Origin of the sequence: Ilumatobacter fluminis, assembly GCF_004364865.1 — a bacterium.
GTDB lineage: Bacteria > Actinomycetota > Acidimicrobiia > Acidimicrobiales > Ilumatobacteraceae > Ilumatobacter > Ilumatobacter fluminis.
This window is the reverse complement of record NZ_SOAU01000001.1, coordinates 2,253,372-2,367,972: the sequence shown is the minus strand read 5'-3', so window position 1 is coordinate 2,367,972 and position 114,601 is coordinate 2,253,372. Positions and strand designations below refer to the sequence as shown.

The window sequence follows — 114,601 nt, the reverse complement described above, 5'->3', positions numbered from 1 at the left end:
CGATCTCGCCGCGGGTGTCGGCGACGGCACCGTCGGGGTGATCTTCGCCGAGGGCACGCGGGCGAACGACGTCAAACGGGCCAGCGCCATCGAGAAGATCGCCGAGCGCGATCCGAGCCGCGCCGAGCGGATGCGTGGCCTGCGGCGATTGCTCCCGCCACGGCCGGCCGGCACGCGAGCCATGGTCGAGGCGGCACCCGACGCCGACGTGGTGCTGGTGTGGCACACGGGGTTCGACGGTCTCGACACGTTCGGCGGGATCATCGACAAGCTCGCCAAGCCGCTCCCGCCCGTCCGGTTCGTGCCGAGGCGTGTCGCTCGCGCCGACGTCCCTGCCGGCGACGACTTCGACGGCTGGCTCGACGAACAGTGGCTGCTCCTCGACCGAGAGGTCGATCGGGCGCTGGGCACGTCCTGATCCGAACGGCGGCCCGATGCGGCCCGGGGCGCCGCTGTTGCGTAGCGTCGTCGCCGTGAAGCTTTCGATGATGATCAACTACTCGGGCGACTTCCACGCTGACGTGGAGCGCGTGCGCGAACTCGAGGCTGCCGGCCTCGACATCGTCTGGGTCCCCGAGGCATACAGCTTCGACTCGGTCAGCCAGATGGGCTACCTGGCGGCGAAGACGAGCACGATCCAGATCGGGTCGGGCATCCTCAACACGTACTCGCGCACCGCCACCTGCATGGCGCAGACGGCTGCCGGTCTCGACTATGTGAGCGGTGGCCGTTTCGTGCTCGGCCTCGGCGCCTCCGGCCCACAGGTGATCGAGGGCTTCCACGGCGTTCCGTACGAGAAGCCGATGGCTCGCATCCGTGACTACATCAACGTCTGTCGCATGACGTGGCGTCGCGAGAAGGTCGTCTACGACGGCAAGGCCGTCCAGATCCCGCTGCCCGAGGGCGAGGGCACCGGCCTCGGCAAGCCGCTGAAGCTGATCAACCACCCGGTCCGCGAGGACATCCCGATCTTCTGGGCGTCGCTGATGGGCTTGTCGGTCACGGCGACGGCGCAGTACGCCGACGGCTGGCTCCCGATCTTCTTCGATCCCGAGAAGTTCCACACCGTGTGGGGCGACGAGCTCAAGAAGGGCCAGGCCCAGCGCGACGAATCGCTCGGCCAACTGCAGATCTCGGCCGGCGGCATGGTGGCGATCGGTGACGAGTTCGCCGGCGACGCGGCCGACCGCGTGCTCGACATGGCCCGCCCCAACGTGGCGCTGTACGTGGGCGGCATGGGCGCCCGCGACAAGAACTTCTACAACACGATCACCCAGAAGTACGGGTACGTCGACGAGGCGATCGAGATCCAGGATCTCTACCTGTCGGGCAAGAAGGAAGAGGCGGCTTCGAAGGTGCCTCGGGAGATGCTGGCCAACACGAACCTCGTCGGCACGGCGAGCCATGTCAAGGAACGGATCGCCGCGTACCAGGAGGCCGGTGTGACGCATCTCGCCGTCACGCCGATCGGCGACCCGACCAAGACGATCGAGCAGCTGCGCGACCTGATGGGCTGATCGCCCCTACGCTGGTCGCATGGCCGAGCAGCCCGATTCGAACGACGCCCCCGACGCCGACGCGGCGGCGGGGGCGGCCGATCGGGCGTTGCCCGAACCCGGCTACGACGAGCGGATGGCCGCTCACGAGCAGGAGCTCGCGGACGCCCGTCGGTACGCGATCGAGGCGGGCAAGCGCAAGGGCGGCCTCGCCGGTGCCGCCATGGCGGGTGCGATGTTCGCGGTCGCCGACATCGTCGAGGGGCCGAAGAAGGACGACAAGCCGGTGACGGTCGAGGCGTCGAGCGATCCCGACGACGTCGATCGTGACGGGATCGGTGTGCAGGTCGGTGACGTCGAAGTCGGCAGTCCGGCGCTGCCGACGCTCGAACCGGTCACCGAGCGCCACCACCGCAAGCCACCCCAGGTCTGAGCGGCGGCGGCCTCAGGCGGCGTATGCGCCCGGGCGGCCCAGCAGGCCCCGGTGCCAACGGCTCGGCGTCAGTGCGATCGCTCGCGGCTCGTCCTCGAACATCCAGCGTGCGAAGTTGCGCCGCCCCCACGTGCCGCTGCGTTCGACCACTCGGAGCGCGACCTCGGCGCCGCGGCGATGGGCGAGCACCGAACCGAGCCGCTTCGCCATCCGATGGTCGGCGAACAGTTCCTGTCGCACCAGCGCCTCGTACTCCTCGGCGACGAACCGAGGCTGGCGGGCGCCGCCGAGGAGGATCGCTTCGGCAGCGAGTCGGCCGGTGAGGAGGGCCTGGCCGATGCCTTCGCCCGTCATCACGTCGGTCGCGGCTGCGGCGTCGCCGACGAACAGCACCCGTTCGGACGAGAGCGGGACCTCGTCGATACGGGCGGGGATCGGCCATGCGGTGTGTCGCCCTTCGAGCTCGGCGTCGGGGCCGAGCGCTTCGACCACGTGGGGACGCTGCAGCAGGTCGCGCCAGAGTGCGGCCATGTCGCGGACCTTGCGGTCGCCGTCGCGGAGGACGCCGAACCCGATGTTCGCCCGGTTGCCGGGCAGCGGGAACGACCACGCGTAGCCGGGGAGGAGATCGGGTTCGAACCAGACCATCAGGCGTTCGGCGGCGGGACCGGTCACGTTGTCGACGTACTGGCGGAAGGCGTGCCATTCGCCGCGGTACCCGTCGATGCCGAGCCCGAGCGCCTTGCGCACGGGGCTCCACATGCCGTCGGCGGCGACGACGTAGCGGGCGTGCACCGTGTCGTACTCGGCGCCGTCGACCGAGACGACGGTGCGGTCGTCGCGGACCTCGACGTCACGAACGGTCACGCCCTCGTGGACGCGGGCGCCGGCGGAGCGGGCGAGCGCCACGAGCGCGTCGTCGAGCTCGAGGCGGGGACACACGGCGGCGTAGCGGCCGTGGTCGGGGAGCGGGACACGGGTCTCGCGGCCGTCGGGCGAGCGCAACCACGCCGCGTCGACGTCGAACCATCCCTCGATCGGGTCGGGGTCGAAACCGAGCGACTCGAGTTCGCGCAGCGCCAGGGTGGTCAGGCCGTCGCCGCAGCACTTGTCGCGCGGGAACGTCGCCTTGTCGACGACGATCACGTCGCGGCCCGCACGGGCCAGTTCGGTGGCCGCCGCGGCGCCGGCGGGTCCGGCCCCGACGACCACGACATCACACGTCACCGCAGCACCGACCGACATCTCGTTCATCGTCGATCAAGGCTACGGGCGTCGGCTCGTTCCCGGCCGGGGCCGCTCCCTACGATGCCGACTGCGGGGACGACGCCCCGCCCGACCGATGGAGGTAGCGATGGCGAAGTTGTGCGAAGGCCGGGTGGCGATCATCACCGGCGCCGGACGAGGGATCGGGCGTGAGTACGCCCTGATGTTGGCCGCGCACGGCGCCAAGGTCGTGGTGAACGACCTGGGTGGCGCACGCGACGGCACGGGCGACAGCGACGTCAGCCCGGCCCAGTCGGTCGTCAACGAGATCGAGGCGATGGGCGGCGAGGCGATCGCCAACGGCGAGAACGTCGCCGACTTCGAGGGCGCCAAGCGGATGGTTGACGCCGCGGTCGAAGCGTTCGGCGATCTGCACGTCGTCGTCAACAACGCCGGCATCCTGCGCGACCGCATGCTCGCCAACATGACCGAGGCCGAGTGGGATGCCGTCATCAATGTGCACCTCAAGGGCACGTTCGCTCCGACGCACCACGCCGTCGCCTACTGGCGTGACCGTTCGAAGGCCGGGCACGAGGTGAGTGGTCGTGTGATCAACACGACCTCGGTGTCGGGCATCTACGGCAACATCGGCCAGACGAACTACGGCGCCGCCAAGGCCGGCATCGCATCGTTCACCAACATCGCCGCACTCGAGGTCGCCCGCTACGGCGTGACCGTGAACGCGATCGCCCCCGCCGCCCTGACCCGCATGACCGAAGACCTGGGCATGGGGCAGGCGAGCGACGAGGACAAGGAGGCGATGTCGCCACGGTGGATCGCCCCGATCGTGACCTGGTTGGCATCGGAAGAATCGGCCGCCGTCACCGGCCGGGTGTTCGAGGCCAGCGGCCGGGTCCTGGCCGTCGCCGAGGGATGGGTGCGCGGCCCGAGCGTCGAACCCACCGACGACCCGACCGGTATGGGCGTGCTCGTCGAGAGCATGCTCGCCGAGGCCCGAGCCAACTCGGGTATGGACGGACAACCGGGCGGCCCGCCGCAGTCGCCGCAGGCACCGAACTCGAAGGGCGGTCAGTGACATGCCGTTGAACCCCGATGCCGTCGGCTCCAAGGGTGAGCCGGTCGAGATCAGCTGGAACAGCAAGGACGCCCTGCTCTACGCCGTCGGCATCGGCGCCGGCACCGACGAGTTGGCGTTCACCACCGAGAACACCAACGGGGTCGACCAGCAGGTCTTCCCGACCTTCCCGGTCGTGCTCGGGTGGGGCAAGGGCTCGGCGATGGGCAACATCGGGTCGTTCAACCCGGCGATGCTCGTCCACGGTCAACAGGCCGTCACCTTGCACCGTGCCCTGCCCGTCGAGGGCACGGCGACCCTGCAGAGCCAGGTCGTCGCGATGTACGACAAGGGCAAGGCCGCCGTCGTCGTGTCGGAGTCGCAGGCGACGATGGGTGACGAGCCGCTGTTCAGCACCCGCAGCTCGGCGTTCATCCGCGGCGAGGGCGGCTGGGGTGGCGATCGTGGCCCCTCGGGCCCACAGAACGTGCCGCCGGATCGAGCGCCCGACCACTCGGTGACCTACCAGACGTCGCCCGACCAGGCGCTCGTGTACCGGCTGTCGGGCGACCGCAACCCGCTGCACTCCGATCCGGCGTTCGCCGCAATGGGCGGGTTCGACCGGCCGATCCTGCACGGCTTGTGCACCTACGGCTTCACCGGCCGGGCCCTGCTGCACACCCTGTGCGGCAGCGACCCGGCACGGTTCGGTCACATCGAGGGACGTTTCGCGTCGCCGGTGCTGCCCGGTGAGGCGCTCACCGTCGACATGTGGATCAACGGTGACGGCGAAGCGGTGTTCGTGACCCGGGTCGACGACCGGGTGGTCATCGACCAGGGCCTCGTGAAGTTCGGCGACTGAACTCGGTCGGTGAGGTCAGTGGCTGCCGCCGGCGACCTCACCGACGAGCAGTTCGGGCTGCACGTTGGTGTAGTTCGGCACGTCGCCCATGATCTTGGCGCCGTGCTCGGCCATGGCGGCGTTGAACGCGTCCTGGCTGTCGACGGTGGCCCAGCCCATGGCGGCGTACTTGCCGTCGCCGAGGGTTGCAGCGCCCCAGCCCTTGCAGGCGTCGCCGAGGGCGTCGGCGAGCATCGGCATGTGGGTGCTCGTGTAGTAGTCCATGTCGAAGGTCGAATCGTCGGTGCGCGGGTACAGGATGGTGACGGCAATCATGCGCGAAGTCTGGCAGAACGCGGGGTCGGCGTCGTCAGCGGAGCTGCTTGACTGGCGCGATGGCCACGACGATCGCCGCACTGTTGCTCGACCACGATCGGCTGGCCGTCGCCGGTGCGTTGGCGGCACGGCCGATGACGACCGAGGAGCTGTCCGAGGTGACGGGTCGTCCCACGCGGCAGGTGTTGGTGTGTGTCGGCGATCTGCGCAACGCCGGTCTGGTCGGTCACCTCGACGGACGGTACGAACTCGATCTCGACGCGCTGCGCGAAGCCGCACAGCAGCAGGCCGAGGTCGAGGTGCCGATGGACCCGGCGATCGGGTTCGGGATGACCGACGACGAGCGGGTGGTGCTCGAGCGATTTTTCTCCGGTCGGACGCTCGTGGAGTTCCCGTCACAGCGAGCCAAGCAGCTCGTCGTGTTGCAGCGGTTGGCGCTCGAGTTCGACCTCGGCAGGCGATATACCGAGCTCGAGGTGAACGAGATCCTCTTCCCGTTCTTCGCCGACTGGTCGACGTTGCGTCGCCACTTGGTCGACGAAGGCTTTCTCGATCGTGAGCCGATCGGCGGCGGCAATCAGTACTGGCGCAGCGGGGGACGGGTGACCGACCTGCCGCACTGAGCTGGTGGCTCGGCGCCCCGCCGGCGTCTCGGGAATCGTCATGATCCTGTGGTCGAACCGGCGTCGTTCTGTCACCGTCCTGTCACAGAGCGTGTCTACTCTCGCCCGGCATGCGGATCGAGATCGAACCCGCCCGCACGCACGACACGCACGTGCCCGACGACGCCGAGCGCCGTGGGCCGGCCGAATCGGGCTGGAGTGACGACGAACTCGCTCGCCTCAGGAGCGAGTGGGACGCCGAACCGGGTCACCGCTGACGCGAAAGCCGCCGCTGCATCGCGGCTGCTTGCTACAGTCGAACCTGTGTTCGCCAACGGTCGCCAGCTCGCACCCATCCGCGTCCTCGGGATCGACCCGGGGCTGACCCGGTGCGGTTACGCCGTGGTCGACGGCAAGGGTCCCGGCGCGGCGACGGCGATCTCGCTCGGGGTCATCCGCACGCCGGCCTCCGACGAGTTGCCGTACCGTCTCGCCGCCCTGCGCGCCGAACTCGTCGAGCTGCTCCACGAGTTCCGACCCGACGTCGTCGCGGTCGAACGGGTCTTCTTCCAGGTCAACGTCCGAACCGCCATGAGCGTCGGTCAGGCGAGCGGCCTCGCTCTCTGTGAGGCAGCGGCGTTCGGGTGCGGCGTCGTGCAGTACACCCCCAACGAGGTCAAGGACGCGGTCGCCGGGTACGGCGCCGCCGGAAAGGAACAGGTCGCCAAGATGGTGCAGGCCCGCCTCAAGCTCAGCAAGCCGCCCAAGCCCGCCGACGCCGCCGACGCCGCAGCGCTCGCGCTGTGTCACCTGGCCGTCGCCCCGCTGCACCGCCGTGTCGCCGCCGCAGGGGTCGGCCGATGATCGGATCGCTGCGCGGCGAGGTGCTCGAACGCGACCTCGACGGTTCGGTCCTGATCGAGGTCGGCGGCGTCGGATACGTGGTCCACGTCTCACAACGAGCCCTGGCCGAGCTCGAACCGTCCACGCAGGCGTTCCTGCACATCCACCACCACATCCGTGAGGCCGACCAGCAGCTGTACGGCTTCCTGACGCGCGACGAGCGCACGACGTTCCAGACCCTGATCGGGGTGCACAACGTCGGGCCGGCGCTCGGGATGGCCATCATCGCGACCCACCCGCCGACGGCGTTGGTCGACATCGTGGCCGACCAGGACGTCGCAGCCTTCACACTCGTGCCGGGCGTCGGCAAGAAGACCGCCGAACGGCTGCTCGTCGAACTGAAGTCGAAGCTCAGCGTCCCGGTGCTCGACGGCGTCGGCGGCTCGGGTGACGGCGGCAGCAGCGCCGTCGCCGACGTACGCGAAGCCTTGGCCGGGCTGGGCTATGGCGAGAACGAGATCCGTGACACGTTGCGCGAACTGCCACCCGCCGACGATGCCGCCGACCTCCTGCGTGACGCCCTCAAGGCGTTGGGGGCACGACGTGCGTGACGAGTTCACCGACCCGGGCGTGAGTTCGGAGGTCGAGGAGTCGGTCGAGGCCGGGCTCCGCCCGCGAGCGCTCGACGAGTTCGTCGGCCAGCGCGAGCTGAAGGAGCACCTCTCGATCGTGCTCGAGGCGGCTCGCAAGCGCGGCCAGGCCGTCGACCACCTGCTGTTCGCCGGCCCTCCGGGCCTCGGCAAGACGACGCTGGCCGGCATCGTCGCGACCGAGATGCAGTCGCATCTGCACGTGACGTCCGGGCCGGCGCTCGAGCGTGCCGGCGACCTCGCTGCGATCCTGACCAAGCTCGAGGAGGGCGACGTCCTCTTCGTCGACGAGATCCACCGCCTGTCGCGAGCCGTCGAAGAGATCCTCTATCCGGCGATGGAGGATTTCCAGCTCGACATCGTCGTCGGCAAGGGCCCGGCGGCGTCGAGCATCCGGCTCACCATGCCGCCGTTCACCCTGGTCGGTGCCACCACCCGGACGGGCATGATCACCGGGCCGCTCCGCGACCGGTTCGGGCTCGTCGCCCGACTCGACTACTACGACGACGAGGAGCTGCAGGCGATCGTCACCCGTGCGTCGGGCATCCTCGACGTGATCGTCGACGACGAGGGCGCATGGGAGATCGCTCGTCGCTCGCGCGGCACGCCCCGTATCGCGAACCGTCTGCTGCGCCGGGTGCGCGACTTCGCCGAGGTGCGACACGACGGTTCGATCACCGCCGAGATCGCCCGCGAAGGGCTGCGGCTGTTCGGCGTCGACGACCTCGGGCTCGACAAGGTCGACCGGGCGATCCTGTCGGCGATGTGTGAGCAGTTCAACGGTGGGCCGGTCGGCCTGTCGACGGTGGCGATCAGTGTCGGCGAGCAGCCCGACACCGTCGAGGACGTCTACGAGCCGTTCCTGATCCAGCAGGGCATGATCGCCCGCACTCCACGCGGCCGAGTCGCGATGCCGGCGGCCTACCACCACCTCGGCCTGGCCCAACCCACGCCCCGCCCCGGCCAACCCGGCCTCTTCGACGGCTGAGGTCTCGACCTCAGGCGGGCCGGCCGTCGACGTCGGTGGTGATGCCGTCGGCGAGGAAGCAGACGTGACCGGCGATGCGGGTCGTGTCGTCGTGCGGCTCGTGATAGCCCCATGCGACGTCGGGCTGATCGGGGAGGCCGTAGTACGTCGAGTCGCCCTTGTAGGGACAATGGGTGGTCGTGGTCGACGAGGCGAGCGGTGCGCTGACGTCGGCCATCGGCAGATACCAACGGTTGGGAAGACCGGTCTCGGACACGATCATCGGTCGACGACTCTCGGCGAGCACCTGGTCGCCGCGGCGCACCACGACGTGGGCGCTCGAACGGCGGACGTCGACACGGTGGTACGGGTCGCGGAGGTGCCCGTGCACCTGCTCGTCCTCGTCGAACCAGGCGTCGAGGCGGTCCCAGTAGAAGGCGACGTGACCGGCGAGCCACTCGGCGCCCTCCATCGGCTCCTCGTATCCCCACACGGCGTTCTCCGCTGTGCGGTCGTCGGTGACGATCGACCAGTACGAGGCGTCACCCTTGAACGGGCAGTGGGTGGTGTGATCGGTGCGCCGAAGCAGCGAGGTGTCGACATCGTCGATCGGTACGTAGAGCGCCGGGAGCAGGTTCGACTCGTGCAGGAGGCGACCCCGCCGGGTGTCGACGACGACCTTGCCGTCGAACACGGCTCGGACGCGGCGGGGGAAGGTGCCGAACAGGATGCGGTGGCGAGGACCATCGATCGCGTAGTTGACGTCGGCAGGGCCGGACGAGGTGAGCGGGCCGTCGGACAGCGTGAGCGTCATGCACATGAATACCCGCCGACCCCCCGAAAGATTCCACGGATGGGGTCTGACCCCATCCGTGTCAGGCGGGGAGGTGGGTGCCGAGGAACGCCATCGTCTTGGCCCAGGCGGCGTTGGCGGCCGATTCGTCGTAGAACATCTCCGACTCGTGGTTGTCGAAGGCGTGGCCGGCGTTCTCGACGTTGAGCACGAAGTTGTCCCGCCCGTCGATGGCGGCGTTCAGGGCGTCGACGCCCTCGTTCGGGGTGTAGGCGTCGGCGTTGCCGAAGTGGAACAGGGTCGGGCACGACACGTTGTCGACCTGGTCGAGCATCTGGGGCACGCCCGAGCCGTAGTAGCTGACGCACACGGCCGGCTGAGCGCCGGCGGCGACCGACCAGGCGAGCGTGCCGCCGAGGCAGAACCCCATGACGCCGGGCGTGCCGACCACCTCGTCGAGTTCTTCCAACGCGGCGAACGCTCGGGCGCAGTCGGTGGCGGCCGTGGCCGGGTTCAGTTCGCCGGCCTTGGCGACCGACGCCTCGAGGCCGGCCTGGTCGTGGGACGCCTCCCAACCCGGCGCGAACCGCCAGAAGACCTCGGGGGCGCCGACGACGTAACCGGCGTCGACGAGGCGCTGGGCGACCGACCGGATGTACGGGCCGACACCGAAGATCTCCTGGATCAGGAGGATGCCCGGACCCGAGCCGCCCTCGGGGACCCAGACATGCAGCGGCATCGAGCCGGCGTCGTCGCAGGGAACGGGAACGGAACGGGAAGCCATGGCTCGATCTTCCCACAGCGAGCCCCGTCCGAAACGTGGCAGCCGTAGCCTGGTCCGGCCATGTTGCTGAGCGACTTCGACTATGACCTCCCCGACGAGCGCATCGCCCAGACGCCGATCGAGCCGCGCGACGCTGCACGGCTCCTGGTCGACCGGGGGAGCGACGCACCCGACCACCGACGGGTCCGCGATCTCCCGGAGATCCTGCGACCGGGCGACCTGCTCGTCGTGAACGAGACGAAGGTCATCCCGGCGCGCCTCTCGGTGCAACGGGCGACCGGCGGCAAGGCCGAGGTCCTGATGCTCGAACCGCTCGACGGCGAACGCCGGGTGTGGGAGGCAATGGTGCGTCCCGCTCGCAAGTTGAAGCCGGGGGAGCAGCTGCTCGCCCCCGACGGGACACCGGTCGTCGAGATGGGGGAGCGAACCGAAGCCGGCGACACGTTCACGGTCACGGTGCTCGGATCGATCGACTCGCTCGACGTGCTGGCCGACCACGGCGAGATGCCGCTCCCGCCGTACATCACCGAACGGCTCGGCGACCCCGACCGCTACCAGACGGTGTACGCCCGCGAGCCCGGTTCCGCAGCGGCGCCGACGGCCGGACTCCACTTCACGTCCGAGTTGCTCGACCGGTTGGCAGAACGCGGCGTCGAGACGGCGAAGGTCGAGCTCGTCGTCGGGCTCGACACCTTCCGTCCAGTGATGGAGGACGACCCCACCGAGCACCGGATGCACACCGAGCGGTACCGGGTGCCGCCGCAGACGATGGACCGGTGCCTGGCCACACGGGCAGCCGGCGGACGCGTGGTGTGTGTGGGGACCACCAGCGTGCGGGCGCTGGAATCGGCGGCGACCCGGGGCGAACTCGAAGGCCGCACCGACATCTTCATCCACGGCGACTACGACTGGCAGCTCGTCGACGTGTTGATGACCAACTTCCACCTGCCGAAGACGACGCTGTTGATGATGATCCACGCCTTCGTCGGCGACCGCTGGCGCTCGCTCTACGACGAGGCGCTCGAGCACGACTACCGGTTCCTCAGCTTCGGCGACGCCATGCTGCTCGACCGCCACGCCTGATACGTCGGTTGATGTCAGACATGAACCGACCAGGTGGACGGTCATTGCAGTCCCCGGTCGGGTCGGTTCATGTCTGACATCAACCGACCGTAGGATCGTTCGACGTGCATGTTGTCGAGTTCGAGACCACGGCGAGCGACGGGACGGCCCGTGCCGGCACCGCCACGACGGCGAACGGCAGCTACACGACGCCGCTGTTCATGCCGGTCGGTACGCGTGGTGCGATCAAGTACCTGAGCGCCGATGACTACGACGCGCTGGGTGCGCAGATCGTGCTGGGCAACACGTATCACCTGATGATGCGGCCCGGCGCCGACACCGTCGCCCACTTCGGTGGGCTGGCGAAGTTCGCCGGGTGGAGTGGCCTCACGCTCACCGACTCGGGCGGTTTCCAGGTGTTCTCGCTCGAACCCGACGTCGACGACGAGGGGGTCACGTTCGCGTCGACCTACGACGGCACGAAGCACCGCTTCACGCCGGAGAAGGCGGTCGAGACCCAGCAGCTGCTCGGCGCCGACATCCAGATGGTGCTCGACGTGTGCCCGCCGCTGCCGAGTCCGCCCGAGGTGATCCGCCTGGCACTCGAGCGCACGAACGCCTGGGCGAAGCGGGCCCGTGATCATCACACCCGCCCCGACCAGGCACTGTTCGGCATCGTGCAGGGCGGTGTCAGCGAGGTGATGCGCGCCGAATCGGCCGAACGGACCGCTGCGCTCGAGTTCGACGGCTACGGCATCGGCGGCTTGTCGGTCGGGGAGACCCGCGACGAGATGATCCCGGCGCTGGCGGCCGCCATCGAGCACCTGCCCACGAATCGTCCTCGCTACCTGATGGGGGTCGGTGATCCCGCGTCCATCGTGGAGGCCGTCAACCTCGGCGTCGACCAGTTCGACTGTGTGATGCAGACCCGCCTCGGGCGCCACGGCACCGCACTCACGAGCGAGGGTCGGGTCAATCTGAAGCGCCAGGAGTTCGCCCTCAGCGACGAGCCGATCGACGTGTCGTGCACGTGCTCGGTCTGTGCGCGTCACTCGCGCGGGTACATCCGTCACCTCTTCAAGGTCGGTGAGCCGACCGCATCGCGCCTGGTCAGCCTGCACAACGTGGCCTGGACGCTGCGCCTCCTCGAGCAGATGCGGGCGGCGATCATCGACGGCACGTTCCAGGATCTGCGCCGTGACGTGCTCGCCGTCTGGGGCTGACGCCGACGACGCGACCGCCGCCGTCCGGCACTTCGGGCCGGTCGGGCGTTAGCATTGCTCGCCGCTATGCATCTTGCCTTCCTCCTCGCGAGTTCCGAAGAGAGCTCGCCGAACATCCTCGTCAGCCTGATCCCGTTCCTCGTGATCGGTCTGATCATGTACTTCCTGCTGATCCGCCCGCAGCGGAAGCGCATGAAGGAGGCCGCCGAGCTGCAGTCCTCGGTCGGCGTCGGTGACGAGGTCATCACGACGGCCGGCATCTACGGCTTCATCACCGGTGAGGACGGCCCCGACCGGTTCTGGCTCGAAGTCGACGACGACGTCCAGGTCCGGATCGCCCGTGCCGCCGTGTCGCGCAAGGTCGACACCAATGCCGAGGACGAGGCTGCTGCCGCCAAGGTGGCCGACGCCGAGGCGAAGGCCGACGCGAAGTCGGACGACTCGGACGAGTCGTGAACCCCAAACGCCTCTGGGCGTCGATGCTGATCTTCGTCGGTGTCGTGGGAGCGCTGCTCGTCGTGAACATCGCACGCGACGAACACCCGGCGCTCGGCCTCGACCTCGAAGGCGGCGTCAGCGTCATCCTGGCGCCCGACACCGAGGATGCGACCGGTGAAGACCTGTCGTTCGTCCGCGACCTGGTCCGCGACCAGCTGGAGTCGACCGGCATCGCCGAACCCGACGTCCGTGTCGAAGGCGCGAACGTGATCGTCGACCTGCCGGGCGTGCGCGATCAGGCCGAGGCGCTCGAGGCGGTCTCGGTATCGGGCATCGTGTCGCTGCGTCCGGTGCTGACCTGCGCCGGCGGCACCCCCGACGAGGCGGCCGGCCAGAGTGCGCTGCCGACCCTCGACGGCGGCACCTGCATCGTCGGCCCGTCCGACGCCACCGGTGAGGTGTTCGTGCGCAAGAGCGCCGGCGTCGATCTCGTCCAGGGTCGTTGGGTCGTGGCCGTCGACCTGAGCAACACGGGCCAGAACCAGTGGAACGCTTTGGCGACGCAGTGCTACAACGGCACCGCCGCGTGCCCCACGACACAGCTCGCGATCGTGCTCGACGACGTCATCCAGTCGGCCCCGGTCGTGCAGACGCCGAACTTCCCCGGATCGGTGCAGATCTCCGGTTCGTTCACCGAGGACGAGGCCCGGTCGCTGGCCGACGTGCTGAACCGTGGCGCCTTCCCGATCCAGATGGTGCAGGAGCGTGTCGAGACCGTCTCGCCGACCGCCGGTCAGGACGCCCTCAACGCAGCGATCATCTCCGGACTCATCGGTGTGGCCCTCACCCTCGTCTACATGACCGTCTACTACCGCCGACTCGCCGTCGTGATCGTCGCCGGTCTCGTCGTGTGGGCGGCGACGGTGTACCTGCTGGCGACGTACGTGTCGCAGGCCACGAACTACGCGTTCACGCTCGCCGGTGCCACCGGCGTGATCGTGTCGATCGGTATCACGGTCGACACCTACATCGTGCTGTTCGAGCGGCTCCGCGACGAGACCCGTCAGGGCCGCTCGCTCGCCAACGCCGCACCACGCAGCTTCGATGCGACGTGGAAGACGATCCTCGCCGCCAACTTCATCGGTCTGATGTCGGCGCTGATCCTGTTCTGGCTCAGCGTCGGCTCGGTCAAGGGCTTCGCCCTGTACGTCGGCATCACGACGATCTGCGACCTGATCGTGTGCTGGTTCTTCATCCGACCCGCCGTGCTGCTCTTCTCGCGGTCACGGTTCGCGAACAACGGACGCGCCGCCACGGGCGTCACCGCTCCGGTGGGGGTGCCGGCATGAGCGATACAGCACCCAATCCCGTCGCCATCTCGCCGACCGCACTCGGTCGGGCGGTCAACGGTCAGACGGCGATCGACTTCATCGGTCGTCGCAAATGGGGCTTCGGCGCCTCACTGCTCCTGATCGTCATCTCCATCGCCTCGCTGTCGATCCAAGGCCTCAACCTCGGTATCGACTTCGCCGGCGGTGTGTCGTGGGACGTGCCGGCCACCAACGGCTTCACGATCGACGACGCGGAGGACGTCCTGGCCGACAACGGTCTGAGCACCGAAGGCGCACGCCTCCAGGAGCGCAGCTCCGACTCGACCGAGTTCGTCAAGGTGCAGGTCGGCGATCAGCCGGCCGAGGTCGGCGCCGAGCTGCGCCAGCAGTTCGCCGACGCCGCCGGGGTCGACGTCGACGAGGTCAACGTCAGTCTCGTGAGTGCGTCGTGGGGCGCCGAGGTGACCGAGAGCGCCGTCCGCGCCCTCGTGATCTTCGTGATCCTCGTCGCGATCTATCTGTCGTTCCGCTTCGAGTGGCGGATGGCGGTCGCCGCGATCGTGGCCATGCTCCACGACGTAGTCGTCGCCGTCGGCATCTACTCCCTGTTCCAGTTCATCGTCACGCCGCCCACGGTGATCGCCTTCCTGACGATCCTCGGCTACTCGCTCTACGACACGGTCGTCGTGTTCGACCGTGTGCGCGAGAACGAGGCTCGGTTCGCCGCACAGAAGCCGCCGTACGCCGACGTTTTGAACGTGTCGATGAACCAGGTGCTGATGCGCTCACTCAACACGAGCATCTCGTCGATCGTGCCGGTGCTGTCGCTGCTGATCATCGGTGCCGGCGTGTTCGGGCAGGCGACCCTCTCCGAGTTCGCCCTCGCACTCCTCATCGGTATGGCCGTCGGTGCCTACTCGTCGATCTTCATCGCCGTGCCGTTGCTCGGCCTGCTCAAGGCGAACAGCTCGGCGTGGGAGGGCCGCAACGTGCCGCCCGCCGTCGGCGAGGCGCTGCGCGACATGGTCGTGCGGGGCGACATCGGCAGCCGCCGGACCCGCGCTGCGGCGGCGACCGCCCGTGGCGACGACGTCACCGACGAGTCGGCCGATGCCGCCGAGCCGGCGAGTGTCGGCACGACGCCGGATTCGCCGACCGCCAAGGAGGCGCAGTCGGCGCTGAAGCACCAGCCGCGGCCGCGCAAGAAGAAGCGCAGGTAGCACCGTCGTTATCGGAGGTTGGCGCCGCCGGTAACCTCAGGACATGGCACTCGACGCGACCTGGGTTCGCGACCACATCCGTCCGATCGCCGACTACCCCCAGCCGGGGGTGACGTTCCGCGACATCACCCCGCTGCTGGGTGACGCCGCAGCGTTCGGGCGTGCGGTCGACGATCTGGTCACCGGATTCCACGACGTCGAGGTCAGCCGCGTGGTCGGCATCGAGTCGCGGGGGTTCATCCTCGCCGCGCCGGTCGCCTACCGGTTGCGGGCCGGCTTCGTCCCGGTCCGCAAGGCCGGCAAGCTGCCGTGGGCGGTCGCCCGGGAGGAGTACGAACTCGAGTACGGCAGCGACAAGCTCGAGATCCACCGCGACGCCATCCATCCCGACGAACCGATCCTGATCGTCGACGACGTCCTCGCCACCGGGGGCACCGCCGAGGCAACGGCCAAGCTGGTCGAGGCGCTCGGCGGGCGGGTCGTCGGCATCGGGGTCATGATCGAACTCGAAGCACTCGGGGGCCGAGCGAAGCTCGCGAACCACCGTGTGGAGAGTCTCACGCGATACTGAGTCATGGCCACCGTCGATCGCGTCCTTCCCTGGCGGCGACATCACGAGACGGCCGCGGCCTCGGAGCTGGTCCCGCTCCTGCGGAGCTACCGCTCGTACCACCCCAAGGCGCGCATCGAGACGATCAACCGGGCGTATCACACCGCCGCCGAAGCGCACCGCAACCAGACCCGCTCCAGCGGCGAGAGCTACATCAACCATCCGCTCGCCGTCGCCAAGATCGTCGCCGATATCGGACTCGACGAGGTGTCGCTGGCGGCCGCGTTGTTGCACGACGCGGTCGAGGACACCGAGATCACACTCCAGGACGTCCGCGAACAGTTCGGCGAGGAGGTCGCCTGGATCGTCGACGGTGTCACGAAGCTCGAACGGATCCAGTTCGACTCGCGTGAGGCCCAGCAGGCGGCCACGATGCGCAAGATGCTCGTGGCGATGGCGAAAGACCTGCGTGTGCTCGTCATCAAGCTGGCCGACCGGCTGCACAACATGCGAACCCTCGGCGGCATGGCCCCCGAGAAGCAGCAGCGCATCGCCCAGGAGACGATCGACATCTATGCGCCGCTGGCGCACCGGCTCGGCATCCAGGAGATCAAGCAGCAACTCGAAGACCTGTCGTTCGCGGCACTGCACCCGAAGCGCTACGCCGAACTCGACCACCTCGTCGCCACCCGCAGCCCCGAGCGCGACACCTATCTCGCCCAAGCGATCGCCGACATCCAGAAGCGTCTCGACGAGCTCGGGATCGAAGGCGAGATCACCGGTCGCGGCAAGCACCTGTGGAGCATCTACGAGAAGATGGTCGTCAAGAACCGCGAGTTCAACGAGATCTTCGACATCGTCGCCGTCCGGGTGATCGTCGACTCGATCCGCGACTGCTACGCGGCGCTCGGCTCGATCCACGGGCGTTGGCGCCCGGTGCCGGGCCGCTTCAAGGACTACATCGCCGTCCCGAAGTTCAACCTGTACCAGAGCCTCCACACGACCGTGATCGGTCCACAGGGACGCCCGCTCGAGGTGCAGATCCGCACCCGCGACATGCACCAGCGGGCCGAGTGGGGCGTCGCGGCGCACTGGGCCTACAAGAACGAGGGTGACACCTCCGACATCGACTGGCTGAACCGCCTCATCGACTGGCAGGCCGAGGTCAGCGACCCGGCACAGTTCATGGCCAACCTGAAGACCGACCTCGACCAGGAGGAGGTGTACATCTTCACGCCGAAGGGCAAGGTCATCACCTTGCCGGTCGGGTCGACGCCGGTCGACTTCGCGTACTACGTGCACACCGAGGTCGGGCACTCGTGCATCGGCAGCAAGGTCAACGGGCGGCTCGTGCCGCTCGATCATCAGCTCGCCAGCGGCGACACGTGCGAGATCTTCACCTCGAAGGTCGAGTCGGCCGGCCCGTCGCAGGATTGGCTCCAGTTCGCCGTCTCGCACAAGGCGCAGAACAAGATCCGGCAGTGGTTCAGTCGCGAGCGTCGCGACGACATGATCGAGCACGGCCGCGACCAGCTCACCGACGAGTTGCGCCGTGAGGGCTTGCCGGTCCAGAAGATCTGGAACCACGAGGCGTTCGCAGAGGTCATCGTCGAGCACAGCTACACCGACGTCGACACGTTCCTCGCCGCCATCGGCGAAGGCCATGTGTCGGCCCGGGGTGCCGCGCAGCGGATCGGCAAGATCCTCAAGGGCGACAGCGCCCCCGACCAGGAGCAGTTGCCGGCCACCGTGCACGAGCCGAGGCGTGGGTCATCTCGGGAGGGGCAGGTCGGTGTCCACGTCGAGGGGCTCGACGACGTCATGGTCCGTCTGGCGAACTGTTGCACCCCGATCCCCGGCGACGAGATCATCGGGTTCGTCACCCGCGGCCGTGGTGTGAGCGTGCACCGGGCCGACTGTGCCAACGCCACCTCGCTGTCCGACGAACAGGCGATGCGCCTGATCGACGTCGAGTGGGACCGCGAAGGCGCCCGTGGCGGCACCTACGCCGCCGGTGTCGAGGTGGTTGCCCTCGACCGCACGAGCCTGCTCCGCGACGTCGCCAACACGCTCGGCGACATGGGCGTGAACATCCTCGGCTGCGAGACCCTCACCGGCGACGACCGCGTCGCCAAGATGCGCTTCCAGCTCGAGATGTCGAACCCTGCCCAGGTCGGCAGCGTGCTGAACACGATCCGACGCATCGACAGCGTCTACGACGTGCACCGCCTCCTGCCGGGCGGCGGCCGCGACGCCTGACGGGGCCGAACTCCCACGGTGACCAGGGGCTTCGGGCGATAGCCTCGACGGCCGTGCCTTCGTTCCAGACCAGCCCCGGGATGCGTGACATCCTCGCTCCGGAGTCGGCCCGCTGGCGCGCGTTCACCCAGGTGTTCGCCGAGGTGGTCGAGTCGGCCGGCTACGGCTTGATCATCCCGCCGATGATGGAAGACCTCGGGGTCTTCACCCGGCTGGGCGACGCGACCGACGTGGTCACCAAGGAGATGTACGACTTCGTCGACAAGGGGGAGCGCCATGTGGCACTGCGCCCCGAGCAGACGGCCAGTGTCTGTCGGGCCTTTGCCCAGCACCGTCCGGTCACACCTTGGAAGGCCTGGTACTCGGGGCCGAACTTCCGCTACGAGAAGCCGCAGCGCGGCCGCTACCGCCAGTTCGATCAGGTCGGCGTCGAGGTGCTCGGCGTCGACGACCCGTACCTCGACGTCGAGGTCATCGCGCTCGGCTGGGAGTTCTACCGCCGGCTCGGCCTGCAGCAGGTCACGCTCCTGCTCAACAGCCTCGGCGAGCCCGACGATCGTGCCCGCTACGTCGAGGCGCTCCGGCAGCACTTCGACGCGGCCGGCGACGACCTCAGCGAGCAGAGCCGACGCACCCTCGACAAGAACCCGTTGCGCGTGCTCGATTCGAAGCGACGAGAAGATCAGCCGATCGTCGCCGCTGCGCCGACGATCGACCAGTTCTGGTCCGATGCGGCCGCAGAGCACTTCGCCACGGTCCAATCGGGCCTGCGCGAACTCGACATCGCCTTCACCGTCGACATGAAGCTCGTCCGCGGACTCGACTACTACCGCCGCACGACCTTCGAGTTCCAAGGCGGCACCCTCGACTCGGCGCAGAACGCACTGGGCGGCGGCGGCCGCTACGACGGCCTCGTCGAAGATCTCGGCGGGCCCGCGACGCCCGGCGTCGGGTTCGCGCTCGGCGTCGATCGCACCCTCCTGGCGTGCGACGACGAGGGCGTGTTCGACGCTCCCGATCCGGCCGTCGACGCGTTCGTCGTCGACACGACCGGGGGAGCGCAGGCGCTCGCCATCACCGCAGCGCTCCGTCAGGCCGGCCTGCGCGCCGACCGCGCCTACGAGAACCGCAGCATGAAAGCCCAGATGAAGGCAGCGAACCGCTCCGGCGCCGCCTACGCCGTCATCGTGGGCACCGACGAGGTCGACAACGGCACCGTCGCCGTCCGGCCACTGCGAGGCGACGGTGAGCAAGTCACCATCGCCCGCGATTCACTGATCACCGATCTCCACACACGCCTCCAAGGAAGCAACCAATGAGCAGCACCTCGATGCGGACCCACCAGTGCGGTGAGCTCCGCTCCGACGACATCGGACAGACCGTCTCCCTGACCGGCTGGGTCGGCCGCCGCCGTGAGCACGGCGAACACCTCGCGTTCGTCGACCTCCGCGACCACACGGGCATCACCCAGTGCGTCATCAACGACGACGTCGACGTCCGCTCGGAGTACGTGGTGCGGATCACCGGTGTGGTGCGTGCCCGCCCCGAGGGCACCGTCAACGACAGCCTGCCGACCGGCGACATCGAGGTCGGCGACTGCGAGGTCGAGGTGCTCCGCAAGGCGACGCCGCCGCCGTTCCCGGTCGACGCCCGCGCCGACGGCGTCGACGAGAACATCCGACTCCAGTACCGCTACCTCGACCTCCGACGCGAGCGCATGCAGCGCAACCTGCGGATCCGTTCGTCGGTCAACGCGGCCGTGCGCAAGGCGATGGAGCGCCAGGAGTTCGTCGAGGTCGAGACGCCGATGCTCGTGCCGTCGACGCCCGAAGGCGCCCGTGAGTTCCTCGTGCCGTCGCGCAAGGAACACGGTGCGTTCTACGCCCTGCCGCAGTCGCCCCAGCTGTTCAAGCAGCTCCTGATGGTGGGTGGCGTCGACCGCTACTACCAGATCGCCCGCTGCCTGCGCGACGAAGACCTCCGTGCCGACCGTCAGTACGAGTTCATGCAGCTCGACATGGAGATGAGCTTCGTCGGTCAGGACGACGTGCTCGACGCCGTCAGCGAAGCAGTGCTCGATGCCGCCGAGGCGGTGACGGGGGAGCGCCCGGGCCCGATCGAGCGGATGACGTGGCGCGAGGCCATGGAGCGGTTCGGTATCGACAAGCCCGACCTCCGGTTCGGCATGGAGCTGACCGAGCTCACCGACGTGTTCTCGGCCACGGAGTTCAAGGCGTTCGCCGGTGCAGAGGCGATCAAGGGCCTCAAGGTGGACGGCGCCGCCGACGACTACGGCCGCAACCAGCTCGACAAGCTGACCGACAAGGCCAAGAGCGCCGGCGCCAAGGGCCTCGTCTGGCTGAAGTGCACCGACGAGGGCTTCGACAGCCCGGTCGCCAAGTTCCTCTCCGACGACGAGGTCGCCGCAGTCAAGGCCGCAATGGAGGCGCAGACCGGCGACCTGATCCTGATCGTCGCCGACGACTGGATGACGACCTGCGAGGTGCTCGGCACGCTCCGGAACGACCTCGGTCGCCCGCCCGTCCACCAGGGCCCCTACCGCTACGTGTGGATCGTCGAGTTCCCGCTGTTCGTCGGCGTCGACAAGGAGTCGGGCCGCCCGAAGCCGGGCCACCACCCGTTCACGATGCCGCACCCCGACGACATCGACAAGTTCGAGACCGACCCGATGGCGGTCCGCTCGATTGCCTACGACCTGGTGCTCAACGGCTGGGAGCTCGGTTCGGGTTCGATCCGAATCCATGAGCCCGAGCTGCAGAAGAAGGTGTTCACGGCGCTCGGCATCACCGACGAGGAAGCGGCTCGCAAGTTCGGCTTCTTCCTGAACCCGTTCGAGTACGGCGCCCCGCCGCACGGCGGCTTCGCGTTCGGTCTCGACCGCCTCGTGGCGATCCTGGCGGGCGAGGAGAACATCCGTGAGGTCATCGCCTTCCCGAAGACCCAGAACGGCACCGACCCGATGACCAACGCCCCCGTCGAGGTCGACCCCAAGCAGCTCGCCGACCTCAACCTCAAGGTCCTCCCCAAGATCGACTGATCCATGGGGTCGGATACGTTTCGTCGGGACCGACGAAACGTATCCGACCCCCAGGCAGGTCAGCCGGCGATCCAGCTGACCGCTTTGGCGAACTCGTGGGTGTGGAACGTGCGGACGTGTCCGTGCAGCGTCCACTTCAGGAGGTTGACGGCGTGGGAGATCGTGCCGTCGTCGGTCACCACGGCACCTCGGTGGAAGTGGATGTGGCGAATGCCGCCCGTCAGCTCTCCCCAGGCGCCTTCGCCGAACCCGGTGAAGCGTTCACCGAGTTCGAGCACCAGGCGCAGCTTGTCGTGACGCTCGACGATCGCGTCGACATCGGGCTCGATCACGGTCGTGAAGTCGTCGATCGTGAAGTCGCCGACCGCTCGCATCCCGATGCAACCGTCGGGCAGATCCTCGATGTGTTCGATCACGGGCCAGAGGGTAGACCGCCATCGTGCCGTCAGTACGCCGGTCGCAGTGGCGGTCCCGGCTGTTCCATCTCCGGCCGGGTGACGATGTAGACGAGTGCGCCCAGCAGCGGGAAGGCGATGATCCCGAGTGTCCACGCCGCCTTCACCACACCGCGTTGCGGACGACGAAGATTGTCGATCAGCACGTAGATCACGACGAACCCGATCGCAATCACGAAGCCGAGGATCAGCAGCGTCCAGAAGATCCCGAGCAATGGATAGTCGTACGCCAGCATCAAGTTCCTCCCGGTCAGCGCGTCCGCCCCATCATGCCCGCTCGAGAGGACCCCGACCGACCGGACGTTCCTGCCGTGTGCCGACCATGTCCGCCGGTTCCCCAGCGTGGGGGTTCAAGTCCCCCCACCACATCGAACCTCGAACGCTACGGTCGGACGAAGTGAAGAGGTCCCTACTCCTGGTGGTCCGCTACGTGATGTTGTCTGTTGCGTGGACCGTGTTCGGGGTCGTGCGGTTCCTGACTGCGCGAGCACGAATCGACAGGCAGACCAAACGAGAAGTGTGGTGGCAAATTCGAAGTCGGATCTACTCGCTGACTCAAGGCACCTGACGACGGATTGCAGGCGTCAGCGGCTCGCACCAGATCGCGTGGTTCGGTCCCACCGATTCCGCAGCCAAGGAACGGCTTGTTCGATCAGGCTGCTCGGGGGTCTGAGCGGTCGAGGTGGGCTCGGAGTTGTTCGAGCCTGAGTTTCTGTGCGTTGGGGTGGACCCAGCCGAGGCCGATGTAGTTCCAGTCGAAGCGTCCGAGCAGGGGTGGTTCGTATCGGGGTGTTTGGTCGGGTTGTTCGGTGGGTGGGGTCGGCTGGGCGACCCCGGTACATCGTTGCCCGGTCTTCGTGAACGTGAATTCGACGTGGTCGAAGAGGTCGGCGTTGCCGGTGATCTCGAGTTCGCCTTGGTGGTGTAGCCGGTGGTGGTATTTGCAGAGGCTGATCAGGTTGGCGGTGTCGGTGGTTCCGCCGTCGAGCCAGTGGACGATGTGGTGGATCTCGACGTGTTGGTTGGTGCAGCCGGGTGTGCGGCAGCCGCGGTCGCGGAGTTCGATGATGCGGCGGGTGCGTTCGGGGACGATGCGTTGGTTGCGTCCGACGGAGAACGGGATGCCGTCTTGGTGCCAGACGGGTTGGATGATGCCGTCGCAGAGGATGCGGTCTCGCATCGCCATCGGGATCTGCCAGCCGTCGGTGGTGGTGGTGTGGCCGTCGGTGACGTCGAGGTGGAGCCAGGTGCGGTAGTGGTCGCGGCGTGAGTCGGACTCGACGGCAGCGAGGGATCGGTCGAAGCAGTCGACGAACGCCTGCGGTGTCGTGACGTTCTCGTTGCCGTCGTTGAACAAAGCGTCGCGTCGTTCGTTGATGGCTTGTTCGATGCGGAGGCCGTCTTCGAGGGGGAGGTTGCCCGAGATGCGCCAGCGGCCGTCGTCGGTGGGGCCGTAGGAGAGCCGGTCGTCGGCGGGCTTCGGTGCGGGTGTGGGTTCGTCGGGGTCGGGTTCGAAGTTGTTGGGGCGCATCGCGACCCGGATCTTGGTGACCGGGGCGAGGGGGATGAAGTCGGCGATCTTGGTGTCGGCCCAGCGGGGTCCGCGCAGTGATGCGGTGAGTTGGTCGAGCGAGATGCGGGCCTCGTCGAACAACTCGTAGGTGGCGGGGCGGTGGGAGCGTTCGCGGGCGGCGGCGACGATTTCTTCGGCGCGGTGTGGGGAGAGGCCGACTTTCCAGCGGAGGAATGCTTCGGGGGTGCGGCAGTCGCCTTGTTGCCAGGTGTCGGTGTCGATGAGTTGTTCGGTGAGTTCGACGAGGTGGGCGTGGGCGGCGTTGAGGGCGCCGGCTGCTCGGGCGATTGGTTCGTCGAACAGGGCGCAGCGGTCGTCGAACGAAGCGTCTTCGGGGACGTCGACCGGGCCCATGTGTAGATCGTACTGGTGTTCTATCGGTGTGGCAAGATGCTGGTGATTGGTGTTGTCTATGGATGTTTGGTGGTTGATTGGTTGGGGTGATGGGTGGTCGTGTTGCTTGCCGGATCGGGGTCGGGTGATCTTCGGAAACGGCTCGGCTGCGCCTCGCCGTTCCCTACGACACCCGACCCCGTTGGGGCTCTCTGGGGCGTAGGGTCGGGGTATGGAGCGGTGGTCGTGAAGCCCTGGTGGGTCGAGCGTGAGATCGCCGCGCCGGCGGGGGAGGCGTGGGCTCTCCTCGTCGACGTCGAGCGGTGGCCGGCATGGGGGCCGTCGGTCTCCGATGCGGGGCTCGACGGCGACGCCTTCGGGCTTGGGGCGACGGGGTGGGTGCGGACGGCGGTCGGTGTCCGGGTGCCGTTCGAGATCACGTCGTTCGAGGACGGTGAGGAGTGGGGGTGGAAGGTGGCCGGCATACCGGCGACCGACCACCGGGTCCGCCCGGTCACCGACGACCGGTGCGTCGTCGGTTTCGGCGTGCCGCCGCTCGTCGCACCGTACGCGCTCGTGTGTCGGCGGGCCCTCGCAACGATCGACGGACTGCTCACCGGCTGAGCGGTGAGTCGGGTGGGCTACGGTGCCGCCATGACCGCTCAGGCACCCATCTCCTCCGGTTTCGGCTTCGACTCGACCGCAACCGATGTCCTGGACGGCATTGACCTGACCGGGTCGTACGCCGTCGTCACCGGCGGCTACTCGGGGCTCGGCCTCGAGACGACGCGAGCGCTGGCTGCGTGCGGCGCCGACGTGTTGGTGCCCGCCCGTCGTCCGGATCACGCCCGGTCGGTCCTCGCCGAGCTCGGCGACACCGCCGGCGACGTTTCGGTCGCCGAACTCGACCTTGCCGATCAGGCGAGCGTCGCCCGTTTCGTCGAGGCCACCGTCGGCGCCGGTCGGCCGAGCGACATCCTCATCAACAACGCTGCGATCATGGCCTGCCCGGAGACCCGCATCGGACCGGGTTGGGAAGCACAGTTCGGCACGAACCACCTCGGCCACTTCACGATGACAGTCGGGCTCTGGCCGCTCCTGATCGATGGAGGCGCACGGGTGATCTCGTTGAGCTCGACCGGGCACAAGGCGTCCGACATCCGCTGGGACGACCCCATGTTCGAGCGAGGCGACTACGACAAGTGGATCGCCTACGGCCAAGCGAAGACGGCGAACGCCCTGTTCGCGCTCCACCTCGACGTGCTCGGCGAACCGCACGGCGTGCGGGCGTTCTCGGTTCACCCGGGCGGCATCATGACCGAACTGCAGCGTCACCTGCCTCGCGAGGAGATGCAGGAACGAGGCTGGATCGACGAGAACGGCAACGTCAACCCGCTCTTCAAGTCGCCCGAGCAGGGGGCGGCCACCTCGGTCTGGGCCGCGACGACACCGTCGCTCGATGGCATGGGCGGCGTCTACTGCGAGGATTGCGACGTCGCCAACCGCACCGATCCGGAAGGCCCGTTCGCTCGGTTCCTCGGCGTCGACGCCCACGCGACCGATCCGTCGTCGGCCGAACGACTCTGGGCGATGTCGGTCGAGTTGACCGGCGTCGACATCACCTGACGGCGGCCGCCATCACAGGCGCGCGGCCAGGGAGTTGTCGGCGAGGCGGCGGAGGCCGTCTTCGTCGAGTTCGCACCACTGCCACGCCCGCTCGTACTCGTCGAGCAGGCTGGTGTGGAACATCGGCGGGTCGTCCGTCGCGAGTGTGACGGTCACCCCCGCATCGAGCATCCGGGCGAGCGGGTGGGCTTCCGCCGACTCGACGGCGTGCAACGCCAGGTTCGAACCGGGGCACACGTCGCACGCGATCCCACGCTCGACGAGCAGATCGACCACCTCGGGGTCCTGCATCGCACCGATCCCGTGCTGGATGCGAACAGCCCCGAACTGTTCGATCGCGAACCGGACCTCGTCGGCGCCGCCGTGCTCGCCGGCGTGGGCAACGCCCGGCAGCCCGAGCGAGCGGGCGCGCTCGTAGATCGGCGTGAAGTCGTCGGTCCACCACGAGTCGGCAGGGCCGCCCATCCCGATCGCGACGACACCCGAGAGATCGTGCGAGAACACCTGGTCCATCGCCCGCGCACAGTCGGCCGCCGGAAGGTGCGGTGAGATGTCGGGGATCAACCCCCACGTCTGCCCCGTCTGTGCTGCAGCGCGACGGCAGCCGTCGACGATGCCGTCGTGGATCGGTGCCCACGCCTTGCCGTTCTCGAGCACGTGCCCGGTCGCCGACACGTGGAACTCGACGTGCACCACACCTTGCTCGTGAGCGGTCTGGAGATAGCGCTCGGCGGCGAGCGCGAAGTCGTCCGGATCACGGAGCAACCCGACGATCGTGAAGTAGCGCTCGAGGAACATCGGGAAGCCGTCGAAGGTGAACCACTCGCGGACACCGTCCTCGTCGGACGCCGGCGGCTCCACACCGTGGCGTTCGGCCAGGGCGAGCAGTGTCGGCGCATCGACCGTCCCTTCGAGGTGGACATGCAGCTCCGCCTTGGGCAGCGACCTGACGAACTCACGCGGGAACTCCGACATGTGGGCATCATGCCATCCGCCGGGTGTGGCACGATCGGTCCATGCGGTACGGGGTGGCCATCGATCTGCACGTGGGGGAGTCGGCGCCGGAGGAGGTGGCGTGGCCGAACGTCGAGGCGCTCGTTCAGCTCGCCGAGTCGGGCGGTCTCGACGTCGTCGTGCTGCCCGACCACCTGGCCTATCGGGCGGGCGGCGACGGCGACTACTCGCTCCCCGACGAGGGAGTCGGCGTTCGCGAGGCGATGACGACGGCGGCCGCCGTGGCGGCATCGACGTCGACGATCGGGATCGGCCACTCGGTCATCAATGCGCCGTACCGACCGCCGGCCATGCTCGCCCACCAGATCGCGGCGCTCGCCGACATCGCCGGTGGCCGCTACACACCCACGATCGGTGCGGGCAACAGCTTCGACTACGACCAGGTCGGCGTCGACGGAACCCGACGTGCGAGCGGCTTGGCCGAGTGCGTCCAGGTCGTCGCCGAACTCCTCCGGAGCGGCACCGCACATCTCGAGGGCACCCACTGGACCACCGATCGCGCCGAACTGGCCCTCCGGCCCGACCCGGCCCCGGCGATCATCGTCGCCGCCGCCGGCCCGAAGGCGATGGAGGTCGCCGCCCGACTCGGTGACGGCTGGAACGGGTGGGTGCCCACCGACCCCGAGAGCGAGCACGTCGACCACCTCCTCCACCGACTGGAGCGGGCGTGCAGCGAACACGGCCGCGATCCCGACACGATGGTTCGCACCGCCGACGTCGTGATCGATCCGCTCGACGCAGCCGGTGCCCGTCAACGCTCGATCGAGACGATCGACATGCTCGCGGCCAAGGGCTTCGACGAGGTGCGCTGCTGGCTCCACTCCGACGCCACCTTCGAGGCCCGCCGCGACGCCCTCGAGGCGTACCTGACGATGCGCACCTGACTCACCCGCCCGAGTACCGAGGACTTCCCAGCGGGCTCGCAGCCGATTCACAGGGAGGTGCCGCATGGTGGCCCCGACGACGCAGACCGTCTGCGTCGGAAAGGACCCACCAGATGACCACGCTGATGACACCTCGCCGGCGAGTCGCCCTCGGCGCCGCACTGGCGGCGTCACTCCTCCTCGCCGCCTGTTCGAGTGACGACGCCGCTGACGACACGACCGAGTCCGTCTCGACCGACGACCTCGAGACGGAGACCGACCCCGAGACCGACGCCGACGACACCCCGGCCGGCACCGACACGACCGAGAGCGAGACGACCGACGACACGACCGCAACCGACGATTCGGCGCAGAGCGTCGACGTCGTCTCCGGATGTACCGAGATCGCTGCCTTGTTCACCACCGACGGTTCGGCCAACGCCGACCTCCCCGACCCGGAATCGTCGGCGGTGTGCGACGGTGACACGGTCGTCGTCACCTCGAACGGCATCCCCGACTACACCTACGTCGAGACCAGCCCGGGGCCGCCCGCGGCGCAGGACCTCACCTACGAGATCCCCGCTGAACCGACCGTGGCCGACGAGACGACCGACGTCCCGCTCCTGGGTGCGCTCGGCGTCACACTCGCGGGCATCCCGATCTACGGCCCGACCGAGGGGACGGGCGGCGACGTCGGATCGATCGACGGGATCCTCATGGACTGCGGCAGCCACAACGGACCGACCGGATTCCACCTCCACCTCGTCGGCACCAGCGACACCAACGACTGCGACTTCACGCCCGACGAGATCGCCTCGGGGCCGCAGCTGCTCGGCTACGCGTTCGACGGCTACCCGATCTACACCGGCAACGACCAGTACGCCTCGTCGTGGCAGCTCACCGACGAGTCGTTGTTCGCGAGCGACACCTGGGCCGCCCACACCTACGTGGAGGGTTCGGGTGACCTCGACGAGTGCAACGGGCTCACCGACGCCGACGGCAACTACGCCTACTACACGACCGACTCGTTCCCGTACGTCCTCGGTTGCTTCGTCGGCGAGGTCGACATCCGAGGCAGGGCGTGACGGTGGCCGCCGACGTCGTCGTTCGAGGTCGGCGGCGCTTTCTCGGCCTGTCCGTCGGCGTCGTCGGTACCGCCCTCGTTGGCGGAACCGTCGGCGCCTGCGGAACGGACGACTCGGCCGCTGAGCCGACCGACGTCGACATCGGCTTCCTGACGGACATGAGTGCCCATCACGGCCAGGCGCTCGTGCTCTGTCAACGGGTGCTCGGACGTGACGTGGGGACGCCGGTCACCGCGGCTGCGGCGGAGGTCCTCCAGAACCAGTCGATCGAGCTCGGGATGATGCGCGCCTGGTTGACCGACTGGGGCCAATCGACGGCGCCACCGGACACCGTGATGGCTTGGATGCACATCGGCGGCGGGATGCCCCTCGCCGAGATGCACGGTCTGGCGTCGGAAGCCGAGCTGGCCGAGCTGTCGCAACTCGACGGGCTGGCGCAGGGCCGCTACTGGCTCGAACTGATGTCGGCCCACCACGAGGGCGGCGTGGCCATGGCCACCGCGGCTGCGAGGCTGGCGTCGAGCGAGAAGGTGGTTCGCCTCGCCGAGAACCAGGCCGCCGTGCAGACCTTCGAGATCGAGCAATACCAGCAGCTCCTCGACTCGGCCTACGCGACCGTCTGACCAGATCCGCCGGCCATCGGCCACGTACCCGTTTCGACCGTCAGAAGTAGCCGACGACGTCGATGACGAGATGGGTGGCGCCCACCGTGTAGACGCACGGGCCGTCGAAGGTGGGGGAGAAGGCGAACTCGGCGATGGCCATGTTCGCGACGACCTGGCCGGGTGCATAGTTGAGGTTCGAGGCGGTCGGGATGTCGTCGGTGCACGGCCAGATGGTGATGTGGCCGAAGCGGTCGGGGTTCACGACCGTGACGTTCACGATGGCGGCGATCGCCCCCGGCGTCACCCCGCCCCGACCGGCGTACCCGAGCGAGGTCTGCACCACGACGGGCAACGTGTCCTGCGCGTCGGGTCCGAAAATGCCCGTCCCCTGCGTCAACCCGTCGACGGTGGTGAACCCGGGCCCCTCGCGCGTCTCGAGCAACCGAGCCGGCGTCAGCGTGAGGATCCGGCTGTCCGCTGCGACCGCACCGGTCACGTCGACGACGAGATGGGTCGTGGCATGGGTGTAGAGACACACGCGGCCCGACGAATCGAGCTTGGACAACACGGCGTTGGCGACGGTCGTTCCCGGTGTGTAGTTGAGGCTCGATGCGGTCGGTCGGGTCGCATCGCACGGGTAGACCGTCACGTGCCCGGCGCCTTGGGGCTGCACCGCCGTCACGTTCAACATGACGGCGTCGGCATCGTCGTCGACCCCGCCTCGACCGGTGATCTGGAGGGGCAGCACCGAGCCGGCGGCACGTGGCCCGCCTCCTTCGAACTCACCGTCGAACGTCTCGTCCGAACCGCCCGAGCGCGTCTCCAGGTAGCGGGCCGGCACCAACGGTTCGAGCGTCCCGCCGTCGGGCACGTAGCCCGTCACGTCGACCACCAGATGGCTCGCCGCCTCGGTGTAGATGCACACCTCGCCCTGGTCGTCGAGCTTGGCGAGCACCGAGTTCGGGACGACCTGCGCCGCCACGTAGTTCAGGTTCGACGCCGTCGGCTGGTCGGCGTCACAGGGCCACACCGTCAGGTGGCCCGGCCCGTCGGGAAGCACGGCGGCCACGTTCAGCATCACGGCGTCGGCGTCGGCCGGCACCTCACCGCGCCCGGCGACCGGGAGCGAGGTGACCGAGCGAGCGGTCCGCCGACCGTCGTCCTGGTACTCGTCGAAGGTGTCCTCGCCCGGCCTCGTGTCGAGCAAGCGGCCCGGCAGCGTCGGCATGAGTGGGAACGGACGGAAGTTGGCGACCACGCTCGCGGTCTCGTTCAGGGTGCGGCTGTTGTCCTGCGACGCCGTGCCGATCGGCACCGTGCCGACGTCGTCGTCGGTCACCGTGCGCGGCGCCGAGAAGAACGGGATCCGATCGCACCCGCATCCGTTCGCGTACGCCATGACCGTCCGGTAGGTGCCGCTGTTGTAGCCGGCGCTGTACGAGAACACGCCGTCACCCGGCTGGTCGCCGTGGCCGGCGCCCAGGATGTGGCCGACCTCGTGGATGTACCCCCGCTGCTTGGCCGGCGCGCACACGGTGTCGATCACGCCCATCGCGAACTCGTCGTCGAGCGCCGACGACGGCTGCTCGAGGAGCCAGGCCAGCCCACACGTGTTGCCGGCCACACCGCGGACCATCATCACGATGTCGGCCTCCTGTACCTCGCGTTCGAGGTGGACGTCGAACAGAGCGTCGGTGGTGGCGAAGGTCAGCGCATCGAGGTCGTCCTCGATCCGTACCTCGTCGTCGTAGTCGACGTGCTCGATGCCCGCCGACTCCAGCCGGAGCGTGATCTCGGAGTTGGCGAGCACGACGTTCGCGTCGTCGATGACGGACTGGATCGTCGACTCCGCGTTCTGCTCGTCGTTGCCGTAGTCGGACAGCGCACCGTTCGTGTAGACGGTCAGCACTCGGACGATGCGGTTCCCGTCGTTGTCCTCCACCGCCGTACGGGCCGCCGGATCTGCGACGTCGCTCACCACCTGACGTGCGGCGGCGACCGCCTCTGCGGTCGGGAGGTCGGACAGGTCGTCGGGCACCGGGATCGGCTCGCCCACGTCGGCATCGACGGCGCCTTCCTCGACGATTAGATGCGCGTCGCCGACCGGCGTGACCGAGTACGTCCGGCCGTCGAGCATCGCCGATCCGCGGACCGTGTCACCGTCGACGGTGAGCACGGCGGAGTCCAACCCGTCGACCGACGACCACACGTACCCGTCGCCCGCACTGGCGCTCGTCGTGCCCTCGTCGAACACGAACTCGGCATCGTCGAACAACTCGATCTCGACGGTGCCCGACTGCAGTTCGGTTCGCAGCGCCGTCGCGTCGATCTCGACCGACCGCCACCGCACCGCCCGCTCGACCGAGACGGCGACCGCAGGCGCCACGTCGGCCGGCATCGCCACGTCGTCGAACTCGAGCACGGTGCCGGTGTCGTCGGAGGCGCCGGCTGGAGTCGGCGCAGCAACGGCGAGACCCGCCAGGGAGATGACCGCAGCGAGACCGAGGGAGCGGCGGTGGGTGCGTTGCGTCATGGATGCCTTTCCCCGCCGCGAGGGACGAGCTAGTCGGCGGGTGCGTCGGGGTGCACCCACGCCAACAGATTACGGGTCACTCGGTCGACGGCGGGGTCGGTCGCAAGGCCGAATGCCCAATCGGTCGTCCCGATCGTGGTGACCTGGCCGCCGTCCGGACCGAACGGCTTCGCGGTGACCATCACGGCGTTCCCGTGACGAATGCGCCGGATGGAGTCGTCGTCGATCCGTCCGAACAATCGCTCCGCGATGAAGTCGAGGTCTCCCTGGTCGCTCAGCGCCGAGATCGAGGCCGGATACTCCCCGAACCGCAGGTTCGACGAGGGACAGAACGCGACGATCTCCATGTCGACCGGGGTGCCGTCGCCGCCGGAGCGGACGGGGAGTTGGTACTCGTCGAATTGGATGCGACACCCCAGGGTCTCGTAGCCGACGACGCCGTCACGAGCGCCCAGCACGTCGCCGTAGCGCAGCCCGGTTCCCTCGAGCAGCCAGTGATCGTCCCGGTACACGACGAACCCACCGATGCCGCGGGCCGTCGCCTGGCCGAACCGGTGGTACAGCCCCCAGGCCGAACCACCGCCCAGCACCGCTGCTTCCGGACGTCCGACGACCGGATCGGCCCACATGCCCGTCATCGTCGTCGGGTCGCCGCCCTGCATCACCGGGTCGGTCTCGTGGGCGGTGTACTTGTGGCAGACCATCACACCGTCGCCCTCGATCCGGACCTGCCAGAACATCGTGTTCCCCGAACAGCTGGCGCATCGGCCGCCGCGACGGACAAGGCTCTCGAGGGCCTCGCGTTGAGGCGCCGACCAGTACTCGTCGTGACCGATCGAGACCATCGAGCGGTACCCGTCGAGCACACCCGACTCGAGATCGCTCGACACGGCGTAGTCGAACTCGAAACCGGCCGCCTCGGCCCACTCGACGAACCGCCGCTCGTAGATGAACCAGCCCGACGACCCGATCGCCGGCGGGTAGCCACGCTCGTTCCGGTACGCCTGGAAGATGGTGCCGTCGGGGTCGGGCTCCTCGTCCCACCGAACCGGCCTGGCCTTGCGGTCGTCTCGCTCGGTCTCGGGACGGCACAACATGCCGCGTGCGAACGGCCGCCGGAACGAGACCTCCTTGCCGCCCGTGTAGAGCGAGCACCCGCCCCACGTGTTGTACGCGTTCCACGTGTTCGTGGCGAGCACCAGCAGCGGCCGATCACCCGGTCGGGCAGCGCGGACCACGAACCCGGCGTGGGCCGTGTCCCGCCCCTCGGGCGCGCCGTGCGCCGTCAGCGTCACGAGGTAAAACCCGCTCCGCCAGCTCGACTCGACCGGCACCTCCACCTCGGTGGGCCAACCGCAGCCGGCTGCATCGGCATCGTCGGGCACCTCGTGGAAACGACCGGTCAGATCGGTGGCACGCCACACCTCGACGCGTTCGGCGCCCCATCGCTCGACCACGACGTCGAACCGCTCGGCACGAGTCGACACGCAGAGCTCGACCGTGTCACCGGCCCCGTAGCTCAGCTGCGAGCAGTACGCCTCGATGTCGTCGTAGAAGGTCACGTCGTCGGCCACGACGCGGACACTAGGCCGTCAGTTCATCCGGCCCGACTCGTACGCCCACATCGCGATCTCGACCCGGTTCCGTGCGCCGAGCTTGGTCATCAGGCTCGCCAGATGGGTCTTGACCGTGCTCAGGCTGATGTAGAGCTCTGCCGCGATCTCGGCGTTCGTGCGCCCTCGGGCGACCGTCCGCAGCACCTCTTCCTCGCGTTCGGTCAACGGCTCGATCGGCTGGCGCACCTCGTTCGCCGCCGAGTCGGCGAAGGCCGACAACAGGCGGGCGGTCACGCTCGGGGCGATCAGGGCGTCACCTTGGGCCGCAGCGTGGATCGCCTGCACCAGCAGCTCGGGCCCGGCGTCCTTGAGCAGGAACCCCTTCGCTCCCGCCTTCAGTGCGCCGTGCACGTACTCGTCGAGATCGAACGTGGTGATGACGACGACCGCCATCGGCTCGTCGACGCCCGGTCCGGCGAGGAGCCGGGTCGCCTCGATCCCGTTGAGCTCGGGCATCCGGATGTCGAACAGGCAGACGTCGGGCCGGAGCCGGCGCGCCTGCTCGACGGCGCTGCGACCGTCGGCCACCTGGTCGACGACCTCGATGCCGTCCTGAGCATCGAGGATCATCGCCAGCCCGGTCCGCACCAGTACCTGATCGTCGGCGATCAGGACCCGTAGCGTCATCTCGTACTCCTCGGCAGGACGGCCTCGACCCGCCAGCCTCGTCGTCCACCCGGGCCGGCGACGAACTCACCACCGAGCAGCTCGGCGCGTTCGGCCATCCCGAGCAACCCGAAGCCCTCGCCACGGCGGCCGAGCGGGAGATCACCGTCGTCCTGCACGGTGAGGCGGACGCCGTCACCCTCGGGGTCGACCCGCACCACGACCTTGGTGGCGTGCTTGGCGTGCCGGACGGCGTTGGTGATCGACTCCTGAGCGATGCGGAACAACGCCGCGTCGACCGCCGGGCCGAGGCCGTCGAGGCCCGGAGCGACGCAGACCTCGATCGGCACGCCGCTGTGGCTGTCGCGAGCGAGCGTCTGCAGGTCGGCAACGCCCTGTTGCGGCGCCAGATCGACCGCACCTCGCCGGAGCGTGCCGACCATCGCCCGCATTTCGGCGAGCGTACGCGACGCCGCCTCCTCGATCACGCCCAACACGGCCAGTGCCCGTTCGGGATCGGACGACGCCAGCGCCCGACCGGCCTGCGCCTGCACCGCGATCGCCGACACGTGGTGAGCGACCGTGTCGTGCAGCTCCCGCGCCAGCTCTTCTCGCTCGTGTGCCTTGGCCGCCTCCACCGCACGCGCCTGCGCCGAGCCGCGGTAGCGGGCCACCAGGCCCAGGGTGACCGGCAGGCTCAGGACGACGTAGCCGCCGATCCATTCGCCGATCGTCGAGCTCGGATCGGACAGGTTCCCGACGACGCCGGCCAGGAGGACGACCACCATGCCGACGACACCGTCGCGGCCCGAACCCCAGCGGTACAGCGAATAGACCGTGATCAGGACGACTGCCGTCGTGACCAACCCGCCGTACGCATCGGCGACCTGTGATGCGACGGCGGCGAAGAGCAGCGTCGTGATGAACCCCCACAGCACGGCGAAGAGGGGGTGGGTGCGTCGCACGAGGAGTGCGATCGGGACGGCGAGGAAGAAGACGGCGAGCTCGGCCCAACGCCAGGCGACGGGGAACGACTGCCACTCCTCGTCGGTCCGCAACGTCGCCTCGAGGACGGCGGAGATCGACGCCGCACCGACGAGCACCCAATCGCGCCAGACCCGACGAGGCGGGTCGGGCACGGCCGGCTCGGCCAGATAGGCGCGCAGCGCCGGCGGAAGTTGCACCCGGACATCGTAGGGAACCGCAGCGAACGCCGAATCGGCCGAAAGGACGAGACGGATCCACCCGGACGGACGGTCGGATTGCGACCGATCAACCGATGCCCGCACGGGCGTCGAGGCGCACGATCGGATGGCTCGATCGACGAGCGCGTCTCCACCCGAAAGGACCCACCGTGTCTTCGTTCCTGTATCGCCTCGGTCGCCGTAGCGCCGAGCGCCCCTGGCTCGTGATCGCCGTCTGGGCGGCCGCCGCGATCGTCATCGTCGTCGCCTCGATCGGTGTCGGACGAGAGATGGAGGACAGCTTCGACGTGCCCGGCGTCGACTCGCAGCGCGCGACCGAACTGCTCGAATCCGCCTCCTCCGACCGAGCCGGACTGACGGCGCGTGTCGTCGCCACGCCCACGTCAGGTGACGACTTCTCGACCCCCGACGCCCGCTCGGCACTCGACCAGCTCCGGTCGCGGCTCGACGGGCTCGACAGCGCCATCGGCGTCGAAGAGACCATCTCGCCCGATGGCGGCATCGCCATGCTGACGATCCAGTACCCGGTGCTCGACCAGCTGGCGATGGACGACCTCGACGAGCTGAAGGACGTCGTGTCGGAGACCCGAGCCGAACTGCCGATGGAAGTCGAAGCCGGCGGCGACCTGTTCTTCGCCTACGAGGAAGCCGGCGGCAGCGCCGCCGAGATGATCGGGATCGCGGCGGCGATCGTCATCCTGCTGGTCGCCTTCGGGTCGGTGATCGCGATGGGTCTGCCGATCGGCATGGCGATCTTCGGCCTCGTGCTCGGCGTCGCCGCGATGCCCTTGATCAGCCACGTCGTGATGATCCCGAGCTGGGCGCCGCAGCTCGGCACGATGATCGGTCTCGGCGTCGGCATCGACTACGCACTCTTCCTCGTCACCCGACACCGCGAGTTCCTGGCGGAGGGTTCGACCGTGCCCGACGCAGCCGGACGTGCCGTGGCCACGGCCGGCCAAGCGGTCGTGTTCGCGGGCGGCACCGTCGTGATCGCGATCCTCGGGCTCGGCGTCGCCGGCGTTCCCTTCATGACGGCCGCCGGCATCGCCACCTCGGTCATCGTCGCGATCATGGTGATCGCGTCGATCACGATCCTGCCGGCGTTCCTCGGCCTCAGTGGGCATTCGATCAACCGGTTCGGCATTCACCGACGTGGCCACGCGGCCGGCGACGTCGGCCCGGGTTGGCGACGGTGGGGCAACCACGTCACCCGACATGCGTGGCCGTACGCAATCGTGACCACCGTCGCGCTGTTGGCCATGACCGCCCCGGTGCTCGCCCTCCAACTCGGCTTCCCCGACGAGGGCACCCAACCCGAATCGACGACGCAGCGACGCGCCTACGACCTCGTCGCCGACGGCTTCGGTGCCGGCATCAACGGTCCGCTGGTCGTCGCCGTCGATCACGGTGGCGACGTCACCGTCGTCGACGACGTCGCCGCGGCCGTCGCCACCGACCCCGGGATCGCCGCGGTCGCCCCTCCGGAGATCGGTCCGGCCGTCGGCACCGTGATCGCCTTCCCGACCTCGGCGCCGCAGGACGACGCGACGTTCGAGACCGTGGAGCGCCTCCGCGCCGAGGTGCTGCCCGACGCCGTCGACGGCACGACGGCCACCGCCCACGTCGGCGGCCAGACGGCCAACTTCGGTGACGTCGCCATGCGGGTGAGCGACCGGCTGCCCTGGTTCATCGCCGCTGTGATCGTGCTGTCGTTCCTCCTCCTCACGATCGTCTTCCGGTCGATCCTCGTCCCGTTGAAGGCGGCGGTCCTGAACCTGCTGAGCATCGGCGCCGCGTACGGCGTGCTGGTGATGGTGTTCCAGTGGGGGTGGGGCAAGGAGCTGATCGGGCTCGAGACCACCGTGCCGATCGTGTCGTTCATCCCGATGTTCATGTTCGCCGTCCTGTTCGGCCTGTCGATGGACTACGAGGTTTTCCTCCTGTCGAGAGTGCGGGAGGAGTACGTCGCCACCGGCGACAACGACGCATCGGTGATCGCCGGTCTCGCCTCCACCGCGCGTGTCATCACGTCGGCCGCCCTGATCATGATCTCGGTCTTCGGTGGATTCGTCCTCGGCGACGACCCGGTCACCAAGATGTTCGGCCTCGGTCTGGCGACGGCGATCCTGGTCGACGCCACGATCGTGCGTTGCATCCTCGTGCCGGCCACGATGACGCTGATGGGCGATGCCAACTGGTGGCTGCCCGACTGGCTCGACCGACGCCTGCCGGCGGTCGACATGGAAGGCGTCGCCGGTTTGCCCGAGCAGGAGTTCGAGGACGTGCCGTCCGACCGGGACGCCGAACTCGTGACGGTCTAACCGGCCGGGTCGATCGGTCCGAGGTCGTCGGGCGTGACCGTGTTGGAACGCGCCCCGGCGACCTCGATCGTGATCGACGGATCGGCGCTGCGAGCGCTGCAGGCGGTTCCGGCGCCGCCTCCGACGAACCCGAACGTGATGCGATCGCCGTCGGCGAACTCGCACACGTACTCGGTCGGGGCGACGTCGAAGCCGTCGATGAGGAAGCCGACGACCAGACAGTCGCTCCCGAACCGGCAGTCCTCGATCCGCCCGACGGCGACCACCGTCGGGCCGGTCGGCACCGACGCTGTCGTCGAGGTCGTGGACATCGTGGTCGCCGGTGCCACCGTGGTCGGTGCCACGGTGGTCGGCGCCGTGGTCGTGGCGGGCGGTGCCGTCGCAGCCGTCGTCGCGACCGTGGTCGCCGCGATGCTGGCGGGCACGCTCGTCGGCGTGGTCGCCTCGGTGCTGGGCGACGTCGGCGGTGATGTGGGCGGGGGAGTGGTGGCGATCTCGCCGTCGGATCCGTCGAGTAGTTCGGACACCACGACCGCGCCGGCGACGAGCAACAGCAGGCCGATCGCGACCGCCGTGACGATCCAACCACCGTGTCGACCCGCGGAAGCGGCGACGACGGGTCCTGATTCGTGGACGGTGAAGGTGCCCGAGCCCGTGTGGTCGCCGTCGGGTCGGTGTTCGGTCCAGCCCATCACGACGTCGTAGGTCGGCGCTCGGCCGACCACGACGCTCGGGAGGACCGCCCAACCGCCCGGCTGGAGCACGATCGGCTCGATGATCGGCTCGTTCTCCCAGACCCCGCCCGAGCCGGCGGCCCGATAGCTGAGGATGTCGACCGACGTCCGAGGGGCGCTCGACCGAACCTCCACCCGCCAGTGGGCGTCGCGTCCCTCACGAACCAGCGACAGCGACACCGGCGGTGTCGCAGCCGGATGACGCGACTGCGCCGCCCTCACGGCCCGAGGCCGTTGCCGGGCCAGTGCCACGGCAGCGACGAGCGCCACGAGTACTGCGACGAGCGCAATACCGAGACTGATCTCCGAGGCCTTCACCGGCTCATCCTCCCAAACCCGAACGCCGTGGCCGCGGACCGATCGGGTCGTGCCGACCTGGGCCGATGTCACGAATATGTCGCCAATTCGTCACGCAGCGCTCCTATGGTGGAGCCATGTTGCTCGGGGTTCTCGACTTGGGGATCGACCTCGACGTGTGGCCCTGGATCTGGCTCGGCACCGCCGTGTTGTTCGCACTGGTGGAGCTCGTCGTCGTCGGCGGATCGTTCATCATCCTGCCCTGGGCCGTCTCCGCCTTCGTCGCCGCGATCCTGGCCTTCTACGACGTCTCGATCGAGATCCAGTGGGCCGTCTTCGTGTTCGGCGGCGCACTCGTGTTCGCCGGCCTCTACAAGTGGGCGCAACGCTTCATGAAGACCCACGCCATGACACCGGGCGTGGGCGCAGAACGACTCGTCGGACTGGCAGGCATCGTCACGACGCCCGTCGATCCGATGGACACCGATCGTCGCGGTCGGGTCACCGTCGAAGGCGAGGTGTGGGGCGTCGTCGACGCCAACCGCCCCTACGCCGAAGGCGAACAAGTGCGCATCGTCTCGGTGCGCGGGACCCGAGTCGTGATCGAGCCCGCCGGCGGGTCGGCGGGTACCACTCAGTAAGGAGCCACCCATGACCGTCGTCGTCATCCTCATCATCGCACTGGCGATCATCCTGCTCGCAGCAGTCGCCTCGGCGGTGAAGATCGTGCGTCCGTACCAGCGGGGTCTGGTCGAACGCCTCGGCAAGTACAAAGACACCAAGACACCGGGTCTGCAGCTGATCGTCCCCTTCATCGAGACGATGCAGCTGATCGACATGCGTGAGCAGGTCGTCGACGTGCCGCCGCAGGAAGTGATCACCGCCGACAACGTCGTCGTCAGCGTCGACGCCGTCGTCTACTACGAGGCGACCGACCCACAGCGGCTCGTCTACAACGTGGCCGACTTCTTCACGGCTATCACGAAGCTCGCCCAGACCAACCTCCGCAACCTGATCGGCGACCTCGAACTCGACCGTGCGCTCACCTCTCGCGACACGATCAACACCCAGCTCCGCGAAGTGCTCGACGACGCCACCGACAAGTGGGGTGTGCGGGTCGTCCGAGTCGAGATCCAGCGCATCGATCCGCCGCCCGAAGTCGTGTCGGCGATGCACGCCCAGATGCGTGCCGAGCGCGACCGTCGAGCCACCGTCACCGAGGCCCAGGGCTACCGTGAGGCGGCGATCGCCCGTGCCGACGGCGAGAAGCAGTCGGCGGTGCTCGCGGCTGAGGGCCGCAAGGAATCGGCGATCCTCGACGCACAGGGCGACGCGCAGGCGATCGAGCTCCGCGCCAAGGCCGAGAAGCTGCGCCTGCAGTTCGTCGGCGAGGGCGAAGGCGACGCTGCGAAGGCCCGCCTGATCGGCATCAAGGAAGCCAACGCCGACAAGAACGTCCTCACCGTCGAGTACCTCGCCGCGTTGGAGCGGATCGGCGACGGCCGGGCCACGAAGTTGGTCATCCCGACCGAGTTCTCGGGACTGCTCGGCACGGTGAGCGCGATCACCGAGGCGATCCGCCCCGACGACTCCACCGACGCCGTCCGCCCGAAGGACGGACTTCCGATCCCCGACCCGGTCGAACGGGTCGATCTCCCACCCGAGGCCTGACCGATGCGGATCGAAGACGCACCTCAGGCCGGGTGGTACCCCGACCCCGAGGGCGGCTCGCGCCTGCGCTGGTGGGAGGGGACCGACTGGTCCGACCGCTACCGCATGCGTCCGATCGAGAACTTCGTCGAGACGATCGAAGCCGAGGTGAAGAGCGGCCATTCGTCGGGCAGCCATCGCTGGGTGCCCGACGATCCCGGTCTCGGCAACCCGAACGTCGACACCCAGGCCGTGGTCGAACAGGTTCGCATGGCGGCCCGTGCCGAGGCCGAACGGGCCGCCCAGATGTTCGGCGCCCAAGCGCGTTCGGCTGCGAACAGCTTCCAGCCGCTGATCAGCGAGTACACGATCAAGGCGACCAAGTGGTTCCGGCGGATCGGCATCCTGATCGTGTTGTTCGCGGCGGCCTGGTTCGCGTTCCAGGTGTTCGCCCAGAAGAGCATGTTCGACTGGATCGGCGACCGCATCGACAACATCAGCGACAACCTCAACGAGCAGAACGGTGCCGGACTCGGCGACCCCGGTGACGTGATCGACCTGACCGGCTGATCACCACGCAGCTCTCGTTCAGTCGACGTGGGTGCGGTGCGGCCGCGCCGGTGACGCGATCAGCGGTTCGAAGACCTTCAGATCGGTCACGCGCCAGCCGTCGCCGTCTAGCTCGGTCGCGAGGCGGTAGCCGCCGAGGTTCGGAACGGCGACCTCGCCGTACCCGTGGAGTTCGGAGACCCGTCGCATCAGGCCCGAATGCGTGACCACCAGCGCCGAGCCGCGTCCGACGGCGGCGTCGGCGATCTCGACGAGCGCCGACCAGGCGCGTTCGCGCACCACCGGATCGGGTTCGAACGACGGCGGTCGGTCGTTCCGGGTCAGGTAGCCGGGCCATTCGCGTTCGATCTCGGTCGGCGTCATGCCCTCCCACTCACCGGCGTACGCCTCCTCGAGACGGACGTCGTGGAGCGGTGCCGGCAGGCCGAGATGGTCGGCGATGATTGCGGCGGTGTGCGCGGCGCGTTCGAGTGGACTCGCCCAGACGCCCGCCCATTCGTCGCCGAGTTCGGCGAGCCATTCGGCCTGCGCCTTCGCCTGGTCGCGGCCGAGTTCGGTGAGTGGCGGGTCGGCCGTGCCTTGCCAGCGACGAACGGCGTTCCACTCGCTCTGGCCGTGTCGGACCAGCACGAGATCGACGTTCGCATCCGTTTCGGTCGTTCGCACCGTAGAGAGCCTACGGGAGCCGATACCCGGGAATATCCGACGGTCTCGTATCCTTGAACTGCACAACCCACCAGAGAGGCCACCGATGGATCTGATCCACATCCGGGACCTGCGCGTGCTCACCGTCATCGGCGCACTGCCCCACGAACAAGAGCAGGCGCAACCGATTCGGGTCGATCTCGACCTCCACGTCGACCTCACCGAGGCCGGCATTTCCGACGAGCTCGACGACACCGTCAACTACGGCCTCGTCGCCGACGAAATCGCCGCCATGGCGGCCGACAACAAGTTCGTGCTCCTCGAGCGACTCGCCGACGAGATCGCCCGCAACACACTGCGGTTCGACCGCGTCGAGGCGGTCGACGTCACCGTGACCAAACTCCGCCCGCCGGTGCCGACGGCACTCGAGAGCACGGCGGTCACCCTGCACCGACGCCGTTCCGATGTCGACATCCCGATGCTGCGGCCGCACGAGGCGATCATCGCCCTCGGGTCCAACCTCGGCGACCGCGAAGGATTCCTGCGTCTGGCCGTCGACTCACTCGACCGGGTCGTGGCGCAGTCGCAGGTGTTCGAGACGGCCCCGGTGGGTGGCCCCGAGCAGGGTGCCTACCTGAACATGGTCGTCAAGATCGAGACGGCACTCGATCCGTTCGCACTGCTCCGCCGCTGTCAACGAATCGAGGCCAACGCCGCCCGCCAGCGCGTCGTGCACTGGGGGCCTCGCACGCTCGATCTCGACGTGCTGTTCTACGACGACGTGACGATCTCGTCGCCCGAGCTCCTCGTGCCGCACCCGCGCATCTTCGAGCGTCGGTTCGTGCTCACGCCGCTCGAAGAGGTCGCACCAGAGCGTTGTCCGGACGGGTGGCGAGACACGTTGCCGCCCGACGAGGTCACTCCCCGTGGCCAGCTCCGCCGCTGAGGTCGGCGGCGGCCGCCTCGAACCGGCGCACCTTCGCGGGATAGTGCACGCGCCCGAACTCCGGCTGCTGCCGCACGACGATGTCGAGCAGCTCGTCGTGCTGAGCGGTCTCCTTCCACGGCATCGCGATGTAGATCGGCAACCCGAACGTGCGCAGCTCGTCGAGCCGCGTGTACACCTCGCGCTGGTAGATGAAGCGCTGCTCCCACGGCCACTCCGACGGTGCGAAGCCCGTGCCGGGGTCGAGAATGCAGCGTCTGCGTGCGCCGAACCGGTCGGCGTCGCGCAGTCGCGCCTCGAAGAAGTCGAGCATCGTGGCGACGGGATCGGCACGGACGTGCTCCATCTCGCGCGGGTTCGGACCCGACAGGAACGGCACCACGATGGGCACGTCGAAGTCGGCCGCGACCTCCCACATCTCGTCGCTCTGCATGCCGTCGGCAGCGTTGATCACTGTGGCGCCGGCATCGAGAGCTCGACGGGCGACCTCGGGACGCCACGTGTCGATGCTCAGCTGCACCCCGAGCGACGCGATCGCCGGCACGATCTCGGCGAGACGGTCCCATTCCGCCTGCCACGGCACGACGGTCGCGTTGTCGGTGCTGCCCTGACCGCCCAGGTCGATGCCGTCGGCGCCGTCGGCGAGCAGCGCACGGGCCCGGCCGACCGCTGTGGCCGCGTCGGTGGCGATCGAGTCTTCGTTGAGCGAGTCGGGGCTGGCGTTGACGACGCCGTACAGGAACATGCCCACCGACGCTACTGCGACCACAACCCGGCAGAATGGGTCCGATGAACGGCGTTCAGACCTTCCGGGCGTCGTCCGTCGAGGCGATCAGGCGGGCCAAGCTCGCCGCCCCCGGTCCGAGCGGCGCGCCGCTCACCGTCTCGGTCTGCATCCCCTGCAAGAACGAAGCCGAGACGATCGGCGACCTCGTGACGACGATCCGCGCGTCGCTGATGGGCGACGACGGTCTGGTCGACGAACTCGTCGTGATCGACGACCGGAGTGTCGACGACACGGCGCGCCTCGCGCGTGAAGCGGGCGCCGACGTGGTGCACATCGAAGACGTCCACGAGAGCTACGGCATCGGACGCGGCAAGGGCAACGTGCTGTGGGCGAGCCTGCTCGCGAGCCACGGCGACCTGGTCGTGTGGCTCGACGGCGATCTGACGACCTTCGAACCGTCATGGGTCGCCGGTCTGGTCGAACCGCTCGTCGCCCACGACGACATCGCCCTCGTGAAGGCCGCATCCGAGCGCCCCGACGACGAAGGCGGCGGCGGCCGCACCACCGAGCTGGTCGCCCGCCCCCTCATGTCGCTGTACCTCCCGGCGCTCACCGACCTCCGGCAGCCGCTGGCGGGGGAGTACGCCGTCCGTCGCACCGTCGTCGAGACGCTCCCGTTCGTGACCGGCTGGGGCGTCGAGATGGCGCTCCTCATCGACATCGCGAACACGTGCGGACCCGACGCCATCGCTCAGGTCGACGTGGGCGTGCGCCGACACCGTCATCAGTCGCTCACCTCGCTGTCGGTTCAGGCGGCCGAGGTCATGGCGACCGTGCTCGGTCGGGTCGGCGCCGGCCACCAGGTCGCCACCACGTTCCGGCGATCCGACGGGGTCGAGGTGGCGCTCAACCTGGACGAACGCCCACCCGTCGCCGAAGTCGTCCGCGGCGCATCGGCAGCCGGCCGAACCGCCTGATCAGCCGGCGACGTCGACGATCTCGTACTCGGTGGGGACGTGCTCGGCGCCGAGGCGGGCCTGCAGCTTGCGGTAGTCGTCGACGACTCGAGGATCGGGGCGCCACGTGCGGGCGTAGTACACCTTCTCCACGCCGGCCTGGATCAGCTGCTTGCTGCACGCGAAGCACGGCTGGTCGGTCGTGTACACCGTAGTCGCGTCGGTCGACGCCCCGTACCGTCCGGCCGTCAGGAGCGCATTCGCCTCCGCGTGGACACAGATGCACAGGTCGTAGTGCGTGCCCGGCTCGAACTGGTCGCGGTCGGCACAACGCACGCATCCGCCGTCGAGACAGTTGGGCAGCCCTTCCGGCGTCCCGTTGTACCCGGTCGCGATCACGCGATCTTCCTTCACCAGGACGGCGCCGACCCGCCGGCCCCGACAGTTGGCCCGACGGGCAGCGGTGAAGGCGAGGGCCATGTAGTAGTCGTCACGCGCCGGGAGCGATCCCGGCTGGTCGACGGGCAGGTCGCTGCTCGGATCACTGGTCATCGGCAGCAACGGTACCGATCTGGCTACGATCGAACACGAACCCCCGGCCGGATCGACCGGCCATTTCCACGATCCACGAGGAAGTGATCATGAGCGAGCCACGCAACGATTTCGCCCCCGGTGTCATCACCGGATCCGAGGTGCAAGAGGTCTTCGCCCTTGCCAAGGCGAAGGGCTTCGCGCTGCCCGCAGCCAACTGCATCGGCAGCAACTCGATGAACGGCGTCATGCAGGCCGCCGCCGAGCTCAACTCGCCGGTCATCATCCAGTTCTCGAACTCGGGCGGCGCGTTCGTCGCCGGCAAGGGCATCCCGGTCGAGTCGCACCGCGCCTCGGTGCTCGGCTCGCTCGCCGGCGCCGACCACGTCAACCGGCTCGCCGAGCACTACGGCGCTCGGGTCATCCTGCACACCGACCACTGCGCCAAGAAGCTGCTGCCGTGGGTCGACGGCCTGCTCGACGCCGGTGAGGAGCACTACAAGGCGACCGGCAAGCCGCTGTTCTCCTCGCACATGCTCGATCTGTCGGAGGAACCCCTCGAGGAGAACGTCGAGATCTCCAAGCGCTACCTCGAGCGCATGTCGGCGATGGACATGACGCTCGAGATCGAACTCGGCATCACCGGCGGCGAGGAAGACGGCGTCGACAACTCCGACGCCGACGAGAGCGACCTGTACACCAAGCCCGAAGAGGTCGCCTACGTGTACGAGGAGCTGATGAAGGTCAGCGACAAGTTCACGGTGGCGGCGGCGTTCGGCAACGTCCACGGGGTGTACAAGCCGGGCAACGTCAAGCTCACGCCGACGATCCTGCGCGACAGCCAGGAGTACATCCAGCAGAAGTTCGACACCGGCCCGATGCCGGTCGACTTCGTCTTCCACGGCGGATCGGGCTCCTCGCCCGCCGAGATCGCCGAGGCGATCAGCTACGGCGTGGTGAAGATGAACATCGACACCGACCTGCAGTGGGCGTTCTGGGACGGCGTGCGCGGCTACGAAGCCGACAAGCACGATTACCTGCAGGGCCAGATCGGCAACCCCGAGGGCGACGACAAGCCCAACAAGAAGCAGTACGACCCGCGGGTCTGGCTGCGTGCGGGCGAGGAAGCCTTTGTCGAGCGCCTCAAGCAGGCGTTCGCCGAGCTGAACAACGTCGGCACCCTCGCCTGACGGCGGGCCGGACCACGATGTGACACCCTCGCCGTAGGGTGTCACACACCGGCTTCCCCCTCACTTCGAACCCGAGGAGAGGGCAACATGAACGATCTCAACGTGGCCGCCGTGTGCGGCACCGTGACCAGCGAGCCGAAGCAGCGCGAGCTGCCGTCGGGCTCGATCGTGACCAACGTCGAGGTCACCACGAGGCTCGACGACGACACCCACTCGGTGCCGATCGTGGTCGTCGACGCACCGGTGACGGTGCGTGCGGGCGATCAGGTCGTCGCCGTCGGGCGCATCGTTCGGCGGTTCTTCCGAGCCGGCGGCGTCACCCAGAGCCGGACCGAGCTGGTGGCGACCAAGCTGGTCCGAGCCTCGAACAAGCGCACCGTCGACCGAGCCCTGCAGCGAGCCGCCGCCGAACTCGCCGGCTAGCGCGACCTCACCGGTCGGGTGGCCAAGGGCTCAGGTGAGGGGGCGGACGACCAGGCCGGTGCGGAGTTTGGGAGTGAAGAAGGTCGACTTCGGCGGCATCACGACGCCCTCGCGGGCGGTGCGCTCGATCTCGGCGACGCTGACGGGCCGGATCAGCACCGCAGCGGTGACCGTCGTGTCGCCGGCGAGCAGGGTGTGCAACTCGTCGACGCCGTGCTGGTAGGTCACGTCCGCGCCGGTGTCGTCGAGCAAGTGCTCGAGCCACACACCGTCGAGCGCCCGCACGTCGTCGAACGCGCCCGGCTTCGGGGTCAGCCAGTGTCCCCAGCCGTCGCGGTCGAGCAGGCACAGGCAACCTCGTTCGTCCATCTCGGCCAGCGTTGCCGGGGTCACCGGCCCGGCGGGTGTGACCTCGAACCCGACCTCGAGCGCGGCGACCAGTTCGTCACGTCCGATGCCGCGGTACACGCGATGGATCGCCTCGACGCTGAGTTGTTCCTCGATCAGCTCGCTGATGAAGATCAGCGTTTCCTCGGCGGGCGTGTCGGTGCGGCCGGTCGCCTCACGCACCTCGTCCCGGTAGCGCTGCGCGACGCCGTACCGGTGGTGGCCGTCGGCGATCAGGACGTCGTCGGACCCGACCGATGCACTGATCGCGGCGACCCGGTCGGCGTCGGTCACCCGCTCGATCCGATGGGTGACGCCGTCGACGTGGAGTTCGCCGAGCAGCTCGCCCGGCTCGGTGAGCAGGTCGGTCAGACCGTCGGCGAGCGACAGGCCCCACACCGGCGACATGTTCGCCTCGGTGGCCCTGGTGAGATCGAGCCGGTCGGTCGACGCCTTCGGCGTGATCCGCTCGTGCGGCAGCACACCGCCCTCGCCGTAGGGCTCCACCTCGACGCCACCGAGCACGCCCACGATCGAACGATCCCGTCCGGCCGCGTCACGGAAGGTCATCCGGTACACCACGAAGCTCGGCTCGTCGTCACGCACCAGCACGCCCTCGGCCAGCCATCGGCGCAACACGTCACCGGCCGCGTCGTAGCGGCCGTCGCCATCGCGCTCACGCGGCACGTCGACGTGCACGATGTTGTGGGGGCTGCGGGCGGCGAGCTCGTCGACGTCGGCGTCGGACAACACGTCGTACGGCGGCGCGATCACGTCGTCGAGGACGACGTTCGGCGCGTAGTGGATGGCCGGGAACGGAAGGAAGCGTGCCACCCGCACAGCGTGGCAGCTCCCGCCCCCTGGTACAAAGGATCATCGTGGACGACGTGCGATTCGTGCTGTGTGATCTGGACGGTGTGGTGTGGCTGGCGCGTCGGGCGATCCCCGGTTCGGCCGAGGCCGTCGAGCGCCTACGCGCCGCTGGGAGACGGGTGCTGTTCGTCACCAACAACTCGATGTCGCCGATCGCCGACCAGGAGGACGCGCTGGCGGCGATCGGGATTCCGGCGGAGGGCGATGTGGTGACGAGTGCGCAAGCCGCTTCGTCGCTCGTGTCGTCCGGACAGCGCGTCCTCGTGTGCGGAGGCGACGGGGTGATGGAGGCCGTGGCCGCGTCGGGCGCCGACCCGGTCAACGTCGGGGATCGACCGAGCGGCAGGTTCGACGTCGTGATCGTCGGCCTGCACCGGCACTTCGACTTCGACGGGCTCCAGGCAGCGAACGCAGCCATTCGCGGTGGCGCACGCTTCGTGGCGACGAACGACGACGTCAGCTTCCCGACCCCGGACGGCCCGACACCCGGCGCCGGTGCGCTCGTCGCTGCGGTCAGCGCGGTGACCGAGACCGCCCCGACGATCGCCGGCAAGCCGCACTCGCCGATGGCGGCACTGGTCGCCGAGCGGTGCGGGCCCGATTTCCGGCCCGAGCGGGCGCTCGTCGTCGGCGACCGGGGGAGTACCGACGGCGCATTCGCCGGTGCGATCGGGTGCCCGTTCGCACTGGTCCGATCGGGCGTGACCGCCGTCGGGGCACTGCCCGACGCCGAGGTGCCGATCGCGCTCGACGAGGCAGACCTCGCGGCCGTGGCGCGGCGCCTGCTCGACCACTGACCGCACGTCGTCGGGGCCGTCGTTCGGGCGTGGATAGCATGGGAACATGCCGAAATCCCAGGTCCAGAAGTTCATCGACGCGGGTGTGCAGTTCACCGACACCTCGCGGAAGCAGGTGGAGGAGTTCGTCCAGAGCCTCGTGAAGTCGGGCGAGGTGCGCCGGCAGGACGCCGAGAAACTCGTGCAGACGCTCGTCGATCGAGGCCGTGAAACTGCCGAGGCGGTCGCCGAGCAGGTCCAGGCCGAGATCAGCAAGCAGACCGAGGCCTGGGGCAAGCGGTTCGACGAGCTCGAGAGCGAGGTCGAGCACCTCGCCGATCAGGTGCGTTCGGCGCTCGGCCAGGAGCCCGCCAAGAAGGCCCCGGCGAAGAAGAAGGCCGCCGCCAAGAAGAAGGCGCCGGCGAAGAAGAAGGCTGCCGCCAAGAAGAAGGCGCCGGCGAAGAAGAAGGCTGCCGCCAAGAAGAAGGCGCCTGCGAAGAAGAAGGCTGCCGCCAAGAAGAAGGCGCCTGCCAAGAAGAAGGCCGCCGCCAAGAAGGCGCCCGCCAAGAAGGCGCCCGCCAAGAAGAAGGCGGCGGCGAAGAAGAGCGCTGCCGTCGGTTCCTCGGGCGTCCGCAAGGTCGACACGCGCAAGCGCTGACCCGATGGCGCCGCGACGGCGTCTCGACGCCGAACTCGTGCGCCGCGAACTCGCGCCGAGCCGGGCGGCAGCCCAGGAACTCATCGACGCCAAGCGCGTCCTCGTCAACGGTGCCGTGGCCGAGAAGGCGACACGACAGGTCGCTCCGGCCGATCAGCTCCACGTCGACGGGCCACCGGCCCGGTTCGTCGGGCGCGGTGCGCTCAAGCTCGATCATGCGCTCGACGCGTTCGACCTCGATGTCGACGGCGTGCGAGCACTCGACGCCGGGGCGTCGACCGGCGGATTCACCGACGTCCTGCTCCAGCGTGGCGCCCGTCACGTCGTGGCCGTCGACGTCGGACACGGACAGCTCCACGAGAAGCTCCGCGCCGATGAGCGGGTCACGAACCTCGAACGCACCAACGTCCGGTATCTCGATCTCGACACGATCGGCGGCCCGGTCGATCTCGTCGTGGGCGACCTGTCGTTCATCTCGCTCCGGCTCGTCATCGGCCCGCTGGCCTCGGTGTGCCAGCCTGGGGCCTCGATGGTGCTGCTCGTGAAACCACAGTTCGAGGCCGGCAAGGCCGAGGTGAGCCGCGGCCGTGGCGTCATCACCGACCCCGAGGTGCACCAGCGGGTCCGTGACGAGGTCACGACTGCGTTCGCCGACCACGGGTGCCGGATCGCCGCGTGGACCGATTCGCCGATCACCGGTGCCGACGGCAACCGCGAGTTCCTCGTCCACGCACTCGCTCCGGAGCCGACACCATGATCCGGGTCGTCGTGGTTCCCCACCAGGCCCGAGACGACGCCCACGAGCTGGCGATCGACACGATCGAGTGGCTCCGGGCGCGGGGCGACGAAGGATGGGTCCCGGCAGGCGATGCGTCCACCGACGATCTCGCGTCGGTCACGAGCGACCGCCCTGCGGCCGAGGCCGACCTGGTGCTGAGCCTCGGTGGTGACGGCACGATGCTCCACAGCGTGCACCTCCTCGACGGCGCCTCCGTGCCGCTGCTCGGGGTGAACCTCGGCCGGCTCGGCTACCTCACCGAGGTCGAAGTTGACGGGGTCCGGGACGCGCTCGATCGATTCGCGCTCGGCGCCGACGCGGGCGGCTGGACGCTCGACGAGCGGATGATGCTCGAGGTCGAGGCGATCGACCCCGACGGACGATCGGTCGGCACCTGGCGAGCGCTCAACGAGGGCGTCGTCGAGAAACAGGACTCCGGCCGCACGGTCCACCTGCTCGTCCGGATCGACGGCGAGCCGTTCACGTCCTACGCGACCGACGGATTGATCGTCAGCACGCCGACCGGATCGACGGCGTACTCGCTGTCGGCGCGTGGCCCGGTGGTGTCGCCGAAGCATCGGGCGATCCTCGTCACACCGGTGGCGCCGCACATGCTCTTCGACCGGAGTCTCGTGCTCGACCCCTCCGAGACCGTCGACATCGAGGTGATCGACGGACACTCGGCCTCGGTGGCGATCGACGGTCGCGCGACGTGTTCGCTGTCGGGCGGAGCGAGGGTCACCTGCCGTCCGTCGACGGCGACCGCCTGCTTCGTGCGGTTCGGTGAACACCACTACCACCAGGTGTTGAAGGCGAAGTTCGGCCTTCACGACCGCTGAGCACGTCTGCTGACGACGCCGCTGAACACGACCGCTGACGGGCCGGTCGAGGCCGACCATATCCCGGATTTCTGCGGGAACATCCGTTCGATCGTGACACCCATCGGGTAGAACGGTGGTGTGCTCGTCGAACTGCACATCGAGAATCTCGGCGTGATCGAGCGGGCCGAGCTCCGGTTCGGTCCCGGCATGTCCGCGCTCACCGGCGAGACCGGTGCCGGCAAGACCATGCTCGTGGAGGCGATCGACCTGCTCGTCGGTGGCCGTGCCGACGCGTCGATCGTGCGCCACGGTGCCGCCGAGGCACGAGTCGACGGCCGGTTCGACCTCGGCGACGACGCCGGCGAGGTCGTGCTCACGCGGGTCGTCCCGGCCGACGGCCGGTCACGGGCCTACGTCGACGGGCGCCCGGCCACGGCGGCGTCGCTCGCCGATCGGGCCCGCAACCTGGTCGACCTGCACGGCCAGCACGCCCACCAGAGCCTCATGTCGATCGCACACCAACGTGCGGCGCTCGATCGGTACGGCGGTGTCGATCTCGGCCCACTCCGCGCCGCACGCGCCCGGGTCACCGAACTCGAGGCCGAACTGGCGACCCTCGGCGGCGACGAACGCGCTCGGGCCCGCGAAATCGATCTGCTCCGCTACCAGGTCGACGAGCTCGACCAGGCGGCGATCGTCGACCCCGACGAGGACGACACGCTCGCAGCCGAGGAATCAACCCTCGCCGACGCACAGGGGCACCGGGCGGCCGGCGCCGGAGCGATCGAGGCGCTCCGCGGCGACGAGGGCGGCGTCGACGCCCTCCTGTCGGCGGCCCGCCGCCTCCTCGACGACCGGGCACCGTTCGCAGCGATCGCCACGCGGCTCGACGCCGCCATGGCCGAACTCGACGACGTCGCTGCCGAACTCCGCGGGCTCACCGAGGGCATCGACGAAGATCCCGAACGCCTCGCCGAGATCCGAGAGCGACGGCAGCTCCTCGTCGATCTCCGTCGCAAGTACGGCGAGTCGCTCGCCGACGTCATGGCGTTCCACGCCGAGGCCGACGACCGGCTGCGCGAGCTGCTCGACTACGACCGCCGTGCGGCCGAACTCGACGGCTTGCTCGCGTTGGCCCGAACCGACGCCGACGAGGCCGCCCGAGCCGTCCGTGCCGCCCGCCGAGCCGCAGCGCCGGGGTTGGCGACGGCGGTCGAGGAACGTCTTCGCTCGCTCGCGCTACCCGACGCCGCCGTGGCGGTCGAGGTCGGCGACGACAGCGACGACGACGCCGACCTGGCCGGAGACGGTGTGCGGTTCCTGTTCTCGGCGAACCCGGGCTCACCGTTGCTCCCGCTGCAACGTGTCGCGTCGGGCGGTGAGCTGGCCCGAACGATGCTGGCCCTCCGACTCGTGCTCACCGGTGCAGGCGACGACGACTCGGTCGGCACGCTCGTGTTCGACGAGGTCGATGCCGGCATCGGCGGCAGCGCTGCGAACGCCGTGGGGCGGGCGCTGGCCGACCTGTCGCAACGGCACCAGGTCCTCGTCGTGACCCACCTCGCGCAGGTCGCAGGGCGAGCCGCCCACCAGTTCGTGGTGCGCAAGTCGGTCCGCGACGAGTCGACGTACACCGACGTCACCCCGATCACCGACGCTGCCCGTGTCGACGAGATCGCCCGCATGCTCAGCGGCGAGGTGACCGATGCGGCGCGCCAGGCGGCGGGGGAGCTGATCGGCGAGGTCGCGGCCGGCCGTGACGGAAAATCAACGCGAACCCGACGCTGATCCGCGCCTCGGTGCCGTTCGGCGAGATATGGTGATCTCCCGTCGTGCGATCGTTCGATGCGAGCCAGTCTGACGGAGGTTTCCCCACATGCCGAAGCACATTTTCGTGACCGGAGGGGTTGCCAGCTCACTCGGCAAGGGTCTGACCGCGAGCTCCCTCGGCCGCCTGTTGAAGGCGCGTGGGTTGAAGGTCGTGATGCAGAAGCTCGACCCGTACATCAACGTCGACCCCGGCACGATGAACCCGTACGAGCACGGTGAGGTGTTCGTCACCGACGACGGCGGCGAGACCGATCTCGACCTCGGCCACTACGAGCGCTTCATCGACGAGAACCTCACCCGGGCGTCGAACGCGACGACCGGCTCGATCTACCAGTCGGTCCTGGCCGCCGAGCGGCGTGGCGACTACCTCGGCAAGACGGTCCAGGTGATCCCGCACATCACCGACGAGATCAAGCGGCGCATCCACCAGGTGGCGACCGACGACACCGACGTCGTCATCACCGAGGTCGGCGGCACCGTCGGCGACATCGAGATCCTCCCGTTCCTGGAGGCGATCCGCCAGTACCGCAAGGACGCCGGGCGCGACAACGTCTGCTACATCCACGTGACGCTGGTGCCGTTCATCGGCCCGTCCGCCGAACAGAAGACGAAGCCGACGCAGCACTCGGTGACCGAGCTGCGCAGCCGCGGCATCCAGCCCGACATCATCGTGTGCCGCAGCGAAGCGCCGGTCGAGGTCGGGCTCAAGGACAAGATCTCGAACCTCTGCGACGTCCCCGACAACGCGGTGATCAACGCCGCCGACGCCCGCAACATCTACGAGCTGCCCCTGATCCTGCACGACGAGGGTCTCGACACGGTGGCGCTCGAAGTGCTCCGGATGGAGACGAGCGACATCGATCTGTCGTCGTGGCAGCGCCTCGTCACCCGCGTCGAGGAATCGACCGCACCCGTCAAGATCGGCCTGATCGGCAAGTACATCGAGCTGCCCGACGCGTACCTGTCGGTCGTCGAGGCGCTCAAGCACGCCGGCTTCCATCACGAGGCCAAGGTCGAGATCGACTGGATCCAGGCCGAAGACGTCGAGGGCCTGCTCGCCTCCGGTCGGCTCGCCGACCTCGACGGCATCATCATCCCCGGTGGGTTCGGCTCGCGCGGCTTCGAGGGCAAGATCGCGGCGGCCGGCTTCGCCCGTGAACACGACATCCCGTGCCTCGGCATCTGCCTCGGCTTGCAGGCGATGACGATCGATTTCGCCCGCAACGTGATGGGCCTGGTCGACGCCAACTCGACCGAGATGGACCCGACCACCCAGTACGCCGTGATCGACCTGATGCACGACCAGCGCGACGTCAGCGACAAGGGCGGCACCCAGCGCCTCGGCGCCTTCTACGCGATCCTCGAACCCGACAGCAAGGTCCACGCCCTCTACGGCGAACCCGTCGTCAGCGAACGCCACCGTCACCGGTGGGAGCTCAACGCCAACTGGAAGCCGCGGTTCGAGCGGTCGGGCCTGCGCTGCAGTGGCTTGTCGCCCGATCGCCGACTCGTCGAGTTCGTCGAGCTGTCCGATCACCCCTTCTGGGTCGCGACCCAGGGTCACCCCGAGTTCAAGAGCCGTCCCGACCGGGCCCACCCGCTCTTCAGCGGGCTGATCTCGGCGGCGCTCGCTCGGCGCGACGCCACGCCGCCCGGGCTGCGCCGCATGCTCGACGAGGTCAGCGAACCGTCGTCGACCGCCGACACGACCGCCGAGTGACCGTCGATTGACAGCGACGCCGTAACGGCGTCTGCCACCATGAACCCATGAGCGACCACGGCTTTCGGCACGTCGGCGACCGGCCAGTCCACCAGGGGTACGTCTGGCACGTCGTCGTCGCCGAGTTCGAGGCACCCGACGGCTCGACGTTCGAACGCGACATCGTCCGGTCCCCGGGCGCGGTCGGGGTCGTGCCGATCATCTTCGACCCGGAAGGTCAGCCGTCGGTGGTGCTCGTGCGTCAGTACCGCCCGCCGTACGAGCGGGCGATCATCGAGATCCCCGCCGGGATGCGCGACGTCGAGGGCGAGCCCGCCGAGGAGACCGGACGCCGCGAACTCATCGAGGAAGCCGGCCTGCGCGCCACCGAGATGGTCCACCTGATCGACATGTATCCCTCGCCGGGCATGACCGACTCGGTGTGTGCGATCTACATGGCGACCGGCTGCGAACCGGTCGCCCACGACCGCCACGGGCCCGAAGAGGAGTCGATGGAGCTGCTCCACGTGCCACTCGACGACGCGCTCGCGATGATCGACCGGGGCGAGATCGCCGACGCCAAGAGCGTGTGCGGCCTGCTGACGGCGCACCGCCGTCTCACCGCACAGGGCTGACGTGCCCCTCGACGACGCGCCGCTCGACCTGTCGCTCGAGGCCGAGGAGTTCCTCGTGTGGCTGTCGGCCGAACGTGGACGCGCCCGGAACACCGTCGCCGCGTACCGGCGGGACCTGACCCAGTACGAGGCATGGCTACGCGATCGGGGCACCGACGTGAACGCCGTCGCGCACGACGACCTCGTCGACTGGGTCGCTGCCCAGCGCGACTCCGGAGCGGCGGCGTCGACGACCGCTCGCCGGTTGGCCGCCATCCGATCGTTCCATCGCTTCATGGTGACCGAGCGGTACCGTCCCGACGACCCGACCGGCCGCCTCGACGGGGTGCGGACGCCGTCGGGTATCCCGAAACCACTCACCGAGGCCGAGGTGACGAGCCTGCTCGACGCCGTGCTCGGGAACGACCCGTTGGCACGGCGTGATCGTGCGTTGCTCGAGCTGATGTACGCGACCGGTGCACGAGTCGCGGAGATGGTCGGCTTGTCGGTCGGAGACGTCGACTTCGATCATCGAATGGTTCGCCTCTACGGCAAGGGCAGCAAGGAACGGCTCGTCCCGTTCGGCCGTGCTGCGGGACGAGCGCTCGACGACTGGTTCTCGCCCTCCGGCCGCGCCGCGCTGGTGCCGGCGCAGTGGAAGCGGCGCGGAGACGCCGAGGCCGTCTTCCTCAACCAACGCGGCGGGCGACTGAGCCGACAGGGCGTGTGGCTGATCATCAAGAAGTACGGCCAGCGGGCCGGGATCACCGCCGAACTGTCGCCCCACGTGTTGCGGCACTCGTGTGCGACGCACCTGCTCGACCACGGCGCCGATCTGCGTATCGTGCAGGAGATGCTCGGACACGCCTCGATCTCCACGACCCAGGTGTACACCCGGGTCAGCCAGGAGCGCTTGTGGGACGTGTACCGGTCGGCCCACCCTCGGGCGACGGCTCGGAGCTCGGCATGAGCAAGCCAATCCATCTCCTCACCCACCCGCACCACCTGGCGATGCGGTTCTTCGGGTCGTTGTCGTCGAAACCGCCCGAGCCGGATGAGGAGGCGTGGGCGCTGACCCAGCTGCTCCCGGGCGAGCAGCAGCTCTGGCACCGCATGTCGAACCAGGATCGCCGACACTCGGCCACCGTGGCGCGCCGGTTCGTCGCCGCCCGGCCGGAGGCGACACGCGCCGAGATCGCCGGGGCGTTGCTGCACGATGTCGGCAAGATCCAGTGCGGACTCGGCACGTGGGGTCGCGTGGCGGCGTCGATCGTCGGCGGCCGCACCGAGCGGTTCCGTTGCTACCAGGACCACGAGCGGATCGGCTCAGAACTCGCCGAGGCCGCCGGCAGCGACGCCGCCACCGTCGACCTGATCGCCGAACGTGGCCCGGCCTTCGAGACCCTCCACGCCTGCGACCACGCCTGACTCAGGCGGGGGAGGCGAGGACGTGTCGGGTGCGGCGGTCGTTGACGACGGCTCGCAGGATCATCCAGACCAGGAGGCCGCCCCAGATGCCGCTGATCCCGAGTGACGGTGTCAGCAGGGTGAACACGGCGATGGGCGTGACCGCGACCAGGTAGCCGAGTGCTGCGAGGCCGAGGAACCGGTAGTCGCCGGCTCCGATGAGGATCCCGTCGTGGGCGAACGCAACGGCGCCCGGGATCATCATCACCGCCAGCCACAGCAGGCCGACGGTCGCCGTGCTCGTCACGTCGGCATCGTCGCTGAACACTCGAGGGATCAGCGGCGACAGTGCGGCGATCAGGACGCCGAGGCCGACCCCGACGATCATCGACAGCGTCACCGAGCGTCGGGCCACGAAACGAGCTCCGGCCAGGTCGCCACGTCCCTCTTCCTCGGCGACGAGGGTGTGGGCCGGCACCGCGAACGCATCGAGGACGAGCGCCAGGAAGATGAACATGCTGTTCACGATCTGGTGCGCGGCGAGGGTCTCGTCGTCGATCCGCGCAGCGATCGTCGTCGCTCCCGCGAATACCGCCAGCATCGAACCGACGCGCAGCAGGAGGTGCTTGCCGGCCGACATCAGCGGCGCCATGCCGCTCCGGCTGGGGCGGCGCACCGCCGCCGCCCTCATCCGCGGGCGCAGGATCCAGAGGAACACCAGCGCGGCGCTCACCTGGGCGATCACGGTCGACAGGGCCGATCCGGCGACGCCCATGTCGAGTCCGAACACGAGCACCAGCTCGATCACGAGGTTCGCGACGTTCGCTCCGAGCAGGATCCAGAGCGGCGTGATGTAGTCGGACTCGCCGCGAAAGACGCCTTGCGCCGCCAGGGTGACGAGGAAGAACGGCACCCCGATCGCGCTCCACGAGAGGTACGTGGTGGCGTGCTCGAGCACGTCGTCGCCGGCGCCGAGGAGGCGGGCGACCGGTTCGGCGAACACGGCGAGCACGACGGCGAGCGGGACACCGCACAGCACGCCCAACCAGAGCGCCTGCACGCCGACGTTGCCGGCGCCCGTGGTGTCACCGGCGCCGAGCCGCCGTGCGACCCGTTCGGTGGTGCCGTACGTCAGGAAGTTGGCCCCGGCGAACACGAACGACAGGACCGTTGCGGCGATGGCCAGGCCGGCGAGCTGTTCGGTCCCGAGGCGGCCGACGATGGCGGTGTCGACGAGGACGTAGACCGGTTCGACCGCGAGCGACCCGAGCGCCGGGATGGCGAGCGAGACGATGCGGCGGTTGAGCGCCTTACGCGACTCGTCCGCGTCGCTCGTCTCGGTCACGGGTCGTGGCTTACGGCCGCACGAGACCGATGTTGTCGTACACGCGGTTCAGCGTGGCCGACGACACCGTCCGGGCCTTCTCGGAGCCGATCGAAAGGAGTCGGGCGAGTTCGCCCTTGTCGGCGATCAGCTCGCGGTAGCGTTCCTGGATCGGCTCGAGCAGTGCGACGACCGCCTCGCCGGTGTCGACCTTGAGCGGGCCGTACTGGGTGTAGCCCTCGGCAGCCTGCTGCGGCGTGCGGCCGGTCGCCGCGGCCAGGATGTCGAGCAGGCTCGAGACTCCGGGCTTCTCGGCCACGTCGTAGCGGACCTCGCTGTCGGAGTCGGTGACGGCGCGCTTGAACTTCTTCATGATCGACTTCGGGTCGTCGAGCATCATGACGCAGCCGGCATCGGTGCTGGCCGACTTCGACATCTTCGACGTCGGGTCCTGCAGGTCCATCACCCGAGCGCCGGCGGCGGGCACCACGGCGTCGGGGATCACGAACGTGTCACCGAAGCGATGGTTGAAGCGCATGGCGATGTCGCGGGTGATCTCGATGTGTTGGCGCTGGTCGTCGCCGACGGGCACCTCGTTCGTGTCGTAGAGCAGGATGTCGGCAGCCTGGAGCGCGGGATACGTGAACAGCCCGGCCGAGATGAACTTGCCTTCGCGCTTGGTCGACTTGTCCTTGAACTGCGTCATGCGCGAGAGCTCGCCGAACGACACGGTGCACTCCATCACCCACGCGAGCTGGGAGTGCTCCGGGACGTGGCTCTGGACGAACACGGTCGCGGCGTCGGGATCGAGGCCGATGGCGAACAGGATCGCCGCCAGTTCGAGGGTCGCGTCTCCGACGACGCCGGGCTCCTCGGCGATCGTCAGGGCGTGGAGGTCGACGATGCCGTGGAACACGTCCTTGTCGTGCTGGTCGCGTACCCAGTTGCGCAGCGCCCCCAGGTAGTTGCCCAGGTGGACGACGCCGGTCGGTTGGATACAGGAGAGCACGCGAGTCACGGCGAGCGAGGCTATCTGCCGCAGCGCCAGGTGGCCGATGCGGTTTCCCGGATGGTCTAGGCGGGGGAGAGGCCGAGCCCGGCCGGCATGACGTCGGTCGAGCGGTCGCGGCGCGGACGCCGCACCATCAGCCGGGCGAGCACGAGCGACGCCATGAACATGCCGCTGGCCGCCAGGCTCAACAGGCCGGCGTCGGCACGCCCGAAGCCGTACACACCCCAGAGCGCCGCTTCGGTGAAGGCGATCACCCAGGTCGCCACCGACACGCCGCTCACGTCGGCGGTGCGGTAGACGGCCACGACGGCCGGCGTCAGCTGCACGCCGTACAGCAGACCGAGCGCGACGCCCGCTGCGACCCAGCCCTGCGACACGAGCACGGCGGCGGGGAGGATCAGGATGCCGACCGCGCTCACCACCATGCGGGCCACGACGTCGACGACCGGGGTGTCGCCGTAGCGGCAGATGCCAACGGCAATCGTCAGATACGCCATCACCGAGACGATGCTCACCGGCAGGATCCCCAGATCGCCGATCGCGACTCCGTACGGGACCCATGCAGCGTTGACTGCTGCCGACACGGCAGCCCAGACCGGGGAAACCCCGTCGACCCGGCGGCTTCGCAGCACTTTGCGGGCCTGCGGGATCGCCATGGTGGCGCCGACGGCGTTGGCGGCGATGACGACGACGGTGAGGAGCTGGGTGGACATTGTGTGGAGCATAAACGATATAGACCCTTACGCACTGTGACGAACGTCTCCGCGGGGAGTCGGTACGATGTCGTCATGCACGTGCGGGCCAACTCGATCGACGACGAGATCAGGCTCACGGTCGATGCCGCCGTCGAGCTGGCGAACATCTCGGCGGGCGAACCGCTGCCCGACCACGAGGTGCTGTCCGAACTCGAGCGGCTGCGTGCCGTCCTCGTCGAGTTCGAGTTCTTGCGGGCGCGTGGCGCGACCGACGCCGAACTCGGCGCCTTCGCCGATCGGCTCGTCTCGGTCGGGCGGTTGGTGCGGTCCCTGCCCGACATCGACCTGTCGAGCGCCGTCGACGCCCTCAACGCTCAGCTCGAGGCGGCCGCCATTGCGCCATCGCTCAGTGCGCACGACGGCTTCGCGCTCCACATCCACTGGACCGGGCCGAGCACACCGTTCGCTCATCAGGTGGCGGTCGATCTGCTCATGGCGTTGGCGCAGGCGGTGTGTGATCACGGCACCGACCGGTTCGGGCGATGCGCTGCCGACGACTGCAATCGGGTGTTCCACGACACGACGAAGAACCACTCCCGACGGTTCTGCACCGACCCCCGCTGCGCGAGCCGAACCCACACGGCCGCCCACCGGGCACGTCAGAACCCGGAGTGACGCCGACGGGCGCCGTGGGCGTTACAGCGATGTGATTTCGACGGTGTAAGCTGGCGCCCATGTCGATCGACGTGACCACCCCCGTCTACGACGGCCCGTTCGATCTGCTGCTCCAGCTGATCCTGAAAGAACAGGTCGACCTGTACGAGGTCAACTTGTCGCGCATCGTCGACGCCTACCTGCACGAGATCGAGCAGATGCAGGCACTCGACCTGAACGTGGCCACCGAGTTCCTGCTCATCGCCGCCACCCTGGTCGAGCTCAAGACGCGCCGCCTCCTCCCGGGTTCCGGCGACGTCGACCTCGACGAGGAACTCGCCCTGTGGGAAGAGCGCGACCTGCTGCTCGCCCGCCTCATCGAGTGCAAGACCTTCAAAGACGTCGCCCAGGTCTTCAGCGGCCTCGCCGACGAAGCCGATCTGTCGTTCCCGCGCACCGTCGGTCCCGACGAGCGGTTCGCCGGCCTCATGCCCGACCTGCTCGAGGGAACCAGCCTGCGCCGCTTCCAGAGCGCTGCGATCCGGGCGCTCACGCCGCGCCCCGAGCCGATCGTCGACCTGTTCCACGTCAACCCGATCAAGGTCACGGTGGCCGACGCCGTCGCCGAGCTGATCGACGAACTGCCGCGGGCGGGCCGGATCTCGTTCCGTCGCCTCACCGCCGATCTCGCCGACCGGATCGAGGTGATCGTCCGGTTCCTCGCCGTGCTCGAACTCTTCAAGCAGGGGTACGTCGAGGTCGACCAGCCCGATCGGTTCGGCGACATCGAGGTGATCTGGTCGGCACCGGCCGACGCCTCCGCCGAAGCGATCCTGATCGACGCCTACGACGGCTGATCCGACCTGCCGCTGACGGCACGGCTTTCCAGCAGGTAGAACTGTCCGCATGTCCGACGAACTCGTGCCCGTCGAGGAACAGATCGCATCGTTCAAGCGCGCCATCGAGGCCGTCATCATCGTCAGCCATGATCCGGTCCCGACCGATCTGCTGGCCCAACTGCTCGAGCAGCCGATCGCGCTCGTCGAGCAGTGGTGCGAGGAGCTCGCCGCCGAGTACGTCGAGCAGGGACGCGGCTTCGAGTTGCGTCGCGTCGCCGGCGGCTTCCGGTACCAGACGCACCCCGACCAGACGCCGTACGTCGAACGGTTCGTGCTGCACGACCAGAAGGCGCGCCTGTCGGGTGCAGCGCTCGAGACACTGGCGATCATCGCCTACAAGCAGCCGATCTCGCGGGCACAGGTCGCGTCGATCCGCGGTGTCGACCCCGACGGCGTGATCCGGACACTCCAGGCGCGCGGCTACATCGACGAGATCGGCCGCGACGACGGTCCGGGCCAGGCGGTGCTGTTCGGCACGACGCCGATGTTCCTCGAGAAGCTCGGCCTCGACACCCTCGACGACCTGCCACCGATCGCCGAATTCATCCCCGACGCCGACGTCGTCGAAGCGCTCGAACACGGTCTCCGGGTCGCCCCGGTCGACCTGCCCGATCTCGACGCGGCACCGGTCACCGACGACACGCCCGACGCAGCTCCCGACCACGGCGAGCAGGACGACCACGTCGAGCAGGACGACCACGGCGACCAGGACGATCACGTCGAGCACGTCGAGTCGATCGACTCCCAGGCCCCGGACCCCGGCGCGGGTGCGCCGCCCGACGATGACGACGCCGTCTGATCCCGACGAGCCGGAGGCGCCACTGTGGGAGCAGTGGGCCGAACAGCGCAAGCAGCTGCCGACGGGGGAGCGGCTCCAGAAGGTGCTCGCCTCCACCGGGTGGGGCAGTCGACGCACGTGTGAGGAACTGATCGCCGAAGGTCGGGTCACCGTGAACGGTGACGTGGCCCAGCTCGGCCGACGCGTCGATCCGGAGCAGGACCGCATCGAGGTCGACGGCGCACCGGTCGGTGTCAAGCCGGGGCTGGTGTACTACCTGCTCAACAAGCCGACGGGTGTCGTCACGACCGCCAAGGACACCCACGGCCGCCGAACCGTCGTCGATCTCGTGCCGAGCGAACCCCGGGTTTTCCCGGTGGGCCGACTCGACGTCGACACCGAAGGGCTGCTGCTGCTCACCAACGACGGCGACCTGGCGCATCGCATCACGCACCCGAGCCACGGCGTCGAGAAGGAGTACCTCGTCCACGTCAAGGGTCGGGTCAGTCAGGGCGGCCTGCGTCGTCTGCGCGACGGTGTCGAGCTCGACGACGGGCTGACGGCGCCCGCCGCAGCATCGCAACCGTCACCGGGCGTACTCCGGCTCACGATCCACGAGGGCCGCAACCGGCAGGTCCGGCGGATGTGCGACGCGATCGGCCACCCGGTCCTGCGGCTCGTCCGGACACGCATCGGCCCCATCACCGACCGCTCGCTGCGGCCGGGCGACTGGCGCGAGCTGTCGACGGGCGAACGCCGGGCGCTCGCCGAAGCGGTCGCCACCTCGTGACGGCAACGCAATGGGGCCCGACGCGGCGACGTCGGTACGATCGGCGCCCGTGACCCAGCGAACTGCGAACGTGATCGGCCTCGGCCTGATCGGTGGATCGATCGCGATCGGGCTCCGCCAGCGCGGATGGCGGGTCCACGGCGACGACACCCGCCCCGGCACCGAAACGCGAGCCGTCGAACTCGGCGTGATCGACGCCGGTGGCCTGGCGCCCGACGCCGACATCACCTTCGTCGCGGTCCCCGTGCTCGCGGTCGCCGACCAGGTCGGGCGAGCGCTGCGCGAGACCAAGGGCGTCGTGACCGACGTGGGCTCCGTGAAGTCGATGGTCAGCGAGCAGTGCGACGACCCCCGCTTCGTCGGCAGCCACCCGATGGCCGGCAGCGAACTCGACGGGCTCGACGGCGCCGACCCGGAGATGTTCAACGGTGCGGTCTGGGTCGTGACACCGGTTCCGACCACCGACGACGTCACCCTCGCCAAGATCACCGGCGTGCTCCGCGAGCTCGGCGCCGAGGTGGTCGCCCTGTCGCCCGATCGACACGACCAGGTCGTCGCCGTCGTCAGCCACGTCCCCCATCTCACGGCGGCCACGCTGATGCGCCTCGCCGTCGATCGTGCCGAGGAACACGCACCCCTGCTGCGCCTGGCGGCGGGCGGCTTCCGTGACATGACCCGCATCGCGTCCGGCCGTCCCGACATCTGGCTCGACATCTGCGCCGAGAACCGGACGGCGATCATCGCCGCCCTCGACGAGCTGATCACCGGGCTGGCGTCGATGCGCGAGACGGTCGCCGCCGACGACCGAGACGCCCTGTTGGCCGCCCTCACCGGCGCCCGTGAGGCGCGCACCAACCTGCCGGGACGAGTGGTGCACCCCGAGGAACTCGTCGAGGTCCGGATCCGCATCCCCGACCGTGCCGGCGCGGCGGCCGAGGTGTTCACCCTCGCCGCCGATCTCGGCGTCAACATCGCCAACTTCGAGGTCGTGCACCTCGCCGAGGGCAACCGCGGCGTCGCCGTGGTGCTGATCGACGCCGCGTCGAGCGACGTCTTCAAGGGCGGCCTCATCGCCCGCGGCTTCAAGCCGTCGATCACGGCGCTGACATGAGCACCACGATGCGCGTCGCACCGTCCGGACGAATCGACGCCGTGGTCGCCGTACCCGGCTCCAAGTCGATCGCGAACCGTGCACTGGTCTGTGCAGCGCTCGCCGACGGCACCAGCACCCTGTCGAACCTCCCCGACGGCGACGACACGACGGCGCTCCTCGCCGCGGTCGAGGCGCTCGGCGTCGCGGTCACCCACGACGGCGAACGTGCCGTGATCGACGGGCACGGCGGGAACTGGCCGTCGGCCACGCTGCACGCCGGGCTCGCCGGCACCACATCACGGTTCCTCACGGCGCTGGTCGCCCTCGGATCCACCCCGATCACGATCGACGGCGATCCGCCGCTGCGTGGCCGACCGTTCGGACCACTGCTCGACGCGCTCACCCAGCTCGGCGTGGGCATCGAATTCGGCGAACAGCCGGGACATCTCCCACTCACGATCACCGGGCCACCGAACGGCACCGGCGTGTCGCTCCGTGGCGACGTGTCGAGCCAGTTCGTCTCGGCGTTGATGATGATCGGGCCGGCGATCGACAACGGACTCGTGATCGAGCTCACCTCGCCGCTCGTCTCCGTGCCCTACGTCGACCTCACGGCCGACGTGATGGGGTGGTTCGGTGTCGACGGCATCGAGCGGACGCACGACCGGATCGCCGTGCCCCACGGCAGCTACCGGGCGGGCGAGGTGACGATCGAACCCGACGCCTCGTCGGCCAGCTATCCGCTCGCACTCGCCGCGGTCTGCGGCGGACGGGTGACGGTCGAGGGCCTCGGCCTGGGGGCGCTGCAGGGAGACGCCAGGTTCGCCGATCTGTTGGCGTCGATGGGGTGCGCCGTCACCCGCACGACGTCGGCCGTCACCGTCGAATCCGGGGGCGTCCTCCGCGGGATCGACGTCGACATGAGCGATATCTCCGATCTCGTTCCGACCGTCGCGATCGTGGCGGCGTGTGCGTCGTCGCCGACCCGGATCCGAGGCGTGGGGTTCATCCGTGCCAAGGAGAGCGACCGGCTCGGCGATCTCACCAACGAGCTGCGGCGTCTCGGCGTCGACATCGACGAAACCGACGACGGACTCGAGATCCGCCCGTCCGCCGAGGGCTGGCACGGCGGACGCGTCGACACCCACCACGATCACCGACTGGCGATGGCCTTCGGCGTCCTCGGGAGCCGCATCGGCGACGTCGAGGTGGCCGAGCCCGACGTCGTGTCGAAGAGCTGGCCCGGTTTCTGGCAGATGCTGTCGGCCGTCACGACGTGAGCTCGCCGACGACGATCGCCGCGTTCGACTTCGACGAGACGCTGACCCGGCGCGACACCGTCGTGCCGTTCCTCCGTCTGATGGCGTCACGGCGTCGGATCGGGGCGGGTGTCGCCATGCGCGGCGTGCGCACCTTCCAGGCGCTCGCTCGCCGCGACCGGCACCTGCTGCGCTCCGTGGCGACCGAGGTCGTGTTCAGCGGACGACCGATCGCCGACGTCGAGCGGCTGGCCGACGACTACGGGGTCTCGATCGCCGACGGCCTGCTCCGTGACGACACGGCCGCCCGACTCGCCTGGCACCGGGAACGAGGCCACCTCGTCGTGATCGTGTCGGCGTCGTACGAGCAGTACGTCCACGTGGTCGGCGACCGGCTCGGCGTCGACGGGGTCGTCGCAACCCGCCTCGAGGTCACCGACGACCGATGCACCGGCCGGCTCGACGGCCCGAACTGCCGCGGCCCGGAGAAGGTCCGCCGCCTCGACGAGTGGATGGCCGGGCGCGGCCTCCGCCGCGACGACGTCACGTTGTGGGCCTATGGCGACTCCGCCGGTGACCGCGAGCTGCTCGAGTGGGCCGACCATCCCGTCTGGGTGACCGAACCGCTGGCTAGCGTGGCGCCCTGATCCGCCATGCCACCCCTGCTTCGATGCGCCCGCCCGCGCCAATGGGCCAAGAACGTGCTCGTGTTCGCCGCCCCCGGCGCCGCGGGCGTCCTCGACGAACCCGATCAGCTCCTCAAGACGGTGCTGGCGTTCGTGTCGTTCTGCCTCGCAGCGAGTGGCACGTACTTCTGGAACGACGTGCTCGACGTCGAAGCCGACCGAGCGCACCCCACCAAGTCTCGCCGCCCGATCGCGGCGGGTGAGGTCTCGCTCGGGCTCGGCCGCACGATGGGCGTCATCCTGCCCGTGCTGGCGCTCGGGGCGATGGCCCTCACGGGCAGCTGGAAGGCGGTGCTCGTCGTCGCCACCTATCTGGCGGTCACGCTCAGCTACAGCGCCGTGTGGAAGCACATCGCCGTGCTCGACCTGATCGCGATCGCTTCCGGGTTCGTCCTCCGCGCCGCCGGCGGCGCCTACGCCGTCGACGTGCCGATGTCGAGCTGGTTCGTCCTCGTGACCACCTTCGGCTCGCTGTTCATCGTGACCGGCAAGCGTTACGCCGAGGCCCGCGAGCTGGGCGACGGTGCAGTCTCGGTGCGTTCGACGCTGGGTGAGTACAGCGAGCGGTACCTGAGCTTCGTCCTCGCCGTCAGCTGTGGCGGGGCGCTGGTGAGCTACTGCGTGTGGGCGTTCGAGACCAAGGAGATCGCCGCCTCCGACCTGCCGCTGTACGAGCTGTCGGTCGTGCCGATGCTGGCGGCGTTCCTGCGGTACGCACTCGTCCTCGACCAGGGACACGGCGCCGCGCCGGAAGAAGTCTTCTCGAACGATCGCGTCCTGCAGCTGCTCGGCCTGTCGTGGGTGATCATCTTCGGACTGGCGGTGTACACGTGATCGATTTCTCGACTGCATGGGCGTCGGTGGCCGACGTCGACGGCTGGATGACCGACGGTCAGGCCCGGGCGCTGTACGACGCGTCCGCGTCGGCGCCGGAGGGCGGCACGATCGTCGAGATCGGTTCGTTCCAGGGCCGGTCGACCATCATCCTCGCCTCGGCCGCACCCGACGGCGCCACCGTGACGGCGATCGATCCGCACGCCGGCAACGACCGCGGCCCGCAGGAGATCGAGGGCTATGCCGACGACGCCGAGAGCGACCACGCACGGTTCAACGCGAACCTGCAACGCGCCGGCGTCGCCGACCGGGTCCGACACCTCCGCATGTTCTCCGACGAGGCGCTGGGCGAGGTCGCCGAGATCGACGTGCTCTACATCGACGGAGCCCACCGGTACGGCCCCGCCCTCGCCGACATCCGGCAGTGGGGTGCCAAGGTACGGCCCGGCGGCACGATGCTGATCCACGACAGCTTCTCGAGCATCGGCGTCACCGGTGCCATCGGCCGCGAACTGCTCTGGTCGCAGCGTTGGCGCTACGTCGGCCGTTCACGGTCGCTCGCGATCTATCGCGCCGACACCGGCGTGTCGTCGTGGAAGAACGCCGGTCGACAGCTCGCTCAGGTGCCCTGGTTCGCCAAGAACGTGATCCTGAAGGTGCTGATCAGCGCCAAGATCCTGCGCGGCCGCGAGTGGCCGTATTGAGCCGACCGGCGTCCGGCACACCGGTAACCTCACGATCGATGGGTGCGCGCGACCAACTCGAATCGCATCGGGCCGAGCTGACCGGCTTCGGTCTGACGAACCCGTCCGGTGCGGTGGTCGTCGACATCGACGACGAGGTGGCGGCGACGGCGATCAAAGACCTGCCCGCCCGCGGCGGCATCGCTCGCGGCCTCGGCCGGTCGTACGGTGACCCGGCGCAGAACGGTGGCGGCCACGTCCTGCGTCTGGCTCCCGGATCGATCGTCGTCGACGAGCAGGCCTGCACGGCCACGGTCGGCGCCGGTGTCAGCCTCGACGACGTCCTGCGGGTCATCGTGCCCCGGGGCTTCTTCGTCCCCGTCACACCGGGCACCCGCTACGTGACGATCGGCGGTGCCGTCGCGAGCGACATCCACGGCAAGAACCACCACCTCGACGGATCGTTCGGCAACCACGTCACCAACATCCGGATGATGCTGGCCGACACGACCGTCGTCGATGTCGGCCCCGACGACGACCCGGAGCTGTTCTGGGCGACCGTCGGTGGGATGGGCCTCACCGGGCTCATGCTCGAGGTCACGTTCCGGCTCCTGCCGATCGAGACGAGCCGCATCTCGGTCGACACCTACCGGCTCGACTCGCTCGACGACGTGATGACCGAGATGGTGGCGAGCGAATCCGACTTCCGGTACTCGGTCGCGTGGCTCGACCTGTTGGCGACCGGACGACGCGTCGGCCGCGGGGTCCTGACCAACGGCGCACACGCCGTGACCGACCAGCTCGATCCGGCGGCATCGAACGACCCGCTCGGCTACGCAGCCGATCAGATCGCCGTGATGCCCCCGCTCGTGCCGCCCCACGGCGTGATCAACAAGCTCACCGTCAAGGCGTTCAACGAGATGTGGTTCCGCAAGGCACCGCGTCAGCGCACCGGCGAACTCCAGTCGATTCCGACGTATTTCCATCCGCTCGACCTGGTCGGCAACTGGAACCGGGTCTACGGAGCCGAAGGGTTCGTCCAGTACCAGTTCCACGTGCCCGACGACGCCGTCGACACGATGGTGTCGATCATCCACCGGCTCGCCGCCGCACAACTGCCGATCTTCATGACGGTGTTGAAGCGGTTCGGGCCGGGCAATCCGGCACCGCTGAGCTTCCCCCAGTCGGGGTGGCAGCTCGCGGTCGACATCGGTGTCGCACACCGACGGATCGGCACCCTGCTCGGCGAGTTCGACCGGATGGTCCTCGCCGTCGGCGGACGCCACTATCTCGCCAAGGACGCCTCGATGTCGGCCGAGACGTTCCGTCGCGGCTACCCGCGCCTCGCCGAGTGGCAGGCGGTCCGCGAGCGCGTCGACCCGGCCGGCGTCTGGGCCAGCGACCAGAGTCGCCGACTCGGCCTCACCTGACCCCACCCCGAAGAGGACCCATGCAGAACGCCCTCCACGAAGCCCAGACCATCGTGCTGCTCGGCGGCACCAGCGAGATCGGACGAGCGATCGTCGAACAGCTCGTCACCCCGGCCACGCGAACCCTCGTGCTCGCCTGTCGGCGACCCGACGAGGCCAACCCCGACGAGTTCGCGCGCGACGGGCTGAACGTGGTCACGACCTACTTCGACGCGGCGGCGACCGACACGCACGATCCGTTCGTCCGCGGGCTCGCCGCCGACCACGGCGATCTCGACGTGGTCGTGGTGGCGTTCGGCCAGCTCGGCGATCAGGCCGACTTCGACGCCGACCCGCAGGCCGCCGCCGAGGTCGTGCACGTGAACTACACCGGCGCGGTCACGGCCTGCCTCGCCACGGCGGCACAGATGAGGCGCCAGGGGCACGGGCACATCACGGTGCTGTCGAGCGTGGCGGGGGAGCGGGCCCGCGCCTCGAACTACGTGTACGGCTCGTCGAAGGCCGGCATCGACGCGTTCGCACAGGGGCTCGGCGACGCTCTCCAGGGCACCGGTGTCCGCGTCACGGTCGTCCGCCCCGGTTTCGTGCACAGCAAGATGACCCGAGGCATGAAGTCGGCCCCGTTCGCCACGACGCCTCGTGTCGTCGGCGAACTCACCGCCGAGGCGATGCGCAAGGGCAAGCACACGGTCTGGACGCCGGGCATCCTCCGCTACGTCTTCATGACTCTGCGGCACGTCCCACGCCCCATCTTCCGGCGCCTGCCGCTCGGCTGACGCAGCCGAGCGACCGCCGCCGAGAACGACACGACCCCGGTTCTCGGCGGCTCCCGTCCGAGATCCCGGACCACCGCCACCGAGAACCTGCACGCAGCCGTCCCGTTCGGCCGCGATGGATGCCGGTCAGGGGATCGCCGACTCGACTCCGCCGCCGCCGATGGCGTTCTCGCGGCCGGCGATGGTGACCGGGTCGAGTCCTCCGCCGCCCTCGCACGCGGCGAACAGCAGCACGAGGTTCGTCTCGTAGCTCTGCACCAGGCAGTGGTGGTCGGCGACGGCGCGGTTGTGTTCCTGCGAGCCCTGCTCGATCGAGGCGTTCGGCTCGTACCAGCCGCTCCAGGTGTTCGTGAGCACGACGAAGTCGGCCGCGGCGATCTCCTCGGCGAGGCCCGAGTCGGCCTGGTCGGCGAGTCCCGGGTCCATCTCGATGTACCGGGTGCCGGGTTCGAGCTCGGGGAACAGCCAGTAGATGTACGTGTCGGCGTAGACGGTCCGACTGAGGTCGCCCGGCCCGACGATCAGGGTGTCGCCGTCGTCCATCAGCGCCTCGAGGTCGGGGATCATGTCGTTCACGGCACGAGCCACGGCGGCGTCGCCGACCCAGAAGCGATGGTCGCCCCGCTGGATCTCGAACGGCGGTGGGATCTGGCCGATCGACACCCGGGTGTGCAGCGCGTACATCCGGTACGTGTAGAAGGGGCAGATCACGATCATCACGATCCCGATCAGTGCGGTGGCAGCGGTGGCCCCCGCCCACGACGGTCGCAACAGTGGCACGAGGCGGCGGATCGGATCGACGAGCAAGACCGTGAGGATCGGCCACGACACCATCGCGACCCACGCCAGGTGTGCCGAGTCGGGACGTTGGAGGGCCTGCGGGATGATCCCGAAGCCGAACACGGCCCCGGCGAGCAGCGGCAGCAGTTCGGTGCGGCCCAACGGCACGAACGAGCCGCCGTCCCGGTCGCCGTCCGTCTCGGCTGCACCGTCCGCCTCGACCGTCTCGGGCGGTTGTTCGGTGGTCGCTCGCCGGTAGCGCCACGCAGCGAAGACCAGCGTGCCGATCGCCACGATCACGACCGCCCAGAACCACAGGTAGAGCTGATGGCTGGCCTGCGGGGCGGGCAGCCACCAGCGGGGCGCCGGTTCTTCGGCGACCGCCTGCAGGGCGCCGTCGATCTTGTCCCACGACGGCGGCGCCGGCAGCTCGCGGCCCGGGCGCAGATCGACGACCGGTTCGAGCACCATGCCCTCGAACGCCGTCCGGAGGCCCGCCCGACCGAGGTGCCACCACATCGGGAGCAGACCGACCATGAGTCCCGCGAACGCGATCAACAGGGTCGAGGCGTGACGCCGCAGTGGCCACAGCAGGAACGCCAGCGTCAGCCCGAGGGCGACGACGAGGTCGGGCCGGAAGCCGAGCGCGAGGCCGGCGAAGATCGCTGCACGCCACCAGTCGGCGGGCTGCCCGGTCGCCCGGGCGCGTGCGCCGTACACGGTCGCCCACAGTGCCAGCGCCACGCCGCCGTGCCACGCCAGGGCGGTGAGCCCGATCGGTGTCATGACGAACATCGCCGCAACCAGGGCGGCACCGACGGCCGCGACATGGCCCGACACCCGCGCCAGGGTGTAGATCGCCGCGACGATCGCGAGGTTCTGCAGCAGTCCGAACGTGCGCTCGCTCTCGAGCGTGTCGCCGAACACCCGGTACCAGAGCGCCAACGAGTCGAGCGACGTCGGACCGTACAGATGGAGGAAGTCGCGGTTCGGCACCCACCCCTGCTGGACCAGGTTGGGGAAGACGAGCATGAAGCCCTCTTCGAGCGACGACCCCGTCGCCTTGTACAGGCCACGGATCGGTGCGATCAGGACCACGATCAGGAGTGCGATCGCCGCCCGTCCGAGCCAGGAGACGCCACCGAACCCCCAGCGGAAGCCACCACCGAGCACGTACGGCGTGGAGGTTCGAGACGAGGGCGCGGACGGCACGATCGACCAAGGTACCCACCCGCGAGGGCCGCGCCACGGTTACCCTTGCCGACTGCCATGACGACCGCCGACACCGCCTCCCGCGCTCCGTCGGCGCTGCGATCGTTCGCCCGCCGACTCGACGTGCTGGCGACGTTCCTGGTCTGTTTCCCGATCGGCTGGCACGCAGTCCGCGCGGCGGCGTCCGACTGGGTCCCGATCGGCGACGACGCGTACTTCACCCTGCGCTCGATGGACGTCGCGACCGAACATCACCCGTGGCTCGGCGCCTGGTCGTCCGGATCCGTCGGCGTCGACCGGAGCGTGAACAACCTCGGTCCGCTCCAACTCGACCTGCTCGCGCCCTTCACCCGGATCGCCCCGTCGGGCGGCACCGCGATCGCCGTCGGACTGATCAACATCGCGGCCGTGGTCGTCGCCGCCTGGCTGCTCGGCCGCATCGGTGGGCGACGGGCGACGCTCGTATCGATGGTCCCGATCGGACTGCTCACGTGGACGATGGGGAGTGAGATGCTCATCACCCCCCGGCAGCACCAGTTCCTGCTGCTCACGTATCTCTGTTTCCTGGTGGCGGCGTGGGCCGCAGCGGCGGGCGATCGCTGGGCGATGGTGCCGGCGGTGGCGACGGCCAGCCTGCTCACTCAGACGCACCTGAGCTACCCGATCCTGGTGGCGTCGGTCGGCGCCGTCGCGGTGGCGGGGCAGGTCGCGGCGTGGTGGCGATCCGACGAACGTTCGCGTTGGATCCGTCCGTGGACGACGTCGGCCGTCCTCGCCGTGGTGCTCTGGTGGCAGACGGCGTACGACCAGCTCTTCGTCTGGGGGAACTTCACCGACGTGCTCGCCTCACCGGGCACCGGCGAGCAGCCCGGGCTGCGCACGGCGGCATCGATCGTGGGCGGCATGTTGTTCGACCCCGGCTCGTACGTCCGGCGCGGCTATGCCGACTTCGACCCCGAGCTACTCGACAGCACCGTGGCGGCCGCTGCCGTGATCCTCCTCACCATCGGTCTCGCAGCACTGGCCATGTTCGCCTTCCTGCGTCGCCGTCCGGCTGCGGCGGCCGGGTTCGCCGTCGCGACGGCGGCGGTCGGCGCCGCCGTCATCGACGCGTCACAGCTCCCGATCACGGTCTTCGGGCTGACCCCGTTCAACTATCGGTGGCTGTGGCCGACGGCGACCTTCCTGCTGATCGGCGCCACCGTGGCCCTCAGCCGGCTCGACACGGTCGATCGGTGGCTCGACGACCGCCGAGCATCGTTCGGCGTGGTCGGCGTCGTCGGCCTGCTGACTCTCGCGAACGTGCCGGTCTCGCTCCAGGTGCCCGACGTCGGCCGCTACGAGATGGACCAGGCCGGCGTCGCATCGCTGATGGAACAGTTGGACGACGTGCCACTCGACGGTCCCGTCGTGATCGACCAGACCAACATGTACTTCGGCCACTCGTACGGGTACCCGACCGCCGTGGTGCTGCGAGCCCGAGGTGTCGACTACCGCTTCATCTCCGAGATGCAGGAGCGCCGCTTCGGTGCCGACCGCGTCGCCGACGGCACCGAGACGACCACCCTCGTGCTGTGGGCCGGTGCCGATGCCGAGGAACGGCGCGACGACCCGAGCACCGTCGTGTGGGTCGACGTCGACCCGCCGGTCGCCGTCGAGCTGATCGAGGAAGGAACCCCGTGAACGCCCTGAACCCCGTGCCCGAGCACGATCTGGCGTGGTACGTCGACGACCTCCGACAGCGCGGGATCCGGCGGGTCCACGTGCTCGCCTGGCGCGACCTCGACGACGCCGATGCCGGCGGGTCAGAGGTGCACGCCGACGAGGTGATGCGGCGGTGGGCCGATCTCGGCCTCGATGTGCTGCACCGCACGTCGTACGCCGAGGGGCTGCCGACCGAAGCCGAGCGCAACGGCTACCGGGTGGTGCGACGGGGGAGTCGCTACACGGTGTTCGGCCGGACGGTGGCGTCCGAGCTGACCCGGCGCATGGGCCCGTACGACGCGCTGGTCGAGATCTGGAACGGCGTGCCGTGGTTCTCACCGATCTGGTGCCGGCGCCCTCGCGTGACGGTGCTGCACCACGTCCACGGTCCGATGTGGGATCAGATGCTGCCCGGGCCGCTGGGCCCCGCCGGACGCTTTCTGGAGTCGCGACTGGCGCCGCCGTTCTACCGGCGCGGTCTCACCGTCACCGGGGCCGAGACCAGCCGTGACGAGCTGCTCGAACTCGGATTCCGGCCAGACCGGGTGCTGGCGGTCCCGTACGGCGTCGACCCCCGCTTCTCACCCGGTGGCACCAAGACCGCGCAGCCGTCGGTGGTTGCCGTCGGCCGTCTCGCTCCGGTGAAGCGGTTCGACCGGGTGATCGACGCCGTCGTCGCCGCACGCCGCGAGGTCGACGGACTCACGGCGACGATCGTCGGACGGGGCCCGCTCGCCGACGAACTGCAGGCGCGGATCGACGCCGCGGGCGCCGGTGGCTACATCCGCCTCGCCGGCCGCGTCGACGACGCCGACCTGATCGACCTCTATCGCTCCTCGTGGCTCGTCACATCGGGATCGATCGCCGAAGGATGGGGTCTCAGCCTCACCGAAGGCGCCGGGTGCGGCACGCCTGCACTGGCCACCGACATCCGCGGTCATCGCAACAGCGTGCTCGACGGCCGCTCGGGCGTCCTCGTCCCACCCGACCGACTCGCCACGACGATGGTGGAGCTGCTGCACGATCGGCCTTGGCTCGACCGTCTCGCCGCAGGAGCTCGCGAGTGGGGCGCATCGCTCACCTGGGAGCGTTCGGCACTCGGGCTCACCGCCGCCCTCCACGCCGAAGTCCTGCGTTCGGGCGGCCACGACCAGTAGATTGCCGTGCTCGTGCGTTCGATCGTCGTGCTGCCCACCTACAACGAAGCGGAGACCATCCGTCCGTACGTGCGCGCCCTGCGAGCGGTGAGCACCGACATCGAACTCCTGGTCGTCGACGACAACAGTCCCGACGGCACCGGCGACATCGTGCGCGAGCTCGGAGCCGACGATCCGGGTATCCGGTTGCTCCACCGCGATGCCAAGGACGGTCTCGGAGCCGCCTACCGAGCCGGCTTCCGGACGGTGCTCTCCGAGGACTACGACGTGATCGTGTCGATGGATGCCGACCTCAGCCACGACCCGGCGGTGATCCCGACGATGCTCGAGCTGATCGAGCAGGGCGCCGACGTCGTGATCGGCTCGCGGTACGTCGAGGGTGGCGGCACGGCGAACTGGCCGATGCGACGCCGAGTCCTGTCCCGTTGGGGCAACGCCTACACCCGCGCCGTGCTCGGGATCCACGTCCGCGACTGCACCGCCGGCTACCGGGCCTATCGCTCCGACGTGCTCGCGTCGATCGACCCCGGTACGACGCGGGCCGAGGGCTACGCCTTCCTCACCGAGCTGATCCGTCGGCTCGATCACCAGGGCTACCGGATCGAGGAGACGCCGATCACCTTCACCGATCGCACGCTCGGCTCGTCGAAGATGTCGCCGACGATCATCGCCGAGTCGATGTGGCGGGTCACCCGATGGGCGGTCGTGAACCGCCTGTTCGGTCGCGATCGCCACTGACGCCGCATCCTGCCGTCGTCATCGACGTCAGAAGCTGTTGCCGCTCGGGGCGATGAAGATCGCGATCGGCAGGCCGATCTCGATCATCTCGCTCATCGCGTCGACGATGTCCTGGGGGAGATCGAGATCGAGCGACGCGCCGAACAGGTTTTCGTCGACCACGGGCACCAGATCGTCGCGGCCTTCCTCGACGAGCCGCTCCAGCACGTACGCACGCAGCTCGTCGTAGCGCTCGCGTTCGTCGTCGCTGCGGTCGTCGGTGTAGGCGACCTCGACGAAGCCGTCGCGTGCCCGCCACTCGTCGATGAAGATGCCGGTCGTGAGGTGCACCTCGGCGTCGTACTCGCCGAAGGGGAGCACCCGATGTGGGGTCACCGGGACCCGCCAGGTGTCGTGCACGCCGACGTCGTAGCCGCGGCGTTCGAGTTCGTTGACGAGCCCGTAGCCCTGCGACCCGATGAACAAGGCGTCCTGCCAGAACACGAGATACGTTCCGTCCGGGCCGACGGCGGCACCGACGCCGTCGTCGATGGCCTCGACGGTGTCGGGCATCACCGTGCGCAGCGGTCCGGAGAGCTGCGGATCGGGCACGTCGAGCCCGAACGATGCGACGATCGACGCCACCGTGACGACGACGGCGACACCGCCGGCGACGTAGGGCACGCGCTCGCGGAGCCGGAGATCGGCACGATGCTCGGCGATCACCACGCACGCCGTCCACACGATCGAGAGGGCGACGAGGAGCGTGGTGCCCCACGCCCACAGCGTCAGGTAGTACCAGACCTTGCCGAAGATCCGGCTGATCGACAGCAGCTGCATCACGAGCGCCGTGGCCAACACGACGTGCAGTGCCATCAGCGAGGCGTGCCGGCGGCGGAAGGCCCACACGGCGGCACCGACCCACAGCGCGAAGATCACCACGCCACCGATCCCGTTGCCGCCGGGCAGCCCCGACCGGTACACGAAGGCGTCGGCTTCGGTGAGGAGGTCGGGGCCGAGCGCGATGACATCGAGATGGCGGAAGAAGACGCGGACCGCCTCGGACGCGGCCACGCGGCGGTCGGTGGGTTCGCCGAGGAAGTGTTCGATGATCATCCGGATGTTGCCCGGGTCGCGGACGATCTGGTCGACGAACGGCGGGAGCCAGAAGATCGCCCCGACCCCGACGGCGATCCCGAGCGATCGGAGGACCGAGCGTCGTTCGTGCTCGTCGTCGGATCGGTGACGGTGCCAGAGCGCCGCACCGATCGCCAGCGCACACATCGGCACGCCGTTGACGAGATACGGGATGTGGGTCTGGGCGGCGATCGTCGCCGCGACCACCACGACGACCAGGACGGCGTGGTCGCCCCGCACGACGAGCCAGGTGGCGAACAGCACCACGAGCCAGATCAGTACCGGAAAATACGGATTCCACGGATGCGTGAGGACCGACAGCCCGTAGCCGCGCACGGCAACCGCCGCAACGGCGCCGGCGACGATCGCACCCCACCGCCGGTCGATGCGGTGGCCCAGCCACATGATCAGCCCGATCGTCGCCATGTTGAGCACGGCACTGCCGAACTCGAGACCCCAGGCCCTGCGGCCGCTCAGCCAGTAGAACGGGGCGATGAGGTAGAACGACCACGGCCCGGGGTGGTTGCCCTGATCGGGGAAGTCGCCGATGCGGCCGGGGAGACCGACCAGGGGCGTGTTGCGCCCGCCGACGTCGCGGACGCGCAACTCGGTCATGGCCATGTCGAGCGTCGGCGCCCAGGGGCGCCACAACAGGACGACGGCGGCGAACAGGAGCGGGCTGGCCACGACCGCCCACCAGGCGGCGCGGGTCGATCGTGAGCGTTCGTCGACGGCGGTCACGGCTCGGACGGTAGCGCCGACGCCGGTGGGGTGGACGGGTTCGTGGCAGGGGGCGGCACCGTGCCGCTTCCCACCGACCGGTCGGCGGACGCGTCGTCGGCCACAACGGCGGCGGTGACGACGCATGCCGCGGCGAACATCCCGAACGAGTGCATCGACGAGAACCGGTCGGGCCAGCCCCCGTCGGCCCGGAACATCTCCGATCGCTCGACGACCACGACGTACCCGCCGACTCCGACGACGGTCGCAACGGCCGTGAGAGCGGGCAACAGGCGCCGGCCGGTCACCAGGAGCGCAGCGCCTCCCACTGCGCCCCACAGCGCACCCCAGGGCCCGATCAGGAGGAACGACGAGATGATCCACACCGCACCGCCGACGATTGCACCGGGACGGGAGAGCGGGGTGGCCCGGCGGCGAACCGCCACGACCGCCTTCGGCGCCGGAGCCCGGTCGCGGCGACGCCGGAGGTGAGCGAGCCCGACGAGGACGATGCACGCCAGGATCGACACGACGGTGAGCACGACGGCGATCGTCAGGGTGCGCTGTGCTGCCCACCGCACCTCAACGGTGACCTCGCCATCGGTCGGCTGGATCCACCAGCCGTTGAAGCCGCCGTCGACGAGGTCGGGCTGGCCGGCGTCCTCACCGGCGATGTCGGCGGCCCACGCCTCGTTGTAGCCGGCGCCGTAGACGAACCAGCAGCCGTCCTGGCAGCCGGTGACGGTGTACGAACCGCCGTACCGGTGCTCGTCGAGCACGGACACCCGCGGTGCGGTTCCGGTGCGCTCGACCGCCGACCGGACCCCGTCGTCGAGCACGAGGCGATCGAGCTGCAACGGGCCGTCGGCTCCGACGACGAGGTGGTTGCCGACGTCGAGTTCGATCGTGTCGGTGCACGGCGTCGCCGAGAGCGGGGCCCCGTCGAGGACCGACGGGTCGTCGATCGAGAGTGTCGCCCGGACCGGTTCGTCGTCGATCGTGGCGACGACGACACACTCGCCGGTCCACGCCAGCTCCTCGATCGGGTCGACCGACGGCGCCCCGTCGAATCGGACCTCCCCCACGGCGACCGGGGTGACGAACGGGTCGCCGTACCGGCGGTCGAGGGTGACGACCGGATCGATGGCGGTGACCTCGATGGCGAGTCGACCGGGCGGTACTGCGGCCGCGAGGTCGAGCACGGCGGTGCCGTTCTCGTCGGGTATCACCGACAGCCGTTCGGTGACGCCGCCACCGGTGATCTCGACCTCGGTGATGGCCGAGATGTCGTCGATCGGCTGGGTGAGCACGATGCGCTCGACCGGTTCGGTGACGTTCCCGATCGTCAGCCGTGCACCGACGGCCTCGTCGAAGTCGGACATCCAGGTCGTGGCGAGATCACCGTCGAGGGCGGCGACACCGGCGTGCTCGATGCTGCCGATGAGCCGGCTCGATGCGACTGCCGGCCAGTCGAAGAGGTCGGCGAGCTCGGCGTCGGTGGCACGAGCGTCGAGACGGACGGTCGGTGACACGGTCACGGTACGCAGCGCATCGGTCGTGATCTCCCGCACCAAAGTCGGCTCGGGGTCGGAGCGCCACGGGTCGAGCGGGTCGGTTCGCCACCGCGTGAGCGCCCAACCGAGCGGCATCTCCGGGTCGACCGATTCGGGGACGGCCGGGGGCACGACGACCTCGAGCGTCGGTTCGAGGCCGAGATCGATCTCCGCGATCCCGACGCCGGCGACGATGCTCGGTGTGAACGGCTCGCCGCCCTCGACCTCGACGATCTCGATCTCGACCACGGTGGTGTCGGCGTCGAGTTCGATCGGCGACGACCAGCCGTCGTCGGCGTGCTCGACGGTGACGTCACGACGCGTGCCCGGCTTGAGTTCGGACGCACCCTCGGTGATCGAGATCCGACTGATGCGGCGATCGCCCGGAGCGTCGGGCTGGAGGAGGCGGAGCCGGCCAGTCGGTGAGCCCTCGGTGAACGTCAGCCGGAGGCGTTCCCCGATCGGATCACCGTGATCGCCCACGATCCACGCCGTGGCCGGGTCGCCGTCGACGGCCATCGCGGCTCGCCGCTCCGGCGTGTACACGAACGGCTCCCCGTACGCCGACGCCGTCGCGACGACCGGACCCCGCTGCTCTGCCGTCGTCTGCTCGGTGGCGTCCACGTCGTCGAAAACGGGCAGCCGTGTATCGGACGCGACCTCGTCGAGCACGTCCTGCTCGGGCCCGCCCGTCTCGGTGAAACCCCGCGTGTCCTGGGAACTCCGCCAGTGGCGGGCCTGATCGCGGTTCGAATCGGTGACGATCACGCCGACATCGCTGGGCCAGGAGCCGACGTCGTCGGCTGCGTAACGCACCCCGACACCGTCGGGCAGCAGCCCGGCGGCCGCCAGGTCGACGACGCCGTCGCCGCTGCCGGCGACGAGGACCGTCCGGTCGTACGCGCGGGCGAGTTCGGCGTCCGTCCCGAGGAAGACCAGTTCGACCGGCGCGTTGGCGCCGCCGACCGAATCGTCGGCCAGCTCGGTCGGGTCGGTCATGGCGAACTCGGGAACGTTGACCACCGGCTCGCCGAAGGCCTCGACGTCGATCACGGCGGGGGAGGAGAGCACCAGGTCTCGAACCGTCTCCGGCCGGGCCAGACCGAACCGGTCGAAGGCGATGTCGTTCGTCAACCAGATCACGTCGGCCGCGAAGAACCGGGCGATGGTCTCGAGACTCTCGGCTTCGGCGACACCGTCCTGGACACGGTCGTCGAACGCGAACCAGAGGTCCATCGCGGCCGGCGACCCGAGCGGCAGCAGGTCACGGGTCACGAGCGCCCGTTCGGTCAGCCCCGGGAGCGGCTGGTCGACGGTGTAGCCCCAGCGATAGGCGCCGAACTCGGTGCCGGGCAGCATCAGCACCCGGCCGTCGCCGGTGGCGTCGAGCGTCTCCGCTGCGTCGGCCCATGCCACCGGTGGGTCCTGATCGCGCTCGAGCGCCGGGTCGACGAAGGCGCCGGACCAGATCGCCGGAACGTTGAGCAGGACCAGCGCCACGATGCCGATCGCGACGAACCGATCGGCCCACCACGAACGCCAGCGCACGTGGGCGACACCGGCCACGAGCGAGCCGAGCGCCAGTGCCAGCCCGAGGTTCATCACCGGGAGGGCGCGCGTGCTGCTGCGCAGCGCCAGTGCGAGACCCGACTCACCGTCGCCGGTCAGGATGCGCATCAGCGGCGACCGGTCGTCGATCGGGTGCACGCCGACGGCGAGCACGACGCCGGCAGCGACGAGCAGCATCGCAAAGCGGCGGTGCGCCCACCGGACCCACACGAGCGCCCCGAGCGCGATGACGGGGAGGAGGAACCCGATGGCGATGGCCAGTGACGACTCGAGGTAGCGCAAGGACGCGGTCGTGGTCGCTCCGTACGGATCTCGGATGTAGAAGAGCCAGTAGCCCAGCCCTCGCCACACCTCGGCGGAGGTGGCCGTGAACGACACGTCGGCGAGCGACTCGGAGTAGGGCAGCACGTCGGCGCCGTATCGGCCTTGCACGGCGAGCGCAGCGATCCACCACAACGAGACACCGATCGACAGGAGCGCCGTTCGGGCGCCGACCACGAGCGCTTCGCGCCACGAGCACCATCGGCCCCAGACGGCGTGGACGAGCCACAGCACCGGTGCCGGCACGATCATCGCCAAGGCGGTGGCGTTGACGGCACCCACGGTGAGCACGACCAACGCGATCAGCGCCGGGTCACGCCATCCCGGTCGGCGCGTCGCCCGGATCGTCAGCCCGACGATCCAGCCCAGCCCCGCCCACGGCAGCAGCATGACCGAGGTCCGCGAGACGTACGGGAGGATGTACGGCGCCACCTCGTAGACCACGCCGGCGACGAGGGCCGGCAGTGGCGACAGGCCCAGTTGGCGGGCACACCACCGCACCCCGAGCGCTGCGGTGAGCAGCAGGGTGCCGAGCCACAGCCGGTGTGCGATCCAGTCGGGAGCACCGACCCGTTCGAACACCCAGTACCACGGCCCCGACGGCCAGACGAAGGAGATGTGCTGGTGCGGGACCCATCCGGCGAACTGGCGCGGATCGTACGAACCGAGCGCATCGGCCATCAGGCGGCCCGGGTCGAGGTACAGGTACAGCTTGCTGTCGGCCGTCATCCGGCCGGGCGCTGCGATCAGCGCCGGAACGTACGCCAGGACGGCGAACAATGCTGTCGCCCCGACCCACGGGCGACGCCACCACGCGACACGCTCATCAGCCGGGCGATCGTCGTCCGGCCGGTCGTCGCGGTGCTCGTCGTCGCTCACGGGATCGCGCCGAAGACTCCGTACAGGCCGGTGAGGGCCGCGAGACCGGCACCGCACGCACCGATCGTCAGCGGCCAGATCAGCTCGTCACGGGTGCGGTGGGGCTCGTACCACTTCGCGGCGGCGATGAGGAGCGGGAAGGCGGCGTACATGAACCGCGGTCGGGCGGTGACGGTGGCCGGAGCGAGCATCAATGCGACGACGGCCAGCGAGTAGGCGAAGGGCACCCAGTGGAGCCTGACCCGCCACGCGAGGTACACGAGCAGGATCGTGGCGGCGAAACAGATGGCGGTGATGGTGTCGGTCGGCGAGGTCAGCGGGTTCGTGAACGCATCGACCGTGTTCTTCACTGCTGTCCAACCGAAGCTCGCACCCTCGCCCCACGCCTCACGCTGCACCCGGAACCATGCACCCATCTCTCCGGCGTGTTGGCCGAGCCAGAGCTGGAACGTGATGAAGCCGAGCGGCGCCAGCGCCACGGCGATCAACGAGCGGTACTCACGTCGTTCCCTGATCGCGAGGAACGCTGCGACGGCGCACGCCACGATGAGGGCCACCGAGTTCGGACGCGTCGCGGTCGCCAGGGCAGCGAACAGGCCTGCGGCGACCCACTCGCGATCGACGAGCATCAGCAGGCACGCCGCCGCCAGCACGAGCATCAGTGCCTCGCTGTAGGCGAACGACAGCACGAAGCTGCCGGGGAAGAGCGCGGCGAGCATGACCGACATCCGGCCGACGGCGGGCCCGTACAACCGACGGGCGAGCACGCCGATGAGCGTGATGGCGATGATGCCCAACACGATGTTCACCGCGAGCGCCGCAGCCACATCGCCACCCGGAAGCACGACGTCGAACCACCGGGCGATCATCGGGTAGAGCGGGAAGAACGCCGCTCGCGCCTCGTCGACGTGGTACGTGACGTTCGGCGGGATCTCACGTGGGTAGCCGTTCCGGACGATCTCCATGTACCACTTGCCGTCCCACGACGTCAGCACGTCGACGATCGGTCGGATGGCGTTGCCCCGTGCGGCTCCGTGCGGGTCGGGTGTCTCCAGCCCGATGTCGTCGGCGATGTTGGTGTCGACGCGGATCTCGGCCGCAACGACGGCAGCGCCGGCCAACACGCACAAACGAGAAACGATGTACACCGGCACGGCGTAGACGAAGATGTCCCACCACCCGTACCGACGGGGGTCGAGTCGCTGCCAGCCCGTCGGACGGAGCGGCGCGGCGGTTCCGGTCAGTGGAGCGGCCCCCTCCTGATCGGACGCCTCGGCCGGATCGAGGGTCTCGCTCGTGGTGCCGTCGGTGGTCTCGGCGGTGGTCGGTTCGGTCGTCATGCGGAGATCGGGGCGAGCGGGAACAGTCCGGTGATGCGCTTGGCCGCTCGGAGCGCGCCTTGTGGTGTCGTGCGGCGGTGGTGGCTGGCGTCGGCGCTCTCGGTCGACGCCCGGTTGGCGACGTACCAGTCGTACGACTGGGCGAACATGTCGTCGGTCGACCAGCGCGGCGCCCAGTCGAGCTGGTCACGAGCGTGGTCGACGTCGAACCACATCGACTTCGAGTACATCAGCCAGTGGTACGGCGCGAACGGGGTGAGACCGAGTCGAGCCGTCGCCTTCATCAGCGCCGACGTCGGGCCGGCGGGAACGCTGCGAACCCGTGAGCCGGTGCCGGCGTGTTCGCACACGTGGCGCAGTGCGTCGGCCATGGTGCCGAACCGATCGGTGCCGATGTTGAAGATCGCCGGGCCATCGCTCGAACCGGCGCGCACGATGGCGTCGGCGAGATCGTCGGCGTGGACGAACTGGTAGCGGTTCGTGCCGTCACCGAGCACGACGGGGTCGGCCCCGTCGGCGATCCAGTCGAACAGGATCCCGAAGATGCCGAGGCGCCCGTGGCCGAGGATGGTGCGCGGACGCACGATCGACACGTCGAGGCCGTCGCGAGCGGCGTCGAGGCACGCCCATTCGGCAGCGAGCTTGGCGTGGCCGTATGCCTCCTGCGGCTTGGGCACCGTGGTCGGCAACACCGGGTTGGTGTCGGGGACGCCGAAGACGGCGCTCGACGACGTGTGCACGACCTTGCCGACGCCGGCGTCGTGGCAGGCGTCGAGCAGCACCCGCGTCCCGTCGACGTTCACGCTGCGAAGCAGGTACTCGTCCTGTGCGAGCGGCACCTGGGCGACGTTGTTGAACACCACATCGCACCCGCCGACCGCGTCGGCGACCGCCGCACGGTCACGGACGTCGCCACCGACGTACTCGACCCCGTCGGGGTGCTCGGCCGCGAGCAGATCGAGATTCCGGACGTCGTGGCCGTCGGCGACGAGGCGCTCGACGAGGAGCGAGCCGAAGTAGCCGCTGCCACCGGTGACGAGACACCTCATGGGCGGCCCTGCTCGGGGCGCGTAAAACGGGTCGGAAGAGTCGGTGTGGTCACAGTTCGAGGCCCTGCGCGATGCACCAACGGATACTACGACGCATGCCCTCGTACAGGTCGACTTCCGGGGCGTAGCCGAGGTCGCGCTGTGCCGCCGAGATGTCGCACGCGATGGTCTTGTTCATCTCGCCGAGCACGTGGATCTGCTGGTGATAGCCACCTCGTGACTGGATGAGCGCGTCGGCGCGTTCGGCCAGCCGTCCGACCACGTCGGGTACCCGGAACCGGTTCGGGCTGACGTCGAAGCCCTCGTCGGCGAGCGCGCGGCCGACCGTCTCGACGATCTCGCGCACCTCGTACGGTCGCTCGTCGGCGATCCACCAGGCCCGACCGGGTTCGGTCTCGACGAGTTCGGCCAGCACGATGCCCTGGGCCAGGTTGTCGACGTACGACATCGAGCGCCGCTGGCGCCCGTCACCGAAGACCGGGAAACGCCCGGTCCGGACCATCCGGAAGAACGTGGTCTGGCGCGGTGGCTGGTGCGGACCGTAGAACCACGGCGGGCGGACGATCACGGCGTCGAGACCGGCGTCGACGGCATCGAACACCGCCAGTTCGCCCCGCATCTTCGATTCGCCGTAGCCGTAGTACGGCGCATACGGCTCGTCGTTGCGGAACCGGTCGGTGGGGTGGGTGTTGGTGCCGAACGGGCTGTTCGACGACACGTGGACGAAGCGTCGGACGTCTGCACGCCGGGCGGCGTCGAGGACGTTGCGGGTGCCGACGTGGTTGACGGCGTCGAAGTCGTCGAACGTCGTCGGGTGGATGACGCCCGCCGTGTGGACCACGTCGGTGGTGCCGTCCGCCGCATCGAACAGCGGTGCCAGCGTCTCGGGGGCGCGGATGTCGCCGACCACGGGTCGGATCCGCTCGTCGAGTGCCCCGAGGCGTGCCGCCTCGTCGCCGTCGGTCACCAGGCCGACGATCGTGCCTGACCGTTCGTCGAGCAGGGTGTGGACCAGGGCCGTACCCAGCCAACCGCCGGCGCCCGTGACCACGGTGGTGTCGGGAACGGATCGCATGGACCGGCTCACGCGTCGACCTCCTCGACGAAGCGTCGTGCGTTGCGGAGCGCCACCGCCATGACCGACGCCTGCGGGTTGACGCCCGGCGCATCGGGCAGCAGCGAGGCGTCGTTGACGTAGACGTTGCTCGTCCCGTGGATCTTGCCGTGGCTGTCGGCCGCAGCGACGGAGGTGTCGTCGCCCATCGGCACCGTCGAGCAGAGATGGACGGTCATGACGCTCGCAGCGTCGGCGCTGAAACGGTTGGCGAGCGTGGCGAGATCGCTGCGATCGCGCACGATCGGTGCGTGGCGGAACGACGGGTAGACCTCGCGTGCGCCGGCGGCGAGCATCACCTGGGTGAGCCGGGCCAGCCCTCGCCCGAGCACCGCACGGTCGCGGCGCGTGAGACGGTAGGTGACCAGTGGGTCACGGAACCCGGGGAGCGCCTGGACACGGCCTCGGCCCTCGCTGGTGATCGCGGCGTAGTACACGGCGATCTCGGGCCACGCGGTGACAGCGTCACGCATCGTCGGCCAGGCGTCGGTGAGGGCCAGGGCGACGAGACCGGGATGGCTCGCCGAACCGCCGAACGACAGCTCGGGCGCGAACTCCTTCACCTGGTGGACCGGGACGTCGTCGCCCACGTTGACGGCCTCGTCGAAGCGTGCGGCGAGCTTGACGGTCGGGTGCACGGCGAGGCGTCGGCCGATGAGGCCGCGCAGGCCCGACCGTTGCAGCAACGCAGGGGAGTGGATCGCACCGGCGCACACGATGACGTGTCCGAAGTCGACCGTCGCCGGTTCCCCGTTCGCATCGGTGAGCTCCGCTCGGAACGCATGTCCGCGATCGATGATCAGCCGGTCGACTCGCGTGTCGGTGACGATCGTGGCACCCGCCCGTCGCGCACGAGGCAGGTAGGTCCGCGTCATCGACTGGCGTTGCCCTTCGGTGGCGTCGCCGTCGTCGGGATACGACATCCACCGCGGGATCTCGTCATGTTGCCAGCCGAGTGCCGCGGCACCCGACCGGAGTCGCTCGCTCGCCGGCGTGTGACGGCCAGGCACGGTCTGGACCGACAGCGCGGTCTCGACCTCGTCGCAGAGGCTCATGAACCGGTCGGTCTCGAAGTCGGCGATCCGCCACCCGCGACGCCATCGATCGAGGGTCTGCTCCGACGGTCGCCGATACAGGCCGCTGTTCACCTCGGTGCCACCGCCGGCACACCGACCCTCGGTGTAGGCGATCGACGGCCGCCCGAGCGCGACGGTGAGCCCGCCGCTGCGGTACTGGCGATCCATCTGGTCGAGCGAGAACGGGACCACCTCGCCCTGTTCGACCCACGGCCCCTCCTCGACGACGAGCACGTCGAGTCCGGACTCGGCGAGCACGGCGGCGGTCGGGGCGCCGCCGGCACCGCTGCCGATGACGAGGACGTCGCAGTCGTAGTGGGTGCCCATCAGGCGGTCACCGTTCCGGGTGCCCCACTGGGCGAGGTGTCGGGCCAGGTCTCCCACACGAACGCGAACGCGAGCGAGCGCACCATGCGGGCCAGCTCGCCGACGAGCGGCAACTCGGTGACACGCAGGAACCCGACGATGCGGTCAGGGTCGACGAAGCGTTCGGCGACCCCGGTGCCGACGGCGAGGGTGGTCACGCCGAGGCGGAGCGGCCCGGGCACCTGCTGGGCGCGTCGACACACGAACGCGACCGTCGTGCGGAGCCGATCGGTGGGCAGGTCGGGGAGTTCGAGCACGAGCAGACGCTCGGCGAACCGGCCGAACGGGCCGTCAGGAGCGAGAGCGGTGCGCACGAAGGCAGCATGCTAACGAGCGGCACCGTTCACCACTTGGACATGGGCAGGATTCGCTGACGGGGCCCGAACTTCGGCGCCGAGCCCGTGGCTCGTACGACGGCGTACATCACCCGACCTCGCTGGCCGCGGTACGGAGCGAGGAGCTCGAGCATCCGGTCGTCGTCGGCACGGGCTTCACCGGCCAGCGCCCACGCCACGACGTTGGCGTAGTGGTAGTCGCCGACGACGACGGCGTCGGGGTCGCCGAGCGCAAGGCCGCGCACCGTGCCGGCGGTCCACGGACCGACGCCGGGGATGAGCGTCATCTTGGCGGCCGCGTCGGCGGGGGAGAGGTCGGCCCAGGCGAACAGCTTCTGGGGATGTCGGGCGACCTCGGTCAAGGCTCGGGCACGCTTGTCCTCGATCCCGAGCGGGTGGAACCACCAGGTCGGCCGCCGGTACAGCGTCGCCGGTGCGGGCGGCAACCGCAGCTCGCCGGCCACCTCGGGCGGGCCGGGCGCCGGTTCACCGAGTTCTCGGACCAGGCGGTGCCATTGGCGCAGCGCTTCACCGCCGGTGATCCGCTGGCCGATGATCGTCGGGAGCAGCTCGTGGTACAGCGTGCCGGACGCACCGAGGCGGATCGTCCGCGACGCGGCCAACGCGGCGACGACCGGGCGGTCGGACTCCTCGGGCTCCTCGATCTCGACCACCTGGTCCCGCCGACCGGTGAGCGCATCGACCCGGGCGAGGAGCCAATCGGCGCCGGGCCCCCACGCGCCGGCGTCGAGCCCGTCGTCGTCGACCGGCGCCGGGTCGGCGCGCCACGTCAACTGGAGCGTGCCGGGGCCGTCGGGGGTCAGGGTCGCTCGGCGGAATCGGCCGGGTTCGAGTCGGGTCGTCGGGTCGCCGCCGCCGATCTGGTAGGCGCCGAGCGTGCGGCGCAGCGAGCGCGGCGCCTCGACGGTTCGCCAGGTGGCTTCAGGAGCCGATCGTGACGGGGGTGACGTTCGGGTGATGACACGCAACGTAGTGCGCGGGTGCGATCTCGCGGATCTCGGGTTCGGCCGTCGAACACACCTCGGTCGCGTTCGGACACCGGGGATGGAACCGGCACCCGGACGGGGGAGCCACCGGCGACGGCGGTTCGCCGATCGCCGCAGCCTGACCGACGGCAATATCGGGATCGGGGATCGGGATCGACTCGACGAGCACGTTGGTGTACGGGTGCGCAGGCTGGGCGTACAAGTCGTCGCTGGCGGCGATCTCGCACAACTTGCCGAGGTACATCACCGCGACCCGGTCGGAGATGTTCTTGACGACGGCGAGGTCGTGAGCGATGAAGATCAGGGTGAGGCCGTACTCCTCCTTCAGATCTTCGAGCAGGTTCAGGACCTGCGCCTGGACACTCACGTCGAGCGCCGACACGGGCTCGTCGCAGATGATCATCGTCGGGTCGAGCACGAGCGACCGAGCGATCGAGATGCGCTGACACTGGCCGCCCGAGAACTCGTGCGGACGGCTCTCGGCGGCGCGCGCCGGATCGATACCGACCTGTTCGAGCGTGGCATCGACGAGATCGAGTCGCTCCTGCTTCGTGCCGCGGTTCCAGATGTCGAGCGGATCCTTGACGCTGTCGCGCACCTTGCGTCGCGGGTTGAGGCTCGAGATCGGGTCCTGGAAGATCATCTGGATCTTCGTGCGTGCCGATCGGAGTTCCTCGGCCGACAGTGACGTGAGGTCACGGCCCTGGAAGACGACCGAACCCGACGTGGGTTCGTTGATCTGCATGATCGCCCGACCCGTCGTCGACTTACCGCACCCGGACTCACCGACGATGCCGAGCGTCTCACCGGGCATCACGTCGAAGCTGATGCCGGCGACGGCGCTCACCGTCTGGTTGCGACCGATCGGGAACTCGACGACGAGGTCTTCGACGCGCAGCACGGCGTCGCCCTCGCGGAGGTGTGCGGTGCCGGTGCCGGCCATCAGCGACCACCCCCGAGCTGGACGCCGGTCGTGGTCGCCGCCATGATCTCGGCGTCACGCTCCTGGAACTCGGGCGAGCCCACCGGGAACCAGCACGCGTAGACGTGGTCCGGGGACGTGTCGGCGGTGACCAACGGCGGCTCCTCCTGCAGGCACTTGTCGCGCGCGTAGGCGCAGCGGGGCGCGAAGCGGCACCCCTTCGGCGGGTTGACGAGATCGGGTGGCCGGCCGGGGATCGTGACCAGCCGGGTGTGGCTCGGGTCGTCGAGCTTGGGGATGGAACGCATCAGCGACTTCGTGTACGGCATCCGCATGTTGGCGAACAGCTCGCGGGTCGGGGCCTTCTCGACCAGACGCCCGCCGTACATCACAGCGATCTCGTCGGTGTGGCCGGCCACCACGCCGAGGTCGTGGGTCACGAGGATCACCGACATGTTGCGCTCGCGTCGCTGCTCGCCGATCAGCTCGAGGATCTGCGCCTGCACCGTCACGTCGAGTGCCGTCGTCGGCTCGTCGGCGAAGAGCAGGGTCGGTCCGCACGCCATGGCGATCGCGATCATGACTCGTTGGCGCATGCCGCCCGACAGCTCGTGCGGGTATTGATCGAGGCGCTTCGTGGCCTCGGGGATGTGGACGTCTCGCAGCAGGCGCTCGGCCGTCTCGCGGGCCGCTCGGCGGTCGAGTCCGAGGTGGATCTGCAACGGCTCCTCGATCTGCTTGCCGATCTTCATGAGCGGGTTGAGTGACACCATCGGGTTCTGGAAGACCATCGACATCTCGCGACCCCACAGATGCCGCATCTGCTTCGAGTCGAGGCCGAGTACCTCCTGGCCGGCAAACCGGACCGAACCCGAGTTGACGGCGTTCGAGGGCAGCAGGCCCATGATCGTGCGGCTGAGGACCGTCTTGCCGGAGCCGGATTCACCGACGACGCCGAGCGCCTTGCCGCGGGCCAGGCTGAAGGTGACGCCGTCGACGGCGCGCACGAGGCCTCGTTCGGTTCGGAAGTGGGTCTTCAGATCGGCGACCTCGAGGAGCGTGCCATCGGGGACCCGGCCCTCGGACTGGAGATGGGTACTCACAGCGAGACCTCCCGGACGTCGAAGTACTCACGAACACGGTCGCCGGCGAAGTTCAGCGCCAGCACGGTGAGGAACAGGATGAGGATCGGCCCCATCGAGATCCATGGCGCCTCCTGCAGGTCGCGGCTGCCGGAGCCGAGCTGGATCAGCTTGCCCCACGTGAGTTCCTGTTCGACGGAGAGACCGAGGAACGCGAGCGCACCTTCGGCCACGATCGCGACGGCCATGCCGAGCAGGCCCAACGCACCCATCGGGATGAGGACGTTGGGCAACAACTCACGAACCATGATCCGGCCGTGCTTGGCGCCGAGTGTGCGTGAGGCGAGGACGAACTCGCGCTCGGAGTACTGGATCGTCGTCGCTCGGGCGAGCCGGCCGACGGGGGCGATCGACAAGAAGCCCAGGGTGCCGGCCACCGTGCGGAGGCTGCGGTCGAGGAGCGCCGTGATCAAGATCGCGAGCACGAGCGCCGGGAACGACAGCAAGACGAGGAAGACGAACGAGATCGCCCGGTCGAACCAGCCACGGAGGTAGCCGGCGAGCAACCCGAGGGTGCCGCCGATCAGCATGCCGCAGGCGATCGCCACGAAACCGACGACCAGCGACACCCGTGCGCCCCAGATGGTGCGAGAGAACACGTCTTTCGCGTCGTTGTCGGAGCCGAACCAGAAGTCGGCGCTGGGCGGGTACGGAGGTCGACCGAGATCGCGGTCGATGTAGTTCGCATCGGGATCCTTGAGCCCGAGGTAGGGCGCCAGGATCGCGGCCAGGACGATGATGACCAGCCAGGCGATCGAGACCCAGAAGCCGACACCGAGGGTGCGGCGGGTCTTCATCGACTCGCTGGGTTCGTCCTCGAGGATGACGTCGGCGGCGACGAGCGCCGGGGATTCGGGGAGATCGCTCATGTCCGGACCCTCGGGTCGATCAGGGTGTAGATCACGTCGATGATGATGTTCACCATCACGAACGCAAAGGCGACGATCATGACGATCGCCAACACGACCGGGAAGTCCTCGACCAGCACCGCCTCGACGATCGCCGAGCCGAGGCCGGGAACACGGAAAATGTTCTCCACGACCAGCGCTCCACCGATGAGCGCGCCGGTGTTGATCCCGAACACGGTGATGAACGAGAACAGCGACGGCCGCAGGGCGTGCTTCATCAGCACGTCGCGCCGGCTGACGCCCTTGGCGCGAGCCATGAGGATGAAGTCCTCCTGGAGCGTGGTGATCAGGTCGGTGCGCAGCAGTCGCTGGTACACGGCGGCGGCGGGGAGTGCGATCGTGAGCGCCGGCAGGAACAGCTGGTACATGCGCTGGTAGAAGGGGTCGCCGGCGTTGAACGTCTGCGGGAACCAGCCGAGCTGGATCGCGAACACGTATTTGAGGATGACGCCGAGTGCGAAGTTCGGCAGGGCGATGATGAGGAACGTGGTGATCGTCGACACCCGGTCGACGGGCTTGTTCGCCTTCGCCGCGGAGATGAGCGCCCACGGGATGGCGATGATCGTCGCCATGATCTGGGCCATCACGAGGAGGGCGAACGAGCGGGGGAGTCGCTCCTTGATGAGGTCGGTGACGGGCGGCTCACCGGTCTTGGAGAACTGCGGTCCCATGTCGCCCTGGACGAAGTCGGTGAGCCACGAGACGTACCGAACCGGGAGCGGCTGATCGAGATAGAACTCTTCCTCGGCCGCCTCGACGTCGGCCAACTGGCTCGGCTCGGGGCCGTTCTGGACGAACTGGCCCGGTACGACACCGCCGACGATGGTGATGGTGGAGCCTGTCTCGTCGACGGCGTCCATACCCGCGATCGTGTCGGCCCGCTTGGGCAGGGTGTCGCCGGTGACCACGAGCACGGCCTCGCCGTGATCGAGCGTCTCGACCCCCTCGACGATCGTGTACGAGCCCGACGGGATGTCGCCCTGGGTCCGCAGGGCATACCCGTCGGCCTGTGCCGTGCCCTGGAGATCCTTTGCCCCGGACACCGGTCCGAGGATGTTGAACAACGGGTCGCCGAGGACGTTCATCGCGCCGAACGTCAGCATGCTGACGGCCAGCAGCAGCAGAACGGCCATACCCGCGCGTTGCAGCCAGTAGTTCATCTCACCTCAATCGGCCGGTGCGGGCCCGTGATGGGACCCGCACCGGCAATCGTCATCGTTGCAGAACGGACCCGGTCACTCGATCCAGATGGAGCTGAACCAGTTGGCGCCGTTCGACGAGCACTTCAGCGTGACCTCGGGGTCGCCCGGGGCGGTGCGGTTGCAAACGCCCTTCACGTTCTCGGCGAACGCGTTGTCCCAGAGGGTGTGGTTGAAGAAGACGTACAGGTAGTCCTGGTTGATCTTCTCGGTGAGCTGCTGCCACAGCGGGACCTGATCGTCGGGGTTCGGGGTCGCCATGATCTCGAGGATGATCGCGTCGCGTTCCTCGTCGCAGAAGCGGGGCCAGTTGAGCGAGATGCCGCCGATGTTGCGGCACATCAACCAGACACGGTCGTCGGCCGGGTTGGTGGCGCCGAACTGACGCCAGGTGTTGACGTTGTACTGACCGAACGCGGTCTGGCTGACGTGCTCGTCCTGGAGCAGCTCGTCGAAGGTGACGTTGAAGCCGGCCTCGGTCCACGACTCGTTCAGGAGCTCCGCGATGCGGGTCTGCACGGTCGAGGGGCCCGACCACTGCAGCTCGATGTTGATCTTGCCGTCGGTGCACGCCGGCGTGCCGAGCACGGTGTTCTCGTCGCCCGCACGCTCACCGCAGTACTCGGCGACGAGCGCCTGGGCACCTTCGATGTCGTCGTGTTCCTGCACCACGTCCGGGTTGTAGAACGGGCTGTCGGGCGTGAACATCTGCTCCGCCGGTCGGTTGACACCGAGGGCGATCAGCTCGTTGTAGAGGTCGACCGGGGTGGCCAACGTGAGCGCCTTGCGAGCACGGATGTCGTCGAACGGGGCGCTCGCCGTGTTCATCATCGCGAACGACTCCTCGCTCGCGTCGTTGAGCACGTTCTGGATCGAGCCGTCCTCGGTCAGGTCGAGCACCGACGCCTGGTTGGTCGTCTGGAGCGCATCGAGCTCACCACCGAACAGCAGCTCGGTCCGCGAGTCGGGATCGGGCACCGGCAGGAACTCGACGGCGTCGAGGTAGACCTCGCCGTTCCACCAGTTGTCGTTGCGGACGAACCGGGTGACCGAGTCCTCGCTGCGGCTCTCGAACACGAACGGGCCGGTGCCGACCGGCGCCTGGTTGAGCGAGCCGTCGGCGAGTGCGGCCTCGAGCCACGTCGGCGACGCCATCAGGCCGAGCTGGCCGGTGAGTGCCGTCGGGAAGTTGGCGTTCGGGTCGAGCATCGTGAACGTGACCGTGAGGTCGTCGACGACCGTGGTGGCGCCTTCCTCGGGGAAGTACGGCTTCACGGCCAGGCCGACGAGCGGGTGGGCGCGCTGGGCCTCGAAGTTGACCACGACCGCTTCGGCGTTCAGCGGCGTGCCGTCGTGGAAGGTGATGCCTTCTCGGAGCTTCACCGTCCACTGGGTGAAGTCGTCGTTCGGCGTGAACGATTCGGCGAGGTACGGCACCCAGTCGCCGTCGGTGGTGCTCGCCGCCAGGGTGTCGAACACGGCGAACGACATCGTGATGCCCGGTGCCGACAGGCTCGACGCCGTCGGATTGAGGCCGTTCACGTCGGCTTCCAGTCCGTAGCGGAGTGTGCCGCCCGTGACCGGGTCGGTGTTCTCCTCCTCGGCGATCGTGATGTCGATCGCCTCCTCGCGGTCTTCGCCGGACTCCTCGACGGCCTCGGCTGCGTCAGCGGGCTCGTCGGCATCGCTGTCGTCGGACCCCGAGTCGTCGGAGTCCGAGTCGTCGCTGTCGTCGGAGCCCGAGTCGTCCGAGCCCGAGTCGTCCTGTTCGGACGAGTCGTCGGTCCCGGCGTCGTCGTCGGAGTCGCCTCCGCCGCAGGCCGTGAAGACCAGGCCGGCCGCCACGGCGAGCGCCGCGAGACGGCGCCGCACGGCAGGTCGTTGCTGTGTGCTCATCGTGAGAGATATCCCCCTGGGTGTCGCCGCAGCCCGTTCGGGCTGCAGATGTGACGGACGTTACAACAGGCCGGCGTCGCCATCCCAACACCACCGGACGTCCTTGACAGGGCGCCCATGGTCGTGCACGGAGGGCATTGGTCTGACCATTTGCGTCACCCTACGCGCGTGTTCAGATGCCACACGCAATCGTGCATTCGTGATCGGGACTACGGTCGGTGCCATGCCCGACCACGCCCATGAACCGCTCGACGATCGCGAGGTGCTCGCCGCCTGCCGGGTGCATTCCGACACCGCACTCGCCGACCACGATCCGCGCGCCACGTTCGGTTGGGACAAGGATGCGGCGAAGGATCGGTTCCGGATCGTCGCCGACGAGGTGTCGGAGCTCCAGAAGCGTCTTTTCGCCGCCGACGAACGAGCGCTGCTCATGGTCCTCCAGGGCATCGACGCCGGCGGCAAGGGCGGCACGATCCGGTCGGTGATGAACCGACTCAACCCCGCCGGCGTGTCGGTGCACGGTTTCGGTGTGCCGTCCGACGAGGAGCGCGCGCACGACTTCTTGTGGCGAATCCACGACCATGCCCCCGAACGCGGCAAGATCGCCGTGTTCGATCGGAGTCATTACGAAGACGTGCTCGTCGTCCGCGTGAAGGATCTCGTCCCCGAACCGGTCTGGCGTAAGCGCTACGAGCACATCCGGAACTTCGAGGAGTTGCTCGACGACGAGGGCACGACGGTCGTCAAGTTCTTCCTCGACGTCTCGAAGGAGAAGCAGCGTGAGCGGCTCCAGGACCGGATCGACGATCCCGACGAACGCTGGAAGTTCCGCAAGGGCGATCTCGACGACCGAGTGATGTGGGACGACTACCAGGCCGCGTTCCAGGAGGCACTTCGCGAGACGTCGACCGACGCTGCCCCTTGGTACGTCGTCCCGGGCGACCGGAAATGGGTGCGCAACCTCGTCGTCGCTCTGGCGCTGCGCCACCATCTCGAGCAGATCGGGCCCGAGTACCCGCCGGCCGAGGAGGACATCGACGGCCTCGTCGTCGAGTGAAGCAGGTCGCTCACCCGAACCGGCGTCGACGTGACGAGCGGCCTGACCGGCCCGGCCGACCGATCCTGTAGCGTCAGCGTGCATGTCGGAAGAGCGTGAGATCCTGACCTGGGACAAGTTCGGCGAGGCGTCGCGAGCCCTCGCCCAGATGGTGGCCGATGACGGCTACGAGCCCGACATGGTGCTCTCCATCGCCCGGGGCGGTCTGCTCATCGGCGGAGCGATGGGCTATGCGCTGTCGGTCAAGAACACCTACACGATGAACGTCGAGTTCTACACGGGCGTCGACGAGCGCCTCGAGGTGCCCCGTATCCTGCCGCCGGCGCCCGACTTCGTCGACCTGCACGACGCCAAGATCCTCATCGTCGACGACGTCGCCGACACCGGCCACACGCTCAAGAGCGTCGAGGAGTTCTGCGAGGGCAAGGTCGGCGAGGTCCGCACCGCCGTGATCTACGAGAAGTCCCACTCGGTCGTCAAGTGCGACTACGTCTGGAAGCGCACCGACCTCTGGATCAACTTCCCGTGGAGCGATCAGCCGCCCGTCACCAAGCGCGACTGGTCGGTCGCCGACGCCTGAGCGCGTCGCTCACCGTTGCGCCGGGCGCAGCCGGTCGAGCAGCCGCTCGGGTGAGATCAGCCCCACCATCCGCTCGTCGCGCCACACGGTCACCGCAGGCCGTCTCGGGTCGAGCCGGGGCAGCACGCTCGTGATGGGTTCGTCGGGCGACGCCCTGGTGATTCCGTCGAGCGGCACCATCAGCTGGGAGAGCAGCACCCAGGGTCGTTCCTCGGCCGGCACGTTCCAGAGCTGATCCTCCAGCACGAGACCCTGTGGGCCACCAGTGGCGTCGGTGACGACCACACCGCCGACGTTGCCGAGACGGGCGCGCTGCCAGAGCATCGAGTCGGCGTCCATGTCGGGTCCGGCTTGGGCGACGCCGTACCAGGTGAGATCGCCGACGGTGATGCCCTCGAGTCGCTCGCCGAGCTCGGCCGCACGGATCTCGACCTGGGCGTTGACGAGCACGAACAGGCCGATGACCATCATCCACAGACCGCCGTCGCTGCGAACGAGCATCAAGAACCCGACACCGGTCAGCAGCCACGCCAGCGCGGTGCCGGCTCGCCCTGCCTCGCGTGCAGCCCGGTAGCGGCTCCCGTGCTGCGACCAGCGGACCGCCTTGACGATGCGGCCACCGTCGAGCGGTGCTCCGGGCAGCAGGTTGAACGCAGCGAGGATGGCGTTGACGATCGCGAGCCACACCACGATGGCGGCGATCGGACCGTCGAACTCTCGCGCACCGGCGGACCACCAGACACCGGCGAACACGAAGGCGAGCCCGAAGCTCGCCAGCGGCCCGGCGGCAGCGATCCAGCCCTCGGCGCGTGCCGACGGCGACTCGCTCTTCAGCCGTGCGATGCCACCGAGCGCCCACAGCTGGATCGACTCGGTCTCGACGTCGTAGTGGCGGGCGGTCAGCGCGTGGGCGAACTCGTGCACGAGGATCGAGACGAGGAAGCCGACGACCCCGATCGTGGCAGCGGTCCAGCCGACGGCGCCCGCCAGGCTGGAACCGAGGAACACCGCGACGACGGCGACGCTCCAGTGCACGTTGACCCGGATGCCGAGCCACGTGCCCAACCGTAGTGATCCTCGTTGCATGGTGCTCCTGAGGGCTGACGTCGACCCTCGACGTCGGATGCAACCACCATCTTGCCACGGCGTATTCCCGGTCGTGGAGCGCCCCCGACGCCTCTCGCCCGGGAACGGTCGTCGACGATCCTCGACGACGGCGCTCGTCGGTAACGTCGAGCGGATGACGCCGGACACCGCCTCGCTGCGCATCGACACCGAACGACTCGTGAACCGGCTCGACGAACTCGGCCGGATCGGCGCGATCGACGGTCCGAACGGGGAACGCGGCTGCGCGCGACTCGCCCTCACCGACGACGATCGGGCGGGCCGCGACCTGGTGGTCACGTGGATGCGCGACCTCGGTCTGATCGTCGAGATCGACGAGATCGGCAACGTGTTCGCGACCCTGCCCGGCACCGATCCCGACCTGGCGCCGGTGATGACCGGTTCGCACATCGACACCGTGCGGACCGGTGGCCGCTTCGACGGCAACCTCGGCGTCCTGGCGGGCCTCGAGGCGATCGAAACCGTGATGACCGCCGGCGTCGAGCCGTCCCGGGGCATCACCGTCGCGTTCTTCACCGACGAGGAGGGCGCCCGTTTCCCGCCCGACATGCTCGGCAGCCTCGTGTACGTCGGCGGGATGGCGCTCGAGGAGGCGCTCGACGTGCGAGCGGTCGACGACGACGCTCGACTCGGCGACGAGCTGTCCCGCATCGGTTATGCCGGGCCGTTGCCGGCCCCGGCCGCCCGATTCCCGCACGCGTTCGTGGAGTTACACATCGAGCAGGGCCCCATCCTCGAGGACGAGGGCGTGACGATCGGCGTCGTCGAGGGCGTGCAGGGCATCAGCTGGACCGAGCTGACGATCACCGGTCGATCGGCCCACGCCGGCACCACACCGATGCGGCTCCGCCGCGACCCGCTGCTCGCCGGGGCACGGATCGCCGACGGCGTCCGTCGGATCGCCGACGAGATCGGTGGCGACCAGGTCGCCACCGTCGGTCGGTTCGAGCCGCACCCGAACCTGGTCAACGTGGTGGCACAGTCGGTCGTGCTGACCGTCGATCTGAGGAACACGAGCGAGGCCGTGCTCTGCGACGCCGAGGCCCGATTCGCGTCGATCGTCGACGAGGTGGCCGCCGCCGAAGGGGTCACGATCGAGCGACGGACGCTCGCCCGTTTCGAGCCGGTCGAGTTCGACGCGGACATGATCGAGTGTGTCGAGGCGACGGCTCGGTCGCTCGGGCACTCGACCCGCCGCATGCCGAGCGGCGCCGGGCACGACGCCCAGATGCTCGCTCGGGTGTGTCCCACGTCGATGATCTTCACGCCGAGCATCGACGGGCTCAGTCACAACATCGCCGAGGACACCCACCCCGACGACATCGCCGCCGGCGCCAACACGCTCCTCCACGTCCTGCTCGACCGTGCCCGGATCTGACACGGTGCGGACGCGCAACGGGTGCGGCACCCGAAGGCGCCGCACCCGTTCACGAGTGTCGATGGGTTCGGTCGGTCAGAGACCGATGCTCTCGTCGATGAACTCGTTGGTCACGATGTCTTCGGGCACGAGGCCTTCCTTCGGCGCCTGGCCGAGCGACTCGTAGACCGGGATCGCGATGTCGATCAGGCCCTGGACACGGTCCATGTCGAAGTTGCCGAGCGTGTCGTCGGGTCCGTTCGAGAGGAGGCCGTCGTTGAGCATCGTCTCGACGGCGTAGGCGGCCACACCCTCGGTGTAGACCCAGCCGTTGTCGAACGCCTCGACGGCTTCGATGATCACCGTGTTGGTCTCGGCGGGATCGGTCACGTAGTCGACCGAGCTCTGCTGGATGATCGGCACGAGCTGCTCGAGGCAGGCCCGGTTCTCCTCGAGGCGGTCCGCCTTGATCGCGATCGACTCGGCGTAGTTCTCCCAGCCGGCGTCGTTGATGTAGGCGTACTCGATCGGCTTGTTCCAGTCCGGAACCTCGTTCTCGTAGATGTACGGCTCGGCCGAGCCGAAGCCCTGCTGCGCCGAGGCGCCCTGATCGGCGATGAACAGCGCCGGGGTGCCGTCGTACGAGCCGTCGACCTGATCGGCCGACAAGATCCCCGACTGGGTGAAGTAGTCCATGTACGCGGCGCCACCGAAGTAGCGGACGAGCACGCCTGCCTCACCGAGGTCTTCGATCGACTCGATCTCGGGATACGTCTCCGGATCCCAGAACAGGATCTGCGGGTTCTTCTCCATGCCGGCCATCACGGCCACGGTCGGGAACTCGGCCGAGTTCTGGATCGCCTCGTCGGTGTAGACGTAACCGAGCAAGATGTCCTCGTCGGCGTACAGCTGCGACGTCACGGTCTGGAAACCGATCGCCGGACCACCGGAGCGGATCTCGATGTCGACGCCGGTCTCGACGCCACCCGCCACCAGCGGACCGCGGACGGCGACAGCGCCAGTGTCGATCTCGTAGCCGTCACCGATCATCTCGTAGATCCAGCCGTGCTCGGCCTCGGGGTTCCAGTCGGTCTGGATGACGACGGGGGAGGGGCAGACGTCGGCGAGCGACACGCCCTCGGCTGGTTCTTCGGCCGGCTCGTCCATGTCGTCGGCGGGCTCCTCGGCCGGCTCGTCCATATCGTCCTCGGCCGGCTCGTCGGCGGGCTCCTCGGCCGGTTCCTCCGAGGGCTCCTCGGCGGGTTCTTCGGTCGGCTCGTCAGCCGGCTCGTCGGCGCTGTCGTCATCGTCACCGCACGCCGCGAGGGCGAGCGCTGCGACCACGGACATCGCTGCGAAACGTCGGGTTCGACGGGTCATGTGGTTCTCCTGTTTCTCGGTGTTCACGCTGGAGTCGTGAGCCCTCGAAGGGGCTCGGTGGGTAGGGAGATCAGGTGCCGGTGCGGCTCGTCTCGTGCCACTTGCCGATGGCGACCTTGCTGAGCCAGCCGAAGAAGACGAACACGGCGATGCCGAGCAGCGACGACAAGATGAGTGCGCCGTAGGTGAGCGGATAGAGGTTGCGGGACCGGTACTGGTCCATCAGGATCCCGATCCCCTTGCTGCCTCGGCGGAAGAACAGCTCGCCGACCACGGCGCCGATCACCGACAGGCCGGCGGCGATGCGGAATCCGGCGAAGATCGCCGGCAGCGCAGCCGGGAACTGCAGCTTGAACAGCCGCGTCGTCCGGCTGGCGCGGTGAAGGGTGAACAGGTCGTGCATCCCTTTCTCGGCCGACAACAGACCGAACAAGGTGTTCGACACGATCGGGAAGATCGAGATGATCACGCACACGAGCACGCGCGATCCGTACCCGAACCCGAAAATGCTGCCGAGGATCGGCACGATCGCCAGGATCGGCACCGCCTGCGCGGCGATGAGGTACGGCCAGAAGGCGCCCTCGAGCAGTGTCGACTGGGCCATCAGGACGGCGATCGTCATGCCGAGCACGATCGAGATACCGAGGCCGATCAGGGCGATCATGGTGGTCCATCCGAGACCGGTCAGCATCTGCTCACGCGGGACGCTGTCGAAGAACGAGTCCTTGATGACACGGTGCGGTTCGGTGATCAGGAAGCTCGGCTTGTCGAACACGTTCTCGAGCACCCAGTAGTGCATGAAGTACCAGATGCCGACGAAGACGGCGAGTCCGATCAGTGGGCCTGCGACCTTGCTCAACGCCTTCGACGAACGGCCGGCCGCCTTGGGCGGCAACATCGGCTGTCCGGCTCCGGCGGGGACGGCGCCGACGTCGGTGGCGTCGCTGATGTGGGCGGGTGAATCGGTCGTCATGGGTCGTGGGTCTCGAGGAATGTCGTAGTCGGTCAGTGCATGATCATCCCACCGGTGACGTTGAACGCCTGTCCGGTGAGATACGCCGCGCTGGGCGAGGCGAGGAAGACGGCCATGGCGGCGACGTCGTCGGGTGAGCCACATCGGCCGAGCGGCGACAGTGACGACCACCCGGCAACCATCTCCGGTGTGCGGGTGTCGGCGCCCATCTCGGTCAGCACGTAGCCGGGGCACAGCGAGTTGGCCGTGATCTGGTACTCGCCGAGCTCTTTCGCCGTCGCCTGCGTGAGCGCGATGACGGCTGCTTTCGATGCCGCGTAGTGCGACTGGCCGCGTGCGGGGTCCTTACCGCCCATGCTGGCCATGTTGACGATCCGGCCACCGGTGCCCTGGTCGATCATGCGGCGGGCGGCGACCTGTGTGGTGAGCAGCATCGACCGGGTGTTGATGTCGAACATCCGGCTCCACTGCTCGGCCTCGATGTCGAGCAAGGGGACGATCTCGAACACGCCGGCGTTGTTGACCAGCACGTCGATGCCGTCGAGCGTGTCGATCGCCTCGCTGATGCCGCGACGGGCGTCGTCGGGATCACCGAGATCGCACACCGCCGACTTCGCGCCGAGATCGGCGGCGGTATCGGCGACATCGGGGGCACGGTCGACGAGGACGACCTGATCGCCCTCGGCCACGAAGGCGCCGGCGATCGCCGCGCCGATGCCGCGGGCGGCGCCGGTCACCACGACACGGCGTGGAGCGTTGTCACTCGGAGTCATCGCTGGCATGACCCGCGCGACGTTAGCCGTCGCGTCGGGACGCGCCGTCGTCCGTCGGCGACGTGAGCGTGTACATCTTGTTTCAGAGCGGTGCGCTTTCCGAGGTCGCGGCGCCGTCGCGCTACCGTCCGCGTCATGACCACGACCGAGGCCCAGCGTGACGCCGACATCATCGTCGTGGGCGCTGGTCATAACGGCCTGATCTGCGCCGCGTATCTCGCCCGTGCGGGCCGCGACGTCCTGCTGCTCGACGCCCGGCCCGACGTCGGCGGCTGTGCGTCGACCGTGAGCGACCTCGGGGCCCGGTTCAACATCTGCAACTGCGATCACACGATGGTGCGAGCGATGCCGATCGCCGACGAACTCGACCTGGCATCGTTCGGGCTGGAGTACGTCGCCCCCGAGGTGACGAACGTGAACCGTTTCTACGACGGTTCCGACCCCTGGCTGCTCTTCCACGACGTGGACGCCCACCTCGAGGCGTTGGCACAGACGCACCCGCACGCCGTCGACGGGTACCGCCGCTACCTGGCCGACGCCGTCCCGGTCGCCGAGCTCGCGCTCGACGTGGCACGCACCAAGCCGTCGATGCGTGCGATGGCATCGACCGTCTTGCGGCGCCGCGCCGCCGGTGCAACCCGACTGCTGCGCTGGGCGCGAGCAAGTCAGGCCGACGTACTCGGTCAGTACTTCGACGACTGGCACATGATCATGCCGGCGGTGACGGGCGGCCCCAGCGTGTGGGGCGTGCCGCACACGGCGCCGGGAACGGGAACGGCAGCGGCCCTGTACGCGACCCGCCACGTCGTCAAGACCGGTCGGCCGACGGGCGGGAGCGGCGCCCTGCCCGACGCCGTGCGGCGGTCGTTCGAGGCGGCGGGTGGCCAGACGCGGGTGGGGGCGCGGGTCGAGCGTCTGCTGGTGAAGGACGGGCGGGCGTTCGGTGTCGTGCTCGACGACAGCACGACTCTGCGGGCACCGACCATCGTGGCGGCCGTCGACCCACAGCGGGTGTTCGTCGACTGGCTCGACGGCGTGCCACCGGCCGCGAGGCGAGCGGTCGAGCTGTGGCGGTCGCAGCCCGTGGCCGACGGATACGAGTCGAAGGTCGACGGTGTCGTCACCGGGACACCCCGATGGGCCGACACCGACGGGTTCGTCGATGCCGCGAATGGGGCCGATCTGCTCGCTCCGACCAACTTCCTCAACCCGAGCCCCGACGAGGTGGCCGAGGCGCACCGATTGCGCGAACGAGGCGAGGTGCACGCCAGGCCCTCGATGATGGTGAACCTGCCGTCGGTGCTCGACGAGAGCATGCGTCCGACACCGGACGAGCACGTGTTGAGCGTCGAGGTGCTGTTCACGCCGTACGACCATCCCGGTGGCTGGCCGGCGTCGGGCGAGCCGGCCCGGTGGCTCGACGTCCTCGACGGCTTCATGGAGCCGGGCACGTTGCAGGTCGATCGTTGGCGGGCGATGACACCCGACCGGTACGAGGCAGAGTTCCAGATGCACCGTGGGCACACCCCGGCTTACGGCGAAGCCCCGCTGGTGGCGTTCCTCGGTCGTCGCAAGGAACTCACCCGCTACCGCACACCGATCGACGGCTTGTTCCTCTCCGGCGCCGGCACGTTCCCGGGCGCCGGCGTGTTCGGCGCCAGTGGCCGCAACGCCGCCGACGCCGTGCTCCACCCGTGACGGCCGGACGTCGCGCTACGAGTGGGAGCCGCGGAGGGCGTGTGAGATCTCGCCGCTGAGCCGGGCGAACTCGGGGTCGAACCGCAGGTCGGGGTCACGCGGGTAGTCGAACGGCACCTGGTACTCGGCGACGATCCGCCCGGGGCGCGCCGACATGACGAGCACGCGGGTCGACATGAACACAGCCTCCGAGATCGAGTGGGTGATGAACAAGCCGGCGAACCCCTCACGCTGGAACAGCTGCTGGGTCTCGTCGTTCAGGTGTTCGCGGGTGATCTCGTCGACGGCGCCGAACGGTTCGTCGAACAGGAAGACCGGCGGCTTGAGCGTGAGCGTGCGGGCGAGGGACGCCCTCATCTTCATGCCACCCGACAGCGACTTCGGGTAGTGCTCCTCGAAGCCCTTCAGGCCGACCAGATCGATCGCTTCCTGAGCCAGCTTCGACCGCTCGGACTTCGGGAAGTCGTGCAGTTCGGCCAACAACTCGACGTTCTTCTTGACCGTGCGCCACGGCAGCAGGGTGGCGTCCTGGAACACGTACCCGAGCCGGTCGCGGTCGACCTGCACGGCGCCCGACGTGGGTTCGAGCAGACCCGAGGCGATCTTGAGGAGGGTGGACTTGCCGCAGCCGGACGGGCCGACGATGGTGACGAACTCGCCCTTCTTGACCGTGAAGCTGACGTCGCGGACCGCCTCCGTGCCGTCGGGGAACACCATGCCGGTGTGCTCGAAGGCGAGTGAGTCGGTGCGGATGTCGGTGGTCGTGTCGCTCACGGTCGGACCTCCGGCTCGGTGGGACGGCGCAGGAATTCGGCGCGGGGCATGGGGCAGCAACTTAGCCGCTGACGACGGGAGGAACCTCGGGCGGTCCACCCGAACGCAGTCGATTCATCGGGCGTTCACATCGCCCACGACGGCACCCAGGACGTGGTCTCCCGGAGCTGGACCACGTGCGACGTCAGAGACCCGCCGGTGAGCTCGTGGAGCGCGAACGCCGGCGGATCGTCGGCGTAGGTGGTGGGCCCGTCCCCGAGCCGCGCATGCAGCTGCACGGCCGTACTCGGACACGCGAATGCCACCGTGCCACCGACGGCGCGGGCGATCGGGCGGTGATAGTGCCCGCCGACGATGCCGGCGACGTGGCGGTGGCGCGAGACGATGTCGGCCTCGATGTCGGCCCCGTCGAGGCCGTACTGATCCATCGACTCGATGCCGGACGCGAAGGGCGGGTGGTGCTGCACGACGATCGCCGGGACGTCGATGCGTTCGGCGATCTGGGTGTCGAGCCAGGTGAGCTGCTCGATGGTGACGCGCCCGTCGTTGCGACCCGGCACGGTCGTGTCGAGGCAGACCAGACGGCAGTCGCCGAGATCGACGACGTGATCGATCGGATCGTCGTCGGCGGCGACCGGCAGATCGAACCGGCGACGGAGCTCGCCGCGGTCGTCGTGGTTGCCGGGTACGACGACGATCCGCTGCGGGATCCGCTCCAGCAGTCGTTCGAGCACGTCGTACTCGCCGGGACGTCCGTCGTTCGTCAGGTCGCCGGTGGCGAGCACGACGTCGATCTCGGATCCGAGTTCGGCGAGTCGGTCGACGGCTCGGCGGAGACCGTCGGTCGGGTCGACGCGGTCGGCGACGAGGTCACCCGGCTCGGTGATGTGACAGTCGGTGATCTGGGCGAAGCGCATCAGCGGCCGAAGTCGAAGGTCTTGATCTCGGCCATCTGTCGGGCGAGATGAGCAACGTTGGCCTCGAACAACCGGGCGCCGAGTTCTGCGCTGGCACCGGTGGGGTCGCCGATGTAGCCGTCGGGGTCGAAGTCGTTCGACAGCCAGCCGAACATCACGGCGCCGCCGAACTTCACGAACTCGTTCGAGTCGAGCCCCTCGGGCACCTTGCGCTCGGCCTTCGACAGGTCGACGTGTTCGGGCCGGAGGTGCATGTAGATCGACGTCTCGTGGAGGCCGCCGTGGATCCCCATGCCGAGCTCGTCCTCGGTCGACTCGCCGCCATAGGCCGGTGGGACCGACGGGTGGACGAGGAACGTCTTGAGCCCGAACTCGAGTCGGAGCTCTCGGAGCGCCGTGGCGAGGATGGTGGTGTTGCCGCCATGGCCGTTCAGCAGGACGAGCCGTTCGCACCCGGTCGTCGCGATGCTCCGGCCGAGATCGCGCAACATCGCCAGCATCGTCTCGGCCGAGAACCACAGCGTGCCGGGAGACCAGGCGTGCTCGTTCGACTTGCTGATGGAGATCGTGGGCAGCTGCCAGATGTCGAGTTCGTCGCCGACCCGGTCGACCACCGCCGTCGCCGTCTCGTGTGCGATCACGTGATCGACGGCCAGGGGCAGGTGCGGTCCGTGCTGCTCGACAGCGCCGATCGGTAACAACAGGATCGACTCGGCGGACACCCGTTCCGCGATGTCGGGTCCGGCCAAGTCTTCGTAGCGACGACTCATGGACGTCGATGCTACGGGCCGAGACCTTCGCGCGACCGCGTGCGGTTCCGTACGCTGACGGCGATGGGCACGGTGTTCAGGAACGGGCGGCTGCAGGACGGACGATCGGTCGATGTGGTGGTGGACGACGGTCGCATTGCGTCCGTCGGACCGTCGGACCCGACCGGTCAGGTGACCTCCGACGACGGCGATCTCGGCGGCTTCCTGCTGCTGCCTCCGATGGCCGAGCCGCACGCCCACCTCGACAAGGCCCTCACGAGCGAGGCCGTCCCGAACCCGACTGGCGACCTCACTGGAGCCATCGACGCCTGGATCGCCGCCGACGAGCGCGGGGTCTTCACGCACGACGACATGGTGGAGCGGGTCGACGAGGCGCTCCGCAAGCTGGCGCTGAACGGTGTCACGGCCGTGCGAACCCACGTCAATGCAGGCGGGGGCGCCGGGACCTGGCACCTCGACGCGACACGAGAGGCTGCGGCTCGTTGGGCGGGCAAGGTCGACGTCGAGTTCGTCGGTCTCGTGCACACGCCGATCGTCGGCCCCGGCTCGGACGACAACGTGGCGGCGCTCCGGGCCTGTGCTGCCAGCGGCGCGCTCGTCGGCGGGTGTCCGCACCTCGAGCCCGACGGCGCCGCCGCCATCGACCTGGCGATCGCGCTCGCCGAGGAGTTCGACACCCCGATCGACCTCCACACCGACGAGACCCTCGACCCGACGATGCTGACGCTGCCACTTCTGGCGCGCCGGGTGATCGACACCGGCCTCGACCGTCGGGTTGCCGCCAGCCACTGTGTGAGCCTCGGGATGCAGACGCCGGACGTGCAGTCCGACGTGGCTCGTCTCGTGGCCGAGGCGGGCATCGGCATCGTCACCCTGCCGCAGACGAACCTGTTCCTCCAGGGTCGGGAACGACCGACCGCCACCCCCAGAGGGCTGACGGCGATCGCCGCCCTGCGCGACGCCGGCGTGGTCGTGGCGGCCGGCGCCGACAACGTGCAAGACCCGTTCAACCTCGTCGGCCGGTCCGATCCGCTCGAGACCGCTGCGCTGCTCGTCATGGCGGCCCACGTCTTGCCCGACGACGCGTACGACATGGTGAGCAACGCGCCCCGGATTCTGATGGGGTTGCCGCCGGTGCGCTTCGAGGTCGGCGACCCGGCCGATTTCGTCGCGATCGACGCACCGTCCGTGCGGGCGGCGATCGCCGACGCGCCCGCCGACCGGGTGGTCGTCCGGGCCGGGCGAGTCGTCGCCCGCACCGAGACGACGCGCACGATCTGCTGACACTCCGTTCACCGTCGCCGTTTCCGCATCGGAGGCCCGACCTGCGACGATACGGACATGGCCGATCTCAAGCTGGGTGCGTTCTTCTTCGGTGGTGTCGAGATGTCAGACGCCGGTGCCGGACCGCCCGACCCGATGGACCGCCGCTTCTCCAACGAGGAGTGCTGGAAGGCGACGCTCGACTACATCGACTCGGCCGTGGTCGCCGACGAACTCGGCTTCGACTCGTTCTGGACCACCGAGCACCACTTCCAGTACGAGGGATACGAAGTGATCCCGAACGGGCTGCAGATCTCGACGTGGATCGCCGCTCGCACCAAGCAGATCCGCATGGGAGCGATGTTCAACGTCGTGCCCCAGTGGAACCCGCTGCGCCTCGCCGAAGACTTCGCCACGCTGCACAACCTGTCGGGCGGTCGCGGCATCCTCGGGGTGGGACGCGGCACCGTGCCCCGCGAGGTGCTGCACCTCAACGACAAGGGTGTGTCGATCGGCTCGCTCGACAACCCCGACCAGAAGGCTGCCGACGTCCTCAACCGTGAGGTGTTCGAGGAGTCGATGGAGATCGTCCGTCGAGCGCTCGCCAACGAATCGTTCTCGTTCCACGGCGACCACTTCGACATCCCGGTGCCGGGCATCCCCGACCGTGGGTCGACCGTCCAGGAACTCACGCTGGTGCCGCGGCCCCTGTACCCGTACGAGATCTGGCAGGCGGTCACCAGCCCGCCGACGCTCGACTACGTGCCGGTCGTCGGCCACGGTGCCGTGTTCTGGAACCAGCACTACTCGTTCATCAAGCGCTTCTGGGACAAGTACGGCGAGACGTACGAGCAGTCACACGGCACCACGCTCGCCCCGAGCGAGAAGCGGATGCTGGTGATCGCCGTCCGCATCGAGGACAGCTACGAGGCTGCGGTCGAGTCGGCACGGCCGGGTCACGACGAGTTCTGGAAGTTCCTCGGACCGTACGGGTGGAGTCGTGGCTACATGGGCGACGACGGCAAACCCGCCCAGCCGGGCCTCATCCCGACGCTCGACGAGTCACTCGAGAACAAGACGATCCTGCTCGGCACCCCCGAACACGTCGCCGAAGGCGTGCAGTTCTACCGCGACCTGCTCGGCGTGGAGAACCTGACGATCTTCCCGCACCTGCTCGGCGACAGCTACGCCAAGGCCAACGAGCAGATGACCCGCTTCAAGCAGGAAGTCGTCCCGCTCCTGAGCTGATCCCGGCTGGGGGCCGTCTATCGGCCGATGGCGGCGCCGATGCGACACCGGGGGTCTGCGGCGCCCGACAGGCCGTGATCGTCACGGACGATGGCGTGGGCGTGGCCGAAACCGGAGTCGTACTCGGGGAGCCGGTCGACGCGGTGACCGCGGGCGACGAGGCCGGGTTCCCAACCGTCGGGGGCGTGTCCCTCGACCTCGACGCGTTGGTGATCGAGGTCGCTCCAGGTGTCGAACCCGGTCTCGGGCCCGGCCAACGCCCAGCGGGCGGAGTTGATGGCCTCGGCCGGCGACTGACCGTGGAGGAACAGGCGAGCGGCGACCTGGAGCAGGATCTGCGGTTGGGCGTCGCCACCCATCGTGCCGAACACCGAGACCAACTCGCCACCGCGGGTCGCGAGCGCGGGCGACAGGGTATGCGGCGGGCGGCGGCCGGGGCCGAGTTCGGCGGGGTGTCCGGCCTCGAGCGAGAAGCCGAGGCCTCGGTTGTGGAGGTTGATGCCGGTGTTCGGCTCGGCGAGCCAACAACCGAAGCCGGACGCGTTCGATTGGATGAGCGACACCGCGAGGCCGTCGGCTTCGGCGGTGCACAGGTAGGTCGTGTCGCCGGCCGACGCCGGTGCGTGATAGGTGCTGGCTCGCTCGGTGTCGAGCAGATGCCGCCGTTGTCGCACGGCCTCCACGAGGGCATCGCCGTCGGCGTGCTCGTGCAGCACCTGCGTGCGGTCGTAGCCGGCGAGCTTGGCCGCCTCGATCAGCAGGTGCGCCCATCGCTCGTCGTCGGGATCGGGCAGATCGAGCGGCTCGGCAGCGACGCCGCCGGCCAGGGTGAGGTAGCCCTGCGAGTTGGGTCCGATGGTGTGCACGTCGACGCCGAACATCGATGCGGTCAGCGGATCGACCCAGTCGGCGCTCGACGACGCGAGATCGTCGGGGGAGTACCAGCCGTTCCCGAGCGCGAACAGGCCATCGCCGAACTCGCCGCCGTAGAAGCCGTCGCGCCCGTGTTCCACGATGGCGCGGAGTGCACGAGCGGCGCCGGGTCGGCGAACCGGCGCGCCGGTGCGTGTCGCTTGCGCCGCCAGTTCGTGCAGTTGCTCTCGGCCTGCCTGGTCGAGGCGAGCCGTGGAACCGACCAGGAGCGGACTGGCCGGGAACCCGTTCTCGGCCAGGTCGATCGCCGGCGCCAGCACGTCGGCGAGCGGGAGCGAACCGAACCGTTCGTGCAACGCCACCCAGCCGTCGACGCACCCGGGCACGGTGACCGACCGGATGTCGTGGTGGAACGGCATGACGGCGTGGCCGTCGGCGCGCACGGCGTCCGGGTCGGCACCCGAGCCGGCACGTCCGCTGCTGTTGAGCGCGACGACGTCGCCGCCGGTGTGCACCAACGCGAACAGGTCGCCGCCCATGCCGCACAGGTGCGGTCCGGTCACGGCGATCGCGGCGTTGGTGGCGATCGCCGCATCGACGGCGTTGCCACCCGCACCGAAGATCGCATCGCCCGCTCGGCTGGCGAGCTGGTCGGCGGATGCGACGAGGTGGCGGCTTCCGCGGACGGACGACTGGGGGAGCGGGTTCATGCCGCCCGAACCTAGCGGTGACCGGGCTACGAGGTCGGGGCGTCGAGCTCGTCGTCGGGCCGCTCGTCGTGGATCGGCACCTTCGGCAGCTTCTTGACCCGTGCCCGACGCTTGCGGCGCTCGGGGATCATCGATCGCATCTCCTCGAGCTTGCCGAAGCACAGCAGGCGATCGCCCGCCTCGAGCTCGCGTCCACGACGCGGGTTCGGGATGACGGTGTGGCCACGGTGCAGCGTGAGGACCGTGATGTCGCGGTCGCCGAGGCCCGACTCACCGAGCGTGGTGCCGACCAGGTCGGCGCTCTCGTGCACGACCAGTTCGGCGACCCCGTAGCCGGTCGAGACGGTCAGGCGCTGGCGGACGTCGATGTCGGGGAACGCGACCTGGTTGTCGATGTAGTCGATGATCGCACCGGCGACGTCGAGCTTGGTCGCCGTCTCGATGCCTTCGAGGCCGGGGGAGGAGTTGACCTCCATCACCATCGGGCCGTCCTTGCCCTCGAGCATGTCGACGCCGGCAACGCGCAAACCCATGATCTGGGCCGAGCGGACGGCGGTCTGTTCGTACTCGGGGTCGAGCTCGACCGGCTCGACCGAGCCGCCACGGTGCACGTTCGAGCGGAACTCGTCGCCTTGGGCGACGCGCCGCATCGCCGCGACGACCCGGTCGCCGACGACGAGGGCGCGGATGTCGCGGCCCTTGCTCTCCTTGACGAAGGCCTGGATCAGCACGTTCTGCTTCGTGCTCTGCATCGTCTCGATGATCGCCTCGGCCACCTTGTTGTCGGGGGCGAGGATCACGCCGATGCCCTGCGTGCCCTCGAGCAACTTGATGACGACCGGGGCGCCACCGACGCGTTCGATCGCCGGGATCACGTCGGCACGGTCGCGGACGAACGTGGTGGCCGGCATGCCGATGTTGTGGCGGCTGAGGATCTGGATCGCCCGCAACTTGTCGCGCGAGTTCGCGATGCCGTTCGCCGTATTCGGGGTGTAGACGTCCATCTGCTCGAACTGGCGCACGACCGCCGTACCGAAGTACGTGATCGAGTTGCCGATCCGGGGCAGGATCGCGTCGTAGTCCGACAGTGGTTTGCCGCGGAACTGGAGATCGGGTTCGTCTTCGGACAGGTCGATGCCGAATCGCAACGTGTTGAGCACCTTGACCTGATGACCGCGGTCGAGTGCGGCCGTGCGGAGGCGCTGTGTGCTGTACGACTTGGGGGCGCGGGACAGGATGGCGAGTTTCATAGCCGAGAATTGGCAAGCTAGCGGGTGATGAGCGAGTCGTCAGCACAGTTGGCCGTCGCGGGATGGCGAGAGTGGATCGGACTGCCCGATCTCGACGTGAGTTGGGTGAAGGCCAAACTCGACACCGGCGCCCGATCGTCGGCCATCCATGCGTGGGACATCGAGCCGTTCGAACGCGACGGCGCCGAGTGGGTGCGGTTCCAGCTCCACCCGTGGCAGATGTCCGACCTCGACGCCGTCGACGTCGAGTTGCCCGTCGTCGACCGGCGCACGATCCGCAGTTCGACCGGTCACGAGGAGGAGCGGTACGTGGTGCGGACGAAGATCCGTGTGCTCGACCTCGATCTCACCGCCGACCTGACGCTCACGAACCGTGACGAGATGGGCTTCCGCATGCTCGTCGGACGCGAGGCACTGCGCGGCTCGATCCTCGTCGATCCGGGACGCTCGTACATCGGGCCGCGGCCCTCACGCGCGACACGGAAGCGGAACCTGCAAGAGGTCGACTGAGTGCGGCTCGCCGGGCGGGCGGCGGCGGCAGTCGGCGCCGTCGTTGCGATGGTGGGGACGTTCCTGCCCTGGCTCGCCTCCGGGGCGGTCGATCGGTCGAGCTACGAACTGCTCGACATCGTCGAACGGCTCGGCTTCTCACCCGACGGGCTGGTCGGACTGGCCCTGACGATCTGGCCGCTGGCACCGCTCGGACTCGTGATGTGTGTCGTCGCCCAGTGGCCGTGGCGCGGCTGGCAGGACCGGTGGGCCGGTTGGGGAGCGGTCGCGGTCGCGACCGTGGTCGCGCTCTACGTCGGTGCGACGGCGGCCGCGGTGCTCAGTGCACCTGAGGTCGGCCTGTTCCGGGTGCGGTGGGGAGCCTGGGTCACCCTCGTCGGAGCGCTGACGATGCTGGCCGGCGCCGGCATCGACGCCGCCGGCGTCCGCCGAGATCTCAGGCGGGGTCGACCCACTGGCCGCGATCGGTCAGCACCTGCTTGAGGACGGCGGGGCGGTCGGTCATCAGCCCGTCGACGCCGAGGTCGAGCAGACGGTTCATCTCGTCGGGGTCGTCGATCGTCCAGACGTGCACCTGCAAGCCGCGACGGTGGGCCCGCTCGACGGTCCGCTTCGTCACGATCGCGACGGGCCCCTGCTTCACCGGCACCTGTGCGCACTCGCCGCCCCACGGCACGGTGGCGCCCGTGACCAGCGCCGTCACCTGGGCCGGGCCGAAGCTGGTACACAGGCCGGGGCCGAGCGCCCTACGGATGCGGCGAAGACGACGGTCGTCGAAGCCGCCGACACAGACCCGGTCGAGACAGTCGAGACGCTTCAACGAAGCGATCAGCCCGTCGACGCCGGAGTCGGCCTTGCAGTCGATGTTCACCCGGGCGTTCGGGAACTCCTCCATGAGATCCTCGAACAGGGGGATCGGTTCGGTGCCGTCGACTCGGGCCTGCTGCACCTCGCTCCACGGGAGCTCGTCGATCCGCCCTTCTCGGCCGCAGGTGCGGCTCAGGTCGTTGTCGTGGAACGCCACGAGCACACCGTCCGAGGTCGAGTGCACATCGGTCTCGAGATAGGTGTACCCGAGTTCGACCGCGTGCCGGAACGCCGGCAGCGTGTTCTCCGGATTGTCACTCGCCCCACCCCGATGAGCGAACGCCAGCGGCCCCGGCCACTCCAGATACGGATGCATCCCGAGGAGGCTAGGACCACCCCGAGCAGCGAACCCAATACCCGCCGTCAGATGGCGCGGCCGGCGGCCTTCCAGTACTCGTCTTTGAGGAGGCGCTTGTAGAGCTTGCCGGTGGGGTGGCGGGGGAGTTCTTCGCGGAAGTCGACGCTGCGAGGGCACTTCACGTCGGCGAGGTGCTCGCGGCAGTACTTGATCAGCGAGGCCGACAGGGCGGCAGCCGCCTCGTCGTCGGCGGGCATCTCCTTCGGCTGCACGACGGCCTTGACCTCTTCGCCGAAGTCGTCGTTGGGAACACCGAACACGGCGACGTCGACGACGTCGGGGTGCATGGTGAGCACGTTCTCCGCCTCCTGCGGATAGATGTTCACGCCGCCCGAGATGATCATGTACGCCTTGCGGTCGGTCAGGTAGAGGTAGTTGTCCTCGTCGAGGTAGCCGACGTCGCCGAGGGTCGACCATCCCTTCGGGTGGCGCGAGCCGGCCGTCTTCTCGGCGTCGTTGTGGTACTCGAACTCGGCGCCGCCCTCGAAGTAGACGGTGCCGGACTCGCCGACCGGGACTTCCTCGCCGTCCTCGCCAACGATGTGCACGACGCAGTTGATCGGCATGCCGACGGTGCCCTGGTGCCCGAGCCACATCTCGCTGTTGCAGTAACAGAAGCCGTTGCCCTCGGTGCCGGCGTAGTACTCGTGCAGCACCGGGCCCCACCAGTCGATCATCTGCTTCTTCACCGGGACCGGGCACGGGGCCGCGGCGTGGATCACGCACTCGAGCGACGAGACGTCGTACTTCGCCCGGGTCTCCTCGGGCAGCTTGAGCATGCGCACGAACATCGTCGGCACGACCTGGCTGTGGGTGACGCCGAACTTCTCGATCAACCGGAGGTAGTCCTCGGCATCGAACTTGCTCATTACGACGACGGTGGCGCCGATCGCCACGGTCGACATGCAGAAGCGGAGGGGAGCGGCGTGGTACAGCGGGGCGGGGGAGAGGTAGGTCTTCGAGGCGTCCATCCCGAACAGCACGCTGAGCATGCCGGCGACGCCGGTGACGCGTTCCTCGATCGGCTGCTGGTCGAGTGCCGGCATGACGCCCTTGGGGCGGCCGGTCGTGCCGGACGAGTAGAGCATGTCGGTACCGGCGACGCGGCCCTCGAGCGGCTCGGCCGACTGGGCCTCGACCGTTGCCTCATAGCTGTCGTAACCCTCGATCGTGTCGTCGAGCATGAGACGCAGTTCGAGGTTCGGGCAGGTGTCGATCAGCGACTCCGCCTGATCCGACTTGTACTTCGACGTGATGTAGCCGCGGGCGCCGCAGTCGTTGATGATGTAGGCCAGCTCTTCGTCGTTGAGGCGTGACGACGCAGCGGTGTAGATCAGTCCGGCGTACTCACACCCCCACAGCACCTCGAGGTAGCGAGGGTGGTTCTCCATGCAGAGGGCGACGTGGTCGCCGGGTTGGAACCCCGCGTTGCGGAAGACCCTGCTCAGGCGGTTCGCCGCAGCGTCGAGCTCGGCGAAGGTCTGGGTCCAGCCGGTGTCGGCCATGATGACGGCCGGCTTGTCGGGCTGGGTGGCGATGTGGGTCCCCGGGAACATGGTCGCCGAACGTAGTGCGGGACCCGGTCGGCGTGCCGAATCGTGGCGACCGTTTTCGCCGGGTTCGTGCGATCAGGCGCCGTCGGACGTCGGCACCAGGGCGTCGTGCGAGCTGGCGCTGTCGGAGGTGGGCACCACGGCGCCCGGCTCGGTGGCGGGCGGGCCGGGGTTGTTGGCCGTGCCTCGGCATGCGAAGTCGATGTAGGCATTCACCCGGGCCGCCGGCTCCTCGTCGGGGAGCCAGCCCAGCCCGGCCCAGGCCGGGTTCGTGTGTTCAGGCGCCGTCGGAGGTCGGCACCACGGCGCCCGGCTCGGTGGCGGGCGGGCCGGGGTTGTTGGCCGTGCCTCGGCATGCGAAGTCGATGTAGGCATTCACCCGGGCCGCCGGCTCCTCGTCGGGGAGCCAACCCTCCTCGGCGACGAGCTGCTCGTCACTCGGCAAAGTGGTCGATCCGGACGGCGGTGCGGGCGGCACGGTGGCGTCGGGCGGCAGCGTCTCCGCTGGGCCGCCGAGGTCGTCGGGCGAGATCGTGTCGATCGTGGCACCGGGCACTGTCGCGACGGTGCCGGTCTCGAGTGCGGCGATGACGGCGCGGAACTCGGCGTCGATCTCGGCGGGCACGTCGGGGAGGGCGGCTCGGTATGCCTCGAGCACCTGCTCGCTGGTGTCGACGGACGGGTCAGCGGGCAGTGCCTCGTCGAGCGCGATCATCTGCTGGCAGAACGGTGTGAGGCGGATCGCCGGCTCGGTCACGGCGGGCACGGCAATCGCAGGCTCGGTGGTGTCGGTCGTCTCGCTCGGACCCGTCTCGGTACAGGCGGCCGTCGACACCACGGTCAGGAGGACGATCGGCAGCACACGCACCTGGAGCAGTCTGTCAGGCCCGCCGCCCCACCACACCTCACCAGGCAGTTCCCGGGTCGTGACTGCTCGGGCGCCCAACTACGCGGTGGCAGCCGCCGACATCACGGGAACCCTGGGTCGCTGGGTAGCGCGTGTCGCCGCCAAGACGGCAGCGAACGCCTACCGACCACGGTTCTCGGCGGCTGACGTCCGGCATCCCGCACGAAAGGCGCCGAGATCGGTCGAACCGTTCGTTGGTGTTCGGGATGCCGGGCCTCGGGCCGCCGAGAAGGTGGGGCGTCCGGTTCGGCGTGGCGCTCGAGGCGTCGGTACGGTGCCGGGCCATGAGCTCCGACGAAGCGCGCGTCAACGATCTGGTCGAGCATCTGCTCGAGTCGCACCCCCCGGCCACCACGTCGGCGAAGGACTTCCTGGGTGCTCAGTACGACCTGGGTCTTGCCTGGATCCACTTCGACGAGGGATACGGCGGCCTCGGCCTGAACCCGAAGCTGCAGCAGATCGTCAACGAACGCGTCCGTGACGCCGGCGGCCCGTTCTGCGGCGCACGGAACCCGATCGGCTACGGCATGTGCGGTCCGACCGTGCACGTGTGGGGCAGCGAAGAGCAGAAGCAGAAGTACCTGCGCCCGCTCTTCACCTGCGAAGACATCTGGTGTCAGCTCTTCTCCGAGCCCGGTTCCGGCTCCGACTTCGCCGGCCTCTCGTCGCGTGGCGTGAAGGACGGCGACGAGTGGATCGTCAACGGCCAGAAAGTCTGGACCACCCTCGCCCACGTCTCGAAGTGGGGCCTGCTCGTGGTGCGCACCGATCCCGAGGCCGTGAAGCACGCCGGCCTCACCGCCTTCGTGGTCGACATGGAGGACCCGACGGTCGAGACCCGCCCGTTGCGTCAGATGACGGGCGAGGCGGAGTTCAACGAGGTCTACTTCACCGACACCCGCATTCCCGACGCCGAGATGCTCGGCAAGCCCGGCGACGGGTGGCGGGCCTCGCTCACGACGTTGATGAACGAGCGCACCTCCATCGGTGGTGCCATCCCGGCGCAGGGTTCGGGCACGATCGCCGACCTGATGGCCGTCTGGTCGGAGCTGCCCGACGAAGGCAAGGACGCAGCGTCCCGCGACCGAGTCATGGAGCTGTGGATCCGCGCCGAGGTGCATCGCC

Annotated in this window: 111 protein-coding genes (2 of these 111 only partly in view); 64 read left to right on the top strand and 47 right to left on the bottom strand. The window is 69.0% G+C overall.

Annotation, left to right across the window (positions count from 1 at the left end; genetic code table 11):
• The 3 genes in view from BDK89_RS10790 to BDK89_RS10780 are tightly spaced (at most 55 nt apart) and all read left to right on the top strand, a layout consistent with a single transcriptional unit that may run on beyond the window.
• Positions 1-418, top strand: partial view of a 1-acyl-sn-glycerol-3-phosphate acyltransferase gene (locus tag BDK89_RS10790; RefSeq protein ID WP_133868953.1) — the 3' portion only. It extends 581 nt beyond the left edge of the window; 418 of the gene's 999 nt are visible here — the last part of the coding sequence; its start codon lies beyond the left edge, outside the window; it ends in the stop codon at positions 416-418.
• 55 nt (positions 419-473) lie between these two features.
• Positions 474-1,517 carry an LLM class F420-dependent oxidoreductase gene (locus BDK89_RS10785; protein ID WP_133868952.1) on the top strand — a complete coding sequence of 348 codons (1,044 nt, stop codon included), beginning with the start codon at positions 474-476 and terminating at the stop codon, positions 1,515-1,517.
• A 19-nt stretch (positions 1,518-1,536) separates the two neighbouring features.
• Positions 1,537-1,929 (top strand): hypothetical protein, encoded by a 393-nt coding sequence (locus BDK89_RS10780; protein WP_133868951.1) that lies wholly within the window; start codon positions 1,537-1,539, stop codon positions 1,927-1,929.
• A gap of 12 nt (positions 1,930-1,941) precedes the next feature.
• On the opposite strand, the gene BDK89_RS10775 is transcribed toward BDK89_RS10780, so the two are convergent.
• On the bottom strand, positions 1,942-3,183 hold the full coding sequence (locus BDK89_RS10775) for an NAD(P)/FAD-dependent oxidoreductase (protein ID WP_133868950.1): 1,242 nt from the start codon (positions 3,181-3,183) through the stop codon (positions 1,942-1,944).
• A 100-nt stretch (positions 3,184-3,283) separates the two neighbouring features.
• On the opposite strand from BDK89_RS10775, the gene BDK89_RS10770 reads away from it, so the two are divergent.
• Both BDK89_RS10770 and BDK89_RS10765 read left to right on the top strand, forming a co-directional pair.
• A complete protein-coding gene (locus BDK89_RS10770) occupies positions 3,284-4,231 on the top strand; it encodes an SDR family oxidoreductase (RefSeq protein WP_133868949.1) in 948 nt (315 codons plus the stop codon).
• Between the two features lies 1 nt (position 4,232).
• Positions 4,233-5,072 carry a MaoC family dehydratase gene (locus BDK89_RS10765; RefSeq protein ID WP_133868948.1) on the top strand — a complete coding sequence of 280 codons (840 nt, stop codon included), beginning with the start codon at positions 4,233-4,235 and terminating at the stop codon, positions 5,070-5,072.
• A 15-nt stretch (positions 5,073-5,087) separates the two neighbouring features.
• Here BDK89_RS10765 and BDK89_RS10760 read toward each other — a convergent pair whose 3' ends face one another.
• Positions 5,088-5,387 (bottom strand): EthD family reductase, encoded by a 300-nt coding sequence (locus BDK89_RS10760; protein ID WP_133868947.1) that lies wholly within the window; start codon positions 5,385-5,387, stop codon positions 5,088-5,090.
• A gap of 59 nt (positions 5,388-5,446) precedes the next feature.
• Between BDK89_RS10760 and BDK89_RS10755 the strand changes: the two genes are divergently transcribed.
• The 5 genes from BDK89_RS10755 (at position 5,447) to ruvB (ending at position 8,470) form a co-directional block, all read left to right on the top strand.
• Complete coding sequence (locus tag BDK89_RS10755) at positions 5,447-6,010, top strand: DUF2087 domain-containing protein (protein ID WP_133868946.1); 564 nt, start codon at positions 5,447-5,449, stop codon at positions 6,008-6,010.
• Between the two features lie 110 nt (positions 6,011-6,120).
• Positions 6,121-6,267 carry a hypothetical protein gene (locus tag BDK89_RS21765; RefSeq protein WP_166657517.1) on the top strand — a complete coding sequence of 49 codons (147 nt, stop codon included), beginning with the start codon at positions 6,121-6,123 and terminating at the stop codon, positions 6,265-6,267.
• Between the two features lie 46 nt (positions 6,268-6,313).
• Positions 6,314-6,853, top strand: a complete 540-nt coding sequence (ruvC, locus tag BDK89_RS10750) for a crossover junction endodeoxyribonuclease RuvC (RefSeq protein WP_243839146.1) — start codon at positions 6,314-6,316, stop codon at positions 6,851-6,853.
• Complete coding sequence (gene ruvA / locus BDK89_RS10745) at positions 6,850-7,443, top strand: Holliday junction branch migration protein RuvA (protein ID WP_208294036.1); 594 nt, start codon at positions 6,850-6,852, stop codon at positions 7,441-7,443. Before ruvC ends, ruvA begins: the two co-directional genes overlap by 4 nt.
• The gene (gene ruvB / locus BDK89_RS10740; protein ID WP_133868944.1) at positions 7,388-8,470 is read left to right on the top strand and encodes a Holliday junction branch migration DNA helicase RuvB; all 1,083 of its coding nucleotides are present in this window, start codon (positions 7,388-7,390) and stop codon (positions 8,468-8,470) included. The genes ruvA and ruvB overlap by 56 nt, the downstream gene beginning before the upstream one ends.
• A 10-nt stretch (positions 8,471-8,480) precedes the next feature.
• Here the strand turns inward: ruvB and BDK89_RS10735 are convergent, their stop codons facing one another.
• Together BDK89_RS10735 and BDK89_RS10730 are read right to left on the bottom strand one after the other, a co-directional pair.
• On the bottom strand, positions 8,481-9,263 hold the full coding sequence (locus BDK89_RS10735) for a DUF427 domain-containing protein (protein WP_133868943.1): 783 nt from the start codon (positions 9,261-9,263) through the stop codon (positions 8,481-8,483).
• Positions 9,264-9,324: 61 nt separating this feature from the next.
• On the bottom strand, positions 9,325-10,026 hold the full coding sequence (locus BDK89_RS10730) for a dienelactone hydrolase family protein (RefSeq protein ID WP_208294035.1): 702 nt from the start codon (positions 10,024-10,026) through the stop codon (positions 9,325-9,327).
• 60 nt (positions 10,027-10,086) lie between these two features.
• On the opposite strand from BDK89_RS10730, the gene queA reads away from it, so the two are divergent.
• The 9 genes from queA to aspS all read left to right on the top strand — a co-directional run bounded on the left by queA (position 10,087) and on the right by aspS (position 21,167).
• Positions 10,087-11,109, top strand: coding sequence for a tRNA preQ1(34) S-adenosylmethionine ribosyltransferase-isomerase QueA (gene queA / locus BDK89_RS10725; protein ID WP_133868942.1), 1,023 nt, complete (start codon positions 10,087-10,089; stop codon positions 11,107-11,109).
• Positions 11,110-11,213: 104 nt separating this feature from the next.
• On the top strand, positions 11,214-12,311 hold the full coding sequence (tgt, locus tag BDK89_RS10720; protein ID WP_133868941.1) for a tRNA guanosine(34) transglycosylase Tgt: 1,098 nt from the start codon (positions 11,214-11,216) through the stop codon (positions 12,309-12,311).
• A 66-nt stretch (positions 12,312-12,377) separates the two neighbouring features.
• Complete coding sequence (gene yajC, locus BDK89_RS10715; RefSeq protein WP_133868940.1) at positions 12,378-12,767, top strand: preprotein translocase subunit YajC; 390 nt, start codon at positions 12,378-12,380, stop codon at positions 12,765-12,767.
• Entirely contained in the window at positions 12,764-14,098 is a 1,335-nt protein-coding gene (secD, locus tag BDK89_RS10710) for a protein translocase subunit SecD (protein ID WP_133868939.1), read from the top strand. The genes yajC and secD overlap by 4 nt, the downstream gene beginning before the upstream one ends.
• The gene (secF, locus tag BDK89_RS10705; RefSeq protein WP_133868938.1) at positions 14,095-15,300 is read left to right on the top strand and encodes a protein translocase subunit SecF; all 1,206 of its coding nucleotides are present in this window, start codon (positions 14,095-14,097) and stop codon (positions 15,298-15,300) included. The genes secD and secF overlap by 4 nt, the downstream gene beginning before the upstream one ends.
• Positions 15,301-15,343: 43 nt before the next feature.
• Positions 15,344-15,871, top strand: a complete 528-nt coding sequence (locus BDK89_RS10700) for an adenine phosphoribosyltransferase (RefSeq protein ID WP_133868937.1) — start codon at positions 15,344-15,346, stop codon at positions 15,869-15,871.
• 3 nt (positions 15,872-15,874) lie between these two features.
• Positions 15,875-18,109 (top strand): RelA/SpoT family protein, encoded by a 2,235-nt coding sequence (locus BDK89_RS10695; protein WP_133868936.1) that lies wholly within the window; start codon positions 15,875-15,877, stop codon positions 18,107-18,109.
• Positions 18,110-18,162: 53 nt separating this feature from the next.
• Positions 18,163-19,428, top strand: a complete 1,266-nt coding sequence (gene hisS, locus BDK89_RS10690; RefSeq protein WP_133868935.1) for a histidine--tRNA ligase — start codon at positions 18,163-18,165, stop codon at positions 19,426-19,428.
• Entirely contained in the window at positions 19,425-21,167 is a 1,743-nt protein-coding gene (aspS, locus tag BDK89_RS10685; protein WP_208294034.1) for an aspartate--tRNA ligase, read from the top strand. The genes hisS and aspS overlap by 4 nt, the downstream gene beginning before the upstream one ends.
• Positions 21,168-21,226: 59 nt before the next feature.
• Here aspS and BDK89_RS10680 read toward each other — a convergent pair whose 3' ends face one another.
• The 3 genes from BDK89_RS10680 to BDK89_RS10670 form a co-directional block, all read right to left on the bottom strand.
• The gene (locus BDK89_RS10680) at positions 21,227-21,583 is read right to left on the bottom strand and encodes a SpoIIAA family protein (RefSeq protein WP_133868934.1); all 357 of its coding nucleotides are present in this window, start codon (positions 21,581-21,583) and stop codon (positions 21,227-21,229) included.
• A 29-nt stretch (positions 21,584-21,612) separates the two neighbouring features.
• A complete protein-coding gene (locus tag BDK89_RS10675) occupies positions 21,613-21,858 on the bottom strand; it encodes a PLDc N-terminal domain-containing protein (protein ID WP_133868933.1) in 246 nt (81 codons plus the stop codon).
• Between the two features lie 416 nt (positions 21,859-22,274).
• Complete coding sequence (locus BDK89_RS10670) at positions 22,275-23,549, bottom strand: HNH endonuclease signature motif containing protein (RefSeq protein ID WP_133868932.1); 1,275 nt, start codon at positions 23,547-23,549, stop codon at positions 22,275-22,277.
• 225 nt (positions 23,550-23,774) lie between these two features.
• Here BDK89_RS10670 and BDK89_RS10665 point away from each other — a divergent pair, with 225 nt between their 5' ends.
• Both BDK89_RS10665 and BDK89_RS10660 read left to right on the top strand, forming a co-directional pair.
• Positions 23,775-24,152: an SRPBCC family protein gene (locus tag BDK89_RS10665; protein ID WP_208294033.1), complete on the top strand. Its 378-nt coding sequence runs from the start codon at positions 23,775-23,777 to the stop codon at positions 24,150-24,152.
• A 30-nt stretch (positions 24,153-24,182) separates the two neighbouring features.
• On the top strand, positions 24,183-25,154 hold the full coding sequence (locus BDK89_RS10660) for an SDR family NAD(P)-dependent oxidoreductase (protein WP_133868930.1): 972 nt from the start codon (positions 24,183-24,185) through the stop codon (positions 25,152-25,154).
• 12 nt (positions 25,155-25,166) lie between these two features.
• Here the strand turns inward: BDK89_RS10660 and add are convergent, their stop codons facing one another.
• Positions 25,167-26,129 carry an adenosine deaminase gene (gene add, locus BDK89_RS10655; RefSeq protein WP_133868929.1) on the bottom strand — a complete coding sequence of 321 codons (963 nt, stop codon included), beginning with the start codon at positions 26,127-26,129 and terminating at the stop codon, positions 25,167-25,169.
• A gap of 41 nt (positions 26,130-26,170) precedes the next feature.
• Between add and BDK89_RS10650 the strand changes: the two genes are divergently transcribed.
• From BDK89_RS10650 to BDK89_RS10640, 3 genes are all read left to right on the top strand, one after another.
• The gene (locus BDK89_RS10650; RefSeq protein WP_133868928.1) at positions 26,171-27,052 is read left to right on the top strand and encodes an LLM class flavin-dependent oxidoreductase; all 882 of its coding nucleotides are present in this window, start codon (positions 26,171-26,173) and stop codon (positions 27,050-27,052) included.
• 113 nt (positions 27,053-27,165) lie between these two features.
• A complete protein-coding gene (locus tag BDK89_RS10645) occupies positions 27,166-28,116 on the top strand; it encodes a YHYH protein (protein WP_243839145.1) in 951 nt (316 codons plus the stop codon).
• A complete protein-coding gene (locus BDK89_RS10640; RefSeq protein ID WP_133868927.1) occupies positions 28,113-28,739 on the top strand; it encodes a DUF305 domain-containing protein in 627 nt (208 codons plus the stop codon). Before BDK89_RS10645 ends, BDK89_RS10640 begins: the two co-directional genes overlap by 4 nt.
• 40 nt (positions 28,740-28,779) lie before the next feature.
• On the opposite strand, the gene BDK89_RS10635 is transcribed toward BDK89_RS10640, so the two are convergent.
• The 4 genes from BDK89_RS10635 to BDK89_RS22565 are packed head-to-tail and all read right to left on the bottom strand — an operon-like array spanning position 28,780 to position 34,660.
• Complete coding sequence (locus BDK89_RS10635) at positions 28,780-31,254, bottom strand: M12 family metallo-peptidase (protein WP_133868926.1); 2,475 nt, start codon at positions 31,252-31,254, stop codon at positions 28,780-28,782.
• A gap of 29 nt (positions 31,255-31,283) precedes the next feature.
• Complete coding sequence (locus BDK89_RS10630; RefSeq protein ID WP_133868925.1) at positions 31,284-32,828, bottom strand: N,N-dimethylformamidase beta subunit family domain-containing protein; 1,545 nt, start codon at positions 32,826-32,828, stop codon at positions 31,284-31,286.
• Between the two features lie 18 nt (positions 32,829-32,846).
• Positions 32,847-33,497, bottom strand: a complete 651-nt coding sequence (locus BDK89_RS10625; protein WP_133868924.1) for a response regulator — start codon at positions 33,495-33,497, stop codon at positions 32,847-32,849.
• Complete coding sequence (locus BDK89_RS22565) at positions 33,494-34,660, bottom strand: sensor histidine kinase (protein ID WP_208294032.1); 1,167 nt, start codon at positions 34,658-34,660, stop codon at positions 33,494-33,496. The genes BDK89_RS10625 and BDK89_RS22565 overlap by 4 nt, the downstream gene beginning before the upstream one ends.
• Positions 34,661-34,830: 170 nt before the next feature.
• Between BDK89_RS22565 and BDK89_RS10615 the strand changes: the two genes are divergently transcribed.
• Positions 34,831-37,005, top strand: coding sequence for an MMPL family transporter (locus BDK89_RS10615; RefSeq protein WP_133868923.1), 2,175 nt, complete (start codon positions 34,831-34,833; stop codon positions 37,003-37,005).
• Here the strand turns inward: BDK89_RS10615 and BDK89_RS10610 are convergent.
• Positions 37,002-38,057: a hypothetical protein gene (locus BDK89_RS10610; RefSeq protein WP_133868922.1), complete on the bottom strand. Its 1,056-nt coding sequence runs from the start codon at positions 38,055-38,057 to the stop codon at positions 37,002-37,004. The genes BDK89_RS10615 and BDK89_RS10610 overlap by 4 nt on opposite strands.
• 116 nt (positions 38,058-38,173) lie before the next feature.
• On the opposite strand from BDK89_RS10610, the gene BDK89_RS10605 reads away from it, so the two are divergent.
• Genes BDK89_RS10605 through BDK89_RS10595 form a run of 3 tightly spaced genes read left to right on the top strand, consistent with a single transcriptional unit; the run spans position 38,174 to position 40,256 of the window.
• Positions 38,174-38,677: an NfeD family protein gene (locus BDK89_RS10605; protein WP_166657515.1), complete on the top strand. Its 504-nt coding sequence runs from the start codon at positions 38,174-38,176 to the stop codon at positions 38,675-38,677.
• 10 nt (positions 38,678-38,687) lie between these two features.
• Positions 38,688-39,707, top strand: coding sequence for an SPFH domain-containing protein (locus BDK89_RS10600; RefSeq protein ID WP_133868920.1), 1,020 nt, complete (start codon positions 38,688-38,690; stop codon positions 39,705-39,707).
• Positions 39,708-39,710: 3 nt separating this feature from the next.
• The gene (locus tag BDK89_RS10595) at positions 39,711-40,256 is read left to right on the top strand and encodes a DUF2510 domain-containing protein (protein WP_133868919.1); all 546 of its coding nucleotides are present in this window, start codon (positions 39,711-39,713) and stop codon (positions 40,254-40,256) included.
• Between the two features lie 18 nt (positions 40,257-40,274).
• Here the strand turns inward: BDK89_RS10595 and BDK89_RS10590 are convergent, their stop codons facing one another.
• Positions 40,275-40,922 (bottom strand): histidine phosphatase family protein, encoded by a 648-nt coding sequence (locus BDK89_RS10590; protein WP_166657514.1) that lies wholly within the window; start codon positions 40,920-40,922, stop codon positions 40,275-40,277.
• 85 nt (positions 40,923-41,007) lie between these two features.
• On the opposite strand from BDK89_RS10590, the gene folK reads away from it, so the two are divergent.
• A complete protein-coding gene (gene folK / locus BDK89_RS10585) occupies positions 41,008-41,847 on the top strand; it encodes a 2-amino-4-hydroxy-6-hydroxymethyldihydropteridine diphosphokinase (RefSeq protein ID WP_133868917.1) in 840 nt (279 codons plus the stop codon).
• On the opposite strand, the gene BDK89_RS10580 is transcribed toward folK, so the two are convergent.
• Positions 41,819-42,592, bottom strand: a complete 774-nt coding sequence (locus tag BDK89_RS10580) for a dihydropteroate synthase (RefSeq protein WP_133868916.1) — start codon at positions 42,590-42,592, stop codon at positions 41,819-41,821. The genes folK and BDK89_RS10580 overlap by 29 nt on opposite strands.
• 44 nt (positions 42,593-42,636) lie before the next feature.
• Here BDK89_RS10580 and BDK89_RS10575 point away from each other — a divergent pair, with 44 nt between their 5' ends.
• A complete protein-coding gene (locus BDK89_RS10575) occupies positions 42,637-43,551 on the top strand; it encodes a glucosyl-3-phosphoglycerate synthase (protein ID WP_166657513.1) in 915 nt (304 codons plus the stop codon).
• Here the strand turns inward: BDK89_RS10575 and BDK89_RS10570 are convergent, their stop codons facing one another.
• Positions 43,552-44,082, bottom strand: coding sequence for a deoxycytidylate deaminase (locus BDK89_RS10570; protein ID WP_133868914.1), 531 nt, complete (start codon positions 44,080-44,082; stop codon positions 43,552-43,554).
• An 89-nt stretch (positions 44,083-44,171) separates the two neighbouring features.
• Here BDK89_RS10570 and fbaA point away from each other — a divergent pair, with 89 nt between their 5' ends.
• On the top strand, positions 44,172-45,251 hold the full coding sequence (fbaA, locus tag BDK89_RS10565) for a class II fructose-bisphosphate aldolase (RefSeq protein WP_133868913.1): 1,080 nt from the start codon (positions 44,172-44,174) through the stop codon (positions 45,249-45,251).
• An 87-nt stretch (positions 45,252-45,338) separates the two neighbouring features.
• Complete coding sequence (locus BDK89_RS10560; RefSeq protein ID WP_133868912.1) at positions 45,339-45,674, top strand: single-stranded DNA-binding protein; 336 nt, start codon at positions 45,339-45,341, stop codon at positions 45,672-45,674.
• Positions 45,675-45,704: 30 nt separating this feature from the next.
• Here the strand turns inward: BDK89_RS10560 and BDK89_RS10555 are convergent, their stop codons facing one another.
• Positions 45,705-46,895 carry a DUF1015 family protein gene (locus BDK89_RS10555; RefSeq protein WP_133868911.1) on the bottom strand — a complete coding sequence of 397 codons (1,191 nt, stop codon included), beginning with the start codon at positions 46,893-46,895 and terminating at the stop codon, positions 45,705-45,707.
• Positions 46,896-46,939: 44 nt separating this feature from the next.
• On the opposite strand from BDK89_RS10555, the gene BDK89_RS10550 reads away from it, so the two are divergent.
• From BDK89_RS10550 to BDK89_RS10510, 9 genes are all read left to right on the top strand, one after another.
• Positions 46,940-47,731 (top strand): HAD-IIA family hydrolase, encoded by a 792-nt coding sequence (locus BDK89_RS10550; protein ID WP_166657512.1) that lies wholly within the window; start codon positions 46,940-46,942, stop codon positions 47,729-47,731.
• Between the two features lie 46 nt (positions 47,732-47,777).
• Positions 47,778-48,368: a hypothetical protein gene (locus tag BDK89_RS22135; RefSeq protein ID WP_208294031.1), complete on the top strand. Its 591-nt coding sequence runs from the start codon at positions 47,778-47,780 to the stop codon at positions 48,366-48,368.
• Between the two features lie 4 nt (positions 48,369-48,372).
• Positions 48,373-49,125, top strand: coding sequence for a TlyA family RNA methyltransferase (locus BDK89_RS10540; RefSeq protein ID WP_133868909.1), 753 nt, complete (start codon positions 48,373-48,375; stop codon positions 49,123-49,125).
• Positions 49,122-49,985, top strand: coding sequence for an NAD(+)/NADH kinase (locus BDK89_RS10535; RefSeq protein ID WP_133868908.1), 864 nt, complete (start codon positions 49,122-49,124; stop codon positions 49,983-49,985). The genes BDK89_RS10540 and BDK89_RS10535 overlap by 4 nt, the downstream gene beginning before the upstream one ends.
• 120 nt (positions 49,986-50,105) lie before the next feature.
• A complete protein-coding gene (gene recN / locus BDK89_RS10530; RefSeq protein WP_133868907.1) occupies positions 50,106-51,755 on the top strand; it encodes a DNA repair protein RecN in 1,650 nt (549 codons plus the stop codon).
• An 88-nt stretch (positions 51,756-51,843) separates the two neighbouring features.
• Complete coding sequence (locus BDK89_RS10525) at positions 51,844-53,517, top strand: CTP synthase (protein WP_133868906.1); 1,674 nt, start codon at positions 51,844-51,846, stop codon at positions 53,515-53,517.
• Positions 53,518-53,564: 47 nt separating this feature from the next.
• On the top strand, positions 53,565-54,131 hold the full coding sequence (locus BDK89_RS10520; protein WP_133868905.1) for an NUDIX hydrolase: 567 nt from the start codon (positions 53,565-53,567) through the stop codon (positions 54,129-54,131).
• A 1-nt stretch (position 54,132) separates the two neighbouring features.
• Positions 54,133-55,080: a site-specific tyrosine recombinase XerD gene (gene xerD / locus BDK89_RS10515; RefSeq protein WP_208294030.1), complete on the top strand. Its 948-nt coding sequence runs from the start codon at positions 54,133-54,135 to the stop codon at positions 55,078-55,080.
• Complete coding sequence (locus tag BDK89_RS10510) at positions 55,077-55,538, top strand: hypothetical protein (protein ID WP_133868904.1); 462 nt, start codon at positions 55,077-55,079, stop codon at positions 55,536-55,538. The genes xerD and BDK89_RS10510 overlap by 4 nt, the downstream gene beginning before the upstream one ends.
• A gap of 1 nt (position 55,539) precedes the next feature.
• Here BDK89_RS10510 and BDK89_RS10505 read toward each other — a convergent pair whose 3' ends face one another.
• The 3 genes from BDK89_RS10505 to BDK89_RS22395 are packed head-to-tail and all read right to left on the bottom strand — an operon-like array spanning position 55,540 to position 58,566.
• Positions 55,540-56,862 carry an MATE family efflux transporter gene (locus BDK89_RS10505; RefSeq protein ID WP_133868903.1) on the bottom strand — a complete coding sequence of 441 codons (1,323 nt, stop codon included), beginning with the start codon at positions 56,860-56,862 and terminating at the stop codon, positions 55,540-55,542.
• A 10-nt stretch (positions 56,863-56,872) separates the two neighbouring features.
• On the bottom strand, positions 56,873-57,859 hold the full coding sequence (gene trpS / locus BDK89_RS22400; protein WP_243839144.1) for a tryptophan--tRNA ligase: 987 nt from the start codon (positions 57,857-57,859) through the stop codon (positions 56,873-56,875).
• Between the two features lie 56 nt (positions 57,860-57,915).
• Positions 57,916-58,566: a hypothetical protein gene (locus BDK89_RS22395; protein WP_243839143.1), complete on the bottom strand. Its 651-nt coding sequence runs from the start codon at positions 58,564-58,566 to the stop codon at positions 57,916-57,918.
• 75 nt (positions 58,567-58,641) lie between these two features.
• Here BDK89_RS22395 and BDK89_RS10495 point away from each other — a divergent pair, with 75 nt between their 5' ends.
• Genes BDK89_RS10495 through dprE2 form a run of 11 tightly spaced genes read left to right on the top strand, consistent with a single transcriptional unit; the run spans position 58,642 to position 68,430 of the window.
• Entirely contained in the window at positions 58,642-59,223 is a 582-nt protein-coding gene (locus BDK89_RS10495) for a CGNR zinc finger domain-containing protein (protein WP_133868901.1), read from the top strand.
• 59 nt (positions 59,224-59,282) lie between these two features.
• Entirely contained in the window at positions 59,283-60,059 is a 777-nt protein-coding gene (locus BDK89_RS10490; protein WP_133868900.1) for a segregation and condensation protein A, read from the top strand.
• A gap of 49 nt (positions 60,060-60,108) precedes the next feature.
• A complete protein-coding gene (gene scpB / locus BDK89_RS10485) occupies positions 60,109-60,900 on the top strand; it encodes an SMC-Scp complex subunit ScpB (protein WP_133868899.1) in 792 nt (263 codons plus the stop codon).
• Entirely contained in the window at positions 60,884-61,669 is a 786-nt protein-coding gene (locus BDK89_RS10480) for a pseudouridine synthase (protein WP_133868898.1), read from the top strand. Before scpB ends, BDK89_RS10480 begins: the two co-directional genes overlap by 17 nt.
• Positions 61,670-61,718: 49 nt before the next feature.
• Positions 61,719-62,780, top strand: a complete 1,062-nt coding sequence (locus tag BDK89_RS10475) for a prephenate dehydrogenase/arogenate dehydrogenase family protein (protein WP_166657511.1) — start codon at positions 61,719-61,721, stop codon at positions 62,778-62,780.
• The gene (gene aroA, locus BDK89_RS10470; RefSeq protein WP_208294029.1) at positions 62,777-64,042 is read left to right on the top strand and encodes a 3-phosphoshikimate 1-carboxyvinyltransferase; all 1,266 of its coding nucleotides are present in this window, start codon (positions 62,777-62,779) and stop codon (positions 64,040-64,042) included. The genes BDK89_RS10475 and aroA overlap by 4 nt, the downstream gene beginning before the upstream one ends.
• Positions 64,039-64,668, top strand: coding sequence for an HAD family hydrolase (locus BDK89_RS10465; protein WP_166657510.1), 630 nt, complete (start codon positions 64,039-64,041; stop codon positions 64,666-64,668). The genes aroA and BDK89_RS10465 overlap by 4 nt, the downstream gene beginning before the upstream one ends.
• A gap of 6 nt (positions 64,669-64,674) precedes the next feature.
• A complete protein-coding gene (locus BDK89_RS10460) occupies positions 64,675-65,541 on the top strand; it encodes a decaprenyl-phosphate phosphoribosyltransferase (protein WP_133868895.1) in 867 nt (288 codons plus the stop codon).
• A complete protein-coding gene (locus BDK89_RS10455) occupies positions 65,538-66,245 on the top strand; it encodes a class I SAM-dependent methyltransferase (RefSeq protein WP_243839142.1) in 708 nt (235 codons plus the stop codon). Before BDK89_RS10460 ends, BDK89_RS10455 begins: the two co-directional genes overlap by 4 nt.
• A 38-nt stretch (positions 66,246-66,283) precedes the next feature.
• Positions 66,284-67,654 carry an FAD-binding protein gene (gene dprE1 / locus BDK89_RS10450; RefSeq protein WP_133868894.1) on the top strand — a complete coding sequence of 457 codons (1,371 nt, stop codon included), beginning with the start codon at positions 66,284-66,286 and terminating at the stop codon, positions 67,652-67,654.
• 20 nt (positions 67,655-67,674) lie between these two features.
• Positions 67,675-68,430 carry a decaprenylphospho-beta-D-erythro-pentofuranosid-2-ulose 2-reductase gene (gene dprE2, locus BDK89_RS10445; RefSeq protein WP_133868893.1) on the top strand — a complete coding sequence of 252 codons (756 nt, stop codon included), beginning with the start codon at positions 67,675-67,677 and terminating at the stop codon, positions 68,428-68,430.
• Positions 68,431-68,556: 126 nt separating this feature from the next.
• On the opposite strand, the gene BDK89_RS10440 is transcribed toward dprE2, so the two are convergent.
• The gene (locus BDK89_RS10440; protein WP_133868892.1) at positions 68,557-70,422 is read right to left on the bottom strand and encodes a glycosyltransferase family 39 protein; all 1,866 of its coding nucleotides are present in this window, start codon (positions 70,420-70,422) and stop codon (positions 68,557-68,559) included.
• A 57-nt stretch (positions 70,423-70,479) separates the two neighbouring features.
• Here BDK89_RS10440 and BDK89_RS10435 point away from each other — a divergent pair, with 57 nt between their 5' ends.
• The 3 genes from BDK89_RS10435 to BDK89_RS10425 are packed head-to-tail and all read left to right on the top strand — an operon-like array spanning position 70,480 to position 74,021.
• Positions 70,480-72,105 carry a hypothetical protein gene (locus tag BDK89_RS10435; protein ID WP_133868891.1) on the top strand — a complete coding sequence of 542 codons (1,626 nt, stop codon included), beginning with the start codon at positions 70,480-70,482 and terminating at the stop codon, positions 72,103-72,105.
• Positions 72,102-73,283 (top strand): glycosyltransferase family 4 protein, encoded by a 1,182-nt coding sequence (locus tag BDK89_RS10430; protein ID WP_243839141.1) that lies wholly within the window; start codon positions 72,102-72,104, stop codon positions 73,281-73,283. Before BDK89_RS10435 ends, BDK89_RS10430 begins: the two co-directional genes overlap by 4 nt.
• A gap of 12 nt (positions 73,284-73,295) precedes the next feature.
• Positions 73,296-74,021, top strand: coding sequence for a polyprenol monophosphomannose synthase (locus tag BDK89_RS10425; RefSeq protein WP_133868890.1), 726 nt, complete (start codon positions 73,296-73,298; stop codon positions 74,019-74,021).
• Positions 74,022-74,048: 27 nt separating this feature from the next.
• On the opposite strand, the gene BDK89_RS10420 is transcribed toward BDK89_RS10425, so the two are convergent.
• From BDK89_RS10420 to BDK89_RS10360, 13 genes are all read right to left on the bottom strand, one after another.
• Positions 74,049-75,878 (bottom strand): hypothetical protein, encoded by a 1,830-nt coding sequence (locus BDK89_RS10420; protein ID WP_133868889.1) that lies wholly within the window; start codon positions 75,876-75,878, stop codon positions 74,049-74,051.
• Positions 75,875-80,179, bottom strand: a complete 4,305-nt coding sequence (locus tag BDK89_RS10415; RefSeq protein ID WP_133868888.1) for an alpha-(1->3)-arabinofuranosyltransferase domain-containing protein — start codon at positions 80,177-80,179, stop codon at positions 75,875-75,877. Before BDK89_RS10415 ends, BDK89_RS10420 begins: the two co-directional genes overlap by 4 nt.
• On the bottom strand, positions 80,176-81,519 hold the full coding sequence (locus BDK89_RS10410; protein WP_133868887.1) for a glycosyltransferase family 39 protein: 1,344 nt from the start codon (positions 81,517-81,519) through the stop codon (positions 80,176-80,178). Before BDK89_RS10410 ends, BDK89_RS10415 begins: the two co-directional genes overlap by 4 nt.
• Positions 81,516-82,568: an NAD-dependent epimerase/dehydratase family protein gene (locus tag BDK89_RS10405; RefSeq protein WP_133868886.1), complete on the bottom strand. Its 1,053-nt coding sequence runs from the start codon at positions 82,566-82,568 to the stop codon at positions 81,516-81,518. Before BDK89_RS10405 ends, BDK89_RS10410 begins: the two co-directional genes overlap by 4 nt.
• 49 nt (positions 82,569-82,617) lie before the next feature.
• A complete protein-coding gene (locus BDK89_RS10400) occupies positions 82,618-83,655 on the bottom strand; it encodes an NAD-dependent epimerase/dehydratase family protein (RefSeq protein WP_208294028.1) in 1,038 nt (345 codons plus the stop codon).
• On the bottom strand, positions 83,652-85,085 hold the full coding sequence (locus tag BDK89_RS10395) for an FAD-dependent oxidoreductase (RefSeq protein WP_133868885.1): 1,434 nt from the start codon (positions 85,083-85,085) through the stop codon (positions 83,652-83,654). Before BDK89_RS10395 ends, BDK89_RS10400 begins: the two co-directional genes overlap by 4 nt.
• On the bottom strand, positions 85,085-85,438 hold the full coding sequence (locus BDK89_RS10390) for a hypothetical protein (protein WP_133868884.1): 354 nt from the start codon (positions 85,436-85,438) through the stop codon (positions 85,085-85,087). The genes BDK89_RS10395 and BDK89_RS10390 overlap by 1 nt, the downstream gene beginning before the upstream one ends.
• A 29-nt stretch (positions 85,439-85,467) precedes the next feature.
• Entirely contained in the window at positions 85,468-86,448 is a 981-nt protein-coding gene (locus tag BDK89_RS10385) for a DNA-3-methyladenine glycosylase family protein (protein WP_133868883.1), read from the bottom strand.
• Positions 86,402-87,409 (bottom strand): ABC transporter ATP-binding protein, encoded by a 1,008-nt coding sequence (locus BDK89_RS10380; RefSeq protein WP_133868882.1) that lies wholly within the window; start codon positions 87,407-87,409, stop codon positions 86,402-86,404. The genes BDK89_RS10385 and BDK89_RS10380 overlap by 47 nt, the downstream gene beginning before the upstream one ends.
• Entirely contained in the window at positions 87,409-88,491 is a 1,083-nt protein-coding gene (locus BDK89_RS10375; RefSeq protein WP_133868881.1) for an ABC transporter ATP-binding protein, read from the bottom strand. Before BDK89_RS10375 ends, BDK89_RS10380 begins: the two co-directional genes overlap by 1 nt.
• A complete protein-coding gene (locus BDK89_RS10370; protein ID WP_133868880.1) occupies positions 88,488-89,399 on the bottom strand; it encodes an ABC transporter permease in 912 nt (303 codons plus the stop codon). The genes BDK89_RS10375 and BDK89_RS10370 overlap by 4 nt, the downstream gene beginning before the upstream one ends.
• On the bottom strand, positions 89,396-90,598 hold the full coding sequence (locus tag BDK89_RS10365) for an ABC transporter permease (protein ID WP_133868879.1): 1,203 nt from the start codon (positions 90,596-90,598) through the stop codon (positions 89,396-89,398). Before BDK89_RS10365 ends, BDK89_RS10370 begins: the two co-directional genes overlap by 4 nt.
• 75 nt (positions 90,599-90,673) lie before the next feature.
• Positions 90,674-92,533, bottom strand: a complete 1,860-nt coding sequence (locus BDK89_RS10360) for an ABC transporter substrate-binding protein (RefSeq protein ID WP_133868878.1) — start codon at positions 92,531-92,533, stop codon at positions 90,674-90,676.
• A gap of 223 nt (positions 92,534-92,756) precedes the next feature.
• Here BDK89_RS10360 and BDK89_RS10355 point away from each other — a divergent pair, with 223 nt between their 5' ends.
• Positions 92,757-93,590, top strand: coding sequence for a PPK2 family polyphosphate kinase (locus BDK89_RS10355; protein ID WP_133868877.1), 834 nt, complete (start codon positions 92,757-92,759; stop codon positions 93,588-93,590).
• Between the two features lie 82 nt (positions 93,591-93,672).
• Entirely contained in the window at positions 93,673-94,170 is a 498-nt protein-coding gene (locus BDK89_RS10350) for a phosphoribosyltransferase (protein ID WP_133868876.1), read from the top strand.
• A gap of 9 nt (positions 94,171-94,179) precedes the next feature.
• On the opposite strand, the gene BDK89_RS10345 is transcribed toward BDK89_RS10350, so the two are convergent.
• Positions 94,180-95,235 carry a site-2 protease family protein gene (locus BDK89_RS10345; protein WP_166657509.1) on the bottom strand — a complete coding sequence of 352 codons (1,056 nt, stop codon included), beginning with the start codon at positions 95,233-95,235 and terminating at the stop codon, positions 94,180-94,182.
• A 175-nt stretch (positions 95,236-95,410) separates the two neighbouring features.
• Between BDK89_RS10345 and BDK89_RS10340 the strand changes: the two genes are divergently transcribed.
• Entirely contained in the window at positions 95,411-96,673 is a 1,263-nt protein-coding gene (locus BDK89_RS10340) for a Zn-dependent hydrolase (protein WP_133868874.1), read from the top strand.
• Positions 96,674-96,748: 75 nt separating this feature from the next.
• Here BDK89_RS10340 and BDK89_RS10335 read toward each other — a convergent pair whose 3' ends face one another.
• The 3 genes from BDK89_RS10335 to BDK89_RS10320 form a co-directional block, all read right to left on the bottom strand.
• On the bottom strand, positions 96,749-98,032 hold the full coding sequence (locus BDK89_RS10335; RefSeq protein WP_166657508.1) for a substrate-binding domain-containing protein: 1,284 nt from the start codon (positions 98,030-98,032) through the stop codon (positions 96,749-96,751).
• Positions 98,033-98,102: 70 nt separating this feature from the next.
• Entirely contained in the window at positions 98,103-99,005 is a 903-nt protein-coding gene (locus BDK89_RS10325) for an ABC transporter permease (protein ID WP_166657507.1), read from the bottom strand.
• A gap of 32 nt (positions 99,006-99,037) precedes the next feature.
• Positions 99,038-99,787 (bottom strand): SDR family NAD(P)-dependent oxidoreductase, encoded by a 750-nt coding sequence (locus tag BDK89_RS10320; RefSeq protein ID WP_208294027.1) that lies wholly within the window; start codon positions 99,785-99,787, stop codon positions 99,038-99,040.
• A 126-nt stretch (positions 99,788-99,913) separates the two neighbouring features.
• On the opposite strand from BDK89_RS10320, the gene BDK89_RS10315 reads away from it, so the two are divergent.
• A complete protein-coding gene (locus tag BDK89_RS10315) occupies positions 99,914-101,476 on the top strand; it encodes a phytoene desaturase family protein (protein WP_133868871.1) in 1,563 nt (520 codons plus the stop codon).
• A 15-nt stretch (positions 101,477-101,491) separates the two neighbouring features.
• On the opposite strand, the gene BDK89_RS10310 is transcribed toward BDK89_RS10315, so the two are convergent.
• The 3 genes from BDK89_RS10310 to BDK89_RS10300 all read right to left on the bottom strand — a co-directional run bounded on the left by BDK89_RS10310 (position 101,492) and on the right by BDK89_RS10300 (position 103,937).
• A complete protein-coding gene (locus BDK89_RS10310; RefSeq protein WP_133871050.1) occupies positions 101,492-102,193 on the bottom strand; it encodes an ABC transporter ATP-binding protein in 702 nt (233 codons plus the stop codon).
• A gap of 182 nt (positions 102,194-102,375) precedes the next feature.
• The gene (locus BDK89_RS10305) at positions 102,376-103,167 is read right to left on the bottom strand and encodes a phosphodiesterase (protein ID WP_133868870.1); all 792 of its coding nucleotides are present in this window, start codon (positions 103,165-103,167) and stop codon (positions 102,376-102,378) included.
• The gene (locus BDK89_RS10300; RefSeq protein WP_133868869.1) at positions 103,167-103,937 is read right to left on the bottom strand and encodes a creatininase family protein; all 771 of its coding nucleotides are present in this window, start codon (positions 103,935-103,937) and stop codon (positions 103,167-103,169) included. The genes BDK89_RS10305 and BDK89_RS10300 overlap by 1 nt, the downstream gene beginning before the upstream one ends.
• Before the next feature lie 63 nt (positions 103,938-104,000).
• On the opposite strand from BDK89_RS10300, the gene BDK89_RS10295 reads away from it, so the two are divergent.
• On the top strand, positions 104,001-105,221 hold the full coding sequence (locus BDK89_RS10295) for an amidohydrolase family protein (protein ID WP_133868868.1): 1,221 nt from the start codon (positions 104,001-104,003) through the stop codon (positions 105,219-105,221).
• Positions 105,222-105,278: 57 nt separating this feature from the next.
• Positions 105,279-106,448, top strand: coding sequence for an LLM class flavin-dependent oxidoreductase (locus tag BDK89_RS10290; RefSeq protein WP_133868867.1), 1,170 nt, complete (start codon positions 105,279-105,281; stop codon positions 106,446-106,448).
• A 17-nt stretch (positions 106,449-106,465) separates the two neighbouring features.
• On the opposite strand, the gene BDK89_RS10285 is transcribed toward BDK89_RS10290, so the two are convergent.
• Both BDK89_RS10285 and BDK89_RS10280 read right to left on the bottom strand, forming a co-directional pair.
• Positions 106,466-108,031, bottom strand: a complete 1,566-nt coding sequence (locus BDK89_RS10285; RefSeq protein WP_133868866.1) for a gamma-glutamyltransferase family protein — start codon at positions 108,029-108,031, stop codon at positions 106,466-106,468.
• A gap of 26 nt (positions 108,032-108,057) precedes the next feature.
• Complete coding sequence (locus BDK89_RS10280; protein WP_133868865.1) at positions 108,058-109,281, bottom strand: RimK family alpha-L-glutamate ligase; 1,224 nt, start codon at positions 109,279-109,281, stop codon at positions 108,058-108,060.
• Between the two features lie 27 nt (positions 109,282-109,308).
• Here BDK89_RS10280 and BDK89_RS10275 point away from each other — a divergent pair, with 27 nt between their 5' ends.
• Positions 109,309-109,791 (top strand): ATP-dependent zinc protease family protein, encoded by a 483-nt coding sequence (locus tag BDK89_RS10275; protein WP_133868864.1) that lies wholly within the window; start codon positions 109,309-109,311, stop codon positions 109,789-109,791.
• Entirely contained in the window at positions 109,792-110,274 is a 483-nt protein-coding gene (locus tag BDK89_RS10270) for a hypothetical protein (protein WP_133868863.1), read from the top strand.
• On the opposite strand, the gene BDK89_RS10265 is transcribed toward BDK89_RS10270, so the two are convergent.
• From BDK89_RS10265 to BDK89_RS10255, 4 genes are all read right to left on the bottom strand, one after another.
• Positions 110,228-110,974: a glycerophosphodiester phosphodiesterase family protein gene (locus BDK89_RS10265; RefSeq protein ID WP_133868862.1), complete on the bottom strand. Its 747-nt coding sequence runs from the start codon at positions 110,972-110,974 to the stop codon at positions 110,228-110,230. The two genes, BDK89_RS10270 and BDK89_RS10265, sit on opposite strands and share 47 nt — an antisense overlap.
• 47 nt (positions 110,975-111,021) lie before the next feature.
• Positions 111,022-112,572 carry an AMP-binding protein gene (locus BDK89_RS10260; protein WP_133868861.1) on the bottom strand — a complete coding sequence of 517 codons (1,551 nt, stop codon included), beginning with the start codon at positions 112,570-112,572 and terminating at the stop codon, positions 111,022-111,024.
• 72 nt (positions 112,573-112,644) lie between these two features.
• The gene (locus BDK89_RS21760) at positions 112,645-112,785 is read right to left on the bottom strand and encodes a hypothetical protein (protein ID WP_166657506.1); all 141 of its coding nucleotides are present in this window, start codon (positions 112,783-112,785) and stop codon (positions 112,645-112,647) included.
• A 61-nt stretch (positions 112,786-112,846) separates the two neighbouring features.
• Positions 112,847-113,437: a hypothetical protein gene (locus tag BDK89_RS10255; RefSeq protein WP_133868860.1), complete on the bottom strand. Its 591-nt coding sequence runs from the start codon at positions 113,435-113,437 to the stop codon at positions 112,847-112,849.
• Positions 113,438-113,760: 323 nt separating this feature from the next.
• Between BDK89_RS10255 and BDK89_RS10250 the strand changes: the two genes are divergently transcribed.
• Positions 113,761-114,601, top strand: partial view of an acyl-CoA dehydrogenase family protein gene (locus tag BDK89_RS10250; RefSeq protein WP_133868859.1) — the 5' portion only. The gene runs 344 nt beyond the window's last position; the window shows 841 of its 1,185 coding nt (coding positions 1-841); its start codon is at positions 113,761-113,763; the stop codon falls past the right edge of the window.

Excerpts from the sequence above, each read along its gene's own strand:
- BDK89_RS10780 (WP_133868951.1), top strand. The coding sequence starts at position 1,537 with ATGGCCGAGCAGCCCGATTCGAACGACGCCCCCGACGCCGACGCGGCG.
- BDK89_RS10775 (WP_133868950.1), bottom strand. The coding sequence starts at position 3,183 with ATGAACGAGATGTCGGTCGGTGCTGCGGTGACGTGTGATGTCGTGGTC.
- BDK89_RS10770 (WP_133868949.1), top strand. The coding sequence starts at position 3,284 with ATGGCGAAGTTGTGCGAAGGCCGGGTGGCGATCATCACCGGCGCCGGA.
- BDK89_RS10765 (WP_133868948.1), top strand. The coding sequence starts at position 4,233 with ATGCCGTTGAACCCCGATGCCGTCGGCTCCAAGGGTGAGCCGGTCGAG.
- BDK89_RS10760 (WP_133868947.1), bottom strand. The coding sequence starts at position 5,387 with ATGATTGCCGTCACCATCCTGTACCCGCGCACCGACGATTCGACCTTC.
- BDK89_RS10755 (WP_133868946.1), top strand. The coding sequence starts at position 5,447 with ATGGCCACGACGATCGCCGCACTGTTGCTCGACCACGATCGGCTGGCC.
- BDK89_RS21765 (WP_166657517.1), top strand. The coding sequence starts at position 6,121 with ATGCGGATCGAGATCGAACCCGCCCGCACGCACGACACGCACGTGCCC.
- ruvA (WP_208294036.1), top strand. The coding sequence starts at position 6,850 with ATGATCGGATCGCTGCGCGGCGAGGTGCTCGAACGCGACCTCGACGGT.
- ruvB (WP_133868944.1), top strand. The coding sequence starts at position 7,388 with ATGCCGCCGACCTCCTGCGTGACGCCCTCAAGGCGTTGGGGGCACGAC.
- BDK89_RS10735 (WP_133868943.1), bottom strand. The coding sequence starts at position 9,263 with ATGACGCTCACGCTGTCCGACGGCCCGCTCACCTCGTCCGGCCCTGCC.
- BDK89_RS10730 (WP_208294035.1), bottom strand. The coding sequence starts at position 10,026 with ATGGCTTCCCGTTCCGTTCCCGTTCCCTGCGACGACGCCGGCTCGATG.
- queA (WP_133868942.1), top strand. The coding sequence starts at position 10,087 with ATGTTGCTGAGCGACTTCGACTATGACCTCCCCGACGAGCGCATCGCC.
- yajC (WP_133868940.1), top strand. The coding sequence starts at position 12,378 with ATGCATCTTGCCTTCCTCCTCGCGAGTTCCGAAGAGAGCTCGCCGAAC.
- secF (WP_133868938.1), top strand. The coding sequence starts at position 14,095 with ATGAGCGATACAGCACCCAATCCCGTCGCCATCTCGCCGACCGCACTC.
- BDK89_RS10700 (WP_133868937.1), top strand. The coding sequence starts at position 15,344 with ATGGCACTCGACGCGACCTGGGTTCGCGACCACATCCGTCCGATCGCC.
- BDK89_RS10695 (WP_133868936.1), top strand. The coding sequence starts at position 15,875 with ATGGCCACCGTCGATCGCGTCCTTCCCTGGCGGCGACATCACGAGACG.
- aspS (WP_208294034.1), top strand. The coding sequence starts at position 19,425 with ATGAGCAGCACCTCGATGCGGACCCACCAGTGCGGTGAGCTCCGCTCC.
- BDK89_RS10675 (WP_133868933.1), bottom strand. The coding sequence starts at position 21,858 with ATGCTGGCGTACGACTATCCATTGCTCGGGATCTTCTGGACGCTGCTG.
- BDK89_RS10670 (WP_133868932.1), bottom strand. The coding sequence starts at position 23,549 with ATGGGCCCGGTCGACGTCCCCGAAGACGCTTCGTTCGACGACCGCTGC.
- BDK89_RS10660 (WP_133868930.1), top strand. The coding sequence starts at position 24,183 with ATGACCGCTCAGGCACCCATCTCCTCCGGTTTCGGCTTCGACTCGACC.
- add (WP_133868929.1), bottom strand. The coding sequence starts at position 26,129 with ATGTCGGAGTTCCCGCGTGAGTTCGTCAGGTCGCTGCCCAAGGCGGAG.
- BDK89_RS10650 (WP_133868928.1), top strand. The coding sequence starts at position 26,171 with ATGCGGTACGGGGTGGCCATCGATCTGCACGTGGGGGAGTCGGCGCCG.
- BDK89_RS10645 (WP_243839145.1), top strand. The coding sequence starts at position 27,166 with ATGACCACGCTGATGACACCTCGCCGGCGAGTCGCCCTCGGCGCCGCA.
- BDK89_RS10635 (WP_133868926.1), bottom strand. The coding sequence starts at position 31,254 with ATGACGCAACGCACCCACCGCCGCTCCCTCGGTCTCGCTGCGGTCATC.
- BDK89_RS10625 (WP_133868924.1), bottom strand. The coding sequence starts at position 33,497 with ATGACGCTACGGGTCCTGATCGCCGACGATCAGGTACTGGTGCGGACC.
- BDK89_RS10605 (WP_166657515.1), top strand. The coding sequence starts at position 38,174 with ATGTTGCTCGGGGTTCTCGACTTGGGGATCGACCTCGACGTGTGGCCC.
- BDK89_RS10600 (WP_133868920.1), top strand. The coding sequence starts at position 38,688 with ATGACCGTCGTCGTCATCCTCATCATCGCACTGGCGATCATCCTGCTC.
- BDK89_RS10595 (WP_133868919.1), top strand. The coding sequence starts at position 39,711 with ATGCGGATCGAAGACGCACCTCAGGCCGGGTGGTACCCCGACCCCGAG.
- folK (WP_133868917.1), top strand. The coding sequence starts at position 41,008 with ATGGATCTGATCCACATCCGGGACCTGCGCGTGCTCACCGTCATCGGC.
- BDK89_RS10580 (WP_133868916.1), bottom strand. The coding sequence starts at position 42,592 with ATGTTCCTGTACGGCGTCGTCAACGCCAGCCCCGACTCGCTCAACGAA.
- BDK89_RS10575 (WP_166657513.1), top strand. The coding sequence starts at position 42,637 with ATGAACGGCGTTCAGACCTTCCGGGCGTCGTCCGTCGAGGCGATCAGG.
- BDK89_RS10570 (WP_133868914.1), bottom strand. The coding sequence starts at position 44,082 with ATGACCAGTGATCCGAGCAGCGACCTGCCCGTCGACCAGCCGGGATCG.
- fbaA (WP_133868913.1), top strand. The coding sequence starts at position 44,172 with ATGAGCGAGCCACGCAACGATTTCGCCCCCGGTGTCATCACCGGATCC.
- BDK89_RS10560 (WP_133868912.1), top strand. The coding sequence starts at position 45,339 with ATGAACGATCTCAACGTGGCCGCCGTGTGCGGCACCGTGACCAGCGAG.
- BDK89_RS22135 (WP_208294031.1), top strand. The coding sequence starts at position 47,778 with ATGCCGAAATCCCAGGTCCAGAAGTTCATCGACGCGGGTGTGCAGTTC.
- BDK89_RS10540 (WP_133868909.1), top strand. The coding sequence starts at position 48,373 with ATGGCGCCGCGACGGCGTCTCGACGCCGAACTCGTGCGCCGCGAACTC.
- BDK89_RS10535 (WP_133868908.1), top strand. The coding sequence starts at position 49,122 with ATGATCCGGGTCGTCGTGGTTCCCCACCAGGCCCGAGACGACGCCCAC.
- BDK89_RS10525 (WP_133868906.1), top strand. The coding sequence starts at position 51,844 with ATGCCGAAGCACATTTTCGTGACCGGAGGGGTTGCCAGCTCACTCGGC.
- BDK89_RS10520 (WP_133868905.1), top strand. The coding sequence starts at position 53,565 with ATGAGCGACCACGGCTTTCGGCACGTCGGCGACCGGCCAGTCCACCAG.
- BDK89_RS10510 (WP_133868904.1), top strand. The coding sequence starts at position 55,077 with ATGAGCAAGCCAATCCATCTCCTCACCCACCCGCACCACCTGGCGATG.
- BDK89_RS22395 (WP_243839143.1), bottom strand. The coding sequence starts at position 58,566 with ATGTCCACCCAGCTCCTCACCGTCGTCGTCATCGCCGCCAACGCCGTC.
- BDK89_RS10495 (WP_133868901.1), top strand. The coding sequence starts at position 58,642 with ATGCACGTGCGGGCCAACTCGATCGACGACGAGATCAGGCTCACGGTC.
- BDK89_RS10490 (WP_133868900.1), top strand. The coding sequence starts at position 59,283 with ATGTCGATCGACGTGACCACCCCCGTCTACGACGGCCCGTTCGATCTG.
- scpB (WP_133868899.1), top strand. The coding sequence starts at position 60,109 with ATGTCCGACGAACTCGTGCCCGTCGAGGAACAGATCGCATCGTTCAAG.
- BDK89_RS10480 (WP_133868898.1), top strand. The coding sequence starts at position 60,884 with ATGACGACGCCGTCTGATCCCGACGAGCCGGAGGCGCCACTGTGGGAG.
- aroA (WP_208294029.1), top strand. The coding sequence starts at position 62,777 with ATGAGCACCACGATGCGCGTCGCACCGTCCGGACGAATCGACGCCGTG.
- BDK89_RS10460 (WP_133868895.1), top strand. The coding sequence starts at position 64,675 with ATGCCACCCCTGCTTCGATGCGCCCGCCCGCGCCAATGGGCCAAGAAC.
- dprE1 (WP_133868894.1), top strand. The coding sequence starts at position 66,284 with ATGGGTGCGCGCGACCAACTCGAATCGCATCGGGCCGAGCTGACCGGC.
- dprE2 (WP_133868893.1), top strand. The coding sequence starts at position 67,675 with ATGCAGAACGCCCTCCACGAAGCCCAGACCATCGTGCTGCTCGGCGGC.
- BDK89_RS10435 (WP_133868891.1), top strand. The coding sequence starts at position 70,480 with ATGACGACCGCCGACACCGCCTCCCGCGCTCCGTCGGCGCTGCGATCG.
- BDK89_RS10410 (WP_133868887.1), bottom strand. The coding sequence starts at position 81,519 with ATGACGACCGAACCGACCACCGCCGAGACCACCGACGGCACCACGAGC.
- BDK89_RS10405 (WP_133868886.1), bottom strand. The coding sequence starts at position 82,568 with ATGAGGTGTCTCGTCACCGGTGGCAGCGGCTACTTCGGCTCGCTCCTC.
- BDK89_RS10395 (WP_133868885.1), bottom strand. The coding sequence starts at position 85,085 with ATGGGCACCCACTACGACTGCGACGTCCTCGTCATCGGCAGCGGTGCC.
- BDK89_RS10380 (WP_133868882.1), bottom strand. The coding sequence starts at position 87,409 with ATGGCCGGCACCGGCACCGCACACCTCCGCGAGGGCGACGCCGTGCTG.
- BDK89_RS10370 (WP_133868880.1), bottom strand. The coding sequence starts at position 89,399 with ATGAGCGATCTCCCCGAATCCCCGGCGCTCGTCGCCGCCGACGTCATC.
- BDK89_RS10365 (WP_133868879.1), bottom strand. The coding sequence starts at position 90,598 with ATGAACTACTGGCTGCAACGCGCGGGTATGGCCGTTCTGCTGCTGCTG.
- BDK89_RS10360 (WP_133868878.1), bottom strand. The coding sequence starts at position 92,533 with ATGAGCACACAGCAACGACCTGCCGTGCGGCGCCGTCTCGCGGCGCTC.
- BDK89_RS10355 (WP_133868877.1), top strand. The coding sequence starts at position 92,757 with ATGCCCGACCACGCCCATGAACCGCTCGACGATCGCGAGGTGCTCGCC.
- BDK89_RS10350 (WP_133868876.1), top strand. The coding sequence starts at position 93,673 with ATGTCGGAAGAGCGTGAGATCCTGACCTGGGACAAGTTCGGCGAGGCG.
- BDK89_RS10340 (WP_133868874.1), top strand. The coding sequence starts at position 95,411 with ATGACGCCGGACACCGCCTCGCTGCGCATCGACACCGAACGACTCGTG.
- BDK89_RS10335 (WP_166657508.1), bottom strand. The coding sequence starts at position 98,032 with ATGACCCGTCGAACCCGACGTTTCGCAGCGATGTCCGTGGTCGCAGCG.
- BDK89_RS10325 (WP_166657507.1), bottom strand. The coding sequence starts at position 99,005 with ATGACGACCGATTCACCCGCCCACATCAGCGACGCCACCGACGTCGGC.
- BDK89_RS10320 (WP_208294027.1), bottom strand. The coding sequence starts at position 99,787 with ATGCCAGCGATGACTCCGAGTGACAACGCTCCACGCCGTGTCGTGGTG.
- BDK89_RS10315 (WP_133868871.1), top strand. The coding sequence starts at position 99,914 with ATGACCACGACCGAGGCCCAGCGTGACGCCGACATCATCGTCGTGGGC.
- BDK89_RS10310 (WP_133871050.1), bottom strand. The coding sequence starts at position 102,193 with ATGGTGTTCCCCGACGGCACGGAGGCGGTCCGCGACGTCAGCTTCACG.
- BDK89_RS10305 (WP_133868870.1), bottom strand. The coding sequence starts at position 103,167 with ATGCGCTTCGCCCAGATCACCGACTGTCACATCACCGAGCCGGGTGAC.
- BDK89_RS10300 (WP_133868869.1), bottom strand. The coding sequence starts at position 103,937 with ATGAGTCGTCGCTACGAAGACTTGGCCGGACCCGACATCGCGGAACGG.
- BDK89_RS10295 (WP_133868868.1), top strand. The coding sequence starts at position 104,001 with ATGGGCACGGTGTTCAGGAACGGGCGGCTGCAGGACGGACGATCGGTC.
- BDK89_RS10290 (WP_133868867.1), top strand. The coding sequence starts at position 105,279 with ATGGCCGATCTCAAGCTGGGTGCGTTCTTCTTCGGTGGTGTCGAGATG.
- BDK89_RS10285 (WP_133868866.1), bottom strand. The coding sequence starts at position 108,031 with ATGAACCCGCTCCCCCAGTCGTCCGTCCGCGGAAGCCGCCACCTCGTC.
- BDK89_RS10280 (WP_133868865.1), bottom strand. The coding sequence starts at position 109,281 with ATGAAACTCGCCATCCTGTCCCGCGCCCCCAAGTCGTACAGCACACAG.
- BDK89_RS10275 (WP_133868864.1), top strand. The coding sequence starts at position 109,309 with ATGAGCGAGTCGTCAGCACAGTTGGCCGTCGCGGGATGGCGAGAGTGG.
- BDK89_RS10265 (WP_133868862.1), bottom strand. The coding sequence starts at position 110,974 with ATGCATCCGTATCTGGAGTGGCCGGGGCCGCTGGCGTTCGCTCATCGG.
- BDK89_RS10260 (WP_133868861.1), bottom strand. The coding sequence starts at position 112,572 with ATGTTCCCGGGGACCCACATCGCCACCCAGCCCGACAAGCCGGCCGTC.